The sequence below is a fragment of the Geminicoccus roseus DSM 18922 genome, assembly GCF_000427665.1.
In the GTDB taxonomy this organism is placed as follows: Bacteria; Pseudomonadota; Alphaproteobacteria; order Geminicoccales; family Geminicoccaceae; genus Geminicoccus; species Geminicoccus roseus.
In genome coordinates, this window is sequence record NZ_KE386572.1 from 2088668 (window position 1) to 2202299 (window position 113632).

Below are 113632 nucleotides of genomic sequence, written 5' to 3' on the forward strand. Positions count from 1 at the left end.
TCCGGGGCGCGCATCAGGGTGGCGTGGCCGCCAAGGTCGGTGAGCGCCCGCACCAGCCCGGCCTGGGCCTCGTCCAGCGCCGCCCAGACCTGCCCGCCGACCTGGTCCAGGAACAGGTCTGCGCCAAGCGCCATCAGGGCGCGCGCGGCGTCCGGGCCGGCGGTGGGCGCCAGGGACAGCCGCCAGAGCACCGGGCGGTCCGGCAGCACGGCCAGGTCGCGGATCGCCCGCCACAGCGCCAGGCTCTCCTCCTCGATCACCCGATGCGGCGCGCTGTCGCCCACCACCTGGCGGATCAGCCCGGCCATCCGGTCCTCGACCGAGGGGGCCACCCCTTCCAGCCGGAGCAGGGCCACCGCACCGCCCGCACTGGCCAGCGCGTCGATCCCGGTCCGCCGGGCGGCAGCCGGCGGCAGCAACGTTGCGCCGGAGATCTCGTAGGCGGTGCCCGAGGCGGCCCGCAGGCGCGCCGCCAGGTCGTGCAGATCCTCGCCGAAGATCGCCAGGGTGGCGGTCCGCTCGGATGCTGGCAGCACCTTGAAGGTCAGGTGGCCCATCACCGCGAGCGTGCCGAACGAGCCGGCCAGGAGCTTGCACAGGTCATAGCCGGTGACGTTCTTGACCACCCGCCCGCCGGTCTTGATCGCCTCGCCCCGGCCGGTGACGCATTGCACCCCTAAGAGATGGTCGCGGGGCGCTCCGGCCTTGAACCGCCTGGGGCCGGCTAGGTTGGTGGCGAACACGCCGCCCATGGTGGAGCGGCCGGGCTCGCCGCCATACCAGGCGGACGCGTCCGGCGGCTCGAAGCTCAGCTGCTGCGAGCGCTCGGCCAGGGTCGCCTCGATCTCGCTCAACGGCGTGCCGGCGCCGCAGGACAGGACCAGCTCCTCCGGCTCGTACAGGGTGATCCCCGTCATCGCCCGGGTGGAGAGGCCGACCGGCTGGGCCACGGCCTGGCCGAGCCCGGCCTTGCTGCCCTGGCCCAGGACCGAGAGCGGCGTGCGCGCCGCCAGCGCCGAGGCGACCATGTCCTCCACCTCGGCCAGGCTGTGCGGCACCAGCAATTCCATCACGCGGATCCTGACCTTCTAGAAGCGGGGGAGGTCGGCGAACGGCATCCGCCCGCCGGAGACGTGCAGCCGGCCCATCTCGGCGCAGCGGTGCAGCTTGGGGAAGACCTTGCCGGGATTGAGGATCTGCGCCGGGTCGAACGCGCACTTCACCCGGATCTGCTGGTTCAGGTCCGCCTCGGTGAACATGGTCGGCATCAGGTCGCGCTTCTCCACCCCCACGCCGTGCTCGCCGGTCAGCACCCCGCCGACCTCGACGCACAGCTTGAGGATGTCGCTGCCGAACGCCTCGGCCTTCTCCAGCTCGTCCGGCTTGTTGGCGTCGAACAGGATCAGCGGGTGCAGGTTGCCATCGCCGGCATGGAACACGTTGGCGACGCGCAGGCCATACTGCTTCGACATCCGCTGCATCCCGGCCAGCACCTCGGCCAGCCGCCCGCGCGGGATCGTCCCGTCCATGCAGTAATAGTCCGGGGAGATCCGGCCCACCGCCGGGAAGGCCGCCTTGCGGCCGGCCCAGAACAGGAGGCGCTCCTCCTCGCTCTGGCTGACCCGCAGCTCGGTGGCGCCATGCTGGCGGGCGATCCCTTCCACCGTCTCGATCAGGTGGTCGACCTCGACCTCTGGCCCGTCCAGCTCGCAGATCAGCAGCGCCTCGACGTCCAGGGGATATCCGGCATGCAGGAAGTCCTCGGCCGCCTGGATCGCCGGCCTGTCCATCATCTCCAGCCCGCCCGGGATGATCCCGGCCGCGATGATGGAGGCCACCGTGTCGCCGCCCTGCTCGGAGCTGGGAAAGCCCATCAGCACCGCGCGCGCGGTCGGCGGCTTTTGCAGGATGCGCACCGTCACCTCGGTGACCACGCCCAGCAGCCCCTCCGAGCCGGTCATCAGGCCCAGCAGGTCGTAGCCTTCCGAATCGAGATGCTTGCCGCCCAGGCGCACGATCTCGCCGTTCGGCAGCACCATCTCCAGGCCCAGCACGTTGTTGGTGGTGAGCCCGTATTTCAGGCAGTGCACCCCGCCCGAGTTCTCGGCGATGTTGCCGCCGATCGAGCAGGCGATCTGCGAGGAGGGGTCGGGAGCGTAGTAGAACCCGGCATGCTCCACCGCCTTGGTGATGCCGAGATTGGTGACGCCCGGCTGGGCGGTGACCGTGCGGTTCTCGAAGTCGATGTCCAGGATGCGGTTGAACTTGCCCAGCCCCAGCACGATCCCGTCGACCAGCGGAAGGGAGCCGCCGGACAGCGAGGTCCCGGCCCCGCGCGGCACCACCTTGACCTTCTCGCGATGGCAGTAGGCCAGGATCTCCGCCACTTCGGCGGTGGTCTTGGGCAGCACCACCGCGATCGGCACCGCCCGGTAGGCCGACAGCCCGTCGCACTCGTAGGGCTTCAGCCCGATCGTGTCGGCGATCACCCCTTCGCCCGGCAGGATCGCGCGCATGGCCGCGACGATCTCGGCGCGGCGCGCGAGGATGCCCTCATCGGGGGCTGGCATCAGCATGACGATCTCCCTGGACCCGGAAGCTATCTGGAGAGCTTCCGGGGAATTGGCAACGGCCGGCGTCCGGCCGTTGCCGCGCGGGTCAGCCGCGCTCGAAGTAGCGGATCAGTTCCCAGTCGGTGACCGCCCGGTCGTGCTCCGCCTGCTCCCAGCGGGCCGCGTGGACATAATGGTCGACCACCTCGTCGCCCAGCGCCGCGCGCATCACCTCCGAGCGGTCGAACCGGTCGCAGGCGGCATGGAGCGTCCTTGGCACCGCTGGGATCTCGGCGGACCCATAGGCGTCGCCGGAGAAGGCCTCGGGGAGCTCCAGCTCGTTCTCGATCCCGTGCAGCCCGGCCGCCAGCAGGCCGGCATAGGCGAGATAGGGGTTCACGTCGGCGCCCGGCACCCGGCACTCCGCCCGCAGCGCCGCCCCGCCGCCCAGCACCCGGAAGCCCGCGGTGCGGTTGTCCTGGCTCCAGACCAGGTTGGTCGGCGCGAAGCTGCCGGCCACGAAGCGCTTGTAGCTGTTGATGTTGGGGGCGAACAGCAAGGTGGCGTCGCCGCCGGCCGCCAGGTAGCCGGCCAGGTAGTTCTGGAACAGCCTGGAAAAGCCGTTCTTGCCGCCCTTGTCGGCGAACAGCGGCTTGTCGGCCTCCTTGTCCCAGAGGGAGGCGTGGATGTGGCAGGAACTGCCGGCCAGGTCCTGCTTCCACTTGGCCATGAAGGTGAGCGACTGGCCGTGCTGCCAGGCGATCTCCTTGGCGCCGTTCTTGAAGATGACGTGGCGGTCGGCCATCTCCAGCGCCTCGGCATAGACCAGGTTCAGCTCCTCCTGGCCCGGTCCCCACTCGCCCTTGCTCTCCTGGACGGGGATGCCGGCGTTGTCGATCCCGTTGCGGATCGCGCGCAGGAGCTTCTCGCGCTTGGTGGTCTCGAAGACGTGGTAGTCCTCGATGTACCAGCCGGCGGTCCGGACATCGTGGTAGCGCTTGTCGCGCGCGGTCCGGTAGTCGTCGTCGAAGACGTAGAATTCCAGCTCCGACGCCATCTTGGCGGTCATGCCGCGCTTGGCCAGGCGCGCCAGCTGCTTCTTCAGGATCGCGCGCGGGCTGTGCGGCAGGTCCTCGCCGTGATGGTCGACCACGTCGCCCAGGCACAGCGCGGTGCCCTCCAGCCACGGGATCCGCCGCAGGGTGCCGAGGTCCGGCTTGATTACGAAGTCGCCATAGCCCTTGTCCCAGGAGGCCGCCTTGAAGCCCGGGACCGGCTCCATCTCCATGTCGACCGCCAGGAGATAGTCGCAGGCGTGCCATTCCTTGACGACGCTATCCAGGAAGAACCGGCCCGTGGAACGCTTGCCGATCAGCCGGCCCTGCATGTCGGTGAACGCGACCACCACCGTGTCGATCTCGCCGGACGCGATCAGCTTCTCCAGCTCGTCCAGCGTAAGCATGCCATTCATTTCCGGGTTTCCTCGATCGCGCTCGCGCCCACAACTTGCGACCGCCAGAGGTGCCGCGTCCTTGGCCGGAACGCAACGGCTGGCCGCGCTTCCAAAGGGGCAGGGGTGCCGCCCGCGATCCTTTGCCGGCCGAAAATTCCCCGCAGCCGTCGCAAGGGGCTGTGGCGCCCTCGGATTCCGGGCAAGAACCTGCCCGCAGCCAACCAGAGGTCGGGAGACCATGAAGATCACCGAAGTCCGGGCCCACCGGCTCGAGGCGCCGCTGTCGGAGCCCTTCTCCTACGCGCGTGCCCGCTACGGCACCCGTGCCGCCATGATCGTCGAGATCGTGACCGACGAGGGCCTGACCGGCTGGGGCGAATGCTATGGCCCGGCTTCCCTGACCGCGGCCGCCGTCGAGGCGTTCCGCCCGCAGCTCCTGGGCGAGGATCCGCTGCGCACCGACTGGCTGTGGCAGGAGATCTACGCCCGGTTCCGCGATCATGGGCAGAAGGGCGTCGTCATCCAGGGCCTGAGCGGCGTCGACATCGCGCTTTGGGACCTGAAGGGCAAGAAGCTCGGCCTGCCGATCCACCGGCTGATGGGCGGGCCGCTGCGCAGCGAGGTGCGGGCCTATGCCACCGGCCTCTATCGCCGGGACGAGGGCGACCCGATTGCCTATCTGGCGGAGGAAGCGTCAGCTTATGTCGAGGCCGGGTTCGGGGCGGTCAAGCTGAAGGTCGGCTTCGGCGTCGAGGAGGACGCCGCGGTCACCGCGGCGCTGCGCGAGGCGATCGGGCCCAAGGCCGGCCTGATGATCGACGCCAACCATGCCTATGACTCGATCTCCGCCATCCGGCTCGCCCGCAAGGTCGAGCATCTCGACATCGGCTGGTTCGAGGAGCCGGTGCCGCCGGAAGACCTGGCCGGCTACCGCGCGGTCAGGGCGGCAACCTCCATCCCGGTGGCCGGCGGCGAGTGCGAGTTCACCCGCTACGGCTTTCGCGAGGTGCTGACCTCCGGCTCGATCGACATCCTCCAGCCCGATACCTGCGCCGCCGGCGGCCTCAGCGAGGCCAAGAAGATCGCCGACATGTCGATCGCGTTCGGCGTGCGCTACGTGCCGCATGTCTGGGGCACCGGCATCGCCACCGCCGCCGCCCTGCAGCTCCTGGCGGTCCTGCCGGCGACCCCCTCGGCGCTGCGCCCGGTCGAGCCGATGCTGGAACTCGACCAGACCCAGCACCCGGTGCGCGACGCGCTCCTGGTCGACCCGATCCGGCACCAGCGCGGCGTCGTGTCGGTTCCGCAGGGGCCGGGCCTGGGCATCGAGGTGGACCGCGCCGCCCTGGACCATTTCGCGGTGCGCTGACCGGCCGGCCGCACGTCGGAACCAGGACCTCCCCCACGCTTTGATCAGGCAAATGCCAGCAGGGCCACACCCAGGCCCTGAAGGAGGAGGCACATCATGGCAGACGAGGATCGCTACCGTCGCTGGCAGGATGACCGCGAGAGCTACCGCCAGCGCGACTATCGAGGCCGCCCGGACTTCCGTGACGACGACGACCCGCGCCTGCGCGGCGGCTATGACCGCGGCGGCGACTACGGCCCTGGCCGCGACTATCCGAGCGAGGAGCGCGGCGGCGGCCGGCGCGGCTACGGGCCGATGTTCGGCGGCCCCGCGCCGGGCGGGCCGATGTTCGGCGCGATGGGCGGCTATGGCACCGAGGGCTACCGTGGAGGCCGCGGCTACGGCCAGGACCAGGGCGAGCATTATCGCGGCGACCGCAGCTTCTTCGAGCGGGCCGGCGACGAGGTCGCCACCTGGTTCGGCAGCGACGACGCCGAGCGCCGCCGTCGCGAGGACGCCCGGCAGGGCGACCAGGGCGCCGACCATCACCGCGGCAAGGGCCCGAGCGGCTACACCCGCTCCGACGACCGCATCAACGAGGACGCCCACGACCGCCTGACCGACGATCCCTATCTCGATGCCTCGTCGATCACGGTGCGAGTCAGCGCCGGCGAGGTCACGCTCGACGGCACGGTGAACAGCCGCAGCGACAAGCGCCGCGCCGAGGACATCGTGGACGGCATCTCGGGCGTGAAGCACGTCCAGAACAACCTGCGCGTCCAGCCGGGCAGCGCCACCGGCGAGCGCGCCACCGTGCTCTGAACTGGCTAGGTGCGCTGATCGAACGGGCCCCCGCCGGCTGCCGGCGGGGGCCTTTGCGTGCTCTTCAGGCGTCGACCAGCGTCCTGCCCAGGAAGTCCGTGGCATCCAGCCCGGTCACCCCGAACAGGGTGAGCTTGCCGCTCGCCGCCGTGGCGTCGTCGGCGCGCAGGCTGATCACCAGCGAGAGCTTCGTCTCGTCGTTGTAGGTGACCTGCTGCAGGGTCACGTAGGCGTCGCTGCCCCGGATCTGGCCGTCGCCGTTGAAGTCGTACCTGTTGAACGAGATCGTCTCGTCGTCGAGCACGTCCTCGCCGCGCACGAAGTCGGTTACCAGCACGCTCATCTCGGGCCTGCTGCCGTCGGTGAAGCGCCGACCGACCGCTTCCACGCCGAACACATCGCGGCCCTGGCCGCCGGTGAGCACGTCCCGGCCGAAGCTGCCGTAGAGCCGGTCGTCGCCGGCGCCGCCGTTCAGGTAGTCGTTCATGCTTTCGGTGAGCGTCTCGATCGCGGCGGGCAGGGGCTCGCCCCACAGGCGGTCGTCGCCGGCTCCGCCGAACAGCTGGTCGTCGCCTTCGCCGCCGAGCAGGTCGTCGAGCCCGTCGCCGCCCTCCAGCCGGTCGCTGCCCAGGCCGCCGTTCAGGCTGTCGTCGCCGCCTAAGCCGCGCAGGATGTCTCCGCGGTCGCCCCCGACCATGGTCGAGCCGCGGATGTAATCGTCCCGCGGCGTGCCCACCAGCACGTCCGCCCCCGGCCCGCCATTGAGATGGATGCCCCGCGACGGGAACTTGTCGAAGTCGCGGATGTCGCCCGCGCCCAGGTCGGTCACGCCGAACACCGTGACCGTCTGGCTGCCCCGCTCGCCCAGTTCCCACACCCCTGCCATGTCGATCACGGTCGAGGCCTGGGTGACCCCGTCCAGCGTGACGTCCCGGATCGCGATGAACGCGTCGCCCTCGTCGAGCACCCCGTTGCCGTTCGTGTCGAGGTCGGCGAACGTCTTCCAGCTGGTGAACGGACCCGATTCGGTGTCGATCGTCCGCGCCATGTGGATGATGTCCTGGCCGCGCACGAAGTCCGCCGCGATGTCCTGGCCGATCTCGGATTCCTGGAAATCGTACTCGGCGCCGGGCGTGACGTTGAACGAGAACACGTCGCGGCCGCCTCCGCCGCTCAAGCGGTCGTTGCCGGCACCGCCGCTCAGGAAATCGTCGCCGCCCCCGCCCGAAAGGTCGTCGTCGCCAACCTGCCCCGCCAGCGTGTCGCGCCCGTCCGCGCCGAAGATCTGGTCGTTGCCTTCCCCGCCCTGCAGCTGGTCGCGGCCGCCCCCGCCATGCAGCAGGTCGTTCCCGTCCCAGCCCTCCAGCAGGTCGTTGTCCCGCCCGCCCAGGATGTAGTCGTCTCCCGCATCCCCGGAGAGCACGTCCTGCCCATCGCCGCCATCGATGCGGTCGTCGCCGTCGATGCCATTCACCCAGTCATCCCCGGCCAGGCCGGTCATGACATCCGCTGTGATGCTGCCGGACAGCCGGTCCGGATCGTTCGTGCCAGTGAACGTCGCCATGCGATCCTCGTCACAAGAGACTGGGGGACGCTGAACGGGCTGCCGTTGTTTTATGAATTGGCATTAATGCTAGTGAGGAGATCTGCGGCCGGCAAGAACGCCCGCTGCGCTCCGGTCAATCTTCGACGGCAGGGACACTGCTCGGCAGTTGAAGCCTGCTCCCGATCCGGGCGGTCCAACTTGGTGCACGGTCGACGCCGCCTGCGCCGTACAGGTGCGTCCATGTTCCCGCTGGGACCAGCCGCACCCACTTGATAAAGAGATCATGCGACCAGAAGCGCGCCAACAGTTGCGCGCCAGAAAATCGGGGATTGGGCTCATGAAAAGGCGTGTTCTCCTGAAGTCGTTGGCCGTCCTGGCTTTGGGGGCGATGCTGGCGGCAGGCAGCGCTGCCGCGGCGGATGCCAAGCGCGTCATGGTCTTTGGCGATTCAAACAGCTGGGGCTGGATACCCATCACCGAAGGGTTCCCCAGCACCCGCTACGCCCAGGACGAGCGCTGGCCGGGCGTCCTCCAAGAACAACTGGGCGAAGGCTACGAGGTTGTCGTGGAGGCGCTGAGCGGCCGGACCACCGACCTGGCCGACCCGACGGTGCCGAACGTCACCGGCGCCGCCCTGGTCGGCGCCGACTATCTGTCGCCGGCGATCGCCAGCCACCTGCCGCTCGACCTGGTGGTGATCATGCTCGGCACCAACGACCTGAAGGCGATGTACGACCGCTCGCCCTACCGCATCGCGCTGGGCATGGGCAAACTGGTCGACATCGTCCAGGACACTGGCGGCGGCGTCGGCACCAGCTATCCGGCGCCGAAGGTGCTGGTGCTGGCCCCGCCGCCGTTGGGGGAGCTTTCCCCGCAGGCGTTCCAGGACCTGTTCGCCGGTGGCCCGGAGAAGTCCCGGCGCTTGGGCGAGTTGTACGAGCCGGTCGCCCGCGCCGGCGGCGCCGAGTTCCTCGACATCGGCCAGGTCACCCCCACCGACGGCGTCGACGGCATCCATTTCACCAAGGAGGCGCAGCGCAAGATCGGCATGGCGGTGGCCGATAAGGTGAAGGCGATCTTCGAGTAGCGATCGGACCAGCCGCCGCCTGTCAGTCGGGCGGCGGCACCTCGACGATCCGCCCGCTCTTCGCCGCCTCCATGACGCAGCCGGCGAGAAGCGTCGCGCGCCAGCCGTCCAGCCCGCTCACCGGCACCGGCTGCCTGTCCAGGACCGCGGCGATGAAGCTGTCCAGCTCCGTCCGGTAGGACTCCCGGTAGCGGTCCAGGAAGAAGTAGGGCACCGGGTCGCGCTGCGGGCCGCGCTGGTCGTGCAGTTCCACGGTGGTGCGCTGCACGTTGCCCGACTGCAGCATCCCGCCCTGGCCGAACACCTCGATGCGCTGGTCGTAGCCGTAGGCGGAGCCCCAGCTGTTGTCGATCCGGGCCATCCGGCCGCTGGCGGTGGTCAGGATCGCGACCGCGGTGTCGACCTCGCCAAGCTCGGCAAAGCGCGGCTCCACCAGGTTGGAGGCGAACGCCGCCACCCGGACCGGTTCCTCGCCCAAAAGCCATCGGGCCATGTCCAGGTCGTGCACCATGGTCTCGGTGAACAAGGCACCCTTCTCATTGGCCAGGTACTCATAGCGCGGCGGCTCGGGGTCCCGGCTGGTGATGCAGACCAAATGCGGGCTGCCGATCTCGCCGCGGGCCAGGCGCTCCTGCAGGCGGGCGTGGTTGGCGTCGAACCGGCGGTTGAAGCCGGTCATCATGGCGATGCCGCTGTCGCGGGAGAGCGCCGCCAGGGTCCGGGCATCCTCCGGGTCGGAGGCCAGCGGCTTCTCGCACAGCACCGGCTTGCCGGCCTCCAGCGCCTCGTGGACGTAGAGGAAGTGCGAGGAGGAGGGCGAGGCCACGATCACCGCGTCGATGGCATTGGCCGCCAGCGCGTCGAGCGGGGCGGTCGAGGCGGTCGCCTGGTGCGCCTCGGCCAGGTCGGCCGCGGCATTGCCGTCCTGGTCCACCACCGAGGCCAGCCGCGCCCGCGGGTGGTCGACGAGATTCGCGGCATGGAGCCGGCCGATCCGCCCGGCGCCGATCAGACAGAAGCGCAGCTTCGGCGCATGGGCGCCCATCGTTTCCTCCCCTTCGCCTTCGTGCCGCCGGATGATAGCGGTTTGTGGCGGCGCCCCAAGAGGGGTGATCCGTCCGCTCGACCCGGAAGGAACATCAGGTTGCCGATCCGCGGAACACCTCTGGCGGTCCTGCTGCTGATGGCAGGCTGCTCGATGTTCGCCGTCCAGGACACCATTGCCAAGGTATTGGGCGAGGCGGGCTTCTCGCCGGTCCAGATCGTGTGGGCGCGCTATACCGGCCATCTCCTGCTGGCGACGATCGCCCCGTTCCTGCATCGCGGGCCGCTGCCCTGGCGCTCCTTGCGCCCGAAGCTGCAGTTCGCCCGCTCCGCCCTGATCGCCTGCGCCACGCTGTGCGCCGTCACCGCGCTGAAATACCTGCCGCTTGCGACCGCGGCCACCATCGCGATGACCGCACCCTTGTTCGTCACCCTGTTCGCGATCCCGGTCCTGGGCGAGCGGGTCGGCTGGCGCCGGCTGACCGCACTCGGCATCGGCTTTGCCGGCGTGCTGCTGGTGCTGCGCCCGGGCATCGCCGAGTTCGACCCGATGGCGCTGGTGATGCTGGCGTCTGCGGCGATCTCGGCCTTCTACCTGGTGCTCACCCGGATCACCTCGCGGATCGACCACCACGAGGTGAGCTTCTTCTTCACCGCGGTGGTGGGGGCGCTGGCCAGCCTGCCGTTCATGCCGTTCGTGTTCGAGATGCCGGGCGGCTGGAACCTGGTGCTGATGATCGCGATCGGCTTTTGGGGCGGGATCGGCCATTTGCTGATCATCATGGCGCACAAGCACGCCCCGGCCCCGGTGATCGCACCGTTCACCTATACCCAGCTGATGGTCGCGGTGTTCCTGGGCTGGCTGGTCTATGACCGCTGGCCGGACGGCTTCACCTGGGCGGGCGCCGCGATCCTGATCGGCTCGGGGATCTATGTGTGGCAGCGCGAGTGGACGCTGGCCCGGACAGGCAGGGCGGTCCCGGCCCCCCGGACCTGACGGGTCAGCGGCGGAAGAACCCGTCCTCCTCCGCCAGGTAGCGGCGCGCCACGATCGTCTGGTGGACCTCCGAGGCGCCGTCCACCAGCCGCGCCTGGCGGGCGTAGCGGTACATCCACTCGAGCGGCGTGTCGGTCGAGTAGCCCTTCGCCCCCAGGAGCTGGATCGCCGTGTCCACCGCCAGGTGCAGCGCGTCGGCGACCTGGATCTTGGCCATCGACACCTCGGCCTGGGCCTTCTCGCCCCGGTCGAGCGCTTCCGCCGCGCGCATGGTCAGCAGGCGGCCGGTGTCGATCGCCATCACCACCCGCCCCAGCGCCATCTGGATCGATTCCTTGTCGACCAGGAGCTGCCCGAACGCCCGCCGCTCGCGCACGTAGGGCAGGGCGATCTCCAGCGCCCGCCTGGCCATGCCCAGCCAGCGCATGCAATGGGTGAGCCTGGCCGTGGCCAGCCGGATCTGGGTGACCTTCATGCCCAGGCCCTCGCCCAGCAGCACGTTCTCCTCCGGGATCTCCAGCCCCTCGAACATCAGCTCGCAATGGCCGCCATGTTCCTCCGGCCCCATGATCGGGATGCGCCGGAGGATCCGCCAGCCGGGCTGGTCGGCATGGAACAGAAAGCAGGTGAGGCCGCGGCGCGGGTCGTCGCTGGTGCGCGCCAGCAAGAGGAAATGCGCCGCACCCTCGGCGCCGGTGATGTACCATTTATGGCCGTTCACCACCCAGCGGTCGCCCTTCTTCTCCGCCGTCGTGCGCATCATCCCGGCCGGGTCCGAGCCCGAGCCCGGCGCCGGCTCGGTCATCACGATCGCCGAGCGCACCTCGCCCCGGACGATCGGCAGGAGCCAGCGCTCCTGCTGCTCCGGGGTCGCCACCTTCTGCAGGACCACCATGTTGCCGTCGTCCGGGGCGGCGCAGTTGCAGGCGACCGGCCCGAAGCGCGAGCGACCGAGCTCCTCGTAGAACGCCGCCATCTGCACGGTGGAGAACCCCAGGCCGCCATGCTCCCGCGCCACCTGCGGCGCCCACAGCCCGCGCGCCTTCGCCTGGTCGCGCACCTCCTGCAGGAGGTCCTCGCGGATGTGCTCGCCCCGACCGAACGAGCCCGGATCCGCCTCCAGCGGCAGCAGCACCTCGTCCACGAAGCGGCGGGCGCCGCCAAGCTCGGTCTCGATTCCCAACGGCACGTTTGGCGTCCCTTCCTTTTCGGCTGCCCCGATCATACAGCCTGCGCCGACGCCTGGAACGCCGGAGCAAGGGCCCCGGGTGAGGGATCCCCGTCGGCGTTCGGGTCGGCCTCCGTACCCCGCTCCGCCCGGCCGCTGCCGACCTGGTCGCCCGGCGGGAAACCGTTGCTGTCCGACTGGAGCAGCATCAAGGTATCGTCTTTGGCCGCCAAGACTAGCGGCAGTCGATCCTTGGTGTTTCTCCTCGTTTGCTTCCTGTCTTGATTGCCGCTTCTCTCGTGGATCACCACCGCATTTTCCGGTACGGTTCGGCAGGGCGTTGCCCCGGAAGTCGGTCGGCAGCCTCCATGGGGACAGGACATGGAACCGCAGCTCGGCGCAGGCGCCGCCTCCCTCCAGCCTTTCGCCCGCCAGGGCGACGAGGGCGAGGCCCGCTGGTGGCTTGGGTCGCTGGCGCTGATCAAGGCGACCAGCCAGGACACCAACGGCGCGTTCTGCCTGGTCGAGGTGCGCGAGAACGAGGGCGACACGCCCCTGCACGTCCACCACCGCGAGGACGAGACCTTCATCGTGCTGGAGGGCGAGATCGAGTTCGAAGTCGGCGGCGAGGTGATCCAGGGGCAGCCCGGCACCGTCCTGTTCGGTCCGCGCGGGATCCCGCACCGCTACAGCGTCCGCCGCGGCCCGGCGCGGATGCTGTTTTTGCTGACGCCCGGCGGGTTCGAGGAGTTCATCCGCGCCACCAGCGAGCCGGCGCCGGAACGGCGCATCCCGGACGAGGGCGAGGGGCTGCCGGATTTCGAGGCACTGCCGGAGATCGCCCGGCGGTTCGGAGCCGAACTGCTGGACTGACGCGCCGCTGCTTGCGGGAGAATTCCGCCAAATTCTCTGATAGTCTGCCGAAGTCCGCATCGTCGGGATGTGGTATCGGAGGCGAACATGCACCGCAGTCGCTCGATCATCCGACTTTTCGGCGCGTCGCTGCTTCTCTCATCCGCCGCTTTTGTTCTGGGTTCGCCGGGCGTGGATGCCGCGCCGCAGGCGTGGCAGCCTCTGCCGGGGCTGTCCGGCGGGCTCTGCCTGGGCGGGCCGGTCCGGCAGGACGCGGCCGGCGGGGCGGCCATGGCGCTGCCCTCGTTCCGGACCGAGGCGTTCAAGCCCGGCTACGGCCTGCTGCAGGCGGCCACCGAGGCTGCGCAGATCCCGGCGGCCGGATCCGCCCTGCTGGAGCCGGAGTTCGGCAACTCGACCATCGAGCTCCCCTCCGACAGTGCGGAAGCGCAGCGCTGGTTCGACCAGGGCCTGCGCCTGAGCTGGGGCTTCGACCATGGCGACGCCATCCTGGCCTTCCAGGCAGCCCAGAAGGCCGATCCGACCTGCGCCTTGTGCTACTGGGGCGAGGCGTTCGCCTGGGGACCGAACATCAACGCGCCGATGCCGCCGGAGGCGGTGGCGCCCGCCTTCGCCGCGCTGGCGCAGGCCAAGCTGCTGGCGGATCGGGCCGGCGAGCTGGAGCGCGGGCTGATCGAGGCGCTGACCACCCGCTACGGGGCTGATCCGGCCGCGGACCGCGCCCCGCTGGACATGGCCTATGCCGACGCGATGGCCGAACTCGCCCAGCGCTTCCCGGACAACGACGAAGTCCAGGTGCTGTACGCCGACGCGCTGATGAACCTGCAGCCCTGGGACTACTGGGAAGCCGACAAGGCGACCCCCAAGGGCCGGACGGCGGACCAGGTGGCCGCGCTGGAGCGGGTGCTGGCGCGCAACCCCACCCATGTGGCGGCGATCCATCTCTACATCCACACCGTGGAGGCCTCGACCGATCCGGAGCGGGCCGAACCCTATGCCGACCGTCTGGCGGCGCTGGCGCCGGAGGCCGGCCACCTCGTGCACATGCCGGCCCACATCTACTACAGGATCGGCCGCTACCTGGATTCGCTGGAAACGAACAAGGCGGCGGTAGGCGTGGACGAGGCGCTGTTCGCCAAGGCGCCCTCGGAGGGCATGTACCGCTACGTCTACTACCCGCACAACGTGCACTTCGTGCTGGTGTCGGCGGCCCGCGCCGGCGACGGGCCGACCGCCCTGTCGGCATCGCAGAAGCTGACCGGCGTCCTGTCCGACGAGCTGGCCCGGCAGTTCGGCGTGGTCCAGGCGATCAAGCAGGCGCCCTATTTCGCCCATGCCGATTTCGGCGAGCCCGACCAGGTGCTGGCGCTGCCGCGCCCGAGCGGCGACCTGCCCTGGGTGGATGCCTCCTGGCACTTCGCCCGCGGTGCTGCCGCCGTGCGCAAGGGCGATCTGGACCGGGCCCGGCAGGAGGTCCAGGCCCTGGTCGGGATCGGCCAGAGCGAGGACCTGTCGGCGATCGAGGAGCAGAGGGTCCCGGCCGGCGACGTGCTGGCGATCGCCCGGCTGGTGCTCGAGGGCCGGATCGCCCGCGCCGAAGGCCGCCCCGAGGATGCGGTGTCCCTGTTCGAGCAGGCGGCGGCACTCCAGGACGGGCTGCCCTACATGGAGCCGCCCTACTGGTACTATCCGGTGCGGCAGTCCCTGGGCGCAGCCCTGCTTGAGGCCGGCCGTCCCAAGGAGGCGATCGACATGCTGGAGACCGCCCTGGAGGACGCGCCGAACAACGCCTACGCGCTGGAAGCCCTGGCGCAGGCCTATCGAGCCACTGGTGACCAGGCGGCCGCCGATCAGGCGAGGGAGCGCTTCCAGGCCGCCTGGGCCGGCGCCGAGCCTCCCGATCTACGCCGCATCTAAATCTCTGCTTCCTGCCCTCTTCTGCTGGAGTTCCACGAAAAGAGAATATAATCTATCTTCATGGATGCAGAGAGCGAGCTGCCTGTTCTGATCGGCCGGCGCGTGGCGGAGCGGCGGGCGGCGCTGCGGCTGCCGCTGGAGGAGGTCGCGACGCGGACCGGCGTCAGCCGGGCGATGATCTCGCGGATCGAGCGGGGCGAGGTCCATGCCAGCGCGGTGGTGCTGGACCGGCTCTGCGCCGGGCTCGGCATCAGCCTGTCCGCGCTGTTCGCCCGCGCCACCGCCTCGCCCCTGCTGCGGCGCGACGACCAGCCGGTCTGGCAGGATCCCGCCAGCGGCTATGTCCGCCGCGAGGTGGCGCCGGCCGGCACCGGCTCTCCCGTCCGCATCGTCGAGGTCGAGCTGCCCCCGGGCGCCGAGCTGCATTTCGATCCGAGCCCCCGCCGGGTCATCGACCAGCATGTCTGGGCCCTGGAGGGCGAGATCGAGGCGATCCAGGGCGGGGCGGTCCACCGGCTTGGTCCCGGCGACTGCCTGCACATGCGCCTGGTCGACGGCAACGGCTTCCGCAACATGGGCGGCCAAACCGCCCGCTACGCCGTGATCCTGACCCTGGAGCCGTTCCCGTGAGCGGCGAACCCTCGAGCAGCAATCCCATGAACAGCCACGCCATCCGCCTCCTGTCGCCGGAGGAGGCGGCGCCGCGCCTGGGCCAGCTCGCCGCCCTCCTGGCGGAAGCGGTCGAGGGCGGCGCCTCGGTCAACTTCGTCTGGCCGATGACCGCCTCCAAGGCGGAGGCCTGGTGGCAGGGAGCGCTTGCCAGCCATGCCCGCGGCGAGCGGCTGATCTTCTGGGCCGGCAGCGACGAGGAACTGCACGGTTCGGTGCAACTGGTCCTGGCCCCGCAGGAAAACCAGGCGTTCCGCGCCGACATCGCCAAGCTGCTCGTGCACCGGCGCGCCCGCCGCCAGGGCCTGGGCCGGGCGCTGATGCAGGCGGCCGAGGCCGAGGCGCGCCGGATCGGCCGCACCCTGCTGACGCTGGACACCGAGACCGGCAGCCCCGCCGAGCATCTCTATGCAGCACTCGGGTGGACGAAGTACGGCGAGATCCCAGGCTACGCGACCTGCGCCGACCGGAGCCGGCGCGCGGCGGCCAGCTTCTTCTACAAGGAGCTGTAGGCAGCCGGCCCGGTCTTCGGCCAGCGCGCTTGACACGAACGAACCCGAGCCGGCGTTTGCCGTCACTGCGCGTCCAGCCGGTCGTCCAGCGCGTCGCGCAGGCCGTCGCCCACGAAGTTGAAGCTCGCCACCGCCAGCGTGATCATCAGGCCCGGGAAGATCGCCAGCCAGGGGGCCGAGGTCAGGTATTGCTGGGCGTTGTTGAGCATGTTGCCCCAGCTCGCCATCGGCGGCTGGATGCCGTAGCCCAGGAAGCTGATATAGGATTCCATCAGGATCGCCCGGGCGACCGTGAGCGTCGCCGCCACCACGATCGGGCCGATCACGTTGGGCAGGAGCTCGCGGAAGATGATCACCGCGTCGGACGCGCCGATCATCTCCGCCGCCACGGTGAAGTCGCGCTCGCGCAGGGAGCGCATCTGGTTCTGCACCACCCGCGCCACCTCCATCCAGCTGGTGGCGGCGATGATCAGCGTGATGGTCAGCACGTTCGGCTTGATGAACGCCGCCAGGGCGAGCAGCAGGAACACCGAAGGAAAGCACAGGATCGCGTCGACCAGGCGCATCAGCACCGCACCCAGCCACCGGCCGTAATACCCGGCGACCGCGCCGATCACCGTGCCGATCACGGTGGAGACCAGCATCGCCAGGAAGCCCACGGTCAGCGAGATCCGTCCGGCATTGAGCAGGCGGGCGGCATGGTCGCGGCCGAGCGGGTCGGTGCCCAGCACGTGCGCGCTGACGAAGGGCGGCGCGAACCGGTTGCGGATGTCGATGAACAGCTGGTCGTAGGGGATCAGGTACGGCCCGACCGCGGAGAGCAGCACCAGGAGCACGATCATCGCCACGCCGAATACCGCCAGGCGGTGGCGGCAGAACCGGCGCAGGGCGCGGTGGCGGGTGGGGGCCGGCAGGCTGGCGGCCGAAGCGGGGGCGGCGACATGGGCCATGGCGTCAGTCCAGCCGGATGCGGGGATCGACCACTGCGCAGAGCAGGTCGGCGATCAGGTTGGCCATCAGCACCATGATCGCGGTGAACATCAGGATGCCCATCACCACCGGGTAGTCGCGGTAGCCCAGGCTATCCAGGAATAGCCGGCCCATGCCGGGCCAGGTGAACACCGTCTCGGTCACCAGCGCGCCGCCCAGCAGGGTCGGCATCTGCAGGCCAGCCAGGGTGATCATCGGGATCAGCGCGTTGCGGATCGCGTGCCGGAACAGGATCAGCCGCTCGGGCAGTCCCTTGGCGCGGGCGGTGCGGATGAAGTCCTGGTTGATCACGTCCAGCATCGAGGCGCGCATGTAGCGGCTCCACACCGCGACCTCGACCAGGGCCAGCACCAAAGACGGTGCGATCAGGTGGTGGACATAGTCGAGGAACGAGGCGTCGCCGACCGTGTAGCGGTTGCCGGGTGGCAGCCAGCCGAGCTTGACCGAGAAGATGTAGATGGTGACCAGGCCGAACCAGAAGGTCGGGATCGACAGGGCGATCATGGCGCCGATGGTCGCCAGCGTGTCGAAGAAGGAATAGCGGCGGATCGCGCCCATCACCCCGATCCAGCCGCCCAGCAGGACGGCGATCAGCATGGCGACGATCATCAATTCCAGCGTGGCCCAGAGATGCGAGCCGATCACGTGCAGGACCGGCTGGGAATCGCGGTAGGAGCGGCCCCAGTCGCCCATCAGCAGCCGGGTGAACCATTCCCAGTACTGCACCGGCAGCGGCCGATCGAGGCCCATCTGCTGGGCGATCCGGGCGATGTCCTCCTGGGACATGCCGGGCACCATCGCGAACTGCGACAACGGCCCGCCCGGCGCCAGGTAGAGCACCCCGAACCCGATCATCGAAACCAGCCAGAGCAGGACCAGGTTCTGGCCCAGCCTGCCGAGCAGATAGCGTCCCACCTAGGGGCCTCCCTCGTGCGAGAGGACCGGGGCCTGGGCGTCCCCGGTCCGTTCGGTCAGCGACGCGGCGTCAGCTCGCGAAGTACCACTCGTTGGCGTTCCAGCAGTTCTCCTGCACCGCGAAGTTCGGCTTGAAGTTCTGCAGGTCGGCCTTGGTGCCCTGCACCATCGCGTACTGGAAGATCGGCAGGTAGGGCAGGTCGTGCCGGGTCACTTCCTGCATCTTCTTGTAGATCTCGGCCCGCGCCGACTGGTCGGTGGTGGTCGCACCCTCCTCCAGCAGCTTGTCGACCTCCGGGCTGGAATACTGAGTGGTATTCTGCCCCGTACCCCCCTGCGCACCGATCGACTTGCTGTGGAAGAAGTCGGTGGCGTCCGGGTCCGGGCCGATGCCGAAGCCGATGCCGACCATGGCGCTCTCGAACTTCGACATCATCCAGTACTCGCCCCACATCACCGCGGGCGGCAGGTTGCTGATGTTCATCTTCGCACCGATCTCCAGCCAGTTCTGCTGGAGGAACTGCTGCGCCTGCTCGCGGGTGGTGTTGCCTGCCGTGGTCGAGTTGGTGAACTCCAGGCGCACGCCGTCCTTGGCCCGGATCCCGTCGCCGCTGTCGACCCAGCCGGCCTCTTCCAGGATCTGCCTGGCCTTCTCGGGGTTGTACTCGTGCTGGGGCAGGTCCGGGTTGTAGGCCCAGGACTGGCTGGGGAGGAAGGATTCGGTGGGCGTGGGCAGGCCGTAATAGATCGCCTCGATGATGCTCTGCTTGTCCATGCCCAGGAGCAGCGCCTCGCGCACCGCCCGGTCCTGGAACACCGGCAGGCCCAGGTTGACCGCGATGTTCTCGATGAACGGCTGCGGCACGGTCTGGACGACGCGGCCCTCCAGCGCCCTGCCTTCCTCGTACTTGTCCGGGGTGATGCCCTGGATGCCGGTGTAGTCGACCGCACCGGTCTGGAACTGGGTGTACAGCACCGTCATGTCGGGGATGTACTTGAAGATGATCCGTTCCAGGTACGGGCCATCGCCGTGGAAGTCGGTATGGGCTTCCAGCGTGATGTGGTCGCCCGGCACGCGCTCGACCCACTTGAAGGCGCCGGTCCCGATCGGCGCGTTGTTGAACGCCGCGGTGTTCGGGTCGGCCTCCTTCTCCAGGATGTGCTTGGGCACGATGAAGGTCCAGGACAGGATCGCCGGGTAGGGCGCGTAGGGCTTCTCCATCCGCCAGGTCAGCTCGGTCGGGCTGTTGACGGTGATGTCGCGCACCAGCTCGTGGCCGGCCCGGCGCCCGGCGCGGAAGTCCGGGTTGTTGATCAGCTCGATCGTGTACTTGACGTCCTCGGCAGTGAACGGCGTGCCGTCATGCCACTTCACGTTGTCCTTGAGCCGGATCGTCCAGGTCAGCCCGTCCTCGGAGATGCCGCCGTTCTCGGCGGTGGGGATCTCGGTGACCAGGTCCGGGATCAGGGTGCCGTCCGGGGCCGGGCGCCAGAGCGGGCTGAACAGGTTGAAGTAGACGCCCTCGTCGACCTCGATGTGCAGCATCAGGGGGTTGAAGACCGTCGGCTCCTGCGAGAAGCCGATCACCGCCTGTCCGGTGGGCTGCTCGGGCGGCGTGGCCGCCTGGGCGCTGCCGACCCAGCCGAGCTTCGGCCCCATCCAGACGGCGGCCCCGCCCGCCAGCGACATCGCCATGAGCCGGCGCCGGCTCGGGCGCATCAGGCTGGTCTCGTTGGAAGCGCGATCCGTCATCGTTCAGTCCCCCTCGATAGTTTCATCCGCGCAAGGAAGGCGACGCCTTGTCCGGCGCTCGCCCGTCGAAAAACTCAGGCATGCCCCATCGGCCGGGGCACGGTGCCGTCCAAAAAGCGCGACAGCCGGAACTCGGTCGGGTCCACCACGGGATCCTTGCCCATCACCATGTCGGCGATCAGCTTGCCCGCCCCAGGCCCGATGCCGAAGCCGTGGCCGGAGAAGCCGGTGGCGATGAAGAAGCCGGGCACGCTGTCGACATGCGAGATCACCGGCACGATGTCCGGCGTGACGTCGATCCGCCCGGCCCATTGCTGGACGATCTTGGCGTTGGCGAAGGCCGGGAAGGCGGCCTTCAGCTTGGCCAGTGCCGTCTTGGTCACCTTCTCCACCGGGGCCGGGTCGTTCACCCGGATCTTCTCGAACGGCGTCACCTGGTCGCCGCTCCAGGTCTTCGGCCAGCCGGCCTCGGTCATGAACCGGCCGTTCATCTGCAACCCGTAGGAGCGCCACTCCAGCTTCATGGCCGGCAGGAAGTCCTTGAAGAACCGGAAGCTGTTCGGGACCAGTTCGTGGACATTGGTGCTACCGTCGGCGATCGTGTAGCCGCCGTCCAGGCGTTTGCGGAACGCCCAGGCCTTGTCCCACAGCGCATGTTCCGGAGCACCCTCCAGAGGGGCCGTGCGCATCACCGAGTTGATCACCGAGAGCTGCGGCAGGCGGATGCCGAGGTTGCCGGCGAACAGGCTGGACCAGGAGCCGCCCGCCAGCACGACCGTGCTGCAGCGGATCCGCCCCTTCTCGGTGACCACGCCGGAGACCTTGCCACCCTGGCGCTCGATCGTGCGCACCGCGCATTCGGTGAACACATGGGCGCCCATCCGCTGCGCCGCCTTGGCGATCGCCGGGCCGGCCTTCTGCGGCTCGGCGCGCCCGTCGGAGGCGGTGTAGAGCGCGCCCACGAAGCCGCCATCGGAGCCCGGCATCAGTTCGTCGAACTCCGCCTTGCCGATCGCCTTGGTGTCGAGCTGGTAGGGACGGGAGTACTGCAGCCACTCCTCGTGCTTGGCCATCTCGGCCTCGCTGCGCGCCCCGTACATGATGCCGGTGACCTTGAAGCCGGTCTCGGCTTCGGTCTTCTGGTTGAGCGTCGGCCAGATCTTGAGCGATTCGATGATCAGCGGCAGCTCTCTGGGGTCGCGGCCCATCTTGCGCACCCAGCCCCAGTTGCGGCTCGACTGCTCGCCGGCGATGTGCCCCTTCTCGCACAACGCCACCGACACGCCGCGCTCGGCCAGGAACATCGCGGCCGACACGCCGATGATGCCGCCGCCGATCACCACGACGTCCACCTGCTCGGGCAGCTTCTCGTTCGGATCGACCGGATCGACTACAGGTCCCATGAGGTCAGCTCGCTTCTCTGGCTGCGCTGGATCAGTACGAATCGTCCATCGACGAGTTGATCGGAATCTCGACCACGCTGGCCGTGTTCGGCAGGTCCAGGGCGAACGCCACGATCCGCGCCACGTCCTTGGGGTCGGTCATGTCGGCCGCGGCCTTGTCGGTCAGCCCCAGCGCCATGTCGGTCGCGACATAGCCCGGGCAGATCGCCACCGAGCGGATGCCCTGGTCCCAGCCGGCATGGCGGATCGCGTGGGACAGGGCCAATGCCGCGAACTTGCTCACCGAGTAGAGCCCGGCCTTGGCGGTCTTCACCCGCTTGCCGGACAGCGACACGATGGTCGCGACCCGGCCCCGCCCGCAGGCCACCAGATGGGGCCAGGCTGCGCGGGCCAGGCGCAGCGGCGCCTTCACGTTGACGTCCAGGACCGCGTCGAGGTCGGAATCCTCCGCCTCGATCACCGTCTTGGGGATCATGATCCCGGCATTGGCGACCACCGCGTCGATCCGGCCGAAGCGCTCTGCCGCGGCGGCCACCCAGGCCGCCTCGCTGCCGCGGTCGGTCGCGTCGTAGGCCTGGACGTGGCAGCGCTCGCGCAGGTCATCCGGCACGCTGTCCGGCCGGCGCACCCCGATCGAGACCTGCCAGTCCCTGGCCAGAAGTTCCCGGGCGATCGCGGCGCCGATGCCGCGGTTGGCGCCGGAGACGAGAACCGTGCGTCGGTCGGTCATGCGGTTGCCTTCCGGTTCAGGACAATGTCGGGCAGGGGCGTCACGTGGCGCTGGTAGAGCGTCATCAGGATCCGCAGCAGGTCGGCCCGGTCGGCCTCCTCCAGCACCGAGAAGAACCGGTCCGACTGCTCCTTGGCGATCCTGCGGACCTCGTCGACCAGCTTTTCGCCCTTCGGCGTCAGGTAGAGCTCGTGGGCGCGCCGCTCCTGGGCGTCGACCTTCTGCTCGATCAGCCCGTTGCGCTTCATCTGGTCGATCAGCCGCGCCATGGCCGAGCGGTCCTTGTCGATGAAATGCGCGATCACCGAGGGGCGGATGCCCGGGTTGGCGTGGACCATCAGCAGGACCGAGACCTTGCCGGTGCCATGCGCCAGCGCGACCTTGCCGATCGCCCGGTCATAGTCCCGGTTCAGCACGATGCCCACCGAGCGCGCGTAGAAGCTCAGCAGGTCGCCCAGGATGTCGAACGACACTCCGGAATAGTCGGCGGTGCGTGGGCCCTGCGGCCGCAGGTTCTTCGCCATCAGTAGGCTGGCGGGTTCACGCCCTCGCGCTTGGCGACCCACTGGTCGCGCGCGCGAGTGACGGAAAGGAAGATCTGAGGCACGAACTTCATGTAGAACGGCGAGGCGGCCAGCGGCTCCAGCGGCAGCGTCAGTTCTTCCTTGGGCACGCCCATGGCCCATTCGGACAGGACCGTGCCCATCATGGTCCCGGTGGGCACGCCACGGCCGGAATAGCCCAGCGACGCCACCACGCCTGGGGCCAGCTCGAACAGGCGCGGGAAGGTCTTGGGCTGCATGTCGAGGTCGCCGGTCCAGTAGTACTGGAAGTCGACCTCATCGAGCTGCGGCAGGATCCACTTCAGCTTCTCGCCGGTCAGCTTCTTGGTGTACTCGACGTCGCCACCGCGCCTGCCCTCGACGAACACCGAGGTGACCAGCCGGCCATCCTTGTTGTACTTGTAGATCATCGGGTCGTCGCGGGTCTCGACGACCGTGTGGTTCTCCGGCGCCACCGTCTTGCGGATGTTGTCGGTGAGCGGCTGGGTCGCCAGGATCGCCACCGACATGATCGTGTAGGTCTTGTCCAGGCCCGGCCAGTAGCCGTCCGTGTAGGCGCCGGTCCCGCACACCACCTTCTCGGCGGTCACCCTGCCGGTGGGCGTCACCACCCGCCAGCGGTTGCCGGCCGGCTCGATGCCGGTCACCGGCGAATAGGTGTGGACCACCCCGCCTTTGGAGATCACCGCCCGGGCCAGGCCGCGGGCATAGGCGAGCGGGTTGAGGTGGCCGCCCTCGGGATGCAGCCAGGCGCCGTAGTAGCGGGGCGAGCCGGTCAGCCGCTCGGTCTCGGCCTTGTCCAGGAGCTGGGTGACCTTGCCGGCCGAGGCATAGGTGCGCTGCTTCTCCTCCAGCACCGCCACCCGGGAGGGTGCGTGCGCCACCATCAGGTAGCCGTTCTGCACGCCCTCGCAGTCGATGCCGTAGCGCCGGATGATGTCGAAGGCGAGGTTGGTGGCGTTGGTCTGCCGCTGCACCAGCCGCTCGCCATGGACCGGCCCCAGCATCTTGCGCACGGTCGGGATCGAGTAGAAGTGGAAGGTCGGGGTGCAGTGGCCGGCATTGCGCCCGGACGCGCCGAACCCGATCTCCTTCGCCTCCAGCAGCACCACCCGCACCCCCTGCTCGGCAAGATGGAGAGCGGTCGACAGGCCGGTATAGCCACCGCCGATGACACAGACGTCGGCGGTGAGGTCGCCGTCGATCGGCTCGGTCTTCGGCGGCGGCGGCGCGGTCGCGTACCAAAGAGATGGCTCGAGCGGCGAACGCTGCATTCTCCGCTTCTCCCAGGGTGCGAAGACGTGGTTCACTGCATCATTGCTGCGAAGCTTGAGGATCCGGGAAGCATTGCTGCCGCCCAATTGACCAGATCGCGCATGAATGCAGCAGGACTGCCCGATTATTTGTCGGGCCGATTGATCGGGTACTTGATTGTCGATGAATGATGGATGTCATCCACTATGGTGGCCGTCAAGTGTTTTCCACAAGCGCTGTCATTCTTTGGTCCCACTGATGTCACACGCTTGACGCGACGGCCTGTCACGCGGCACCCAAGCTCCGATCGGGGCCTTTGCGCCAGGAAAGAGAGAACCATGTCCGAGATCGACACGACCGGCCGGGCCGGTGCCATGTTCTGCCGCCGTACGCTGCTGGGCGCCGCCGCCGCTGCCGGAGGCGCCAGCCTTCTCGGCGCGCCGTTCGTGGCGAAGCGGGCCCGGGCCAGCTCCGGCACGGTCAACGTGTTCGCCTGGGGCGACTACGTGCAGACCTTCAACGAAGGCGGCCTGTCCAAGCAGTTCACCGACAAGACCGGCATCCAGGTCCAGCTCTCGACCTATGGCTCGAACGACGAGCTGGAGAACAAGCTGCGCGCGTCGGGCGGCAAGGGCTTCGACATCGTGTTCCCGTCGGTCGACACCGGCCCGAACTACTACAAGGACGGCCTGCTCGCCCCGATCGACGAGAGCAAGTTCAAGGTCGATCAGGTCATCCCGTCGATCTACAAGAGCTCGGTGCTGCTGGGCGCCACCCATCGCGGCAAGCGCCACCTGATCCCGTTCGACTGGGGCACCGAGGCGATCACCTGGGATTCGGAGAAGCACCCGGACCTGGCCTACGGCAACCTCTCCTATGGCGACATGTGGAAGGACGACCTCGCCAAGCAGGTCGCCATGCGCCAGAAGTCGGTGCTGGTCAGCCTCGCCCTCTACCTGGACGCCATCGGCGAGGTGAAGTCCGACCGCGGCATGGACCTGGTGAAGTCCGAGGAGGAGAGCCGCCGGGTGTTCGAGGCGGCGACCAAGTGGGCGATCGCCAAGAAGGACGTGATCGGCGCCTACTGGAACAACGCCACCGAGGCGACCTCCGCCTTCACCGACGCCGGCTGCACCATCGGCCAGACCTGGGACACCACCGGGATCCTGCTCCACCGCGACACCGCCCCGAAGTGGCGCTACTCGATGCCCAAGGAAGGTGGCCTCGCCTGGACCGACACGATCGCGATCCCGGCGGGTGCCGAGAACGTCGAGCAGGCCTATGCCTTCATCGACTTCATGCTCACTCCCGAGGCCGGGGCCGTGTTCTCCAACAACACCGGCTACAATTCCTGCGCCGTGGGTGCTGACCAGCATCTGAGCGAGGAGAACAAGGCTGCCTTCGCCATGGCCTATCCGGACGAGGCGGCGGTCGACAATCTCTGGTGGTGGCCGCCGCAGACCCCGTTCTTCGCGGCGCTGCGCACCGAGTATGTCGAGAAGCTGACCAACGCCTGACCGGCAGCCATCCAGGCCGGGCCCGGCATCGCCGGGCCTGCCTCCCTGCTGGGATCGATCATGCGCAAGCTCTTCCAGCGGCTGGGCGTGTTCCCGGCCACGATCGCCTGTGTGCTCGCCGCCTTCTGGGTGCTGGGCCTGATCGTCCTGCCGCAGGCCACCATGATCGAGCGCTCGCTCTGGTGGGAGGAACGGCCGGCCGACGCCCAGCAGGCTGCGCAGGCGCTCGACCAGGCCTGGATGGAGCAGGCGCGCCTGTCGCTGGACGACCCGTCGCCGGAGCGCGATGCCAGGCTCGCCGAGGTGGAGGCCGAGATCGCCCGGCTGGAGCAGGTCGAGACCAAGCCGGTGCGGGCCTGGGGCCTGTCCAACTACCTGCGCATGAGCGGGCTGCACCTGCGCATCTTCCTCTGGACGCTCGGCGCCTCGCTGGCCGTCACGCTGATCGCCTTCGTGGTCTGCTACCCGATCGCCTGGGCGGTCGCGACCGCCGGTCCCGGCCTGCGCGGGCCGCTCCTCCTGACCGGGCTGATCATTCCCTATGCCGTCAACGAGCTCCTGCGGATCTTCGCCTGGCTGATCCTGCTCGACCGCGAGGGCTTGGTGAACACGCTCCTGCAGGGCCTGGGCCTGCCCCCCGTCCCGTTCGTCGAGACCGGCTCCGGCGTGTTCATCACCATGGTCTACACCTACGTGCTGTTCATGGTCTTCCCGATGCTTAACTCCATGGAGACCTTGGACCGCGCCCAGGTCGAGGCCGCCCGCGACCTCGGCGCCTCGATCCCGCAGATCCACCGCCGGGTGATCATCCCGCACAGCCGCCCGGGCATCGCGATCGGCTGCATCATGACCTTCATGCTGGCCGCCGGCTCCTACGCGGTGCCGTGGATCATGAGCCGCGGCGTGGGCGGCGACTGGTTCACCCAGCTGGTCTACCGGCAGTTCTACGAGGCCAACCAGTGGAACGTCGGCGCCGCCTACGCCGTCACCCTGCTGATCGCCTGCCTGGCCTTCGTGCTGGTGGTCATGAAGGTGATGCGGGTGTCGTTGCGGGAGATCGCCCGATGAATGCCGGCCGCGCCAGCCGCCTGGTGCTCGACGCCTATCTGGTGCTGTTCTTCTTCTACCTGGCCGCCCCGCTGGTGGTGATGATGGCGGCCGCCTTCAACGCCTACCCGCAGCCCTCGGTGACCCACTGGGAAGGCTTCACCCTGCGCTGGTTCACCGAGCTGTTCACCGATGCGCGGCTGGGCACCGGCGTGCTCCACTCCTTCATGGTGGCGCTGGGCGTGATCGTGATCGCCATCCCGGCGGGCCTCGCCGGCGCCATGATCCTGGCGCGGATGGAAAGCCGGGCCACCACCTTCCTCTATGCCCTGATGGTCAGCCCGATCCTCACGCCCGGCATCATCCTGGGCCTGTCGACCCTGATCTTCTGGAGCCCGATCGGCATCGGTGCCGGCCTGACCCTGGCGACGCTCGCCCAGGCCAGCTTCATCACCTCCTATTGCATGCTGATGTTCCTGGCCCGGCTCGCCCGCTACGACCAGACCCTGGACGAGGCCGCCCTCGACCTTGGCGCCGGCCCGGCCTTCGTGTTCCGGCGGATCACCCTGCCGTTCCTGTGGCCGACCGTGCTGACCGCCGCCGGCATCGCCTTCCTGCAGTCGTTCGAGAACTACAACACCACCGTGTTCGCGATCGGCGGCGACTTCACCCTGCCCACCGAGATCGGCTCGCGGATGCGCTTCGGCCTCTCCCCCGCCATCGCGGCGCTGGGCGTGATCTTCGTGGTGGCGACCGTGGCCGGGGCGATCGCCTGGGTGGTCCTGCGCCGGCGGGAGCGCGCCCGCGCCGCCTGACCGGCGGCGGGGCTGGCCGTCAGCCCGCCGCCCACATCCCGCGCATCCGGGCGCCGACATCGATCCGCACGCTCCGGGCGGCTCCCCCCGGAGCCGTGGCGCCCGGCGCCGCCACCGGCCAGGTCGTCTGCTCGAACAGGGACAGCAACTGGTCCGGGACGAAGCGGGTGCGCGCCGCATAGACGTGCCGGTCGCCCCTGGCATGCTGGCCATGAGTGAAGAACCGCTGCGGGACCAGCAGGTGCAGGTCGTCCCTGGCCCTGGTCATCGCGACATAGAGCAGCCGCCGCTCCTCCTCGATCTCGTCGGTGCTGCCGGTGCCGAGGTCGGAGGGGATGCAGCCGTCCACCACGTTCAGCACGAACACCGACTTCCATTCCTGGCCCTTGGCCGAGTGGATCGTGGAAAGGATCAGGTAGTCCTCGTCGCGCAGGGGCACCCCGGCCTGGTCGCTGGTGGCGTCCGGCGGGTCCAGGGTCAGCTCGGTCAAAAAGCGCTCGCGCGACGGATAGCCCGCCGCGATCTGGGCGAGCTGGACGAGGTCGGCCCGGCGGGTGGCGGCGTCCTCGTGGATCCGCTCCAGATGCGGCTCGTACCAGGCCCGCGCCAGGTCCAGCTCGGCCGGCCAGCCAACGCCGCGCAGCCGCTCGACCAGCTGGACGAACTCCCGCCAGCCGTCGCCCGCCCGGGAGGGTGCCGTCACGGTCATGAGCGCCGCCACCGGGTCGGCCGCCTCCGCCATCCGGTCGAGCGCCCGTTTGGCGGAACTCGCGCCCACCCCGGGGATCAGCTGCATCAGCCGGAACCCGGCTACCCGGTCCTTCGGGTTCTGGACAAAGCGCAGGAGCGCCAGCACGTCCTTGACGTGCGCGGAATCCAGGAACTTCAGCCCGCCGAATTTCACGAACGGAATGTTCCTGCGGGTCAGCTCCACCTCCAGCGGTCCGGCATGGTGCGAGGTGCGGAACAGGATCGCCTGCTGCTTGAGCGCGATTCCGGCCTCGCGGTTCTCCAGGACCCGCTCCACCACGTAGCGGGCCTGGTCGGCCTCGTCGCGCAGGGCCACCAGCCAGGGCCGCCCCTCCGCCTTTCGCTCGCTCCACAGGTTCTTGGTGAACCGCTCGGCCGAGAGCGCGATCACGCCGTTGGCCGCCGCCAGGACCGGCTGGGTGGAGCGGTAGTTGCGGTCCAGGGTAACGATGCTGGCGGGCGGGGTGAATTGGCCCGGGAAGTCCAGGATGTTGCGCACGGTGGCAGCGCGGAACGCATAGATCGACTGGGCGTCGTCGCCGACCACGGTCAGGCCGTGGCCGGCCGGCTTCAGGCCCAAGAGGATCGAGGCCTGCAGGCGGTTGGTGTCCTGGTACTCGTCGACCAGCACATGGTCGAACCGGCCGCCGATCTCCTGGGCGAGCAGCGGCTCGGCGGCCATCTGCGCCCAGTAGAGCAGCAGGTCGTCGTAATCGAGCAGGTTCTGGCGCTGCTTGGCCAGGACATAGCCGGCGAACAGCCGGCGCAGCTCCGCCGCCCAGCCCGAGCACCAGGGAAAGGTCGCCTGGAGGACGTCCTCCAGCGCCATCTCGGCGTTGACGCAGCGCGAGTAGATCGCAAGGCAGGTGGCCTTGGCCGGAAAGCGGCTCTGGGTCGCCGACAAGCCCAGCTCGTGGCGGACAAGGTTGATCAGGTCGGCGGAATCGGCGCGGTCCAGGATCGTGAAGGACGGATCCAGCCCGATCTGCTCGGCATGCTCGCGCAGGAGCCGCGCGCCGATGCCGTGGAACGTGCCGGCCCAGGTGAGGGCCTCGGTCAGGATGGCGGCGGACGGGCCCAGCACCTCGCCCGCGATCCGCTCGACCCGCCTCGCCATCTCCGCGGCCGCCCGCCGGGAGAAGGTCAGCAGCAGGATGCGGCGCGGATCGGCGCCATGGGCGATCAGATGCGCCACCCGGTGCGCCAGCGTGCTGGTCTTGCCGGACCCGGCCCCGGCGATCACCAGGAGCGGCTGCGGCGGGCCGGACCGGCCGATCCCGTGCTCCACCGCCTGCCGCTGTTCCGGATTGAGGTTCGCCAGATAGGCGGCCGCCGCACTCACCTTGACATCGTCCCGCTGGAAGCCTGCGGCCGGAGGATCACGGATTCCCGGTTTGTTCGCAACCGGCCGGACGGCTAGGAGCCCCGCCGCGTCCCGGCGACATGGTGCAGGTGCTCGACCATCCGGCGCGCGGCCGTCAGGGGATCGCCGGTCCGGATCGCCTGGACGATGGCGTCGTGCTCGCCGGGCGGGCAGTTCTCGTCATGGCGCTGGGCATGGGCCGCCAGCGCCACGGCGGTGCGCCAGACCAGGTCGTCGATGATCCCCGCCAGCACCTGGTTGCCGGCCAGTTCGGCCACCAGCCGGTGGAACTCGCCGGCCAGCCGGATGATCCGGCCCTGCTCCCCGGCCGCGCGGGCCGCCGCCTCGTCGTCCAGATGCGCGTCGAGCCGCGCCACCGCCAGGGCGCGCGCCCGGGCATCCAGCCCGGCGACCTTGACGATGGTCTGGCTCTCGATGATCCGCCGCGCCTCGAACAGGGCGGCGGCCTCCGCCGGCGACGGCTCGGCGACGAAGGCGCCCCGGTTCGGCTCCAGCCGGACCACGCCACGCTGCGCGAGCAGCAGCAGCACCTTGCGCACCCGGGCCCGCGTCACGTCAAAGATCTCCGCCAGGCTCTCCTCGGCGAGCTTGGTGCGCGGCGGCAGGCGGCCCTCCACGATAGCGTCGAGGATGTGCTCGAAGATCTCGCGCTCGAGCTGGAGCCCGGCGGGCACGGGCGATCCGGTTGGGGAACAGGTCAGGGAAAGCATCGTCGCCGTCAGGTCGTTGTCGTGACCCTATCCCGCACACGAAGTCCTGCGGAAGCACGATCTTTGGCAGACGGGCCGGTTCCTCCGCCAGTGATGTAGATGATCCTGGGTGATCGTGGCGCTGCCTGCTCAATATCCTGGCAGGTGATGCCTGTTCCATGGCCATGGCCATGGAGGCTGCGCCTCAGCGACTGATTCCTGCCCGATTGGCGTCTGGCACGGGAACTGCATCTCGGATTGTCGACAATCCAGCGGAGATGTTTTGGATGCCAGCAGCCGCTGCCGAAACGGGCGAGGCCCGGGGCCGGATCGAGTTCGCGGGCGTGTCGAAGGCCTATGGCACCGCCCGGGCCGTCGATTCCATCAGCCTGGACATTCCAGCGGCCACCTATTGCTGCCTGCTCGGCCCCTCGGGCTGCGGCAAGACCACCTCCCTGCGCATGCTGGCCGGCCACGAGATCGCCACCGCCGGCGACATCCTGCTCGACGGGCTGGACGTCACCCGCCTGCCGCCGGCCAGGCGCGGCACCGCGATGATGTTCCAGAACTACGCCCTGTTCCCGCATCTGAGCGTGCAGGAGAACGTCGCCTTCTCGCTGCGGATGCGCGGCGAGCCCCGGATGACGCGGCTGGCGCAGGCGCGGGCGATGCTGCGGGTGGTGGAGATGGAGCGCTTCGCCGAGCGCCTGCCGGCGCAGCTCTCGGGCGGCCAGCAGCAGCGCGTTGCGCTGGCCCGCGCCCTGATCACCCGGCCGGCCGCCCTCCTGCTCGACGAGCCGTTGTCGGCGCTCGACCCGTTCCTGCGCCTGCGGGTGCGCACCGAGCTGAAGAAGCTGCAGAAGAGCCTCGGCATTTCGTTCGTCCACGTCACCCATTCCCAGGACGAGGCCTTGGCGCTGGCCGACAAGGTGGTGCTGATGAATGTCGGCCGGATCGAGCAGCAGGGTACTGCCGAGGAAGTCTTCACCCGGCCGCGCACGCCGTTCGTCGCCCGCTTCATCGGCGGCCACAACGTCATCGATCTGGGCGACCGGATGGTCGCGGTGCGCACCGACCGGGTCGCCCTGCAGCGCGGCGAGGCAACTGGCCCGACCAGCCGCGCCGCCACCGTGAAGGCCGCCGAATATGCCGGCAACGGCTTCTCGGTGCAGCTCGTCGACGATCGCGACGGCGAGCTGATCGCGCTGGTCCCGGAAGAGGAGTTCCGCGCCCGGCCGTTCGGGGAGGGGGAGCGGGTCACCGTCTCCTGGGCGCCGGACCAGATGCACGTGCTCGAGCAGGGCAGCGCCTGAGGGCTGCCGAACCGTCCATGCCATCGCAACGAGGGAAACCATGATCAAGAAGATGCAGCCGACGGCCTCCCGCCGCGACGTCCTCAAGGGCGGCGCCGCCCTGGCCGGCATCGCCGCAACCGGGGCGATCTGCGCGCCGGCGGTGCATTCCGCCGAGCCGGTCACCCTGCGCTATCTGTCCACCGCCGTGAACCAGGCCCCCGCGATCGCCGAGCAGGCGTTCCGCGATACCGGCGTGAAGATCGAGTATGTCTCGGTCACCACCGACGAGGTGACCAAGCGCATCATCACCCAGCCCAACTCGTTCGACCTGGTCGACACCGAGTATTTCGCGCTGAAGAAGCTGGTCCCGGCCGGCAACCTGATGGGCATGGACGCCAAGCGGATCAAGCTGGTCGACAAGCTGGCGCCGGCCATCACCAAGGCCGAGATCGACGGCAAGAAGATCGGCGACCAGGGCACCGCGCCCAAGAAGGTGTTCTACCTGGACGGCCAGTACTCCAAGCAGTTCTCCGACACGCCGACCGAGTGGATCACCCTGATCCCCACCACCTACAACGCCGACACGCTGGGCATCCGCCCGGACCTGGTCGGCCGACCGATCGAGAGCTGGGCGGAACTCCTGAACCCCGAGTTCAAGGGCAAGGCCTCGATCCTCAACATCCCCTCGATCGGCATCATGGATGCCGCGATGGTCGTGGAGGCCACCGGCGAGCACAAGTACGCCGACAAGGGCAACATGACCAAGGAGGAGATCGACCTCACCATCGCCAGGCTGATCGAGGCCAAGCAGGCCGGCCAGTTCCGCGCCTTCTGGTCGGACTTCAACGAGAGCGTGAACCTGATGGCGTCGGGCGAGACCGTCATCCAGTCGATGTGGTCGCCGGCGGTGACCGCGGTGCGCCTCAAGGGCATCGAGTGCAAGTTCCAGCCGCTCAAGGAAGGCTACCGCGCCTGGGCGTCCGGCTTCGGCCTGCCCAAGACCCTCAAGGGCCGGGAACTCGATGCCGCCTATGAGTTCGTCAACTGGTTCCTGTCCGGCTGGGCCGGCGCCTACCTGAACCGCCAGGGCTACTACTCGGCCGTGCTCGACACCGCGAAGGAGCACATGGAGCCCTACGAGTGGGCCTACTGGATGGAAGGCAAGCCCGCCGAGAAGGACATTGTCGGCCCCGACGGCAGCCTTCTGGAGAAGGCCGGCACGGTGCGCGACGGCGGCTCCTACAACGAGCGCATGGGTGCGGTCGCCTGCTGGAACGCGGTCATGGACGAGAACGAGTACATGGTCCGCAAGTGGAACTCCTTCATCGCCGCCTGACCCCCTGAGCCCTGCATTCGCCGGTCCTTCCGTCCCCTCAGGGGGCGGGAGGGCCGGACCCGCGACCTTCCATGGCTGGTGGAACGACCGAATGACGGCCTCGCGCTGGACACCCTACTGGCAGGCCGCGCCCATGGCCCTGGCGTTCCTGCTCTTCTTCATCCTGCCGCTGCTCGTCACGCTGGTCGTGAGTTTTTGGAACTACACCGAGTATTCGATCGAGCCGGCCTTCGTCACCGAGAACTACGTCACCGCGTTCGAGGGCTGCCTGGCCGAACTGCCCGGCCTGTGCACCACCCTCAAGACCTATCTCTCCACCGTGAAGTTCAGCCTGCTGGTCTGGCTGATCACCCTGGTGATCGGCTTTGCCGTCTCCTACTACATCGTGTTCGAGATCCGCTCCAGTACGGTGCGCCTGGTGCTGGCCCTGCTCTGCACCATCCCGTTCTGGACCTCCAACGTGATCCGGATGATCTCCTGGATCCCGCTGCTCGGCCGCAACGGCGTGGTCAACCAGATGCTGATGGGCATGGGCGTCGTCTCGGAGCCGCAGGACTGGCTGCTCTACTCCGACTTCTCGGTGATCCTGGCCTTCGTCCACCTCAACACCGTGTTCATGATCGTGCCGATCGCCAACTCGATGTCGCGGATCGACCGCTCCCTGATCGAGGCAGCCCGCGACAACGGCGCCAGCGGCTGGCAGATCGTCTGGCACGTCATCGTCCCGCTGACCAAGACCGGGATCATGATCGGCTCGATCTTCGTGGTGACGGTGGTGATGGGCGACTTCATCACGATCGGCCTGATGGGCGGCCAGCAGATCGCCTCGGTGGGCAAGATCATCAACGTCCAGATCAGCTATCTGCAATTCCCGATCGCCGCGGCCAACGCGATCATCCTGCTGGCGATGGTCCTGATGATCGTCTGGGCGATGGTCCGCTTCGTCGACATCCGCAAGGAGCTGTGAGGATGCGCGAGGGCCGCTCCAAGACCTTCTGGGTCCTGACTTTCCTGTTCGCGCTCTACGTCCTGTTCCTGTACGGGCCGACCGTCACCATCACCGTCCTGTCCTTCCAGGGGCCGGACGGCGGGCTGACCTTCCCGATGAACGGCGTGTCGCTGCACTGGTTTCGCAACCTGTTCGCCGGGATCGGCGTGGCCTACGTGGCCGATGCCTTCCTGCGCTCGATGAAGCTGGGCCTGGTGGTCACCGTGCTGACCGTGATCATCTCGGTGCTGGCCGGCCTGGCGTTCCGCCGGCGCTTCAGCGGCGCCAACCTCCTGTTCTACACGGCCATCGCCAGCCTGATCCTGCCCTCGATCGTGGTGTCGCTCGGCATCGCCTTGGAGTTCCGGATCGTCGACGACAACGTCAAGGCGATCGGCGACGCCTACGAGATCACCTGGATCCAGGCCGAGTACCAGACCCTGATGGGCCTGATGACCTCGGGCCTGGGCGCGCACCTGACCTGGACCCTGCCGTTCGGCCTGCTGATCATGTTCGCGGTCTTCAACCGGTTCGACCCGGCCTACGAGGAAGCCGCCCGCGACCTCGGCGCCACGCCCTGGCAGACCTTCCGCCACGTGGTCCTGCCGATCATCGCGCCCTCCCTGGTCGGCGTGGCGCTGTTCGGCTTCACCCTGTCCTGGGACGAGATCGCCCGCTCCAGCCAGGCGGTGGGCTCGGAGAACACCTTGCCGATGCAGCTCCAGGGCCTGACCACCTCGGTGACCACGCCGGTCATCTACGCGCTGGGCACCGTCACCACCGCGGTGTCCTTCGCGGTGATCCTCTCCGCGATCGGGATCATGCTCCTGGTGCAGCGCCACCGCCGCCGCCATGGCTCGGACGCCGGGAGCGGCCTGGTATGACCCGCCTCCTGGTGGTCAACCCGAACACCACCGCCGCCATGACCGCCCGGATCGGCGCTGCCGCCCAGGCCGCCGCCTCGCCCGGTACCGAGATCCTGGCGGTCCAGCCGGCCGAGGGGCCGGCCTCGATCGAGGGCTATGTCGACGAGGCCTTCTCCGTACCGGGCCTGCTCGCCGAGATCCATGCCGGCGAGAGGGCAGGGGTGGACGGCCATGTCATCGCCTGCTTCGACGACACCGGGCTGGATGCCGCCCGGTCGCTCGCCAGCGCCCCGGTGGTCGGGATCGGCGAGGCCGCCTTCCACATGGCGAGCCTTCTGGCCGGGCGCTTCTCGGTGGTCACCACCCTGTCCCGCTCGATCCCGGCGATCGAGCACAACCTGGTCCGCTACGGCTTGGCCGCCCGCTGCGCCCGGGTCCGCGCCAGCGAGGTGCCGGTACTGGCGCTGGACGAGCCGGGCAGCGACGCGGCCGCGCGGATCTCGGTGGAGATCGAGCGGGCGAAGGCCGAGGACCGGGCGGAGGCGATCGTGCTGGGCTGCGCCGGCATGGCTGAGCTTGCCGCCCGCCTGTCCGCGCAGCACGGCCTTCCGGTGCTGGACGGGATCGCCTGCGCCATCCGGCTGGCCGAGGGCCTGGCGGCGCTGGGCCTGCGGACCTCCAAGCTCGGCGGCTACGCCCGGCCCCTGCCCAAAGCCTATGCCGGCCGCTGGGGCGACATCGTGGCGGAATGAGGCGAGGCGGAATCAGGCCAGCGGCGCGTACCCCATGGATTCTCCGGCAACCTTCGGCGATGATCGCGGCCCGGTCGGGTTGGAGGCGAGGTCGGCATCATGCGGATAGGCTATGCGCGCGCCTTCGACGACCGGCAGCAGCTGGCCCTCCAGGTGGAGGCCCTGACCGCGGCCGGCTGCGACACCGTCCAGGCCGATCTGGAGGCTGACTATCTGGGCAACCTGCCGGGCGGCCATCCGGACCGGCTCCACCTGGTGCCGAGCGACCGGCTGACCGTGGCGCTGCTCGCCATCGGCGAGGGCGACGTGCTGGTGGTGTGCCGCCTGGACCGGCTCGGGCGCTCGCTGGCCTTCCTGGTCGAGCTGATCACCTGGCTGGAAGACCATGGCGCCGGCCTGCAGTCGCTGGACGGCTCGATCGACACGACCTCGACCGAGGGCAAGGCGGTGATCCCGCTGATGCGCACCCTGGCCGACGCGGACCATATCCTGCAGCTCGAGCGGACGGCCGAGGAGGCGCAGGGCGGCGGGCCCGCGCGCCGCCTGGCCCGGCCGACCCTGGGCCAGCTGGCCTTCGCCAAGCGGGGCATCCAAACGCGGGAGAACACGCTGACCCAGCTGGCCTCCATCCTGGGGGTGGACCGCTCCTCCCTGGACCGCTCCGCGCGCGGCTATGTCCCGCCCGAGGACGAAGACTGACGGGCCCCCGGCAAATCGCGTTTTCGAGGCAATTTCCGCCGAAAGATCAATCTACGGTAGAAATGAAGCCGCAGCCCGTGGCATGTCTCGGCGCCTGACCTCCTCGGAGTGAACAATGGCGCCGACCACCACCATGGCGCGGATCCGGACCGTAGCCTTCATGGGCCTGGAGGTGCGCGACGTCGATGTCGAGGTGCAGCTGGCCGCCGGCCTGCCGGCCTTCACCCTGGTGGGCCTGCCGGACAAGGCGCTCGCGGAAAGCCGGGAACGGGTGCGGGGATCGCTCGGCACGCTCGGCATCGCCCTGCCGCCCAAGCGGATCGTGATCAACCTGGCGCCGGCCGACCTCGCCAAGGAGGGCAGCCATTTCGACCTGCCGATCGCGCTGGGACTGCTGGTCGTCCTGGGCCTGCTGCCGCCGGCCGCCCTGGAGAACCACCTGGTCCTGGGCGAGCTGGCGCTGGACGGTGCCATCCGGCCGGTCCAGGGCGTGCTGCCGGCGGCGCTGGCCGCCAGCGAGCGCAAGCTGGCGATGATCTGCCCGGGCGAATCGGGCGGGGAGGCCGCCTGGCTCGCCAGCGAGATCGAGGTGGTCGCCGCCCCGTCCCTGGGCGCCCTGATCAACCATCTGCGCGGCGTGCACCGCCTGGTCCCGCCGGAGCCGGCCCTGGCGGCCGAGCAGGGCGGCTATCCCGACCTGCGGGACGTGAAGGGCCAGGAGACCGCCAAGCGGGCGATCGAGATCGCCGCGGCCGGCCACCACCATCTGCTGATGAACGGCCCGCCCGGCGCCGGCAAGTCGATGCTGGCCGCCCGCCTGCCCGGCATCATGCCGCCCTTGGACCCGGCCGAGGTGCTGGAGGTGAGCATGATCGCCTCGATCGCCGGGCGGCTGGACGGCGGCCGGCTGACCCGTCGCCGCCCGTTCCGCAGCCCCCATCACGGCAGCTCGATGGCGGCCCTGGTCGGCGGCGGCAGCAATGCCCGCCCGGGCGAGATCAGCCTTGCCCACAAGGGCGTGCTGTTCCTGGACGAGCTGCCGGAGTTCCAGCGCAACGTGCTGGACGCCCTGCGGCAGCCGCTGGAGACCGGCCAGATCACCGTGTCGCGCGCGGCGGCGCATGCGACCTATCCCGCGCGCTTCCAGCTGGTCGCCGCCATGAACCCCTGCCGCTGCGGCCATCTGGGCACCCGCGAGCTGCAATGCGCCAAGGCGCCCCGCTGCGCCGACGACTACATGGGGCGGATCTCCGGCCCGCTGTTCGACCGGATCGACCTGATGGTCGAGGTGCCGGCGGTGTCGCCCGCCGACCTGCTGCTGCCGGCGCCCGCCGAGGACAGCGCCGCCGTGGCCGCCCGGGTGGCCGCCGCCCGCGAGCTGCAGTCGGAGCGGTTCGCGCGCGCCGGCCGCCCGGAGCTGCGCACCAATGCCGAGGCCGAGGGCGAGGTGCTGGACCAGATCGCCCCCTTGGACCCGCCGGCGCGCCAGCTCCTGGAGCGCGCGGCCAAGCATCTGCACCTGACCGCGCGCAGCTGGCACCGGGTCGTCCGGGTCGCCCGCACCATCGCCGACCTCGACGGCAGCGAACTCGTCCGCAAGCCGCAGATCGCCGAGGCGCTGGCGTTCCGCCGCCAGGCCCCGCGCCGGGGCTGAACCCGCCGCCCGGTCTTCCGGGAGGAAGGGGAAGAGGCAGGACGGGCGGTCGAGACGTCTAGATGTCATCGGCCCGTCTCGCCGCCATCGCCGCCCTGTCGTCATTCCCGCCTAGACCCGGCCCGGCCTGCTGCAACGTCCGGTCGGATGGATCCGTGGCCCTCGCCCTGCCCGCGCCGCTGCGCGTGAACGCCGCTTCCGCGCGGCCCGGCCGCCGCTGGATGGTGGCCTGGCTGCTGCTCGCCCCGTCTCTGGTGCTGCTGGCGCTGTTCACCTACGGCCCGATCCTGCGCGTGCTGCACGAATCGCTCTACGGCAGCCCGCTGCCGGGGCAGGCGGCGCCCTTCCTGGGCCTGGACAATTATGCCCGCCTGCTGGGCGACCCGGCGTTCCGCAACGCCGCCTGGAACACCGCCCTCTACGCGTTCTGGACGATCCTGCCCGGCATGGGGCTGGGCCTCGTCCTGGCCCTGGCGCTGGAGGCGACCTCCCGGGTCAGCTCGGTCCTGCGCGCGGTGTTCTTCTTCCCGACCCTGGTCCCGCTGGTCGCCGCCGCCTCGATCTTCGTGTTCCTGTTCCTGCCCGGCATCGGCCTGCTCGACCGCTACCTCGCCCTGATCGGGATCCGCGGCCCGAACTGGCTGGGCGACCCGGACGTGGCGCTCTACGCGATCATCGGCCTGACCGTCTGGAAGAACGCCGGCTACTACATGCTGTTCTTCCTGGCCGGGCTGCAGCAGGTCCAGCAGGACCTCTACGACGCCGCCACCATCGACGGCGCCGGCGTGCTGGCCCGGCTGCGGCACGTCACCCTGCCGGCCCTGCGCCCGACCATGGCCTTCGTGTTCGTGATCGCCCTGGTCAACGTGCTGGTCGCGGTCGACCACGTGTTCGTGCTGACCAAGGGCGGCCCGTCCGGCACCACCGACCTGATTCTGTTCTTCATCTACCGCCAGGCCCACGAGAACCACGACCTGGGCTTCGCCGCCGCTGCCACGGTGGTCAGCGTCGCCGTGCTGCTGCTGATCTCGGGTCTCGGCATCGAGACCCTGGAGCGCGGCCTGCGCAAGGAGGAGGGGGCATGACCCGCCTGACCCCGCGCGCCCGGCTGGGCCTGGTCCTGACCGGCGCGCTCGCCATCCTCTGGATCGTGCCGTTCTGGTGGATGGCGGTGGCGGCGCTGCGGCCGGCCGCGGTGCCGGTGCTGGAGATGGGCTCGCTGCTGCCCTCCTGGCCGCCCTCGCTCTCCAGCCTGGCGGATGCCTGGGATTCCGCCGATTTCCCGGTCTACTACCTGAACACCACGGTCATGGTGCTGGGCATCCTTGCGGTGCAGCTCGTGACCGTCACGCTTGCCGCCTACGCCTTCGCCCGGCTGCGCTTCAAGGGCGAGCGGGTCGTGTTCTACGCCTTCCTGCTCCAGCTCCTGCTGGTCCCGCCGATCTTCATCGTGCCCAACCTGATCACCGTGGTGGATCTGGGCCTGTACGACCGGCTGCTCGGCGTGATGGCGCCCTATTTCGTCTCGGCGTTCGGCACCTTCCTGCTCCGGCAGACCTTCCGGCGGATCCCGGTCGAGCTGGAGGAGGCTGCCCGGCTGGACGGGGCCGGCCTGCTCATGCTGCTGCGCCATGTCTACCTGCCGCTCAGCATCCCGGCGCTTGTCGCCTTCTCGATCGTCTCGGTGACCAGCCACTGGAACGAGTTCCTGTGGCCCTTGATGGTGGTGAACAGCCCCGACCGTCAGGTCCTGACCGTAGGCCTGGCGAGCTTCACCCAGAACGCGGAAAGCGCGTCGGACTGGAGCGTGATGGCCGCCGGCACCCTTCTGGTCGTCCTGCCCCTGCTGGTGGCGTTCCTGGCCTTCCAGCGCCGCTTCGTGAACAGCTTTGTCTTTTCTGGCCTGAAATAATGGAGAGAACCATGGCCCGGCTGACCAGCCTGCTCAGCGCGGCGACCGTCGCCGCCTGCCTCGCCTTGCCGGCTTCGGCCGGCGCGGCGACCGCGATCGACTTCTTCTTCCCGGTTCCGGTCGACGGCAAGCTCGCCAAGGAGATGCAGCGCCTGGTGAAGCTCTTCAACGAGGAGCACCCGGAGATCCAGGTCACCCCGGCCTATACCGGCAATTACGACGAGACCAAGATCAAGGCCCAGGCGGCCGCCGCCGCCGGCAAGCCCCCGGCCGTCGTCCTGATGTCGGCGAACTTCGTCTACGAGCTGGCCCTGCAGGACCAGATCCTCCCGCTCGATCCGATGATCGAGGCCGACGGCACCAGCAAGGACGCCTTCATGGAGGACTTCTGGCCGGCTTTGCACAAGAACGCCGAGTTCAACGGCCATGTCTGGGCGGTGCCCTACCACAACAGCACGCCGCTCCTCTATTACAACACCGACCATTTCCAGGAGGTCGGCCTGGACCCCGACCAGCCCCCGGTGACCTGGCAGGACTGGGTCGATGCCGCGAAGAAGCTGACCGTCCGCGACGGCGACCAGGTCGAGCGCTACGGCCTCACCATGTCCGGCAGCTACGACATGCTGGGCTGGACCATGTCGGCGCTGACCATGTCCAACGGCGGCCTCTACTACAATCCGGACTGGGGCGGTGAGGTCTACTACGACACCCCCTCGATGCTGGGCGCGCTGACCCTGTGGGACGACCTGATCCACAAGCACAAGGTCACGCCCGAGGGCGTGGTCGACAACAAGGGCGTCTCCTCGTCCTTCCTGGCCGGCCAGACCTCGATGGTGATCCTGTCGACCGGCTCGCTCTCCTTCATCCGTGAGAACATGGAAGGCCACTACAAGGTCGCCTTCGTGCCGAAGAACGTCCGGAACGCCGTGGCGATCGGCGGCGCCTCGCTGGTGATGTTCAAGGGCGCCACCGAGGAGCAGCAGCAGGCCGGCTGGACCTTCGCCAACTGGCTGACCACCCCGGAGAACCTGGGCTCCTGGTCGCGCTTCACCGGCTATTTCGCGCCCCGCCAGTCCTCCTACGCGCTGCCCGAGATGCAGCAGTTCCTGGACGAGAACCCGGATGCCGCGGTGGCGCTGGACCAGCTCCGCTTCGCCCAGCCCTGGTTCGCCACCTACAACACGGTCGCGGTGCGCAAGGCCCTGGAGGACGAGGTCCAGGCGGTCCTGTCCGGCACCAAGAAGCCCAAGGAGGCGCTGGAAGCCGCCCAGGCCAATGCCGACGCGATCATGAAGCCGTTCGTCGACAGCACCGCCCTGGCCCTGCCGAACTGAGCTCCGCTACCTCTTGACGTCGCGGCGCCGGCAGGCTCCGGCGCCGCGATTCCGTTGGAGAACCGTCTTGCTGATCTGCCAGCTCACCGACCTGCATGTCGTGCCCGAGGGCACGCTCGCCTACCAGCGGGTCCCGGCCAACCAGATGGTCGCCCGGGCGATCGACCGTGTCCTGGCCCTGGACCCGGCACCCGACGTCGTGGTCGTCACCGGCGATCTCACCAATTGCGGCCGCGTCGAAGAGTACCGGATCCTCAAGGACCAGCTGGCCCGCCTGAAGCAGCCGGTGTTCGTCATCCCCGGCAACCATGACCGCCGCGAGAACCTCCGCCAGGGCCTGGGGCACCTGCTGCCCCGGGACCTGGACGGCGAGCGCCTGCACCAGGTCGTGGACGATTTCCCGGTCCGCCTGGTCCTGCTCGACACGGTGGTGCCCGGCCACGGCCATGGCGAGCTCGGCGAGGCCTGCCTGGACTGGCTGGAGGCCCGCCTGGCCGACGAGCCCCGCAAGCCCACGATCGTGGCCATGCACCACCCGCCCTTCCATTGCGGCATCGGCCACATGGACCGGATCGCCCTGTTCGAGCCCGGCCGCTTCGCCGCGGTGATCGCCCGGCATCCGCAGGTCGAGCGGGTGATCTGCGGCCATCACCACCGGCCGATCGTGGTGCGCTTCGCCGGCACCATCGCCAGCATCTCGCCCTCCCTGGTCCATCAGGTCGAGCTCGACCTGGGGCCGGAAGCGGACGGCATGTTCGTGATGGAGCCGCCGGCCTTCCAGCTGCACCGCTGGACCGAGGCCACCGGACTGGTCAGCCACACCGCCTATGTCGACCCGGCCGAGGGACCCTACCCGTTCACCGACGAGCCCGACTATCCGGGCAAGCTCGCCTGAGGAACGCCCCCCTGCCGGCACCAGGATGCTCGCGCCGCCGTGTGCTTGGCGGTAAAGGGCATCGGACACGGCAGGGGAAATGGAGCATGGCGCGGCGCTTGCGGCTCGGGGTGAATGTCGATCACGTGGCGACGGTCCGCAACGCGCGGGGCGGCGCCCACCCCTGTCCGGTCCGGGCGGCAGCCCTGGTCAAGAAGGCGGGCGGTGACGGGATCACCGCCCATCTGCGCGAGGACCGCCGGCACATCCGCGACCAGGACGTCGACCGGCTGAAGAACGAGATCGCGCTGCCGCTCAACCTGGAGATGGGCGTCACCGACGAGATGCTGGCGATCGCCCTGCGCGTCCTGCCGCATGCCGCCTGCCTGGTGCCCGAGCGCCGCGAGGAGCGCACCACCGAGCATGGGCTGGCGGTGGCCGGCCAGGAGGAGCGGCTGCTCCCGTTCGTGGCGAGGCTGAAGGAGGCCGGCATCCGGGTCTCCTTGTTCGTCGACGCCGATCCCCGCCAGCTGATCGCCGCCGCCAAGGTCGGCGCCGACATCGTCGAGCTGCATACCGGCACCTATTGCGATGCCGGCGAGGCCGAGCGGCCGCGGGAGCTGGAGCGGATCGAGGCAGCGGCCAAGCTCACCGTTGAGCTCGGCCTGGAATGCCATGCCGGCCACGGCCTGGACTACGCCACGGTGGTTCCGGTCGCCGCCATCCCGGCGATGGTGGAGCTGAACATCGGCCATTTCCTGGTGGGCGAGGCGATCTTCCGCGGCTTCGAGGGATCGCTGCGCGAGATGCGCCGGCTGATGGACGAGGCGCGCGGCATTCCGGCCTGAAGCCGCCGGCATGATCCTGGGCCTGGGCAGCGACCTGATCGACATCCGGCGGATCGAGCGGGTGCTGCTGCGCTATGGCGACCGCTTCGCTAGGCGCTGCTTCACCCCGGTGGAGCGCGAGGCGGCCGACCGGCGGCTGCGCCGCGCCGAGACCTACGCCAAGCGCTATGCCGCCAAGGAGGCGGTCGCGAAGGCGCTCGGTACCGGGCTCGCTCAGGGCATCTCCTGGCAGGAGATCGGCGTGGAGAACCTGCCGGGCGGCAAGCCGGTGGTGCGCCTGAGCGGCCGCGCCGCCCGCCGGCTGGCCGAGATGACGCCGCCGGGCATGGTGGCCCAGGTCGAGCTGACGCTCACCGACGAGCCGCCTCTGGCCCAGGCCATGGCCCTGATTTCCGCTCTGCCCGAGGCAGCCTTGACCGGAAGGTGAAGCCCGCCTCTCGCGAAACCGCTTGCTTTCTCCGAGCGTGTCGGGTCTTCCAGTCCTGCACATGGGTGCCGTGGTTCGTCGGTCGAGGCTGGTGGACCGTCGATAGCAACATTGCCTCCTGGCCACGATCCCGGTCGACCGATGCCCGATCACGTCGCGCTTGATAAGCGCAAGCCTTCCTCAACGCTCGAGACCTTCAAGACCCTGGTCTACGCGATCCTGATCGCGCTGGTCGTGCGGACGTTCCTGTTCGAGCCGTTCAATATTCCGTCGGGCTCGATGAAGCCGACGCTCCTGGTGGGCGACTACCTGTTTGTCAGCAAGTACGCCTACGGCTACAGCCGCTGGTCGTTCCCCTTCGGCATCGTGCCGATCAACGGCCGGGTCTTCGGCAGCCTGCCCGAGCGCGGCGACGTCGCGGTGTTCAAGCGGCCGGGCGAGAATGTCGACTACATCAAGCGCGTGGTCGGCCTGCCGGGCGACCGGATCCAGATGCGCGCCGACCGGCTGTTCATCAACGGCGAGGAAGTGCCCCAGGAGCCGGCCGGCACCTTCTCCGACCTGCACGAGGGCAGCGTGCCCCAGTTCCGGGAGACCCTGCCCGGCGGCCGGGTCCACCAGATCCTGGACCGCTATCCGGATGGCCCGATGGACGACACCCAGGAGTTCCTGGTGCCCGAGGGCCATGTGTTCATGATGGGCGACAATCGCGACAATTCGCAGGATAGTCGTGATCCCAGCGTGGGCTATGTTCCGCTGGAGAATCTGGTCGGTCGCGCCGAAATCCTGTTCTTCTCCACGGATGGTTCGGCCGGCTTCTTGGAGCCCTGGGCATGGCCCTTTGCGATCCGCTTCGAGCGGTTGCTCTCGACGATTCGTTGATGGAGGCGAACACGCCCGCCCGTTCCGCGGGTGGGCCGGCCGTTCCGGCCGTGGAATCGGTGCTCGGCTACACCTTCCGCAAGCCTGAGCTCCTGAGCGAGGCGCTGACCCATGCCAGCGCCGTGCGCCGCTCGACCGCCCGGCACAAGGGCCGCCGCTCCAACGAGCGCCTGGAATTCCTGGGCGACCGCGTGCTGGGCCTGGTGGTCGCGCACATGCTGATCGAGCATTTCCGCGCCGACCCCGAGGGCACCCTGGCCCTGCGCCAGGACGGCCTGGTCCGGCGCGAGACCTTGGCCGGCATCGCCCGCAAGCTCGGCGTCGGCGGCTGGCTGGTGGTCGCGCGCAGCGAGGAGGACGGCGGCGGACGGGACAATCCGGCGATTCTGGCCGACACGGTGGAAGCCCTGATCGGCGCGATCTATCTGGATGGGGGCTGGCAGCCGGCCGAGAGCTTCGTGCGCCGGCACTGGCAGCCGCTGATCGCCAATGCCGGGCTGCCCAGCCGCGATCCCAAGACCGCGCTGCAGGAATGGGCGCAGGCCCGCAGCCTGGAACGGCCCGCCTACCTCGTGGTCGCCACCGATGGGCCGCCGCACGCGCCGACCTTCCAGGTGAGCGTCAGCCTGCCCGGCATGCCGGACGTGACCGCGTCCGGCTCCTCCAAGCGCGCGGCCGAGCAGGCCGCCGCCAGCCTCATGCTTGAACGCCTTTCCGGTATGCCCTCATGATCACCTCCGACGACACCGCCTCGCCTGAAGGCCCCGCCACCTCCTGCGGCTTCATCGCCTTCGCCGGCGCGCCCAACGCCGGCAAGTCCACGCTGCTGAACCACCTGGTCGGCCACAAGGTCTCGATCGTCACGCCCAAGGCGCAGACCACCCGCCGGCGGGTGATCGGCATCTCCATGGTCGGCAGCACCCAGCTCCTGTTCGTCGACACGCCCGGGATCTTCGCCGACCCCAAGCGCGCCCTGGAGCGCGCCATGGTGCGGGCCGCCTGGGACGGGGTCGACGATGCCGACCTGGTCCTGTTCGTGCTGGATGCCTCCAAGGGGCTGAACGCCCAGGCCCGCGCCGTGCTGGAAGGCCTGGGCGAGCGCCATCGCCGGGCCTGGCTGGTGATCAACAAGATCGACACGGTCCGCGGCGACCGGGCCCTGCCGCTGATCGCCGAGGCCAACCAGATCCTGCCGTTCGAGGAGACCTTCATCGTCTCCGCCACGCGCGGCGACGGCTGCGACGACCTCCTGGCCGCCCTGGCCAAGGCGATGCCGCCAAGCGCCTGGCTCTACCCCGAGGACCAGCTGTCCGACCTGTCGGACCGGGCGCTCGCCGCGGAGATCACCCGCGAGAAGGTGTTCCTCCAACTCCAGGACGAGCTGCCCTACAGCATCACCGTGGAGACCGAGCAGTACCTGGAGAGCCAGGACGGCAAGGAGATCCGCATCGACCAGGTGATCTACGTGCTGCGCGACAGCCAGAAGGCGATCGTGCTGGGCAAGGGCGGCGCGCGGATCAAGGCGATCGGCCAGGCGGCCCGCCAGGACCTGGAGAAGCTCTTGGACGCGCGGGTCCACCTGTTCCTGTTCGTCAAGGTCCGCGAGTGGACCGACGATCCCGAGCGCTATCGGGAAATGGGGCTCGACACCCGGGACTGATCCCTTGGACTGGCACGACGAAGGCTTCGTCCTGACCCGCCGCCGCCATGGCGAGGCCAGCCTCGTCGTGAACGTCTTCACCTTCGAGCATGGCCGCCATGCCGGCCTGGTGCAGGGCGGCGCGGCGCGGGCCAACGCCCATCTCTGGCAGCCCGGCAACCGGCTGGACCTGCACTGGCATGCCCGGATCGCCGAGCAATTGGGCAACCTGAAGGGCGAGGCGATCCGCCTGCATGCCGGCGACGTGCTCGACATGCCGCTGGCCCTGGCCGGCCTGTCGGCTGCCATGGCCCTGCTCGACCAGGGCACCGCCGAGCGCGACCCGCACCCGGTGCTCTACGCCGCCACCCTGCGCCTGGCCGATGCGCTGGGTCCCGACGAGGCCTGGCTTGCCGACTATGTCCGCTTCGAGCTGGTGCTGCTGGCCGAGGCCGGGTTCGGCCTGTCCCTGGACCGCTGCGCGGTCACCGGGGTGACCGAGGATCTGGCCTATGTCTCGCCGCGCAGCGGCAGCGCCGTGTCCCGCGAGGCCGCCGCGTCATGGGCGCCGCGCCTCTTGCCATTGCCGCCCTTCCTGGTGGACGGCAGCCGGCCCGATCGTGCACAGGTGCTGGACGGACTGCGCCTGTCCGGGCATTTCCTCGACCAACGTCTGTTCGAGGCCGTGGACCGCCCGCTCCCGCAGGCCCGCATCCGCCTCCTCGATCTCCTGCAGCCCCCCGCCGACCCGGACACATGACCCGACCGTCCGCCGCACCCGAACATATCGAGACCGTCCCGCTCGCCCAGGCCCTGTCCGAGCGCTACCTGGCCTATGCGCTCTCGACCATCACCGCACGCTCCCTGCCCGACGTCCGCGACGGGCTGAAGCCGGTCCAGCGCCGGCTGCTCTACGCCATGCTCCAGCTGCGCCTGGACCCGGCCGGCGGCTACAAGAAATGCGCCCGCGTGGTCGGCGACGTGATCGGCAAGTTCCACCCGCACGGCGACCAGTCGGTCTACGACGCCCTGGTCCGCCTGGCCCAGGACTTCGCCCAGCGCTACACGCTGGTGGAAGGGCAGGGGAACTTCGGCAATGTCGACGGCGATAACCCGGCGGCGATGCGCTACACCGAGAGCCGGCTGACCAGATACGCCATGGCGCTGCTGGACGGGATCGACCAGGACACGGTCGACTTCCGCCCGACCTATGACGGCAGCGAGGACGAGCCGGTGGTCCTGCCGGCGGCCGTGCCGAACCTGCTGGCCAACGGCGCCACCGGCATCGCGGTGGGCATGGCGACCTCGATCCTGCCGCACAATGTCGGCGAATTGTGCGACGCGCTCCTGTTCATGCTGGGCCGCCCGGCCGACGCGCCGCGGCCGACCGCCTCGGAGCTGATGAAGTTCGTCCCGGGCCCGGACCTGCCGACCGGCGGGATCATCACCGAGAGCCCGGCGGCCATCCAGCACGCCTACACCACCGGCCGCGGCGGCTTTCGCCTGCGCGCCCGCTACACGGTCGAGCAGCTCCCGCTCGGCCAGTACCGGATCATCGTCGACCAGATCCCGTTCCAGGTGCAGAAAAGCCGGCTGATCGAGGACATCGCCGAGCAGCTCATGGCCAAGAAGCTGCCGCTGCTGGCCGACCTGCGCGACGAATCCACCGACCAGATCCGCATCGTCCTGGTGCCGCGCGCCCGCACGGTCGAGCCGGAGCTCCTGATGGAGCAGCTGTTCCGCGCCTCCGACCTGGAGGTGCGGCTGTCCCTGAACCTGAACGTGCTGGACGCCACCGGCACGCCCCGGGTGATGGGGCTGGCCGAGGTCCTGCAGTCCTGGCTCGACCACCGCATGATCGTGCTGGAGCGGCGCTCGCGCTACCGCTTAGGCAAGATCGAGGACCGGCTGCACATCCTGGAAGGCTATCTGAAGGCCTTTTTGGATATCGACGAGGTGATCCGGATCATCCGCGAGGAGGACGAGCCGAAGCCGGCCCTGATGAAGCGCTTCGAGCTCACCGAGATTCAGGCCGAAGCGATCCTGAACCTGCGCCTGCGCAACCTGCGCCGGCTGGAGGAGATGGACCTGCGCAAGGAGCATGCGGACCTGGAGGCCGAGAAGGCGAAGCTGGACCGGCTGCTGGCCGACCCGAAGCTGCGCCGCAAGGCGCTGGCCGACGAGGTCAAGGCCAGCCGCAAGGCGTTCGCCGACCCGCGCCGCACCCAGTTCGGCACCGCCCCGGTGATCGAGCCGGAGCGGTTCGAGGCCCAGGTCGAGCGATTCCCGGTGACCATCCTGCTCTCGCAGCACAACTGGATCCGCACGGTGCGCGGCCACCAGCAGGACCTGTCGGAGCAGAAGTACAAGGAAGGCGACGCGGCCCGCTTCGCCCTGGAGGCGCAGACCACCGACCGGCTGCTGGTGTTCGCCGCCGACGGCAAGATGTTCACGGTCCCGGTCGACCGCCTGCCGGGCGGGCGCGGCACCGGCGAGCCCTTGTCCCTGTTCGCGGACATCGCCAAGGGCGTGCCGATCATCGACGCGGCGGTGTTCCGGCCGGACGGCCGGATGGTGGTGGCGACCAAGGCCGGGCGCGGCTTCCTGGTGGAGGAGAGCTCGATCGTCGCCTCCACCAAGGCCGGCAAGCAGATCGTCGACCTGGACGAGGGCGACCAGCTGGTGAAGGTCGTGCCGGTGGCCGGCGACCATCTGGCGGTGCTGGGCAGCCATCGCCGGCTGCTGGTGTTCCCGCTGGATCAGCTCAAGACGCTGGGCCGGGGCAAGGGGGTCCAGCTCATGAAGCTGCACTCCGCCGCGGTGGTGGACGTGGCGGTGATCGATCCCAAGGCCGGCTTCACCTGGCAGACCGGCAGCCGCCAGCGCCGCGAGGAATGCACGACCTGGATAGGCGAGCGTGCCCAGTCCGGGCGGGCCACGCCGGTCGGATTCCCCAAGGACCTGTCGTTCACACGTTCGTGATCGAGTGACCAGGCGGCGCGGATCGTCGTACCTTCACCCATCGAAGGGAAAGGACCGACATGCTGACCCGCGCGCGCAGGATCTGGGACGTGATCGACCACCGGGTGACCGACGAGGCGCTGGCGCTCGACCGGCGCCGGCTCCTGGCCGGAATCGGGCTGGGCGCCGCCATGGCGGCGCTGCCGCTTCGCGCCCGTGCCCAGGAGGGCGGCGAGCTGATCGCCCCGGAACTCTATCCCGGCGAGCGCAATCCGGCCTTCACGCTGGACCGGCCGCTCACCGAGGAGAAGATCGCCACCAGCTACAACAATTTCTACGAGTTCGGCGGCAGCAAGGACATCGTCGACGCCGCGCAGGCGCTCACCATCCGCCCCTGGGCGCTCACCATCGATGGGATGGTCGAGGAGCCGATGGAGATCGACGTCGAGGCGGTGGTGCGGCGCATCCCGATCGAGGAGCGCCTCTACCGGCACCGCTGCGTGGAAGCCTGGTCGATGGACGTGCCGTGGAGCGGCTTCCCCCTGAAAGCCCTGCTCGACTTGGCACGGCCTTTGGGCAGCGCGCAGTACGTGCGCTTCGAGACCTTCCTCAATCCTGACGAGGCTCCGGCACAGGCGCAGTCCTGGTATCCCTGGCCCTATGTCGAGGGCCTGACGGTGGCCGAGGCCGCCAACGACCTCGCCTTCATCGCGACCGGCATGTACGGCAAGCCGCTGCTCAAGCAGAACGGCGCACCGATCCGCCTGGTCACGCCCTGGAAGTACGGGTTCAAGTCGATCAAGTCGATCCGCCGGATCACCCTGACCGACGAGCGGCCGGTGAGCTACTGGGAGGAACTGGGCCCGAGCGAGTACGGCTTCTGGGCGAACGTGAACCCCGAGGTGCCGCATCCGCGCTGGAGCCAGGCCTTCGAGCGCCCGCTGGGCGATTTCGGCTCGGTGCCGACCCGGCTGTTCAACGGCTATGCCGAGCAGGTCGCCGGCCTCTACAGCGGGATGGACGGCGAGCAGCTGTATCGCTGATAGTTCTGCCCATGTGGCCACTCAGGACAGCGCCCTCCTACGGGAGCCGCCTGTCCTCATATACGGTTCTATTTGTTGCGGTGCAGCATCCACTGGCGCTTTTGCTGGGCTGGCTAAGTTGCACTGCAGCAAGAGAACCCAGCAATTGTTAAATTCATGCCGAAACTCGGGCGAGTTTGTATGGCATGCTTGACGACGTCCGAAATGCCGTCGATAAGGTCGGACGTTATCCGCTTGAACAAAAAAAAGTGGCCGGGTCTTGCGACCCGGCCGAGTAGATCAGGGAGGCTAAAAACCTGGGAAACGAACCGAGGTTCGTTTTGGACCCAGCGTAGCCGGATCCGGTCGGAGGAGAGCTAGGCTCGACCCTCAGACCCTAGCAACGCATCCCAGGCGGTGCGTTGCTGCAGTGCGGAAACTAATCGTGTTTCGGTGGTTTGCCTAGGCCTGTTCGAGATGGGTGGCGTGCGCTTGGCGCATGTCACCCATCGGCTGTGGCCAAAATGCCAGCGTTTTTACCAGACCGGCTGCTCTGCGACCTTTTCCAGCAGGAAGTCGCGGAAGACCGTTACCCGCTTGGAAGCGCGCAGCTCCTCCGGATAAACGAAATAGCAGGTGAACACCGGGCCCTCGAGGTCGGGCAGGACCCGAACCAGGTTCTTGCTGGGGGCGCCCAGATAGTCGGGGAGCGAGGCCAGGCCCAGCCCGGCTTCCGCCGTGCGCAGCATGCCGTAGACATGGTTGACGGTCATGGTCGGCCGGCGCGGCGCCGCCTGGCCTTCCTCGTCCTTGCCTGCCGTCAGGATCCAGTTCAGCGAGGGTACCGGCGCCTCGTCGCCGTAGACGATCAGCCGGTGCCGATCCAGGTCGTCCGGCCGCTCGGGCAGGCCATGCTTGGCCAGGTAGCCCGGCGCTGCATAGATGTGGGTGTGCGAGGTCATCAGCTTGCGCTGGACGAGGTCGCCCTGGGTCGGCCGGGTCAGCCGCAGCGCCACGTCGGCCTGGCGCATCCCCAGGTCCAGGTCATCGTCGGTCACCATCAGGGCGACGGTGATCTCGGGATAAAGGTCCAGGAACGCCGGCAGGTGGTGGGTCAGCCAGACCGTGCCGATGCCCACCGTGGTGGTGATCCGCAGATGGCCGGCCGGCTCGTCACGGCGCTCCTGGAGCGCCGTGACGGTCATCGCCATCTTGCGCGCGATCTCCCGGGCGGTCTCCAGCAGGATCTCGCCCTGCTCGGTCAGCACCAGGCCGCGGGCATGCCGGTGGAACACCGCAGCGCCCAGCTCGTCCTCCAGCGCGCTGATCTGCCGGCTGATCGCCGACTGCGACAGGCCCAGCCGGTCGGCCGCCTTGGTGAAGCTTCCCGCCTCCGCCACCGAATGGAAGATCCGGATCCGGTCCCAGTCGGGGCCTTCGGTCTTGAAGAAGTCCTTGTCCTGCGTCCCTCGGGCGACCATGGCGTCAGTGCATCCCTTTGGCGGCCAGCCAGCGCTCCGCATCCAGCGCCGCCATGCAGCCCGATCCGGCGGCCGTCACGGCCTGGCGATAGATCTTGTCCTGGACGTCGCCCGCGGCGAACACGCCATCCACCGAGGTGAAGGTCCGGCCGCGCTCGGTGAGCAGGTAGCCCTCGTCGTCCATGGCGAGCTTGCCCTTGAACAGCCCGGTCGCCGGGTCGTGGCCGATCGCCACGAACAGGCCGTCCGCCGGGATCTCGCGGCTGGAGCCGTCCTTGGTGGAGGTCAGGATCGCCCCGGTCACCCCCTTGGGGTCGGTGGTGCCGGTGAGGTCGGTGACCACCGCATCCCAGACAACCTCGACATTGGAGCGGGCGAACAGCCGGTCCTGCAGGATCTTCTCGGCGCGCAGCGTGTCGCGCCGGTGCACCAGCGTCACGTGCGCGGCCAGCCCCGCCAGGTAGAGGGCCTCCTCCACCGCGGTGTTGCCGCCGCCGACCACGACCACCCGCTTGCCGCGGAAGAAGAACCCGTCGCAGGTGGCGCAGGCGGACACGCCATGGCCCATGAAGCGGTTCTCGGCGTCGATCCCCAGCCAGCGCGCCTGGGCGCCGGTGGCGATGATCAGGGCGTCGCAGGTGAAGATGCTGCCGCCGTCCATGGTCAGCCGGAACGGCCGCACCGACAGGTCGACGTCGGTGACCAGGTCGTAGATCATCTCGGTGCCGCAATGCTCGGCCTGGGCCGACATCTGCTCCATCAGCCAGGGACCCTGGATGACCTCGGCAAAGCCCGGATAGTTCTCCACGTCCGTGGTGATCGAGAGCTGCCCGCCGGGCTGCATTCCCTGGATCAGCACCGGCTTGAGGTTGGCGCGGGCGGCATAGATCGCCGCGGTATAGCCTGCTGGGCCGCCGCCGATCACCAGCACCTGCGCGTGTCGCTCGTTCATCTCGCCTCCGACAACGTCCCATTAACACGAGCGACCGGTGGGAACCACAGTTCGGCACGCTCCATGACCACCCGGGCGACCAGGCCGGCCGAATCCAGCGGCGGCGGCGGCGTGTGGTCGAACGGATCGCCCAAGGCGACAATGCGCCCTTCCTTGAACAGCCTTGCCACCAGCATCTTGAGCTTGTGGCCGACCAGCTTGTCGCCGCCATAGACGTAGACCGGCTTGCCGGTGGCGCAGGCCTCGCTCATCATCGACACCGAATCCACGCCCACCACGATCGCATCCGCCAGGGCCAGCATCCCCAGATAGGGATTCTCGCCGGGATCGCCAGGCTTCCAGCTCACATGCGGCAGCTTCAGGGTCGCCTCCAGCTCGGCGGCGGAAGTCTCGCCGGTCCGCCGGCTGGTGGTGACCATCAGCGAGCCGCCCATGCTCTGGGCCAGCGCCATCGCCCGCAGCCCCAGGTCGCGCGCCCAGTCGCGCCGGTACTGCACGTGGCGGGCAGGCCCGCCCGCCAGCACCGCCAGCCGCGGCCGGGGCAGGTGGGCGAAGCGCTGGGCCATGCGCTCGCGCGCCTCGTTCAGGCGGCGCGCGCTCACCCGGTGCGGGGCGCCGGTGACCCGGACCACCTCCACCTCCTCGTGGGTGAGCTTGCGGTCGTGATGCGGCAGGACCAGCAGGTCGATGTCGGTGGAGACCGCCGGCCGCATCACGTGGACGATCCGGGTCCGGCCGCCGGCCTGCTTCTTGATCCAGCGCGCCACCGGCAGGCAGCGCCGGCCGCAGGTGATCAGGAGGTCCGGCCAGGGCGGCTCCAGGGCCGACCTCGCCTTGCGGTTCAGCCCGACGACGCTCGCCCCCAGGATCCGCACGTCGAAGCGCGACAGCCAGCCAAAGCCCATGTGTTTCTCGACCATGGGCCAGGGCAGCGCGTCGCCGATGCCTTGCACCTGCGTGGCATGGCCCGGCCGGTCGTCCAGCAATCCCCAGACGACCGGCGAGACAGACGACACAGGGAACGCTCCTTTTTAGCCGAACCGGACTTCGAGGATCTCGAAATAGCGGGTGCCGCGCGGGGTCGAGACTTCGACCGTCTCGCCGCTTTCCTTGCCGAGCAGCGCCTGGGCGAGCGGCGAGGCGATCGAGAGCAGGCCCTGCTGGATCTCGGCCTCGTCGGGGCCGACGATCTGGTAGGAGGTCTTCTCGTCGGTCTCCTCGTCGACCAGCTTCACCGTGGCGCCGAACATCACCTTGCTGCCCGACTGGGTGGCGATGTCGATCACTTCGGCGCGGGAGAGCTTGTCCTCCAGCTCCATGACCCGGCCCTCGATGAAGCCCTGCCGTTCCCGTGCCGCGTGATATTCCGCGTTCTCGGACAGATCGCCGTGCTCGCGCGCCTCGGCGATCGCCCGGATCACCGCCGGTCGCTCGACGGTTTTCAGGCGCTTGAGCTCTGCCTCCAGCCGCGTGTGACCCATGGGAGTCATCGGGATCTTGTTCAGCATTCAGTCAACTCTCGAGAAGCAGGAATCACGCTCCACGCGCGCCTGGGGACACCAAATCGTCGGCTCGGGATAGCTGAAAATAGGCTTGCAACGGTACCACCGCAAGATCGCCGCTGGCCAGCGCCCCCAGGGCCTGGACCACCGCCTTGGCGCCGGCGAGCGTCGTCGTGTACGGCACCCGGTTCATCAGGGCCTCGCGCCGCAAGGAGTAGCTGTCCTTGATCGCCTGGCGCCCGTCGGTGGTGTTGATCACCAGCACGACGCCCTTGTCCTTGATCCGGTCCACCACGTGCGGCCGGCCCTCATGGACCTTGTTGATCTCCTCGACCGGCACGCTGGCCCCGCGCAGCACCGCCGCCGTGCCGGTGGTCGCGACGATGCCGTAGCCGAGCTCGACCATCCGCCGGCCCATCTCGACCGCGGCGGGCTTGTCCTGGTCGCGCACCGACAAGAACACCGTGCCGCTCTTCGGCAGCGCCTGGCCGGAGCCGATCTGGCCCTTGAGGAAGGCGGTGCCGAAGTCGCGGTCCAGGCCCATCACCTCGCCGGTCGACTTCATTTCCGGCCCCAGGATCAGGTCGACGCCCGGGAAGCGGGCGAACGGGAACACGGCCTCCTTGACCGCGACATGGTCGAGCGCGCGCAGGTCCAGGTCGAAGCTGGACAGGGGCTCGCCCGCCATGATCCGCGCCGCCATCTTGGCGAGCTGCCGGCCGATCGCCTTGGCCACGAACGGCACGGTCCGCGAGGCGCGCGGGTTCACCTCCAGGATGTAGACGACCTCGCCCTTGACCGCGAACTGCACGTTCATCAGGCCGCGCACGTTCAGCGCCTTGGCCAGCGCCTTGGACTGCCGCTCGATCTCGGCGATCACGTGCTTGGGCAGGGAGTAGGGCGGCAGCGAGCAGGCGCTGTCGCCCGAATGGACGCCGGCCTCCTCGATATGTTCCATCACCCCGGCGACCACGCTGTCGGTGCCGTCGGCGATCACGTCGACATCGACCTCGATCGCGTCCGACAGATAGCGGTCGATCAGCACCGCCCCCTGCTCGGACACCGCCGCCGCTTCCTTGGCGAAGGCCTTGGCGTCGGTCTCGTCATGGACGATCCGCATCGCCCGGCCGCCCAGCACGTAGGACGGCCGCAGCATCACCGGGTAGCCCAGCTCGTTGGCCTTGCTCACCGCCTCGTCGGCGCCGTTGGCAACCGCGCTCTCCGGCTGCTTCAGCCCCAGCCGGTGGAGAAGGCCCTGGAAGCGCTCGCGGTCCTCGGCGAGGTCGATCGAATCGACCGGGGTGCCCAGGATCGGGATCCCGGCCTTCTCCAGGTGGTGGCTGAGCTTGAGCGGGGTCTGCCCGCCCAGCTGGACGATGCAGCCGAGCAGCGTGCCGTTGCTGGCCTCCTTGGCGCAGATCTCCAGGACGTCCTCGGCGGTCAGCGGCTCGAAATAAAGGCGGTCGGACGTGTCCGGGTCGGTGGACACCGTCTCCGGGTTGCAGTTGACCATCACCGTCTCGAAGCCGGCGTCCTTCAGCCCGAACGCGGCATGCACGCAGCAATAGTCGAACTCGATGCCCTGGCCGATCCGGTTTGGCCCGCCGCCCAGGATGATGACCTTGGTGCGGTCGGAAGGCCGGCTCTCGTCCTCGGCCTCGTCCTCGCCGAACGCCGGCGTCTCGTAGGTCGAGTACATGTAGGGCGTCTGCGATTCGAACTCGGCGGCGCAGGTGTCGATCCGCTTGTAGACCGGGTGCACCTTGAGGGCATGGCGCTGGGCGCGGACCGCGTCCTCGCTGCTGCCGACCAGCCTGGCCAGGCGCTTGTCGGAAAAGCCCATGGCCTTGAGCCGGTGCAGCTCGTCCCGCGTGCCAGGCAGGCCGTCCGCCGCGAGCGCCGCCTCGGTGTGGACGATCTCCTCGATCTGGCGCAGGAACCAGGGGTCGAACCGGGTGATCTTGTGGATCTCCTCGACGCTCATGCCCTCGCGCAGCGCCTGCGCCGCCACCCGGAACCGGTCCGGGGTCGGCTGGCCCAGCATCTCCACCAGCGCGTCATGCGGCGGGACGTCGGCGGGCAGCTCGATCTCGTCCAGGCCGGACAGGCCGGTCTCCAGGCCGCGCAGCGCCTTCTGCAGGCTTTCCTGGAAGGTCCGCCCGATCGCCATCACCTCGCCCACCGACTTCATCGCGGTGGAAAGCAACGGCTCGGTTTCGGGGAACTTCTCGAAGGTGAAGCGCGGGATCTTGGTGACCACGTAGTCGATCGACGGCTCGAAGCTGGCCGGCGTCACCCGGGTGATGTCGTTCTGCACCTCGTCCAGCGTGTAGCCCACCGCCAGGAGGGCCGCGACCTTGGCGATCGGGAAGCCGGTCGCCTTGGAGGCCAGGGCGGAGGAGCGCGACACCCGCGGGTTCATCTCGATCACGACCATGCGGCCGCTGGCGGGATCGATCGCGAACTGCACGTTGGAGCCGCCGGTATCGACGCCCACCTCGCGCAGCACGGCGATCGAGGCCGAGCGCATCCGCTGGTATTCCTTGTCGGTCAGCGTGAGCGCCGGGGCGACGGTGATGCTGTCGCCGGTATGCACGCCCATCGGATCGACGTTCTCGATGGAGCAGATGATGATGCAGTTGTCCGCCTTGTCGCGGACCACCTCCATCTCGTACTCCTTCCAGCCCAGCACCGATTCCTCGACCAGCACCTCGGTGATCGGCGAGGCGTCCAGGCCGGAGGTGACGATCCGCTCGAACTCTTCCCGGTTGTAGGCGATGCCGCCGCCGGTGCCGCCCAGCGTGAAGGAGGGGCGGATGATCGCCGGCAGGCCGGTCAGCTCCAGCGCTTCCCGCGCCTGCTCCATCGAGCGCACGACCACCGATTTCGGCATGTCGAGGCCGATCTTGATCATCGCCTCGCGGAACTGCGCCCGGTCCTCGGCCTTGTCGATGGCCGGCAGCTTGGCGCCGATCAGCTCGACCCCGAACTTGTCCAGGACGCCGCTCTCGGCCAGCGCCTTGGCGGTGTTCAGCGCCGTCTGCCCGCCCATGGTCGGCAGCAGCGCGTCCGGGCGCTCCTTCTCGATGATCTTGGCGACGAAGTCCGGGGTGATCGGCTCGATATAGGTGGCGTCGGCCGTCTCCGGGTCGGTCATGATCGTCGCCGGGTTCGAATTGACCAGGACGATCCGATAGCCCTCGCCGCGCAGCGCCTTGCAGGCCTGGGTGCCGGAATAGTCGAACTCGCAGGCCTGCCCGATCACGATCGGGCCGGCGCCGATCACCAGGATCGACTTGATGTCGGTACGTTTGGGCATGGTTCTGGCTCGGCCGATCGGACGTTCAGGGCAGGGCGGAGTTGGGCTCGGGTCAGGCGGAGGCGCGGCGGGCGCGCACAGCCTCCACGAAACGCTGGAACAGGTAGCTGCTGTCGGCCGGACCGGGCGACGCTTCCGGATGGTACTGGACCGAGAACACCGGCCGGCCTTCCAGCGCGATGCCCTGGATCGTGCCGTCGAACAGCGAGCGGTGGGTGACCTGGATGCTGGCGGGCAGGCCGGTCTCGTCGATGGCGAAGCCGTGGTTCTGGGAGGTGATCTCGACCCGCCCAGTGGTGAAGTCCTTCACCGGGTGGTTCGCGCCGTGGTGGCCAAAGCGCATCTTGGTGGTCTTGGCGCCCAGCGCCAGGCCCAGCAGCTGGTGGCCAAGGCAGATGCCGAACACCGGCAGGTCCGCATCGACCACGTCCTTGATCACCGGCACCGCATGGGCGCCGGTGGCGGCGGGATCGCCTGGGCCGTTGCCGAACAGCACCCCGTCCGGGTCCAGCGCCCGGATCTCTTCGGCGGTGGTGGTGGCCGGGACCACCGTGATCCGGCAGCCCTGCTCGGCCAGCGAGCGCAGGATGTTGCTCTTGATGCCGTAGTCGACCACCACGACGTGCGGGCCGTCGCCGCTGCCCACCGTGTAGCCGCCCGGGATCGACCAGCCGGCCTGCTGCCAGCCATAGCGCTGGGTGGCGGAGACGCCGGTGGCGAGATCCTGGCCGACCATCGAGGGCGCGCCGGCGGCGGCCTTCTTGAGGGCGTCGAGGTCGAGGGCCCCGTCGGGGGCGACCTGCAGGGCGGCGTTCTGCGCGCCGCGGTCGCGCAGGTGCCGGGTCAGCCGGCGGGTGTCGATGCCCGAGATCGCGCCGATCCCGTGATCGGCCAGCCACTGCTCCAGCGAACGCTCGGCGCGCCAGTTGGAGGGGGCGGTCGGGAAGGCGCGGAACACGGCGCCGGCCGCATAGGGCGTGCCAGCCTCGGTGTCCTCGCCATTCACTCCGACATTGCCGATATGCGGAAACGTGAAGGTCACGATCTGCCCGGCATAGGACGGATCGGTCAGAATCTCCTGGTAGCCGGTGATCGCGGTGTTGAACACGATCTCGGCGGTGCGGATGCCGGCTGCACCATGGCCTCGGCCGAGGAACACGGTGCCGTCGGCGAGCGCCAGGGCGGCGGTAGGCTTGGAGCCTGGGTTGGTCATGGCGCGCCTTCCGGGAATGAGGCACGAACCGGCTTTGAGCTGCGGGCGTGCGGAACGGCGGCCGTGACATGCGTCACGACCCCGCCGCTTCTGCCATCCTGGCTCTTGCCGGTCAAGGCAGAGTGGTTCTACACATCATGCAGATAAACGATGAACGTAAGATGTCCTGAAATACAGGAACGGATGCCACTTGAATCGTTTCAGGCGGGAGGATACCTGCCGCTCGCTTGGCGGCTCGCAGGGCCGTTCGGACCGTTCGTCCGCGACGAGCTACCCATGCGTCCACCGGAGGTGGGTTGGTGTTACGTGAAAAACTGGCGGCCGCTCTCAAGGAGGCCTCCACCCTCAACGACGAGCGTGCGATCCGCACGCTGCGTCTCGTCCGATGTGCACTGAACGAGCGACGGTTCTGTGACAAGGAATCCGGCCGGAGCGACGAGATCGAGGATTGCGATCTCGAGCAGATGATGGCGGCGATGATCGCGCAGCGGCGCGAGCAGATCGGCCGCTACGAGGAGCAGGGCCAGCTGGAGCTGGCCCGGCAGGAAGAGGAGGAGATCGAGATCATCTCCCGCTTCCTCACGCCCGCGATGAGCGAGGAAGACACCGCCCAGGCGGTGGACGCCGCGCTGGCGCGCACCGGCGCGCAGAAGGTCAAGGACCTGGGCCGGGTGCTGGCCGAGCTGAAGGCCGAGTTCGCGGGACGGATGGATTTCAGCCGCGCGAAGCTCATCCTGCAGCAGCGGCTGCACTGACCCGGCGACATTCGGGCCATCGTCCTTCGGGCGGGCCAACATCCTTCAGGCGGGCTATCATCCTTCAGGCCACCATCTTGCGGAGGGACCGGTGAGCAGCGGGCCACGGCCGAACCTGGACGAGTTCAAGGCGCGGCTGCCGCTGGTCGAGATCGTCGCCCGCCATGTCCGCATGGTCCGCAAGGGGCGCGAGTGGCAGGGGCTCTGCCCGTTCCACAAGGAAAAGAGCCCGTCCTTCGCCGTGGTGGAGGACAAGGGCTTCTTCCACTGCTTTGGCTGCGGTGCCCACGGCAACGCCATCGACTTCATCATGCGGGCCGAGAACCTGGAGTTCGGCGACGCCCTGGAGCGCCTGGAGGAGCTGACCGGCATCCTCGCACCCAGGCGCGAGGGGCCGGCCGCGCCCCGGGTCGACCAGGACCTCTACGCGGTCAACGCCGCCGCGGCCGAGTGGTTCGCGGTCCAGCTCGCCGGGGCCGCGGGCCGGGAGGCGCGGGCCTATCTGGAGCGCCGCGACCTGCGCCCCGACAAGATCCAGGCGTTCGGCCTGGGCTTTGCCCCTGGCGGCGGCCATGCCCTGGTCGAGGCGCTCTCGGCGCGGGGCCTGTCGGTGCAGAAGCTGGCCGAGGCCGGCCTGGTCCTGATCGACCAGGAAACCGGCCGGGCACCCTTCGACCGGTTCCGCAACCGCCTGATGTTCCCGATCCGCGACGAGCGGGGCCGGGTGGTGGGGTTTGGCGGCCGGGCGTTCGGCGACGCCAAGCCCAAATACCTGAACACCGCGGAAACGCCGCTCTTCCACAAGGGCGAGCAGCTCTACGGCCTCGACCTGGCGCTGGCCCCGGCCAGGGCCGCCCGGCGGGTCGTGGTGGTCGAGGGCTATGTCGACGTGATCGCCATGCACGAGGCGGGCCTGCCGTTCGCGGTGGCGCCGCTCGGCACCGCCCTGGGCGAGCGCCAGCTGCAGCGGCTCTGGAAGCTCTCGGCCGAGCCGGTCCTGTGCTTCGACGGCGACGAGGCCGGCCGCCGGGCGGCCGACCGGGCCGCCGAGCGGGCTTTGCCGTTCCTGGCGCCGGAGCGCTCCCTGCGGGTGGCGTTCCTGCCGCCCGGCAAGGACCCGGACGACCTGCTGCGCAGCGAGGGCGCCCAGGCGGTCCACCGGGTGGTCGAGGGGGCGGTGGCGCTGGTCGACTTCCTCTGGTCGATCGCCATTGAGGGAAGGCCGATCGACACGCCGGAGCGACGGGCGGCCCTGCGCCGCGATTCGGTCGAGCGGCTGCGCCGGATCGGCGATCCCGAGCTGCAGCGGCAGTACGTGACCGAGTTCCGGCGCCGCCTCGACATCCTGATGCCGTTCCGCGCCCCCCAGGCGCGCCGCCAGCCCATGATCGCCCAGGTCGCCGGCAGCAGCCTGCGCCCGTTCGACGAGCGCGAGCGGCTGGAGCGGGCGCTGCTGGCGCCGGTGATCGGCGAGCCGCGCCTCTTGCGCTCCCTGGAGGAGGACATCGCCGACTTCGGGTGGAAGATTCCCGACCACCGGCGGCTCGTCAGCCACATGCTGGAGTGGTATGCGCTCTCTTTGGAGGAAGATGCCGGTGCAGAGCTTGACGGCAGCGCCCTGCACCACCATCTGGCCAGTTCAGGCTTGGGCGAACTCGTCGACCGGATCCTTGGTGATCGGTCATCTGGTAACAACCAGCGCCAGGCGACGTCGGACGAACTGGTCCTCGAACAGTGGGCCAGGCTTCGCGGGAAGAGAGCGCTGCGTGCGCGTGCGCGTGCAGCCTTCGCGGGATCGGTGAATTCCGACGGCGACGTCGGGGATTGACGACTCGCGCGCTCCACCAGCGTCCTTCGTGTCCAATCGGCAACAGTGAGAAATTCACCGCGCGGTGAGGGCACCGCGCGGCTTCGGCAATTCCGGCGTTAGCGGCTTGCACCGGCCGCGACAGGAGGTTTTCCGCATGGCGAAGAGCCAACCCCTCAAGGTGGCGACGTCGTCGAGCAAGTCCAAGGCAGCGGCCAAGACGATCGTCCGGACCGGCGTGGAGCAGCTGCTCCAGGCCAATCCGGCCCTGCGCAAGCTGGTCCAGACCGCGCGCGAGAAGGGCTCGATCTCCTACGACCAGCTGAACAACGGTCTGCCCGCCAGTGCCACCCCGGAACAGATGGACGAGATGATCGCCTATCTGGAATCGCGCGGGGTCTCGGTCGTGCGCGAGGAAGCCGAGGATGGCGATGCCCGGGCGCGGGGCGAGGGCGAGGAGAATCTCGAGCTCAGCGACCAGCAGGCCGCCGAGAAGGAAGAGGATTCCGACAAGGAAGATTCGGACGAGCCGGAGCAGGAAGAGCTCGGCCGCACCGACGACCCAGTCCGGATGTACCTGCGCGAGATGGGCTCGATCGAGCTTCTGTCCCGCGAGGGCGAGATCGAGATCGCCAAGCGCATCGAAGCTGGCCGCAACATGGTCCTCGAGGCCCTGTGCGAGAGCCCGCTCACCATGCGCGCGGTGATCGGTTGGCGCGACGCGATCCGCGAGGGTCGGGTGCCGTTGCGCGACATCATCGATCTGGAGGCCACCTACGAAGGCGGCCCGGCGCCCGAGGAGGCGGCGACCGGCGAGGCGGCTGCCGGGGGACGCGGGCAGGTCGACGGCGAGGAGCCTGCCGAGGACGAGGACGACGAGGAGGCGCAGGCCCCCAATGCGGCTGGCGGCGAGGGCGAGGAGGACGAGGACGACGCGATGTCGCTCTCGATGCTCGAGGCCAAGCTGCGCGACACCGTGCTGGAGACCTTCGACGCCATCGCCGAGCGCTACATGGAGCTGCGCCAGCTCCAGGAGGAGCGGCTGGCCCTGATCCAGGCCAACCGCCCGGTGATGCGCCAGCTCCAGGTCGAGTACGAGAAGTCGCGCTCGGAGATGGTCGAGGCGATGGCGGTCATCCAGCTCCACCCGCTCAAGGTGGAAGCGCTGGTCGCCCAGCTCAACGACATGAACAAGCTGCTGCAGTCCCTGGAAGGCAAGCTGCTGCGCCTGGCCCTGTCCTCCAAGGTCAGCCGCGAGAAGTTCATCACCGCCTACCAGAACCACGAGCTCGACCCGGACTGGCTGGAGAAGGTCGGCGCGCTCAAGGACAAGTACTGGCAGGACTTCGTCACCCGCCATCGCGACGAGGTGGTGGCGCTTCGCGGCGACATCGCGGCGATCGCCGACGAGACCGGCCTGCAGATCGGCGAGTTCCGCCGCATCGTCAGCCTGGTGCAGAAGGGCGAGCGCGACGCGTCCCGCGCGAAGAAGGAGATGGTCGAGGCCAACCTGCGCCTCGTGATCTCCATCGCCAAGAAGTACACCAACCGCGGCCTGCAGTTCCTGGACCTGATCCAGGAGGGCAACATCGGCCTGATGAAGGCGGTGGACAAGTTCGAGTACCGGCGCGGCTACAAGTTCTCGACCTATGCGACCTGGTGGATTCGCCAGGCGATCACCCGCTCGATCGCCGACCAGGCCCGGACCATCCGCATCCCGGTCCACATGATCGAGACGATCAACAAGCTGGTGCGCGCGTCCCGCCAGATGCTGCACGAGTTCGGCCGGGAGCCCACCCCGGAAGAGCTGGCGGTCAAGCTGAACATGCCGCTCGACAAGGTCCGCAAGGTCCTCAAGATCGCCAAGGAGCCGATCTCCCTCGAGACGCCGATCGGCGACGAGGAGGATTCGCATCTCGGCGACTTCATCGAGGACAAGAACGCGGTCCAGCCGCTGGAGGCGGCGACGCTCTCCAACCTGCGCGAGTCGACCACACGGGTGCTGGCCACGCTCACCCCGCGCGAGGAGCGCGTGCTGCGCATGCGCTTTGGCATCGGCATGAACACCGACCACACCCTGGAGGAGGTCGGCCAGCAGTTCAGCGTGACCCGCGAGCGCATCCGGCAGATCGAGGCCAAGGCGCTGCGCAAGCTCAAGCACCCCTCGCGCTCGCGCAAGCTGCGCTCCTTCCTGGATACCTGAGCCGGACAGGGCGCCTCTCCGGCGTCCGATCCGACCCGACCGACCGCGCCCGAAGCCATGCTCCGGGCGCGGTTGGCGTTTTCAGCCGGCGGTTTTTTGCGCCGATTGCCAGTCCCGGCGCCAGCCGCTATCCCACCACCCCGGTGGGGCCTGTAGCTCAGGGGTTAGAGCGGGCCGCTCATAACGGCTTGGTCGCGGGTTCAATTCCTGCCGGGCCCACCAACCCCACCCGTCCGCCTCCGCCTCTGGCGCCGCGCCGATTGCTCCCATGCCGTTTCCGACGCAGCATCGCCCGGAGCCGCGTGCGCGTGGATCCTCCGCGCGCCAACGAAGCGGCCTGCGGGAAGGAAGCGGTCCATGGCGAACGACGATCTGCGGCCGGTGATCGAGGCGCCGGTCTTTCCCGGCACGCCCGGCGAGTTCATCACCGTGCTGGCCCATTTCCACCGGGCGGAGATCGCGCGGATGGCCGGCTGGCGGGACCGGATCGACCGGACCACCAACTGGGCGATCACCGTGTCGGCGGCGCTCTTGTCGGTGTCGCTGTCCACGCCCACCGCGCATCACGGCCTGGTGCTGTTCGCCATGCTGCTGGTGCTGCTCCTGCTGGTGATCGAGGCGCGCCGCTACCGCTTCTTCGACGTCTACCGCAACCGGGTGCGCCGGATGGAGCGCAACTACTTCGCCCAGATCTTCGCGCCCGAGACCGATACCGGCGACGAGTGGGTCCAGCTCCTGGGCCAGGACCTGCGCCGCCCGCAATTCCTGATCAACCTGCGCCAGGCGATGGCCCGCCGGCTGCGCCGCAACTATTGCTGGATGTTCCTGATCCTGCTGCTGGCCTGGCTGCTCAAGACCACCACCACCCACCCGCCCGAGAACGCGGCGATCACCCGGCTGGTGCAGACCTTCGACGAGTGGCTGCGCAACACCGCGATCGGCCCGGTGCCGGGCTGGCTGACCCTGCTGGTTGTGGGCCTGTTCTATGCCTGGGTGGCGTTCGCCTCCTTGCAGGTCCTGCACAGCGAAGGAGAACTGGCGTTCGGCGACGTGCATGTCTGATCCGGACTGGATCCGGGCAATTGACCGCGAAGTACCGCAGGATCGTGCATTGTCCGGTATTTCGGGGCGGCCGCCGTGTCTTGTTAAACGATGAAGGGAAAAGCGTGGCGCGAAAGTAACGCCTGCCCTTCCGCGAAGAGCACGCGGCGCGTCCCGAGGTCGCGGCGCTACCTAATCGCCGGTTCCCGCACTAGCGTCGGACGCGAGCCGCGGCAGAAGCGGCGGGGACGGGCCGCGGCCGGTCCTCGTGAAAGGTCAGGGCATAGGGATCGAACAGGACCGGGCGGGGCACGCCCGATCTTCTGCCGATGTTCGGTCCCGGCAGGTCAGGATGATGCCGGCATGCGTGCGCTGGCGGCGCCGTCCTGGCGATCAGGGAAACAAGACCATGGCTACGATGGCCGGTCGTCCCGGTGCGGGCAGCAAGACCCGACCGATGACGGCGGAAGAACGCAAGGTGATCCTCGCCTCCTCGGCGGGCACCGTGTTCGAGTGGTACGACTTCTACCTCTACGGATCCTTGGCGGTCATCATCGGGGCCAAGTTCTTCACCCAGTTCGACGAGAACACCCGCAACATCTTCGCGCTCCTGGCGTTCGCCGCGGGCTTCCTGGTCCGCCCGTTCGGCGCCCTGGTGTTCGGCCGGCTGGGTGACCTGGTGGGGCGCAAGTACACCTTCCTGATCACCATCCTGATCATGGGCGCCTCCACCTTCCTGGTCGGCATCCTGCCGACCGCCGACAGCATCGGCCTGTTGGCCCCGGTGATCCTGATCGTGCTGCGCCTGCTGCAGGGTCTGGCGCTGGGCGGCGAGTATGGCGGCGCCGCGACCTATGTCGCCGAGCACGCCCCGCAGGGCCGGCGCGGCTTCTACACCTCCTGGATCCAGACCACCGCGACCCTCGGCCTGTTCCTGTCGCTGCTGGTGATCCTGGCGGTGCGCTCGGCGCTGGGCGAGGAGGCGTTCGCCGACTGGGGCTGGCGCATTCCCTTCCTGATCTCGGTGGTGCTGCTCGGCATCTCGGTCTGGATCCGCCTGCAGCTCCAGGAAAGCCCGGCCTTCAAGCGGATGAAGGAGGAGGGCACCGGCTCCAAGGCGCCGCTCACCGAGGCGTTCGGCCAGTGGCGCTATGCCAAGATCGCGATCATCGCCCTGGTCGGCCTGACCGCCGGCCAGGCGGTGGTCTGGTACACCGGCCAGTTCTACGCCCTGTTCTTCCTGCAGAGCGTCCTCAAGGTCGACGGCTACTCCGCCAACCTCCTGATCGCCTGGTCGCTGGTGCTGGGCACCGGCGGGTTCATCTTCTTCGGCTGGCTGTCCGACCGGGTCGGCCGCAAGCCGATCATCCTGCTGGGCTGCCTGCTGGCGGCGCTGACCTACTTCCCGCTGTTCAAGGCGCTGACCCACGCCGCCAACCCGGCGCTGGCGACCGCCCAGGAATCCACCCCGGTCACCGTGGTGGCCGACCCGGCCACGTGCGCCTTCCAGTTCAACCCGGTCGGCACCGCCAAGTTCACCAGTTCCTGCGACATCGCCAAGGCGCTGCTCGCCAAGAACGGCGTGAACTATGCCTTTGAGGAAGCTCCGGCCGGCACGGTCGCCTCGGTCCGGATCGGCGACCAGACCATTCCGGCCTTCGACGCCAGCCAGGCCGGCGCCGACCTCAAGGCGCTGAGCGACGCCTTCGCCGCGTCGATCACCACCGCGCTGACCGAGCGCGGCTATCCCTCGGCCGGCGATCCCGGCATCGTCAAGCTCGACCACCCGTTCGACATCTTCCACGGCAGCGCGCTGATGGTCGTGCTGATCCTGACCGTGCTGGTGATCTACGTGACCATGGTCTACGGCCCGATCGCGGCGGCCCTGGTCGAGCTGTTCCCGACCCGGATCCGCTACACCGCCATGTCGCTGCCCTACCATATCGGCAATGGCTGGTTCGGCGGGCTCCTGCCGGCGACCGCCTTCGCGATGATCGCCTGGAAGGGCGATATCTATTACGGCCTCTGGTACCCGATCATCATCGCCGGGGCGACGGTGGTGATCGGCGCCCTATTCGTGCCGGAAACCAAGGACCGCGACATCTTCGCGGACGACTACCGCAGCTGACCTGTCCGTCGGGGCAGGAGAGGGGGCGCCGGGGAGACCCGGCGCCCCTTTTTTTGGCGATGCGACCCGCGCATGGGCGTTCTCGTCAAATTGCTGGGCGACAGTTTCGCTGATGGTGCTAAAAGCTCCGGCTGGATCCTGATCGGGCCGATGTAAGACTTGGTTCATTCAGAAAGGATCTAAAGTGAAACCGTTCTAAGCTAGAGAATTCCCATGCCCCTCACCAAGGCGGCCCTGCATTCTGATTGGGCAGTTCTTCGGCATGCCTTCCTGGCCCTGGCGCTGACTGTGCTTCTGGTGTCCCCCGGTGCAGCCCTGGCCCAGGAAAGCCTGCCCCAGCCTGGGGCGGCGGAGGAAACGACGCCGCTGGTCGTGCCGGGCCTGGGGGACGGCATGGGCATCCTCCATCTGGAGGAGGGAGTGCCCGCCGCCGATCCCGGGGTCCTGCCGCACGACCTGTCGCCCTGGGGCATGTTCATGGCGGCCGACCTGGTGGTGAAGGCGGTCATGGTCGGGCTGGCCTTCGCCTCGGTGGTCACCTGGACGATCTGCCTGGCGAAGTTCCTGGAGCTGGCGGTGGTCCGCCGCCGCGCTCGCGAGGGGGCGGCCCGTCTGGCCCGGGCGGGCAGCCTGGCGCTGGCCAGGCGGGACCTGGGCAAGCGGGACCTCGTGGCCGGCAGCCTGGTCGGCGCCGCCGAGACCGAGCTGGACCTCTCGGGCGAGGATCTCGCGTTCGCGGAAGGCGGCAAGGCCGGCATCAAGGAGCGGGTCGCGTCCAGGCTCGACCGGATCGAGGCCGCCGCCGGCCGGCGGATGATCCGCGGCACCGGCGTGCTGGCCACGATCGGCTCCACCGCGCCGTTCGTCGGCCTGTTCGGCACGGTCTGGGGTATCATGAACAGCTTCATCGGAATCTCCGAGGCGCAGACCACCAACCTGGCGGTGGTGGCGCCGGGCATCGCCGAGGCGCTGCTGGCCACCGCGATCGGCCTGGTTGCCGCCATCCCGGCGGTGGTGGTGTACAACCATTTCGCCCGGCAGATCGCCGGTTGCCGGGCCCTGGTGGCGGACATGGCGGCCGAGGTGATGCGCCTGGTCTCCCGCGACCTGGACCGGCTGGGCGCCGTCCGGTCCGGCTTTGCCCGCGCGGCGGAGTGAGCGGCGATGGCAGCCAAGCTGGACGACGGCGGCGACGACCTGGGCGAAACCCACGACATCAACGTGACGCCGTTCATCGACGTCGTGCTGGTGCTCCTGATCATCTTCATGGTGGCAGCACCTTTGGCCACCGCCGACATCCCGGTGGACCTGCCGCCGGCCAACGCCAAAACCTCGCCGCGCCCGCAAGCACCGGTGTTCGTGTCGCTGCAGCAGGACCTGAGCCTGGCCATCGACAGCCAGACGGTCGGGCGTGACCGGCTGGGTGCGGGGCTGGACAGCGCCACCGGCGGCGACCGCGAGCAGCGCATCTTCCTGCGCGCCGACCAGGGGGTGCCCTATGGCGAGGTGATGGCGGTGATGAACCTGATGCGCGGGGCAGGCTACCTGAAGGTCGGGCTGGTCGGCCTCGAGGCGGTGCCCCCGTCGTGACCGGCGCGCTTCTCCCGGGCGAGATCGCCGAGGGCAGGGCGCCTGGCGAGGCAGGGCGCTGGGCCGCCGCCTTCCTGCTCGTGCTGGCGCTGCATGTCGGCGGCGTGCTGGCGCTGCTCCATGCCCGCCGCCCGGTGGAGATCCCGGGCGAGCCGCCGGCCGCGGTGATGATCGACCTGGCGCCGTTGCCGACCGCTCCGTCGGTGGAGGAGATCCTGGCGGACCTGCCCCAGCCGGAACCGGCGCCGGTGGATCTGCCCGACCCGGTCACCGAGCTGGAGATCGACGTGGCGGAGCCGGCCCCGGTGCAACTGCCGGAGCCGGTGACCGAGCTGCCGGACGTGCCGCCGGTGGAGCTGCCGATGGAGGTGTCCGAACTGGTCCTGGACCTGCCCGAGCCGGCCGAGGTGGAATTGCCCGAGCCGCCGGCGCTGGCGCCGCCGCCCACCGCCAAGCCCCGGCCGCCCAAGCCGCAGACGCGCCGGCCGCCGCCGGTGGAGCGGCCGCCCGAGCCGGTGGAGCAGGTCGCCAAGGAGCCGCCGCAGGCGGCCCCGCCCCAGCCGACCAAGGCGGCCACCGCCGCGGCCCCCAAGGCGACCAGCAACAACCGGCAGGCGGTGCAGCTGGCCCAGGCCCCGCCCAGCTGGCAGGGTGCGGTGCTCGGCCGCTTCCAGCGCGCCCTGCGCTATCCGCGCGCCGCCCAGCGCCAGCGCCAGCAGGGGGTCGCCTCGATCCAGTTCCGGATCGACCGGCAGGGCCACGTGCTGGCGGTGCGGCTGGTCGACAGTTCCGGCGCCGAGGTGCTGGACGAGGAGGCGCTGGCGGTGGTCCGCCGGGTCAGCCCGCTGCCGACGCCGCCCGCGGAGATGATGACCGCCGACGTGCTGGACCTGGCCGCCCCGATCACCTTCGCCCTGCGCTGAAGGCCGGCCGGAACAGGCGGGACCGGCCCCGGTCAGCCGTCCTGCTGGGGCAGGCCGTAGCCCAGCGTGGTCAGCCGTTCCCGGGCGCCCGGCAGCATCCCCTCCAGCAGGGCCAGTTCGTCGCGCGACATCCGGATCTCGTTGCCGGGCTCGGGATGGCGCACCAGCGTGATCGCGCCGCCGCTGTTCAGGGCCGCCAGGTCGGCTCCGTCCACGAACGGCCCGGCGCTGGCAAGCTGTCCGCCCTCGGCGGCCGCTGCCGGGTCGCTTTCCAGCGCCTGCCGGCACAGGCCGGCGAAGCCGTTGATCTCGGCCTCCTCGGCGGCCAGTTCCAGGACCTGGCCCTGCGCCGGGGTGCCGGCTTCGTCCTTGTGCCACCAGCCGATCTCGACCGTTCCCCGGTCGGGCAGGTGGCGCACGATCAGGAGCCGGGTGTCGTCCAACCTGACCGTCGCCAGAACCACCGCGTCCTCGTTCGTCCTGGCCATCGCGTTCATCCCTTGCCGCTGCGCAACCGGCATCCGCACCGCCCATGGGTGCGGGCATGCCCGTTCCTCATCAACCGGGTTGCTCCCCCAAGGGTTGCCATCGCCTTTGGCGGTAGTGCCTTCCGGCCTAGGGATCGCGGTAGCCCAGCACCTGCAGCTCGAGCCGGTCCGGGTCCGGCCGGTGGCGGAACAGCAGCGTGCCATGCCGGAGCGAATGGCCGGGAACATAGTCGAAGCTCAGCTCGCCCCGCTCCTCCTCGCCGCCCGGACCCTCGGAGCGCACGGCCACCCGCGCCTCGGCGGCGGTGCGGCCGCCCTGGTTGGCGACCGCCAGGGCGAGCTGGAACCCGGCCGGCCCCCGGGTGATCGATTCGACCCGGACCGTCAGCTCGGCCGGGGCATGCGCTCCGCTCAGCCCGTCCCACACCAGGTAGCCGACCACGCCCGCCGCGCAGGCGCCGCCCAGGGTCGCGGCGATCCATTCCAGCAGGGGCGTGTGGGGCTCGTCCCGGTCGTGCCGTTCGCTCATGGCCGCCTCACACGATCAGGCGGGCGGTGGCGGCGCCGATCGAGGATGGGAAGCCCAGCACCACGGTCATGGTGAGAAGCTGGGTCAGCCCGGCATCGTCGCCGCGCCCGAACGTCCAGAGAATATAGGCGCTGACCGTCAGGGCCAGGCCGTAGCCGGCCAGGCTGAAGCGGAAGAACACCTCCAGGAAGCTCAGGTTCGCCGGCCAGGCCTCCTGCCCGGAAAAGCCCAGATTGTAGACCAGCAGGTGCAGGAGGGTGACGGAGACCAGCGCCAGCAGCACGGCCTGCCACGCGCTGACCTGCTGCGCGATCACCTGGATCTCGTCGGTCGGCGCCACGTTGAAGGCCACGAACACCGCGCCCGCGATCATCAGGAGCAGTTCGCCGCCATAGCTGGCTCCCTTGGGCGGGGCATCCTCCTCGTCCGGCGCGCCGGTGAACTGGGCGCGTGCCAGGATCGCCCCGATCCCGGCCGGCACCGACTGGACCGCGATCTTGCCGACCCATTCGCCGGGCGCCATGGTCCGGTCCAGCAGGCCGAACAGGGTCAGGAAGGCCAGGGCGATCAGGGTGCCGATCGCGTAGGCGGACAGGGCGTCGCAGACATCGTCGCGCCAGCGGATGTTCTGCTGGAAGCCGACCCGGCGCGACAGGCCGACCAGCAGCACCACCCCCAGGGCTACGAACAGGGCCAGGCGGAAGCGGTCCATGTGGAAGCCCAGCCGCCACATCTCCATGGTCATCAGGAGCGGGAAGGCGAACAGGATGGCCCCGCCGGCAGCGCGGGCGATCTCGCGGGCGTAGTCCCGGTTGGAGGTGTCGGCCATGGCGGGCCCGGTCCATCACCGCTGGCTTGGAGCTGGAAAAAGAAAGACCCGCGCGGGACGGGCCGCGCGGGTCTTCCTGGATCGCTACCGAACCGGACGAAGCTCGTCCGGTCCGCGCACGGAGGTCAGCGCTGGCGCACTTCCACGCGGCGATTGAGCGGCTCGGCCACGCCGTCGCCGGTCGGGACGGCGAGCTTGGTCTCGCCGAAGCCCTGGATGGTCAGGCGCGAGCTGTCGACGCCCTGGCTCTCCAGGTACTCGGAGACCGATTCGGCGCGACGCACCGACAGGCCCATGTTGTACTCGGCCGGGCCGACCGTGTCGGTGTGACCCCAGACCAGCAGGCGCTTGTTGGTGTCGGCGACGAGTTCCGCGGCGATGGCGTCGAGTTCAGGCTTGAACTCTTCCTTCACGACCGCCTTGTCGAAGTCGAACAGCACGTCGGACGAGAGCGAGATGATCTCGACCTCTTCCACCGGCGTCAGGGCGGCGATCGCGTCCTCGAAGCCGGTCCGGCAGGTCGTGATGTCGTTGACCTGGAAGTTCTCTTCCTGCTGCTCCATCCAGCAGTCGAAGCTGGCCTGGGCCTTCGCGGCGGTCGCCGGGTCGGCCTGGGCCTGCTCGGTCGACAGCGTGCTCACCAGCAGCGAACGCGCTTCGGTGAGCGTGCCCACCATGTCCTGCGGCAGCTTGCGGGCGCTGATCGGCGTCGGCTCCGGCGCGGTGCCGCCGGCAGCCTGCTTGGCCCGCTCGGTGTAGAAGAGCGAATCCTTCCAGTCGTACTGGTCGTATTCAGACTGCGAAAGGGATGTGTACTCCTTGAAGAGCGCCTGGGTGAACGCGTCACCGCTGGCGTTGGTCCTCTTCAGGTCGTTCAGCCCAGACGTCGAGGTGAAGGCCGAGCACCCAGTAAGGAGCGCGAGCATTCCAACCCCGGCGATCTGGCGGATTTTGGATTTCATGATACCTCCGCGCGTTCGTCCGTGACAAATTTCCTAACGCCTCGGACGCCGCAGGCGCCGTGAGCGGGGTTCAGCATAAGGGCTCCGCCGCAAATATGTCGCTAACACCCGGGCCCTCCCCGCATTTCTGGCCCGGTTGCGACAACGAAGCAACGTCCTGTCGGACCAAGAGCACAATTTTGCCGTCCCGTGCGTGTCAAACATCTAGTTTGTGCATCAGTTCCCGCCACTCGCGTGGGGAAAGTCCACTCTGTTCAACTGTCACTTTCTCGCCACCAAGCATCCGCCGCACCACCGCAAGTGCCGGGCCGGACAGTTCCAGCGCATCGAGCCGGTAGTCGGTGAAGGCCTCGTAGGTTGCCGGCACCCAGCGGCGCAGCACGTCGGCCAGCACCTCGGCATAGGCGCGGATCTCCGCCTGCGCGTGCGGGTCGAGGCGCAGCGCCACGAAATGCAGCAGGTTGTGCAGGTCGGTCTTCCAGTACCACTGCGTGTAGGTGGAGAGCGGCAGCACCACCCGGGCCAGCTCGCGGGCGACGCTGGGACTTCCCTCCGTCACCGGCTTGCCCTCGCCGTCGTCGTTGAGCAACTCGTGGTAGCGGCGGAACGCCTCCTCGCCGCCTGTACGGATGCTCTCGCGCACCGCCTCGGCGTCCTCCGGTGCCAGCGAGGCGCCGCGTCCCTGCCGGTTGTCGACCGACTGCACCGCCACCCCGGCGGCTTCCGGCACGTAGATCTCGTCGTCCAGCACCGAGTAGCGGGCCGAATACTCGTTCACCGCCGCGGTGCGGTGGCGGATCCACTGCCGGGCGATGAAGATCGGCAGCTTCACGTGCAGCTTGATCTCGCACATCTCGAACGGCGAAGTGTGCCGGTGGCGCATCAGGTAGCGGATCAGGCCGCGGTCGTCGGACACCTTGCGGGTGCCCTTGCCGTAGGAGACCCGGGCCGCCTGGACCACCGCCGCGTCGTCGCCCATGTAGTCGACCACCCGGATGAAGCCGTGGTCGAGCACCGGCAGCGCCTGGAACAGGATCTCCTCGAGCGCCGGCACCACCGGGCGGCGGCTCGGCGCGGGTTCGGCCGCGCGCAGCTCGTCGATCTCGGCCGACTGGCTCTCGTTCAACCGCATGATCGGCCTCTTCATGGTGGGGCGCTTCAGACCGTGCGCGGGCGAGGGGCTCGCCCGGGCCGGCTTCTGGTACACGAAGGAACTGTCACTCGGCACCCTTCCATCGTGACGGTTTCGCACCTATATTCGGGCTGTCGGCGCAAGCCGACTATGGCGATAAACATCACACGGCATAAGCGTTGCGGACCCGGGGGCAGAGCCCGGCGCCTCCACCACTTCGCCGGGGCCAGTTCCTGATCAGGACTGTCCCTGGCATCCATGGGGGCGAATCAGGATCGACGTGCGTAGTAAAGGTGTGACTTTTGCCCGGCATGGTACCGCCGTTACCGGACTAAAACACAAGTGCCAACGACAATAGCCGTCTGGCCCTCGCTGCCTAATCATTAGGTAAGCGCGGTTCGGGGGGGCGCCGGGCAACAGAAGCCCCCCCACTTCGATGAGAGCTTCCGGACGTTTTCCGGCCCAGTGCGGCTTCAAGGTCGAGATGAGCAAGGACACCATTTTCTACGGCCATCTGGTCGAGCAGGCGCTGCGTGGGGTTGTCCGTGACGTCTTGTCCCGGGTCGCGCGCGAGGGCATGCCGTCCCCGCATCATTTCTACATCACCTTCCGCACCGACCATCCCGGGGTCGGCCTGGCAGCCTCGCTGCGCGAGCGCTATCCCAACGAGATGACCATCGTCCTCCAGCACCAGTACTGGGACCTGGAAGTCGACGACGAGACCGTGGCGGTCACGCTGAGCTTCAACAATCAGCCGCAGCGCATCGTGATCCCGTTCGCCGCGCTGAAGGTGTTCGCCGATCCGGGCGTCGAGTTCGGCCTGCAGTTCACCATCGAGCCGACCGCCGCCGAGCCGGCCGCCGAGACCGTGCCGCTGCTGGCGGCCCGCGAGCGCGAGGCCAGGGCCGAGGTCGGGGCGCCGGGCGAGGACGCCGAGGAGCCGGTGCCCGAGGGCGGCGCTCAGATCGTTTCCCTGGACCGCTTCCGCAAGCGCTGAGCCAGGCGGCCGGGCGCCGTCCCGGTCATCCGCGCAAGCGCCTGGTGAAAGGCGCTGCGGCTGCGATAGCCCACCGCCAGCGCCGCCGCCTCGACCTTGCTCCCCGCCTGGAGCAGGGCCACCCCGCGCTCCAGCCGCATCCTCGCCCGCCAGGCGCGGAACCCGATCCCCATCTCCGCCGCGAACAGGCGCGCCAGCGTCCGCTCGCTGCTGCCGATCCGGCTGGCCCAGGTCAGGAGCGGGGCCGGGTCGGCGGGATTCGCCCGCAGCGCCGCGCACAAGCGCGCCAGCCTCGGGTCGCGCGGCTCCGGCAATAGCAGGCCCGCCTCCGGCGCACGGGTGACCTCGTCCACCAGCAGGGTCGCGAACGCCGCGGCCCGGGCACCCGCCGGCTCCTCGGCGGCAGCCTGCACGATCAACGCGCGCAGCAGCGGGCTCACCTGGATCACCCGGCAGGCCGCAGCCGCCCCGCCGGGCGGGATGCCCAGCAGGCCGGGTGCCGCATAGAGCGTGCGCATTGCGACCGCCCCGGCCACCTCGATGGCGTGCGGCATCCCGGCCGGGACCAGCACCGCGTGGCCGGGCGGCACCAGCCAGAGCGCCGCCGGGATCCGGACCCGCATGGTGCCGTCTGCCGCGAACACCAGCTGGTCGCGCTCGTGCCGGTGGGTGGCGAACCCGGTCCCTTCGGGAATGTCCACCGCATAGGCCGAGAGCAGGCTCCGGTCCCGGTCGATCTCCCGGTCGTCGGACAGGCGGCGCAGCAGGACCCGGCTGGACATCATGGCAGGTAGCCGCACAAGTTCGGCAGGACGCGCCAACCTGCCATTGCGATGATCGCCCCGGCAACCCTCCCGCCAGGGAATCCGGCCCGATGACCGACCACCGTCGCCTCTGCCTGCTGGTCAACGCTTCCCACTTCCTGGACCATTATCTCCTGCTGGTCCTGCCGACCGCGGCGATCGCCATGCCGGTCTGGTTCGGTGCCAGCTATGCGGAGCGTCTGGGGTTGGGCTTCGGCATGACCCTGGCCTTCGGCTTCGGCCACCTGCCGTTCGGATTCCTGGCGGACCGGGTCCCGCGCGTCGCCATTCTGCGCCTGTTCCTGTTCGCCAGCGCCGGCGCGGCCCTGCTGGTGGCGCTGGCCCGCAGCCCGTTCGAGCTGGCGGCGGCCGGCACCCTGCTTGGCGCTGCGCTCGCCATCTACCACACGGTCGGCACGCCGTTGGTGGTGGCCTGCATGGGCAGCTCCGGCCGCCATCTGGGCGTCAACGGCGTGTGGGGCAATGCCGGCGTGGCGACCGCCTCGCTTGGCACCGCCGTGCTGATGGGCTTTGGCGGCTGGCGGGCGGCCTTCATCGTGCCGGGGCTCCTGGCGCTGGCCCTGGGCATGCTGTCCTTGCGCCTGCAGGGCCCTCCTGCCGCCCCAAGGGAGCCCGTCGATCCGGTTCGCTCCGCAACCGGCGCCGGCAGCCGGCGTGCCTTCGGGGTGCTGGCGCTATCCGCGCTGATGGGCGGCCTGCTGTTCCAGGCGCTCACCTTCGCCCTGCCCAGGCTCCTGGCCGACCTGGCCGAAGCCGGGCAGGACGGCCTGGTGGGCGTCGGCATGCTGGTTGCCGCCACCACTCTTCTGGGGGCGCTGGCGCAGTTCGCCATCGGCCGCCTGGCCGAGCACCTCCCGGCCGGCCGGCTGTTCCAGGGCCTGAACCTGGTCCTGCTCGCAGGCCTGGCCCTGGTCGCCACCGGCCAGGCCCTGGCGGTGGCGGCCGGCGTGGCGATGGCGATGATCGCGCTGTTCGGCCTGTTCACCGTCGAGGACGGCATGATGATGGCGGTGATCCCGCCCTCCTGGCGCTCGCGCGGGATGGGGCTGGCCTACCTGGCCTCGTTCTGCACGGCCGGGGCGGCCCTGCCGCTGGTGGCCTGGAGCCGGGAGGCTGGCGGCGGCGGCTTCGGCCTCCTGGCGCTGCTCCTGCTGGGGCTGGCCGCCGTCACCTTCCTGGCCGGCCTGTTCCTGCCGGCGCGTCTCACCGGCCCGGCCGGGATCCTGCGCCAGGACGGAGCGCAACCGTTGACGGATGGCGCGAAAGTCGCGACCTGAGCCGCAAACATGGGTGCAGGAGCGCACAGGATGAGTGATTCCCAGGAAGTCCGGGTCGAGAGCGACACGTTCGGGCCGATCGAGGTCCCGGCCCACCGCCACTGGGGCGCCCAGACCCAGCGCTCGCTCCAGAACTTCAGGATCGGCAACGAGCACATGCCGGCCCCGCTGGTCCGGGCGCTGGGCATCGTCAAGCTGGCGGCCGCCCGGGTGAATGTCGGCCTGGGCGAGCTCGACCCCAAGATCGGCGAGGCGATCGCCAAGGCTGCCGAGGAGGTGGTCGACCTCCGCCTGGTGGACGAGTTCCCGCTGGTGGTCTGGCAGACCGGGTCGGGCACCCAGTCCAACATGAACGCCAACGAGGTGATCGCCAGCCGCGCCAACGAGCTGACCACCGGCAAGCGCGGCGGCAAGTCGCCGGTCCACCCGAACGACCACTGCAACCGCGGCCAGTCCTCCAACGACACCTTCCCGACCGCCATGCACATCGCCGCCGGCGAGCAGGCGATGGGCGAGCTGATCCCGGCGCTGGAGCACCTGCACGCGGCCCTGGCGAAGAAGGCGGAGGAGTTCGCCGACATCATCAAGATCGGCCGCACCCACCTGCAGGATGCGACCCCGATGACGCTCGGCCAGGAGTTCGGCGGCTATGCCTGCCAGATCCAGTACGGCATCGAGCGGGTCAAGGTGGCCCTGCCGCGCGTCTGGTACCTGGCCCAGGGTGGCACCGCGGTCGGCACCGGGCTGAACGCCAAGAAGGGCTTCGCCGAGGGTTTTGCCGCCGAGGTCGCCAAGATCACCGGCCTGCCGTTCGTGACGGCACCCAACAAGTTCGAATCGCTGGCCTCCCACGACGCCATGGTCGAACTGTCCGGCGCGCTCAACACGCTGGCGGTCTCGCTGATGAAGATCGCCAACGACGTGCGCCTGCTGGGCTCGGGGCCCCGCTGCGGCCTAGGGGAGATCTCCCTGCCCGAGAACGAGCCCGGCAGCTCGATCATGCCCGGCAAGGTCAACCCGACCCAGTCCGAGGCGCTGACCATGGTCTGCGCCCAGGTGATGGGCAACCATGTCGCGGCCAGCATCGGCGGCTCCAACGGCCATTTCGAGCTGAACGTGTTCAAGCCGGTGATCATCTACAACGTGCTGCAGTCGATCCGGCTGATCGCGGACGGCTGCCGCTCCTTCACGGACAATTGCGTGGTCGGGATCGAGCCGAACCGCGAGCGTCTGGCCAAGATCATGAACGAGAGCCTGATGCTGGTGACGGCGCTGAACCCCAAGATCGGCTACGACAACGCCGCCAAGGTCGCCAAGAAGGCGCACAAGGAGGGGACCACCCTCAAGGAGTCGGCGCTGGCGCTCGGGCTTCTGACGGAGGAGGAGTTCGATCGGCTGGTCCGTCCGGAGCTGATGCTGGGTCCGTCGGACTGAGCTCGACCAGCTGGATCCGCCCGGGCGGCCCGACCAGGCGCAGCCCGGGCCGGTCCGGCTCCGGCAGGAGCGTGGCGTCCAGGAACCAGACCGGCAGGTCCAGCATCATCTCCAGGTAGCGCCGGCTCTCGTCGGGCAGGTCCACGGCCAGCTGCGGCGGGCTGCTGCGCAGGATGCCGCGCTCGACCTCGAACCGCCCCTCGATGCTGGAGAACGCAAACGGCGGGGCGTCGGCGCCGGTGGCCGGCGGGATGCTGCCCGGCCCCATCGCCAGCCGCACGTCGCCGATCAGGTCGCCCACCATGGCGGCCACCGAGCGGCCGCGGCCGGCCAGGTCGACCTCCCCGGCCAGCATCCCCCGGGGCGCCCGGCCGACCCCGAGCAGCTCGCCCATCCGGCCGGCGTCGATCTCGTCGAGGGTGAGGGACAGGCCCAGCAGCGGCACGTCGCCGGTGCCGTCTAGGGCGACGTCGCCCCGCAGCCGGCCCCCCGAGGGCAGCGTCAGGTCGAGCCGCTCCAGGTCGAGCCGGCCGCCCTCCAGCCGCACCCGGCCGAGCGCGCCGTTCTCGGTGGTCCCCAGCCGGCGCAGGCTCAGGTCCAGGTCGGCGTCGAACATCCAGCCCCAGTGCAGGTCCCGGGCCGGCCAGTTGCCGGGCCAGCGCAGGGGCGAGCCGGGCGCGAAGGACAGGGCGGCCGAGGCCGTGTCGTAGAGGGCCTGTAGGGATTCCGGCGTCAGCGTGCCCAGCGCCAGCTGGCCGGCCAGGCGCGGATGGCCCTCGGTGAAGCGCAGGCCGAGCTGGCCGGTGGCGCGCAGCGGCCCGGCATCCAGCTCGACCTGGCCCAGCCAGTGGCCGTCCTTGCCCCGCGAAAGGTCGGCGCCGGCGGCCAGGGGGCCTGCCAGCGCCCGCGCCTCGACCGGCAGCAGCGCCACGTCGGCCAGCAGCGCCGCCAGGTCCGGCGCGTCGGCCTGCACCCGCAGCATGGTGGCCTCCGCCTGGGCGCCGCTGCCCAGGATCCCGCTCACCAGCAGCTGCCGCGCGCCGCTGCTGGCGTCCAGCATCACCCCCAGGCGGTCGGCCGGGCCGCGCAGCGAGGCGGTGCCCTCCAGCAGGCCCAGCCGCCCGAGCCAGGGCAGCTCCATGTCCAGGATCGAGGCGATCCGGGCGGGCTTGGGCGCGTCCAAGCCCACCACCAGGTCCAGCGCCGCCATCTCCGGCTCGATCGAGCCGGCCAGGGTCAGGTGCAGGTCGTCGGGACTGCCGGCCGAGGCCTCGGCGATCACCAGCCGGCCCTGGTCGCGCGACGCCTCGACCGCCACGTCGCCGATCCAGGCCTGGCCGCGCGACAGCCGGCCGATCCGCAGGTTCGCGACCCCGTCCGGCAGCCGCGCCAGCAGGCCGGACCAGCCGCCAGGCTCCGCGAACCATTCGTCCAGGTCCAGCCGGTCGACCGCGCCATCCGCCGCGATCCGCCCGCCGGCAACGGCCAGCCTGCCCTCGAAGCCCGACTGGTCGGATTGCAGCACGGCCTCGGCCAGCTCGATCCGCTCCGGGCTCCAGCTCAGCCGGCCCTCGACCAGCAGCGCGCCCGGCTTGTCGGGGGCCAGCCAGTCCGGCAGGCGGCCGAGCTGTCCCAGCACCGGCCGGGCGCTCGGCAGGTCCAGGCTGACCAGACCTTCCAGCATCGGCCGCGGCCCCGGCAGGAAGCGTCCCTGCTCCATCCGGAACGCGCCGTCGGCGGCGATCGAGGCGGCGGCACGCCCGATCGCGATGCTCCCCTCCGGCTCGATCCGCCCGGTCAGGTCCAGGCTGGGCAGGGCGACCCCGTTCAGGCTGGCGTCGCGGCCGGTGATCCTGGCCTCGACCCGGTAGCCCAGCAGCGGCTCGGGCAGGCCGGCGCTCGCCAGGGCGGGCAGGCCGTCCAGGCCAGCGCCGCGCAGGTCGAGCCGGAGCGTGCCGGTGCGGCTGGCGCTGGCCAGCTCCAGGCTGCCGGCAAGGCTGGCCTCGCCCGAGACGGCATTGAGCTCGGTCAGGCTGAACCCGGCCGGCGAGACGTCCAGGCGCGCCTCGCCCTGCCAGGGGCGGTCCGGCGGCAGCGCCGCCAGCGGGCCAAGCCAGGGCGGCAGGGCTTGGCGCGCCTCGGCGCCGATCCGGCCGAACAGGCGGTCTTGGGCCAGCAGGCCGCGCCAGGACAGGACGGTCGCCTCCGCCTCGTCGCCCAGGCGCAGGGTCACGTCCGAGGGGACCCCGCCGGTGGAATCCGCCCGGCGGAAGGAGGCGCTGAGCGTCAGTGGCTGCCCGTCGGCGCTGGCCGCCACCTCCACCCGGGTCTCGCCGGCCTCGTCCTGGCTGCGCTCCAGGCTCATCCCGGACAGGGTCAGCGCAGGCGCGCCCGGGACCACCTGCAGGTCCAGCGTCGCGTCGACGATGTCGATCGAGCCGACCCCGCCGCCTTGCGCCAGCAGGAACAGATCGTGCGGGCGCAGAGGCGCTGCCAGCTGCGGGCGCACCATGGTGAGCGAGGTCACCGGCTCCTGGCCGGTCAGCAGGTCGAGCGGGGAGAGCGCCAGCTCGATCCGGTCGGCGCCGGCCAGCAGCCGTCCGTCGCCGGCGGCCTCGACCCTGGGCGTCATGATCACCGCCTCGGGCCTCGGCACGAAGCGCAGCCCGATCGGCCCGCTCAGCCGGATCGGGACGCCCAGCGCCTTGCCCAGCGATTCTTCGGCGGTCCGGCGGACGCGTTCCGGATCGGAGAGCAGGTAGAAGCCACCCGCCGCTCCAACAAAGATTGCCGCCGCCGCGACCAGGATCAGGAGGACGGCACGCAGGGGCATCGTATCGTTCAGGCTCGACCAGACAAAGAACGTGGCGACCCTAGGAAAACAGATCGCACAACGCAAACAGGACTGTCACATCCAGCGCGGATCACGCCCGAGGATGGGTGGCACCATAGAGCTGGTATAATTTTTCCTGATCCACGCGGGTGTATTTCTGCGTGGTCGACAGGCTGGCATGGCCCAGCAGTTCCTGGATCGAGCGCAGGTCGGCGCCGCTCTCCAGCAGGTGGGTGGCGAAGCTGTGGCGCAGGGCGTGCGGGGTGGCGCTCTCGGGCAGGTTGAGCACACCGCGGATCTGGCGGATCCGCCGGCGCACCGCGTCCGGGTCCAGGCGCTTGCCGCGGATCCCCAGGAACAAGGGCGTGTCCGGGCCGTGCGCGTGCGGGCAGGCCAGGAGATACGCCGCCAGCGCCTCGGCCACCGCCGGCAGCACCGGCACGTCCCGGACCTTGTCGCCCTTGCCGCGCACCCGCAGCGTGCGCAGCGTGGCCGGGTCCGCCGGCAGGGCGCTGCGGGCAAGGCCCAGGGCCTCGCCGATCCGCAGCCCGCAGCCCCACAGCAGCAGGAGCAGGGCCACGTCGCGCTTGATCACGAAGGGCGGCGCCCCCTCGCCCAGGAGGCCGGCCACGTCGTGGGCCTGCTCGATGGTGAGCGGCCGGGGCAGGCGGCGCGGCACCGGCGGGGTGCGCAGGGCGAACAGAGCCGGGTTGTGCATGCCCCGGCGCTTGTCCAGCCAGCGGAAGAACGAGCGCACCGCCGCCACCCCGCGCATCACGTAGCCGCGCGACAGGCCCTGGGCCTGGCGGTCGGCCAGCCAGGAGCGAAAATCGGCCGGGGTCAGCTCCATCAGCGCCTTGAGCGACGGCGGCCCGCCCAGGTGCCGGGACAGGAACAGGGCGAAGCGCCGGACCTCGTCGCCATAGTAGCCGACCGTCTCGGCGGAAAAGCGCCGTTCCTTGGCCAGCTCGCGCAGCCAGGCCAAAAGGGCGTCGTCCAGGTCGTCGGTACCGTGCAGCATGGCGTGATGCGGTAGCACAACGCCGCTTCCGTACCTATGTTCGCCGAGCGCATGACCCCCGATCTGTTCCCCGATTCGCTCAAGACCGTGCCCGTCGTGGTGACCGCGCCACTGGACGGCCCGTTCGACTACCTCCTGCCCGAGGGCCGGGCCATGCCGGTGCCGGGCGAGGTGGTGGCGGTGCCGTTCGGCCGCCAGGTCCTGCCGGGCGTGGTCTGGGACCATCCGCCGGCCCGCGCGGTCGATCCCGGCCGGCTGCGGCCGCTGGGACCCTCCCTGCCGATCCCGCCTCTGCCGGAGCCCTTGCGCCGCCTGGTCGCCCATGTGGCGAAGGAAACGGTCAGCCCGCGCGGCCAGGTGCTCAAGCTGGCGCTGTCCACCCATGCCGCCCTGGACGAGCCGCGCACCATCGACGTCTACAGCCCTGCCGCCGACCTGGCCGGGCGCAAGCTCACGCCCAAGCAGCGCCAGGTGGTGGAGCAGGCCGCCCTGGAGGCCCGCCCGCAAGCGGATCTGGCCCGCGCCGCCGGGGTGTCGGCGGCGGTCGTCAAGAAGCTGGTCGAGACCGGCGCGCTGCTGCCCGAGAGCCGAATCGTGGAGGAGCCCTGGCCGATCCCCGACCCGGATCGTGTCCAGGTGACGCTGAACGAAGGCCAGGCCGCCGCCGCCTATCGGCTGGAGCAGGCGGTGACCGCCCGCGAATCCGCCGCGTTCCTGCTGGACGGGGTGCCGGGCTCGGGCAAGACCGAGGTTTATTTCGCCGCGATCGCTGCCTGCCTGAAGGCCGGCCGCCAGGCCCTGGTGCTGCTGCCGGAGATCGCGCTGACCAGCCAGTGGTCGGCGCGTTTCGCCCGTGCGTTCGGGGTGCCGCCGGTCACCTGGCACGCCGATATCGGCTCGGCCCGCCGGCGCAAGATCTGGCGCGCCGCCATCGAGGGCAAGGTGCCGCTGGTGGTCGGCGCCCGCTCGGCGCTGTGGCTGCCGCTCCAGGACATCGGCCTGATCGTGGTCGACGAGGAGCACGACACCTCGTTCAAGCAGGACGACGGCGTTGCCTATCAGGCCCGCGACGCCGCCATGGCCCGGGCGCGCTTCGAGAACTGCCCGATCGTGCTGGCCTCGGCCACGCCGTCGTTGGAGACGGTGGTCGCCACCCGCAGGGACGGCCCGGACCGGATCCAGCGCCTGGTCCTGCCCGAGCGGCACGGCAGCGCGCCGCCGCCGCCGGTCGAGATCGTCGACCTGCGCTCGACCAAGCGCCGTCGCGATTCCGGCTTCCTCGCCCCCCGGCTGGCCGACGCCCTGCGCGCCACCCTGGAGCGCGGCGAGCAGGCCCTTTTGTTCCTGAACCGGCGCGGCTACGCCCCGCTCTCCCTTTGCCGCGCCTGCGGCCACCGCTTCCGCTGCCCGAACTGCAGCGCCTGGCTGACCGCGCACCGCCTGCGCCGGCGCCTGCAATGCCATCACTGCGGCTTCTCGATGCCCGAGCCCGAGCATTGTCCGGAATGCGGCACGGTCGACGCGCTGGCCCTGTCCGGCCCGGGCGTGGAGCGGATCGCCGACGAGGTCCGCCACCGCTTCCCCAAGGCACGCACCGCCCTGCTCACCAGCGACACCGCCACCACCGCCGGCCAGGCGGCGGCGATCGTGGAAGGGGTCGAGCGCCACCAGATCGACGTGCTGATCGGCACCCAGATGGTCGCCAAGGGCCACCACTTCCCCGATCTCACGTTGGTGGGCGTGGTCGACGGCGATCTGGGCTTGAGCGGCGGCGACTTGCGCGCCGCCGAGCGCTCCTTCCAGCTGCTCTACCAGGTCTCCGGCCGGGCCGGCCGCGCCGACAAGCCCGGCACCGTCCTGGTGCAGACCCATCTGCCGAACCACCCGGTGATGCGCGCCCTGGCGTCCCGCGACCGCGACCGCTTCATCGCGGCCGAGATCGAGGAGCGCGAGGAGGGCGGGCTGCCGCCGTTCGGCCGGCTGGCCTCCCTGATCCTGTCCGGGCCGCGCCAGCAGGACGTCCAGGCCGCCGCCCGCCACCTGGCCCTGGCGGCCCCGGTGCAGCCCTCGGTGCGGGTCCTGGGCCCGGCGCCGGCGCCGATCGCCCTCTTGCGCGGCCGCTGGCGCGAGCGGCTCCTGGTGCGCGCCAGCCCGGAGATCGACCTGCCCGAATGGCTGCGCGGCTGGCTGGAGCCGGTCCGCCTGCCGTCCTCGGTGATGCTGTCGATCGACGTCGACCCCTACGACTTCCTCTGACCCCCCCGGACCGGGCGGGCGACGCAACCCTCAGGGCGGCTTGCCCGTATCCTCCAGTGCCAAAGCGGCGTCGGGCCGCTTCGGCCAGGAAGGGCGGACGATGACCTCTACCAGCGCCGGTGGACCAGCGGCCGGCCATGGCCATGGCTGAGCCGGACGAAGGCGGTCGGCCGCCGATTGCCGGCTATGCCCTGATCGGCGACTGCCATGGCAGCGCGCTGGTCAGCCAGGACGGCAGCATCGACTGGTGCTGCATGCGCCGCTTCGACGCCGACCCGGTGTTCTTCCGGATCCTGGATGCCCGAAGGGGCGGGTTCTGGAGCGTCGTCCCTGAGGACCTCGTCGGGACCAGCCGCGCCTACCTGCCCGGCACCAACATCCTGCGCACCCTGTTCGCCACCAGGACGGGCCGGCTGTCGGTCACCGACTTCATGCCGGTCGGGCGCAGCCGCGACGCGGGGGTGCACGACTACGCCTCGCTCAGGGCGCCGTGCTGGCTGGTGCGCCGCTTCGAGGTGCTGGAGGGCCGGGTACGCTTCCTCACCAGGGTCCACCCGCGCGGCAGCGACTTCGCGACCACGCCCCTGGAACTGCACCAGGACGGCCAGGCACTGCGGTGCGGCGGGTTCACCCTTTGGTGCGGCGGCACGGCAACGCTTGGCGAGGATGGCGCCGACTTCACGTTCGATCTCGCGGCCGGGCAGGTCGAAACCGCCGTCATGACCGAGGCGGAGCCTCTGGCCGATCCACGCCGGCACGGCGATCTGCTGTTCGGGATCACCCGGAGCTTCTGGGAGGAATGGAGCGCGTACAACCGCTATCGCGGCGAGCATGCCGAGGTTGTCCGGCGTAGCGCTCTGGCGCTGAAGCTTCTGACCTATGCCCCGACCGGCGCGGTGGTGGCGGCGCCGACCACCTCCCTGCCCGAGCAGATCGGTGGCGGGCGCAACTGGGACTATCGCTACTGCTGGCTGCGTGATTCGAGCTTCACCCTCTATGCGCTGGGGGTGCTGGGCTATTCCGGCGAGGCGGCCAGCTTCGCGGATTTCCTCGCCCGTCGCTGCCTGCGCGAGGGCGAGGCCCCGCAAATCATGTACTCGGTCGACGGCGAGGCGAACCTGCCGGAGCGGCGGCTGGACCAGCTGGCGGGCCATGCCGGCAGCCGGCCGGTGCGGACCGGCAACGGCGCCTTCGACCAGGTCCAGCTCGACGTGCATGGCGAGGTGCTGGACTGGGCCCTGCTGCGGCGCACCCTGGGCAGCCGGCTCGGCCGCGACGAGGCCAGCCTGCTGCGCGCCTCGGCCGACCATGTCTGCCGGATCTGGCGGGAGCCGGACCAGGGCATCTGGGAGGCGCGGGGCGGCCCGCGCCAGTTCACCCATGGCAAGGCGATGGCCTGGGTGGCGCTCGACCGGGCCCGCAGGCTGTTCGGCGACGAGCCGGTCTGGTGCCGGGAGCAGGCGGCCATCCTGGAGGCCATCCTGGGCGAGGCGCTGACCGGCGATCCGCCATACCTGGCCCGCGAGCTGGGCGGGACGGACAGCGACGCCGCCCTCCTGCAGCTTCCCCTGCTGGGCCTGCCGATCCCGCTGCCGGTGCTGGACGCCACGATCCGGCGCATCGAGCGGGACCTGGGCGATGGCGATCTGATCTACCGCTACCGCGGCGACGACGGCCTTGATGGTGGCGAGGGCGCCTTCTTCATCACCAGCTTCTGGCTGGTCGACGCCATGCTGGTCACCGGCCGCGCCGCCGAAGCCCGGGCGCTGTTCGGGCACCTGCTCGCAAGGGCCAACGATGTCGGCCTCTACGCCGAGCAGGTCGACCCCCAGACCGGTGCCCATCTCGGCAATTTCCCGCAGGCCTTCACCCATCTGGCGCTGATCTCCAGCGCCACCCTGCTCCATCTCCACGACCTGGCCGGACCTGAGGCCCTGGCCGGCACCCATGCCGACCGCGCCCGCCGCCTCGTGGGGGCCACCAAAGGGGCGAAGGCCCTGTTCTACGCCCTGTGGCGCAACCGCGGCGTCCGCCTGCTCCGCTCGACCGCCTCGGTCCTCGACCTGGACCCGGGCAACCAGGCCTAGGGGCTGTTCGGCCGCGCTGCATGCAACCCGCTCCCGCCGCCGCCCGTTTCATGGGCTCGTGATCCAGCAGCTCCCAGTCTCAGGAAACGTTATGAACAACGAGGTGGTCCTGATCACCGGCGGCAGCGGCTTCGTCGGCAGCGGCATCGTCGCCCGGCTGGAACCGCGCTACCGGGTCGTGGTCCTGGACCGGCACCCGCCGGAAGGTGCGGCGCCCGGCGTCGAGTTCGAGAAGATCGACCTCACCGCCAAGGACAGCCTGGACGAGGCGCTGGCCAGGGTCGCCGGGCGGCACGGGCCCCGGATCGCCTCGGTGATCCACCTGGCGGCGTTCTTCGACGAGACCGGCAAGCCCAACCCGAAATACCGGGAGATCACCGTCGAGGGCACACGGCGCCTGCTGGATGCCCTGGAGCCCTACGAGGTCGATCAGTTCGTGTTCGCCAGCACCATGCTGGTGCACCGGGCCGGCCAGCCCGGCGAGACGGTGGACGAGACCACCCCGCTCGACCCGAAATTTCCCTACCGCGCCTCCAAGGTCGAGACAGAGCGGCTGATCCACGAGCGGCACGGCGAGCGGAAGGTGGTCAATCTCCGCCCGGCCGGCATCTACGACGATGGCGGCCACAACCCGTTCCTGGCCCACCAGATCGCAAGGATCTACGAGCGCCGCCTGGAGGGCCGCGTCTATCCGGGCGACCTCGCCACCGGCCAGTCCTTCCTGCACCGGGACGACCTGGCCGAGGCCGTGGCCCGGCTGGTCGAGCGTCGCGCCGCGCTGCCGCCCGAACTGCCGCTGCTGCTGGGCGAGCCGGACGTGATGCCGTTCGGCGAGCTGCAGGAGGAGATTGGCCGCCTGGTCCACGGCGACGCCTGGCAGACCTGGCAGGTGCCCAAGCCGCTCGCCAAGGCCGGCTCCTGGGTCCAGGCCGAAATCCTGGACGACGACCCGTTCATCCGGCCCTACATGGTCGAGATGGCCGACGACCATTACCGGCTGGACATCGGCCGGGCGCGCGACCTGCTGGGCTGGGAGCCCCGTCACCGCCTGCGCGACATGCTGCCGGCGATGATCGCAGGCCTGAAGGCCGATCCGCCGGCCTGGTATCGCGCCAACCGCCTGAACGCCCATGCGGTGGCCGGCACCGCGCCGAAGGAGGAGGGGGATCAGGGCGGCATGGACCACGAGCACCACCAGCAGCACATGGCCAAGATGGAGGCCATGGCGAGCCGGCTGATGTGGTGCCACTTCACCGTAATCGGTCTGGGCGCCTGGCTGCTCACCAGCCCCTTCCAGTTCGGCCTGTTCGATCCGGCCGGCTTCCAGCCGGTGCGCGACGTCACCGCCGAGCGCGGGCTTTGGGACGTCGCCACCCGCGCCGCGCTGAACGGCTGGAGCGACGTGCTCGCCGGCCTGCTCCTGATGACGTTCGGGGCGATGTCGCTCACCCGGCGCTTTGCCTGGGCGCCCTGGGGCACCACCGGCGTCGGCCTGTGGCTGCTGTTCGCCCCGCTGCTGGTCTGGTCGCCCAGCGGTGCTGCCTATGCCAACGACATGATCGTCGGCGCGTTCGCCATCGCCCTGTCGGTGCTGGTCCCGATGATGCCCGGGATGAGCCATGAGGGCATGATGGACGAGAACGACGTGCCGCCCGGCTGGTCCTACTCGCCCTCGTCCTGGGTGCAGCGCCTGCCGATCATCGCGCTGGGCTTCTTCGGCTTCCTGATCGCCCGCCAGCTGGCCGCCTACCAGCTGGGCTACACCGACCACATCGTCGAGCCGTTCTTTGCCGGCGTCGGGGGCCGCAACGGCTCGGAGCACATCGTCACCTCCGACGTCTCCCGCGCCTGGCCAATCGCCGATGGCGGGCTCGGCGCCAGCAGCTACCTGATCGAGGCGCTGATGGGCGCCATGGGCTCGTCCAAGCGCTGGCGGACCATGCCCTGGATGGTGACCTTCTTCTTCATCCTGGTGGTGCCGCTGGGCGGGGTGTCGATCTTCTTCATCGTCATCCAGCCGATCATGATCGGCACCTACTGCACCCTCTGCCTGGTCGCCGCCGCCGCCATGCTGGCGATGATCCCGCTGACCCTGGACGAGGTGGTGGCGATGACCCAGTACATGCTGCGCAGCCGCCGCGCCGGCAGGCCGTTCTGGCGCACCTTCTTCCAGGGCGGCCCGGACATCGGCGGCGCCGTCGAGAAGGGCGTCGGCTTCGACCGGCCGCTCGGCCGGCAGGCGCTGGATTCGGTGCGCGGCGTCACCCTGCCCTGGACGCTCGCGGCCAGCTGCGCGGTCGGCGCCTGGCTGATGTTCAGCCGGCTGGTGTTCGGCGCCGAGGGGCTGCTCGCGGACAGCGACCATCTGGTGGGCGCCATGATCATCACCGTGGCGGTATGCGCCATGGCCGAGGTGGTCCGGCCGCTGCGCTTCCTGAACCTGGTCCTCGGCGCCTGGCTGGTCGCGGTGCCCTGGCTGCTGGACGGGGTCGGCGCCGCCGCGGCGGCCAACGAGGTGGCGTGTGGCCTGCTGGTGATCGGCCTCAGCCTGCCGCGCGGCCGGCGCAGCGACGCCCATTACGGGGCGGCCGACCGGTGGGTCTTCTGAGCCACGCGGTTGGGACCTCCGGTCACACCCGGGCGGTTTCCGAACCCGCCTCTTGTGGCTTTTGGGAGCCAAGCCGCCGTGCTTGCAGGGTTTTCCCGCGCGAAAAGTCCAAGACCGGAGCCCTGGCGACGGCGTCGTTCGCTTGCAGGGCTCACAGGGTCGTGTTATCCGCCGCACCGCCGAAAGTCGGGCGGTGTGATGCCGACGCTATACGCGTGCCGCCCGTAGCCGAAGACGGGGTTCCGTTTGTCTGCCAGAACAGCCACGAGTTCGGGATTGGCTGCGCGCTATGCGCAGGCGATGTTCGAGCTGGCGACCGAACAGGGCGCCTTGGATCAGGTCGCTACCGACCTGGACAAGCTCGACCGGACGATCGCCGAAAATTCGGAACTCGCGCGCCTGCTCGCGAGCCCGGTCGTCACCCGCGAGCAGCACGCCAGTGCGATCTCGTCGGTAGCCGCCAAGTTGGACTTGAGCGAGACCACCCGGAAGTTCCTGGGGGTCCTCGCCGCCAAGCGCCGGCTCTACGCGCTGCCGTCGATCGTGGACTCGTTCCGCGCCCGGCTGGCCGAGCAGCGTGGCGAGGTGACCGCCGAGGTGGTCTCCGCCAAGGAGCTCGACAAGAAGCAGGTCGCTGCGCTGCAGGACGCGGTCACTGCGCACACCGGCAAGAAGGTCCTGCTGGACACCAAGGTCGACCCCTCGCTGATCGGCGGGCTGGTGGTCACCGTAGGTTCGGTCCAGGTGGACGCATCCTTGAAGCGGAAGCTTCAGCAACTTGACGTCGCGATGAGAGGGTTGGGCTGATGGATATCCGTGCCGCTGAGATTTCGGCGATCCTGAAGGACCAGATCGCGAACTTCGGGGCCGAGGCAGAGACCTCCGAGGTCGGCCAGGTCCTGTCGGTCGGTGACGGCATCGCCCGCGTTCATGGCCTGGACGACGTGCAGGCCGGCGAGATGGTCGAGTTCGCCGACGGCACCAAGGGCATGGCGCTGAACCTCGAGGAGGACAATGTCGGCGTCGTGATCTTCGGCAGCGACAGCGCGATCCGCGAGGGCGACGTCGTCAAGCGCACCAACGCCATCGTGGACGTCCCGGTCGGCAAGGGCCTGCTCGGCCGCGTGGTCGACGGCCTGGGCAACCCGATCGACGGCAAGGGCCCGATCCAGACGACCGAGCGTCGCCTGGTCGAGGTGAAGGCGCCGGGCATCATCCCGCGCAAGGGCGTGCACGAGCCGATGCAGACCGGCCTGAAGGCCGTGGACGCGCTGATCCCGATCGGCCGCGGCCAGCGCGAGCTGATCATCGGCGACCGCCAGACCGGCAAGTCGGCGGTGGCGATCGACGCCTTCATCAACCAGAGGGCCACCAACGAGGCCGCTGGCGACGACGACAGCAAGAAGCTGTTCTGCATCTATGTCGCGGTCGGCCAGAAGCGCTCCACCGTCGCGAAGCTGGTCAAGACCCTGACCGACTACGGCGCCATGGAATACTCGATCGTGGTGGCCGCCACCGCGTCCGAGCCGGCGCCGATGCAGTTCCTGGCGCCGTACACCGGCTGCACCATGGGCGAGTACTTCCGCGACAACGGCATGCATGCCGTGATCGTGTACGACGACCTGTCCAAGCAGGCGACCGCCTATCGCCAGATGTCGCTCCTGCTGCGCCGCCCGCCGGGCCGCGAGGCGTACCCGGGCGACGTGTTCTACCTGCACTCGCGCCTCTTGGAGCGCGCCGCGAAGCTCGGCGAGAGCAGCGGCCTCGGCTCGCTCACCGCGCTGCCGATCGTCGAGACCCAGGCGAACGACGTGTCCGCCTACATCCCGACCAACGTGATCTCGATCACCGACGGCCAGATCTTCCTGGAAACCGACCTGTTCTACCAGGGCATCCGCCCGGCGGTGAACGTCGGCCTGTCGGTGAGCCGCGTGGGCTCCGCCGCGCAGACCAAGGCGATGAAGAAGGTCGCCGGCAAGATCAAGCTGGAGCTGGCCCAGTACCGCGAGATGGCTGCGTTCGCGCAGTTCGCCTCCGACCTGGACGCCTCGACCCAGCGCCTGCTCAACCGCGGCGCCCGCCTGACCGAGCTGCTCAAGCAGGGTCAGTACCAGCCGATGGTGAACGAGGAGCAGGTCGCGGTCATCTATGCCGGCGTCAACGGCTACCTCGACAAGGTCAAGGTGTCCGACGTCGCCCGCTACGAGCAGGAACTGCTGGGCGTGCTGCGCGGTCGCGGCAACGAGATCCTGGTCTCGATCCGCGACACGAAGGACCTGACCTCCGAGACCGAAGCCAAGCTCAAGGCTCTGCTCGAAGAGTTCGGCAAGACCTTCGCCTGATTCGCAAAGGTCGCTGAACGATGCCAAGTCTCAAGGACCAACGCGCACGGATCTCGAGCGTCAAGCAGACGCGCAAGATCACGAGCGCCATGAAGCTGGTCGCGGCCAGCAAGCTGAAGCGTGCCCAGGAACAGGCGGAGGCCTCGCGGCCCTACGCCACCCGGATGGCCCAGATGCTGAGCAATCTGGCGGTCGGCGTGGCGGGGCAGCCCGATGCGCCGCCGCTGCTGGGCGGCACCGGCGAGGACCAGAAGTACCTGCTCATCGTCGCGACCGCGGATCGTGGCCTGTGCGGCGGCTTCAACAGCTCCATCGCGCGCGGCGCACGCCGCCGCATCCAGGAGCTGCAGGGCCAGGGCAAGGACGTCCGGATCATCTGCGTGGGCCGCAAGGGTCGCGACGCGCTGCGCCGCGACTACGGCAACCTGATCCTGCACACCTACGAGGGTGTCGCCGGCAAGAAGCGCATGGAGTTCGCGGACGCTCATGCCGTCGCCGAGCGCATCCTGGACATGTTCGGGGCGGGCGAGTTCGACGTCTGCGAGATCGTCTTCAACAAGTTCGTCTCCGCGATCCGCAACGAGCTGACCTTCCAGCAGCTCGTGCCGGCCGAGATCCCGCAGGTCACCCGGACCGAGGACGAGGAGCTGGGCGCTCCGTACGAGTTCGAGCCGGGCGAAGAGCAGATCCTGACCGAACTCCTGCCGCGCAACCTCGGCGTCCAGGTCTACCGGGCCCTGGTGGAGAACGCGGCGTCCGAGCAGGGCGCCCGGATGGCGGCGATGGACAGTGCCACCCGCAACGCGGGTGACATGATCAAGCGGCTGACGCTGATCTACAACCGGACGCGTCAGGCCCAGATCACCAAAGAACTGATCGAGATTATTTCCGGCGCCGAGGCGGTGTGAGTCGGAGGGGACCAGTCACATGAGCGACATGACCAAAGAAAACATCGCCACCGGCCGGGTAGTCCAGGTCATGGGGGCGGTCGTCGACTGCCGGTTCGAGGGCGGCAACCTGCCCGAGATCCTGACCGCGCTGCATCTGGAGAACCAGGGCAAGACCCTGGTGCTCGAGGTGGCGCAGCACCTGGGCGAGAACACCGTCCGCTGCATCGCCATGGACGCCACCGAGGGCCTGGCCCGCGGCGCCGAGGTGGTCAACACCGGCGCCCCGATCTCGATGCCGGTCGGCCGCGAGACGCTCGGCCGCATCCTGAACGTGATCGGCGAGCCCGTGGACGAGCGCGGCCCGCTGAACAACTCGCTGACCGCGCCGATCCATGCCCCGGCGCCGCTGTTCGTCGACCAGGCCACCGAGTCCGAGGTGCTGGTCACCGGCATCAAGGTCGTCGACCTGCTGACCCCCTACCCGAAGGGCGGCAAGATCGGCCTGTTCGGCGGTGCCGGCGTCGGCAAGACCGTGCTGATCATGGAGCTGATCAACAACATCGCGAAGGCGCATGGCGGCGTGTCGGTGTTCGCCGGCGTCGGCGAGCGGACCCGCGAGGGCAACGACCTTTATCACGAGATGATGGAATCGGGCGTCATCGACCTGGACGACCAGAGCAAGTCCAAGGTGGCGCTGGTCTACGGCCAGATGAACGAGCCGCCGGGTGCGCGTGCCCGCGTCGCCCTGTCCGGCCTGACCCTGGCGGAGTATTTCCGCGACCAGGAGGGCCAGGACGTCCTGTTCTTCGTCGACAACATCTTCCGCTTCACCCAGGCCGGCTCGGAAGTGTCGGCGCTCCTGGGCCGCATCCCCTCGGCGGTGGGCTACCAGCCGACGCTCGGCACCGACATGGGCGCCATGCAGGAGCGGATCACCTCGACCAAGAAGGGCTCGATCACCTCGGTGCAGGCCGTGTACGTGCCCGCCGACGATCTGACCGACCCGGCGCCTGCCACGACCTTCGCCCATCTGGACGCCACCACGGTGCTCAGCCGGCAGATCGCCGAGCAGGGCATCTATCCGGCGGTGGACCCGCTGGACTCGACCTCGCGGATCCTGGATCCGAGCGTGGTCGGCCAGGAGCACTACGACGTCGCCCGCTCGGTGCAGTCGACGCTGCAGCGCTACAAGGGCCTGCAGGACATCATCGCGATCCTGGGCATGGACGAGCTGTCCGAGGAGGACAAGCTGGTCGTGGCCCGCGCCCGCAAGATCCAGCGCTTCCTGTCGCAGCCGTTCTTCGTGGCCGAGATCTTCACCGGTTCGCCCGGCAAGCTCGTCCCGATCGAGGACACGGTGAAGGGCTTCAAGGGCATCGTGGCCGGCGACTACGACCACATCCCGGAGGCGGCCTTCTACATGGTGGGCTCGATCGACGAGGCCCTGGAGAAGGCCAAGAAGATGGCGGAAGCCTGATCCGGCAACGGGAGGAACGGCTTTGGCCGACAAGCTGCAGTTCGATCTGGTCTCGCCCGAGCGCGTGCTCGTCAGCGAGGCGGTCGACATGGTCGTCGTTCCGGGCGCCGAAGGCGACTTCGGCGTCATGGAGGGCCACGCCCCGATCATGGCCCTGCTGCGTCCGGGCCTGATCACCACCTACGAGGGCGACCGCCCCGGCAAGAAGATCTTCGTGGCCGGCGGGTTCGCGGAAGCGAACCCCAAGGGCGTGATCGTCCTGGCCGAGGCGGCCGACGTGCTGGGCGAGATGACGCCCGAGCAGGCGCGCCAGCTCCTTCAGGACGCCGAGGAGGACCTCCAGGTCGCGACCTCGGCCGACGAGGCCGAGCGCGCCAAGCTGGAGAAGTCGGTGGAGATCGCGCGCGCCCGCGCCGAGGCGTTCGCCGCGGCCTGAAGCCGTCGCGCATCGGGAAACCAGGAGAAGGGGCGGGACCGTCGGTCGCCGCCCCTTCGCCGTTTCAGGAACATACGGGCGGCAGGGTCAGGGTGAACACCGTGCCGCCGGCCGGGGTGGAGGAGGCGGAGATTGCCCCGCCATGGGCGCGGGCGATCTCCGCGGCGATGTAGAGGCCCAGGCCCAGCCCCGCCTGGGCTGCGTCCGCGCTGCCCCGGCTGTAGGGCTGGAAGAGCTGCGCCATCCGTTCCGGCTCGATCAGCGGGCGCGGGTTGGCCACGCTCAGGGTGAAGCCGCCGGTCCCGCCCTGCGCCGTCACCGTGACCGGCAGCGCCGGGTCGCCATGGGTCAGCGCGTTGGCCAAGAGGTTGGAGAACAGCTGCCCGATCCGGCGCGGGTCGCAATGGACGCTGTCGGCCAGGTCGATCTGCACCTGGATGTCCCGCTCGGGATGGGAGCTCCGCAGTTCCGCGATGATCCGGGCGAGTTCCGCCGCCAGGTCGTCGACCCGGCGCGGCTCGACCGGGATGCCGCCGCCCAGGCGGCCGCGGGCGAAGTCCAGCACGTCGTCGATCAGCCCGGACATGCGCAGGCAGCTCTGCTCCATCTGCCGCAGGATGACGGGCAGGTCCGGCCGGTCTGGCTGGCGTTGCAGCAGGCGCAATCCGGACATGATCGAGAACAGCGGGTTGCGCAGGTCGTGGCCGAGCACGGCAATGAACTGCTCGCGCAGGTTGCCGGTCTCGACCTCGCTCTGCAGGGCGGTCTGGCTGGCGGCCAGCTGCTCCTCGATCTCGAGCTGCGCCGCGATCAGCTCGGCGTAGAGCTGGACCATCTCCAGGATCTTGCCGTCCCGCAGCCTGGCCGGCAGCGGGTCCAGGGCGCAGATCGTGCCGAACATCTCGCCGTTGCGACGGATGATCGGCACCGAGATGTAGCTCTCGAACCCGTAGATCCGCGGCGTGTGGTGGCCGCAGTAGAGGGAGTCGTCGCTGACCTGCTCGATCACGATCGGCGTGCGCGCCGAGCGGATCTCGTGGCAGAGCGTGGTGGTGACCTCCAGCTCGCCCCCCACCTTCAGGCCGAAGCCGACCTTGTCCAGGACCGCACAGGCGGTCCAGCTGTCGTCGGTGACCCTGGCCACGGCCGCAAAGCGCAGCCCGGTCATCGCCGACACGATCTCCAGGATCGACGGGACCGCGCTCAGCCGGCCGATCTTCGCGATGTCTGCGGCAATCGCGGAATTCATCCAGTCGTCCCTGCGTTGGGATCCGGGGGCCGGAAACGAAGATGATGCCGTTTGCTGGGAACGGGAAGGTCCCGCGCCGCCGGCGGCCTGCTACTGCCAGACGATCTTCGGGAACGGCCGGGCGGCGCCGGTGATCGCGTCCATCTGCCGGCGCACCTCGGCCGCCACCGAGCGGTACACCTCGGCATGGTGCGAGCCCGGGTCGGAGGCCACGATCGGCGCGCCGCCGTCCGAGGTCTCCCGGATCCGGATGTCCAGCGGCACCTCGCCCAAAAACGGCACGCCGTAGCTCTCCGCGCACTGCCTGGCGCCGCCATGGGCGAAGATGTCGGCGCGGTGCCCGCAGTTCGGGCAGCAGTAGTAGCTCATGTTCTCGACGATCCCCAGGATCGGGACGTCGACCTTGCGGAACATCTGGATCGCCTTGCGCGCATCGAGCAGGGCGATGTCCTGCGGCGTGCTGACGATCACCGCCCCGGTGAGCGGGACCTTCTGCGCCATGGTCAGCTGGGCGTCGCCGGTGCCGGGCGGCAGGTCGACCACCAGCACGTCGAGCTCCCCCCAGGCCACGTCGGTGAGCATCTGCTGGATGGCGCTCTGCACCATGGGGCCGCGCCAGATCATCGGCGTGTCCTCCTCCACCATGTAGCCCATCGACATGGTGGGGATGCCCCAGGCGCGCATCGGGTCGAGCTTCTTGCCGTCCGGGGTGCTGGGCTTGCCGGAGGCGCCCACCATCCGCGGGATCGAGGGGCCGTAGATGTCGGCGTCCAGGATGCCGACCCGCTGGCCGATCGCGGCCAGGCCCAGGGCCAGGTTGATGGCGGTGGTGGACTTGCCCACGCCCCCCTTGCCCGAGGCGACCGCGATGATGTTCCGCACCCCCGGCACCCCCTGCGGGGCCGGCTGGCCCTGCGGCCGAGTGGCGCGGTGGGTGTGATCCTGGGCGGGCGCTCCGCCGGCGCGGCGCTCGGCGGTGAGCACGGCGGTGGCCGAGGTCACCCCGGGCAGGGCGCGCACCGCGGCCTCGGCCGCGCGCCGCACCGGCTCCATCGCTTCCGCGCGGGACGGGTCGATCTCCATGGAGAAGCCGACATTGGCGCCCTTGATGACGATGCCGCCGATGATCCCGGATTCCGCCAGGTTCGTACCGCTGCCGGGCAGCTGCACTCCGGCGAGTGCGCCCAGAACCTGTTCCTTGCTCAAGTCAGCCATGTTGAACCCGCCTGTTGTCGGGGACATATAGCGGACACATGGCCCGACTTGGAGGGCGGACAGCGTCTGTCCGGTCTCGAGGAGAGGTTTTTCGACGATGATCCGGGACCTTGGTCCCTCCGACTAGGTGAGGCTTGATGCCCTGGAACCCCAACGGTGGTGGCGGATGGAACGGCGGTCAGGGCGGCGGTGGCCCCTGGGCACCCCGTCCGGGCGGCGGCGGCGGCTCGCAGCCGCCAGATTTGGAAGAGCTGATCCGCAAAAGCCAGGAACGGGTTCGTCAACTCTTTCCCGGGGGCGGCGGTTCCTCCTCGGGCGGCAAGATTCCGAACAAGACCGTGATCGCGGCGGTGGCCGGCCTGGCGCTCGGCGCCTGGCTGCTCAGCGGCTTCTACTTCGTGCAGCCGGAAGAGAAGGGCGTCGAGCTGGTGTTCGGCCGGCTGAGCGACGTCACCGATTCCGGCCTGAACTACAACTGGCCCTGGCCGGTCGGCCGGGTGCTCAAGCCGCAGGTCACCCGCGTCAACCGGGTCGAGGTCGGGTTCCGCTCGTCGGGCACGACCACCCAGGGCAGCCGGGTGAACGCGCGCGAGGTGCCTGAAGAGGCCCTGATGCTCACCGGCGACGAGAACATCGTCGACATCAATTTCGTGGTGTTCTGGCGGATCAGCGACCCGGCCCAGTTCCTGTTCAACATCCGCGACCCGGCCGAGACGGTGAAGGCGGCGGCGGAGAGCGCGGTGCGCGAGCTGGTCGGCCAGACCCCGATCCAGGAGGTCACCACCGAGGGCCGCCGCCAGATCGAGGATCGCGGCCGCGAGCTGATCCAGTCGCTGATGAACGAGTACGGCGCCGGCATCGTGATCGACGAGGTCCAGCTGCAGAAGGCCGACCCGCCGCAGGAGGTGATCGACGCGTTCCGCGACGTGCAGCGCGCCCAGGCCGACCGCGAGCGCGCCCAGAACGAGGCGGAAGCCTTCGCCAACGACATCATCCCGCGCGCCCGAGGCGAGGCCGAGCGGATCCTGCAGGAAGGCCAGGCCTACCAGCAAGAGCAGGTCGCCCGCGCCGAAGGCGAGGCCCAGCGCTTCCTGTCGGTGCTCGGGGAATATGCCAAGGCGCGCGACGTGACCCTGCAGCGCCTCTACATCGAAACCATGGAGGACGTCCTGAACGGCACCGACAAGGTCCTGATCGAGCAGGGTGGCGAGGGGCAGGGCGTGGTGCCCTACCTGCCGCTTCCGGAGCTGCAGCGGGGTAGCGGCCGGCCCGCCCCGGCCGAGGACACCACCTCCGTACCCAGCATTCCGTCGACCGGAGGCACCCAATGACCAGCCGCGCCGTCGCCGCCGCCGGAGCTGTCGCGGCCGTCGCCGTGATCGGCCTTTATTCCAGCCTGTTCACGGTCAACGAGGCGCAGCAGGCCCTGGTGGTCCGGTTCGGTGAGCCGGTCCGCGAGGTCCGGGATGCCGGCCTGCACTTCAAGGTGCCGTTCGTCGACAACGTGACCTATTTCGACAAGCGTGTGCTGGATTTCGACGCGATCTCGGTGGAGCTGATCCTGGGCGACCAGAAGCGGCTCGTGGTGGACGCGTTCGCCCGCTACCGGATCACCTCTCCGACCCGCTTCCGCCAGTCGGTGGGCGACGAGGAGGCGTTCCGCAGCCGGCTGGGGCCGATCCTGTCCTCGAACCTGCGTGGCGTTCTGGGCGAGGTCGGGCTGATCCAGGTGCTCAGCACCGAGCGGACCGACCTGATGCAGCGCATCCGCACCCAGACCAACCGGTCGATGCAGGGGTTCGGCGTCGAGCTGGTCGACCTGCGCATCAAGCGCGCCGACCTGCCGGAGCAGAACAACCAGGCGATCTACCAGCGGATGCAGACCGAGCGGCAGCGCGAGGCCAACGAGCTGCGCGCGCAGGGCGCCGAGATCGGCCAGCGGATCCGCTCGCGCGCCGATCGCGAGCGGCGCGTGCTGATCGCCGACGCCCGGCGCCAGGCCGACATCTTCCGCGGCCAGGGCGATGCCGAGGCCACCCGGATCTTCGGCGAGGCCTATGGCCAGGACCAGAACTTCTACCAGTTCTACCGGTCGATGGAGGCCTATCGCCAGGCGCTGGCCGACGGGAAGACCAACCTGGTGATCTCGCCGGACAGCGAGTTCTTCCGCTACTTCATGCAGCCGGACCTCTCGCCCGACCGGACGGCCGGCGAGGCGTCGCCGGGCGGCGCCGCCGAGACCAGCTCGGCCGCGCCGGACGAGGCCGAGGACGGCGCCACGGTCGGCTCCCTGACACCCGAACCCCAGGCACAACCCTGAGGTCCGCAGGCGGGCGGGGTTCGCCCCCCGCCCGCTTCGTGAGGGTGACGAGCGATGATGAATTTTTGGCAGACACTGGCGCTGGTGCTGGTGGTGGAGGGCGTGGTCTGGGCTCTCTTTCCGACCGCCATGCGCCGGCTGGCCGCCCGCGCCGCCGAAACCGAGGAAGGTGCCCTGCGCTATGGCGGGCTGGCCTTCGCGGTGACCGGCGTGGTGGTGGTCTGGTTGCTGCGCGGTTGATCGGGCCGCAGCTGATTGCGCGCCCTGCTCTGGCCCTGGGATCGGCCAGGGTCTAGATTGTCGAGGTCGAGACTCTGCTCGGTTCAGCGAGGTCATCCTGCGGCGAGGGCGCCATGGAGGCCGACGGCCGTGCCAACGGGATGTTGGGTATGATCGTTCGAAAGCTTTCTCCGGTTCCGCCGAAGCCCGTGGGCATCCTTTCGGCGCTGGCCGTCTTGCTTCTTGGCGGCAGCATCGCCGCCGGCCCGCTCCAGGCCCAGGAGGCGGAACCCCTGGGCGAGAAGGTGACGCCTGGGCAGGACTTCGCGCCGCCGAGCTTCGCGCCCCTGGTCGAGAAGGTCGCGCCCGCGGTGGTCAACATCTCGACCAGCAAGGAGGTGGCGGCGCGCGACCAGCAGGCGATGCCGATGCCGCAGTTCCCGCCGGGCTCGCCGTTCGAGGAGTTCTTCAAGGAATTCTTCGACCAGAACCGGCCCGACCGGCCGCAGCAGCCGCAGCAGCAGCGCCGCGCTTTCTCCTTGGGCTCCGGCTTCATCGTGGATCCCAGCGGCTACGTGGTGACCAACAACCACGTCATCGCCGATTCCGACGAGATCAAGGTCATCCTGAACGACGACAGCGAGTATGTCGCCGAGATGATCGGCACCGACAGCAAGACCGACCTGGCGCTGCTCAAGATCGAGCGCGACGAGCCGTTCCCGTTCGTGGAGCTGGGCGACAGCGACCAGATCCGGGTGGGCGACTGGATGCTGGCGATCGGCAACCCGTTCGGCCTGGGCTCCACCGTTACCACCGGGGTGGTCTCGGCGCGCAACCGCGACATCAATGCCGGCCCCTATGACGACTTCATCCAGGTCGACGCCGCGATCAACCGCGGTAATTCCGGCGGGCCGTCCTTCGCCATGGACGGCACGGTGCTGGGCATCAACACCGCGATCTTCTCGCCATCCGGCGGCAATGTCGGCATCGGCTTCGCCATCCCGGCCAACATCGCCAAGCCGATCATCGAGAGCCTGAAGACCACCGGCCGGGTGGCGCGCGGCTGGCTGGGCGTGCGCATCCAGAACGTCACCCAGGAGATCGCCGAGGGGCTGGGCCTGGAGGAGGGCCGCGGCGCCCTGGTCGCCAGCACCCAGGAAGGCGGCCCGGCGCTGGCCGCCGGCATCCAGCCGGGCGACGTGATCCTGGAGTTCGACCACAAGCAGATCGACAAGATGCGCTCGCTCCCGCGCATCGTGGCCGAGACCGCGGTCAACAAGGAGGTCGAGGTCCTGATCTGGCGCAAGGGCGAGCGCCAGACCGTCAAGGTCACGCTGGGCGAGCTGCCGGACGACGAGGCCCAGGCCGAGGAGACCAGCACCGGCCAGGACGAGCCCCAGGCCAGCCCGGACGCGGTGGTGTCGGTGGATGCGTTGGGCATGAAGGTCCAGGAGCTCACCGAGGAGAGCCGCGGCCAGTACCAGCTGGGCGACGAAGCCACCAAGGGCGTGGTGATCACCGAGGTCGCCCCGAACAGCGCTGCCGCCGAGGAGGCCCTGCAGGCCGGCGACATCGTGCTCGAGGCCGGCCAGGACCCGGTCGACACCCCGCAGGCCCTGCTCGACAAGGTCGAGGAGGCGCGCTCGGCCGGCAAGAAGAACATCCTGCTGATGGTGGAGCGCCAGGGCGACCTGCGCTTCGTGGCGCTGCGCCTGGCCAGCTGATCGCGGCGTGCCGCCTGGGCTTGGGCCCGCCGGCCGGGAAGCATCCCGGCCGGCGGGGCCTCAGCTCAGGAACTCGCTTTTCGGGTAGCCCTGGATGAAGAGCAGCGCGGTCAAGTCGCCGTGCCGCACCACCACCCGGGCCGCCTGGGCGACCTTGGCATGCGGCCGGAACCCGACGCCCAGCCCGGCGGCCTGGATCATCGGGATGTCGTTGGCGCCATCCCCTGCGGCCAGCACGTCGGCATGGCTCAGGTCGAACCGCTCCACGAACTCGTCCAGCGCCCGCAGCTTGGCGTCGGCGTCCAGGAGCGGGGGCAGGAGCCTCCCGGTCAGGCGCTGGCCGACGATCTCCAGCTCGTTGGCGCGGTGCTCCTCGAACCCGGCCCTGGCCGCCACCGGGGCGGTGAAGCGGGTGAAGCCGCCAGAGACCAGCGCCGTGTGCGCACCGTTCTCGCGCATGGTGCGCACCAGCGTGGCGGCCCCTGGCGTCAGCTCGATCCGCTCGGCCAGCAGCCGGTCGATCACGCTCTCCTCCAGCCCGGCCAGGAGCTTGACCCGGGCGGTCACCGAGGCCGCGAAGTCCAGCTCGCCGTTCATGGTCCGCTGGGTGATCTCCGCCACCTCCGCCCGGATGCCCACGACCTCGGCCAGCTCGTCGATGCACTCGGTGGTGATGATCGTGCTGTCCATGTCGCAGAGCAGGATCTGCTTGCGCCGGTTCTCCGACGGCGTCACCGCCAGGTCGATCGGCCGCTCGCCCACCAGGTCGGCCAGCGCCCGGCGCATCTCCGGCGTCACTTCCGGCACCTCGAAGGCCACCGCCTCGTGGTCCGACAGGACGAGCGGCTCGGCGCGCAGCACCCGCCCGGCCTCCGCCACCAGGGCGGGAACCAGGGCCAGCGCCTCCGGATCGCTCACCAGCGTGACCACGGTCATGAAGTCCCTCCCTGAATGCTGCACTGCAATATGAACCGGCCGGTGATCGTGATAGGCGGCCCGACCGCGAGCGGCAAGTCGGCGCTGGCGATGGCGGCGGCCAGTGCTTTGGGCGGCATCGTGGTGAATGCCGACTCGATGCAGCTCTACCGCGACCTGCCGGTGCTGACCGCCAGGCCCGTCCCCGCCGAGGAGGCGGCGGTGCCCCATGCCCTGTACGGGATCTGGGACGCGGCGGAGCAGGGCTCGGCCGGGCGCTGGCTGGCCCTTCTCGAACCTTTGCTGAAACGCGACGTTCCCCTGGTGCTGGTGGGCGGCACCGGCCTCTACCTGGACGCGCTGCTGCACGGGATCGCCCCGGTCCCGGTGATCCGGCCAGAAATCCGGGAGGAGGTCCGGGCGCTGCCGCCGGACGACCTCCATCCGCTGCTGGCCCGAGAGGACCCGGAGATGGCTGCCCGGCTGCGCCCGAGCGATCCGCAGCGGCTGATGCGCGCCCTCGAGGTGGTCCGCTCCACCGGCCGCTCCCTTTCTTTCTGGCAGGACCAGCCAAGGGTCCGCCCGGATCTCGGGCCGCTCGCACCGCTGGGGATCGCGCTGGTGCCGCCAAGGGCCGCCCTGGTCGCCCGGATAGAGCGGCGGCTGGCCGCCATGGCCGCTGCCGGCGCCTTTGATGAGCTGGCGAGCTTCCGGGCACGGCCGGGCACCGAGCGGTCGCCGCTGCTCAAGGCGGTGGGGGTGCCGGAACTGGCCCGCCACCTGGACGGCTTGGCCGATGCCGACACCGCCCTGGCCGACGCCGCGATCGCCACCCGGCGCTATGCCAAGCGTCAGGTGACCTTTTTGCGCCATCGGCTGAGCCAGCTTCAGCCAATCGCGGGTTTCGGCGACGATCCCGCCGTCCGCGAGGCGGTCCTGGACCAAATCCTGGCCGCCACGGCGGGAATCCCGTCCCGCTCGCGTTGACGCTGCCCTGTCACGAAGCTAGCTTGCCGCGCCCTTTGAAAAAGAGGGCGGGGCTAACGCTTTGCCCGAAGGGCCACCCTGAAAACCGCATCCCGGGCCATTTCACGCCCGGCGGAGTTCGACCGATGACCGACACCACCAAGCTTGCGACCGCAACGGCCGCCTCGCGCCCGATGACGGGTGCCGAGGTAGTGCTCGCGGCCCTCGTAGAGCAGGGTGTAGAGGTCATTTTCGGCTACCCCGGCGGGGCCGTGCTTCCCCTCTACGACGCGATCTTCAAGCAGGGGAAGATCCGCCACGTGCTGGTGCGCCACGAGCAGGCCGCCGTGCACGCCGCCGAAGGCTATGCCCGCTCGACCGGCAAGGTCGGCGTGGTGCTGGTGACCTCCGGGCCCGGCGCCACCAACACGGTGACCGGCCTGACCGACGCGCTCATGGACTCGGTGCCGATCGTCTGCCTGACCGGCCAGGTGCCGACCCACATGATCGGCAACGACGCCTTCCAGGAGGCCGACACGGTCGGCATCACCCGGCCCTGCACCAAGCACAACTACCTGGTGAAGGACGTCGAGGAGCTGGCCCCGGCCATCCACGAGGCGTTCCACGTCGCCCGCTCCGGCCGGCCGGGCCCCGTGGTGGTCGACCTGCCCAAGAACATCCAGATGGGCCAGGCGCCCTATCGCTCCATGGCGGAATCGCGGATCCGCGGCCGGGTGGAGGTGCGCGACCCCTCGATGGACCGGATCGAGCAGGCGGTGGACCTGCTCCGGCGCGCCGAGCGGCCGATCTTCTATGTCGGCGGCGGCGTGGTGAATTCCGGCGTGGAAGCCTGCGCCGAGCTGACCCGGCTGGTCCAGGCGACCGGCTACCCGGTCACCCTGACCCTGATGGGCCTCGGCGCCTATCCGGCCTCGGACAAGCAGTTCGTCGGCATGCTCGGCATGCACGGCACCTACGAAGCCAACATGGCGATGCACGACTGCGACGTGATGGTCTGCATCGGCGCCCGCTTCGACGACCGGATCACCGGGATCACCTCGAAGTTCTCGCCGCACTCCAAGAAGATCCACGTCGACATCGACCCGTCCTCGATCAACAAGAACATCGCGGTGGACGTGCCGATCGTGGGCGACGCGCTGCCGACCCTGCGCGCCATGCTGGATGCCTGGAACCGGCGCGACAACGAGCCGTCGGGCAACGAGCGCACGGCCGGCTGGTGGAGCCAGATCGAGGAGTGGCGCGCCAAGAACTCGCTGGGCTTCCGCGCCAGCTCGTCGATCATCAAGCCGCAATACGCGATCCAGCGCCTCTACGAGTTGACCCGCGACCAGGACGTCTACATCACCACCGATGTCGGCCAGCACCAGATGTGGGCGGCCCAGCACTTCAAGTTCGAGAAGCCCCTGCGCTGGATGACCTCGGGCGGCCTTGGCACCATGGGCTACGGCTTCCCGGCGGCGATCGGCACCCAGATCGCCCATCCGGACTCGCTGGTGGTCTGCGTGTCCGGCGACGCCTCCTGGCTGATGAACATGCAGGAGATGTCGACCGCCATCCAGTACCGCCTGCCGGTGAAGTCGTTCATCCTGAACAACAGCTACATGGGCATGGTCCGGCAGTGGCAGGACTTCTTCCACGGCAATCGCCATGCCGAGAGCTACATGGACAGCCTGCCGGACTTCGTGAAGCTGGCCGAGGCGTTCGGCGCGGTCGGCCTGCGCTGCTCGGATCCCGCTGACCTCGACGACGTCATCCGGGAAATGCTGAAGACCGACAAGCCGGTGATCGTCGACTGCATCACCGACCGGGCCGAGAACGTCTATCCGATGATCCCGGGCGGTGCCGCCCATAACGAGATCCAGCTGGCCCCGGACGACGACTGGGGTCCGGTGAAAGGCTCCGAAGACGGCATGGTACTCGTCTGAGCCTAGCCGAGCGTCGCTCGATCTCGCCGCGGCCGGCGCCCTCGGGGTGCCGGCCGCCACCGCACATACAAGGTAACGGGGATACCCCCGCAGATGTCGATCCCTGAAGAACGCCACACGATCGTGGTGCTGGTGGACAACGAACCGGGCGTGCTGGCCCGGGTCATCGGCCTGTTCTCCGGCCGAGGCTACAACATCGAGAGCCTGACGGTCGCCGAAGTCGACAAGGCGCGCGGCCTGTCGCGCATCAACATCGTCACGACCGGCACGCCGCTCGTGATCGAGCAGATCCAGAACCTGCTGGCCCGGCTGGTGCCGGTTCACAAGGTGCAGGACCTGACGGTCGAGGGTCCGCATGTCGAGCGCGAGCTGGCGCTGATCAAGATCAGCGGCGACCGCGAGCGGCTGATCGGCGCTTTGCGCATCGCCGACTTCATGCATGCCCGGCTGGTCGACAGCACCCCGGACACCTTCGTGTTCGAGTTCACCGGCACCTCCGACGAGGTGGACAGCTTCATCTCGCTGGTGGAGCCGGCCGAGGTGAGCCGGGCCGGGGTGGTCGCCATCGCCCGTGGCGCCAGCATGCTGCAGAGCGACCGCAGCGACTGATCCTGAACTTTTCTGTTTTGTACTTGTCGAGCCGGGAGGGGCGAAACATGCGCGTCTATTACGATCGGGACGCCGATCTCAACCTGATCAAGTCCAAGAAGGTGGCCGTGATCGGCTACGGCAGCCAGGGCTTCGGTCATTCCAACAACCTGAAGGACAGCGGCGTCGCCGAGGTCGTGGTCGGCCTGCGCGAGAACTCGCCCACCCGCAAGAAGGTCGAGGCCGCTGGTCTGAAGGCGATGACGCCCTCCGAGGCCGCCAAGTGGGCCGACGTCGTCATGGTCCTGGTGCCTGACGAGCTGCAGGCCGATCTTTGGGCCGACGAGCTGGCCGCCAACATGAAGCAGGGCGCCGCCCTGATGTTCGCGCATGGCCTGAACATCCACTTCAAGCTGATCGAGGCCCGCCCCGACCTCGACGTGCTGATGGTGGCGCCGAAGGGCCCCGGCCACCTGGTCCGCGCCGAGTACACCAAGGGCGGCGGCGTGCCCTGCCTGATCGCGGTCCACCAGGATCCCTCCGGCGGCGCGCTCGACCTGGGCCTGTCCTATGCCGCGGCGATCGGCGGCGGCCGCGCCGGCGTCATCGAGACCAGCTTCAAGGAAGAGGTCGAGACCGACCTGTTCGGCGAGCAGGTCGTGCTGTGCGGCGGCATGTGCGCCCTGATCAAGGCCGGCTACGAGACCCTGGTCGAGGCCGGCTACGCGCCGGAGATGGCCTATTTCGAGTGCCTGCATGAAGTGAAGCTGATCGTGGACCTGATCTACGAAGGCGGCCTCGCCAACATGCGCTACTCGATCTCGAACACCGCCGAGTACGGCGACTACATGACCGGCCCGCGGATCATCACCGACGAGACCAAGGCCGAGATGAAGCGCGTCCTGGCCGACATCCAGGAAGGCCGCTTCGTGCGCGACTGGGTGCTGGAGAACAAGGCCAGCCAGGCCAGCTTCAAGGCGATCCGCGCCAAGGAAGCCGCCCACCCCGTCGAGCAGGTCGGCGAGAAGCTGCGCGCGATGATGCCGTGGATCGGCAACAACAAGCTGGTCGACAGCGCGAAGAACTGAGCGGTTCTTCGGAACGGAAGCGGCCCCGGGCAATCCCGGGGCCGTTTTTGTTTGGGGTCATGCCGGCTTCGCGGATGGTTGTACTTCCTGGCCGAAGGGCCGGCAGCCAAGCCGGTTCAACATGCGGGGACGGATATTCAGGCAATATATCAACACCGGAAACTGGTATTTTTAACGTTTGTTTGAGCGCCTGATTTTTCTTGGGACTCGTCTGCCTGTTCTCTGGTTAATGCCGTCGATCTTATGCCAGCCGGAAGCACGGTGCTCCGGCGTCAAGGCTGCGACGGTGCCTCCTGGGCCTTTGTTCCCAGGGCCGGGAGGGCGCCTTCATGTCGTTTCGCGCTAGTCCGGCGCGACTGGGCATGCAGAATCCCGCGCAGGCAATCGTTGGGGAGGAGCAATGGCGGACCGGGAACTCGAACAGCTCGACCGCCAGCTGCGGCGGATCGAGAAGGAGCTGCCCGTCCGTGCCGCCCGGACGCTGCAATGGCTGCGCGAGCCCTCGTCACGCTGGATCAGGATTCCGGTCGGCGTCCTCGCGGTGATCGGCGGCCTGCTCAGCTTCCTGCCGATCCTGGGCCTGTGGATGCTGCCCCTGGGCCTGCTGCTGCTCGCCCAGGACGTCCCGCCCCTGCGCCGCCCGACCCGCCGCGCCCTGATCCGCATCGAGCAATGGTGGGTCCGCCGCAAGCGTAAGCGTCGCCTCGCCACCCGCTGAGCAGCTTGATAGGACTATAAGCCGATAACTGCTATGCTGGCCGCCGCCGCCCCCTATCCGGTGGAAGACCAGCCATGCCTCAAGCGAGCGCCACGGTCCCGGCCCGCATCTTCCGCCCTGCGCCAGATCCATGTCGCTGCCGTTGGCCGGGCAAATCCTCCCATCGCCCAAACGAACCCGAGCGCGCGAACCGGGCCGCTCCGGCCCGAAGCCTCGCCACGTGCATGCCCGGCGGATTTGCACGAACGAACCCGAGACACCGGCTGCGAAACGAACCCGAGCGCGGGGACGATCCCGGCCCTGGCGCGCTTTGGCTCCTCATCCGCTCGAGCACTCGCCACCGACATGCCGGCGGATTTGCACGAGCGAACCCGAGAGGTCGGCTGCGAAACGAACCCGAGCGCGGGGACGATCCCGGCCCTGGCGCGCTTTGGCTCCTCATCCGCCCGAGCACTTGCCACCGACATGCCGACGGATTTGCACGAACGAACCCGAGACACCGGCTGCGAAACGAACCCGAGCACGGGGACGATGCCGGGCCCAGCCCGCTCCAGCTCCTCATCCGCCCGAGGCCCCGCCACGGACATGCCCGACGGATTTGCACAAACGAACCCGAGCGCAGGGACGTTGCCGGCCCTGGCCTACTCCGGTCCAAGCTCACCACGGGCATGTCCGGCGGATTTACACGAACAAATCCGAGACACCGGCTGCGCGACGAGCCCGAGCCTGGGGATACCGGTCAGATGATGCTCCCGAGGCCGGCCCGGGATCCTGTTCCATGCCGCAGGGCGCGCTTTGCACGAACGAACCTGAGGATGGCGGGAACCGGGGCCAGGCCCTGTTCCCCTGGCCGCTGCCGGCCGCGATCCGCGCCACTCCTCATCAGGGATTTCCACGAACGAACCCGAGCCGTCCCGCGAGGACCGGCCGCGCGGCCCGCTCCATGCGAAAAGGGAGCCGGTCGCTGCCCCGACCGGCTCCCTTCGTCATGATGGACCGGATGCAGCCGCTCGTGCGGCGGCTGCCCCGTCGGCCGTGCTTACGCGGCGGCCTTGTTGTCCTGCTGCTCGATCACCTTCGGCTGCGCGGTCTTCTCGGCGCCGATCGAGATCTTCTTCGGCTGCAGGGCCTCGGGCACCTCGCGCTTCAGCTGTACGTCGAGCAGGCCGTTGACCAGGTTGGCGCTGACCACCTGGACGTGGTCGGCCAGCTGGAAGCGGTGCTCGAAGGCGCGCTGGGCGATGCCGCGATAAAGATACTCGACGCCCTGCTCGGGGCGGGAGATCTGGCCCTTCACGATCAGCTGGTTCTCGTGGACGGTGATGTCGACATCCTCAGGCCCGAACCCGGCGACCGCCAGGGTCACCCGGTAGGTGTCCTTGCCGTTCTTCACGATATTATAGGGCGGATAGGTCTGCTCGCGGGCAGCTTCACCGAAGGCAGTCTCGAACAGCTTGTCGAAGCGGTCGAAGCCGACGGAAGCGCGGAGCAGGGGGGAGAGGTCGAAGTTACGCATGGAAGTCCTCCATTGAGCGACTTGGCAAGGGCTGTGCGCGAATGCCCCGACCGGAGCCCTTCGCTTCCAACCCACTCGCCGGGCCCATCGTGGCACCCGACGAATTCTCAAATGGGAATCGCCCAAACAGCGTCAAGAGGGTTTCCGGCCAAATTTTTGATGGCGCGCGCCTGGCCGGAACAGCCGGTAGGGCAGGCTGTCCGGCGGCTCCGGCGGGCCGATCAGCGGCGCCTTGAGCGGGGTGGCGAGCCCCACAAAGATCATGATGGCGTCGCCGCCCGGATTGTTCGGCAGGGCGGCGATCTTCCAGTTGTTGGCGGCCCAGACATTGCCCGACGGATCGACCGCCACCGCGGTGATCCGGGTCAGGCCCCGGTTGGTGTAGCCCGTTTTTGGCGAGATCGGGTCGCCGGTGCGCAGGCCGGGCGGGCACGCGGCGACGTTGGTGCCGCAGAACTGGCTGATGCGGACCTCGGCGCTGCCGCCCTCGGCCAGGCCGCTGCCGAAATTGGCGACCCAGACCTGGTCGGCACCGTCCACGGTGATCCCCCACGGGATCGCGATGCCGCCGCCGGTGAAGGGGGCGCCGCGGGCGATGGCGCCGTTGGCGCCGATCAGGGTGATCGAGCCGCCGAACTCCGACCCCGGGGCCTTGCCGCCGTCCGGGCAGGGCACGTCGACCACCCCGGAATTGGCGACCCACATGTTGCCCCGGCTGTCCCCGGCGATGCCCATCGGCCGGTCGAAGGCATCGCCGTCGATCGTCCAGACCCGGCGCCGGCCGATCACCGCCACCGAGCTGCTGTCGTTGCCGGTGACCCAGGCCTGGCCCCGCGGATCGATCGCGATGTCGAACGGCTTGCCCAGGCCCAGCCGGGCCCTGCCGATGTTGCGCGCCCGGCGCGGGTCGCCGCCCGGGTAGAGGGTGACGCTGTCGTTGCCGCAATTGGCGATCCAGATGTTGCCGTCACGGTCCGAGACCGTGCCCTGCGGCCAGGAGATCCTGCCGGCGGTGTAGCCGGTGATGTCCGGGGAGAGCGCGTTGCCCTGCGCGTCGAACAGAGAAACGCTGTTGTGCGGCGCGGCGGCGGGCGTCTTCGAGCAGGCATCGGACTCGAAGCCGAAATTGCCGAGCCAGATCCGCCCGGCCGGGTCGCTGGTGATGCCGTAGCCGACCCCGGAGACGCCGCCACCGGCATAGGGCGCGCCCGGATAGAGCCGCCCGGTCGGGGTGAAGCGGTACACGGTCTGGCCGGCGCAGACCTGGTCGGTGGCGCCGCCCGGCGTGTAGTTGTTGGCGACCCAGGCGGTCCCTTGCGCGTCGAACGCGAAGTTGCCCGGCCCGTTGATGTTGCCGTCGCCCTGGAACTTCAGGGCGATCGTCCAGGCATTGGGCGGGGTGGCCAGGGCCGGGGTGTAGGTGGCGGGACGCAGGGTCGCGACCCGGTAGAGTTCGTCCACATGGCGCCAGGGATTGCGGGCGATCGCCGCGATGGCGTGCAGCGTGCCCAGGGGGAGGCGGTCGAGCCGGCCGCGCGCCGCGTCGAGCAGCCCGAAGCAGGTCGGCCGCGCCGCGATGCAGTTCGCCACCATGTTGGCCAGGCTGTTGAACGTCGCCAGGGTCTCGGTCGCGTCGCCGTTGGGTGGCTTCGCCAGCACCGGCGCGACCTCGCCGCTCTGCCGGTCGACCATGTTGCCGACCATGGCGGCGGCGTTGCGCACCCCCACCGTGTTGCCCGCGACCGTGCGGCCTTCAAGGAACTGGGCGAGCGCGAAGCCGGTCGCGACCGTGCTGCGTTCGTTGACCACGACCTTGCGCGGCAGGACCGCATTGTCCGGCTCGCCCGGTGCTACGCCGCGCAGCACCGTCGCCAGCTCGGCTGGTCCATGCCGCGCCACCAGGTAGAGCACGCTGTCGGGATCGGCCGGCACCGGGAAGCGCAGGGCGAACCGGCCGTTCGGACCGGTGAAGGTGCGCCCGATCGCCTGGGCCTAGCCGGTTTCCCAGCCATGTCTGCGGAAGGCCGTCGGACCGGCGGGCGCCGTCCGGTAGAGGGTCACCGCATAGCCGCCGAGCCCCTGGCCCTTGGTCCGGACGACGCCCTCCACCGAGGCGAGATGCCTGCCCGCCCGGTCCGCCTGGGCGGGCAGGGCCGTCATCGTCAGCGCCAGCCAGCAGGCAAGCCCCAGGAGCCAGCGTGGCCAGGAAGGCGTGCTAGCCATGTGCATGTACATGGTGTCAGTCCTTCGGGATCGTCGGCGGCAAGGCCGCGGCCATCGGCGGCGAGGCCTGCCGGACGGATGGGACGATGGGGGACCGCCTTGAGCCTGATGACAAAGGGCCAAGGCCCCGGGCGGGTCCGTCCTTGGCATGATGCCGGCGCAATTATACGACATATCCGGACCTGCTGCACGGATAAGAACAGCAAAATCATGTTGAAAATGGGCGAAGGCGAGGCCAGGGGGACGAGCGGCCCGGGTGCGTCCCTGCCTGCAAATTCCGGGGCGAAGGACCATATTCTGTGGGACGATCTATCATCGAGGCGGAGACAAGCGTGACGAAGTCCAAGCGATCCACCGGGCAGCGGATCCGCGTGTTCGCGGCCATGGCGCTGGCCGTGGTGATGGTGCTGGCGAGCACGGTTGCGGAAGCGCGCCGGGGCGGCTCGTTCGGCAGCCGTGGTGCGCGGACCTACAGCCAGCCCATGGCCACGCCCACGGCACCCAACAAGGCGGCGCCGATGCAGCAGTCGGTGACGCCGGCGCAGCGGCCGGCCACGGCGGGTACCGCTGCGAGCGGCCAGCGCGGCGGATTCTTCTCGCGGGGTGGCTTCATGCCGGGGCTGATGGGCGGGCTGATCGGGGCCGGGCTGTTCGGCATGCTGTTCGGCGGCGGGTTCTTTGCCGGCCTTGGCAGCTTCGCCGGGATCCTGGGCTTCCTCCTGCAGATCGTGCTGGTGGTGGTCCTGGTGCGCTTCGCGCTGGCCTTCTTCCGCAGCCGCACGGCGCCGGCCTATGCCGGTGGCGCTGGTGGCGCCGGTGGCGCCGGGCCGCGCCCGCGTTCCGCCCCCGGCGGTGCCGCTCCGCGGCCGAACCGTGCCCGGGTGCGCGACGAGATCGGCGTGGCGCCGGGCGACTACACCGCCTTCGAGAACGGGCTGCGCACCGTGCAGACCGCCTATGGCCAGGAGGACCTGGTGGCGCTCCAGGCGGCGGTGACCCCGGAGATGTACGGCTACTTCATCGAGGAGCTGGAGGCGAACCGGGCTCGGGGCCGCCAGAACCTCCTGTCAGACATCCGGCTCGTGCAGGGCGACCTGGCGGAAGCTTGGCGCGAGGGCAGCACCGAGTACGCCACGGTGGCGATGCGCTATGCCATGAAGGACTACACGGTCGAGCGCGCCAGCGGCAGCGTGGTCGAGGGTGATCCGGCGCAGCCCGTGGAAGTGACCGAGCTTTGGACCTTCACCCGGCCGGTGGGTGGCGCCTGGATCCTGTCGGCGATCCAGCAGGCCGGCTGAGCTGTCGGGCGGCGGGCCCTTCGGGGCCCGCTGCTTGGGCGCTTCCGATTTTTCTGGTGCGTCAACCGGGGTGTCAAAAAACCGCCTTGACGGATTCGGAAATTTTTCCGGCGAAGATCAAGTACCCCCTTTCCGGGGCTGCGCTATTTTGTTATCGATTTCTACACCGGCTTGAAGCTGCGGTTTTAGCAAGCTTGCAAGTGGGTGCCTGCCGGCAAGGCAGTCTGAATATTTCATCTATCAGCAAAATAGTGGTGAGGACGGATATTGAAGCATCCGGCGATCTTCGCTGTGCTGGCGGCTGGCCTTTTTTTGGCCGGTATTCAGGATTTGAGGGCGATGACGGCGGTGGTCGTCGCGATCCGAGGGGAAATTGCCGCTCGCTGCTCGATGGACACGAGCACGACTTCCATTGATCTGGGCGATCTGCGTGAAGCGGGTCGTCGGCTTGTTTCCATCCATGTCGACTGCAACACACCCTTCCTGGTGGTGATGAGTTCCGATCGGGGTGCCCTGGTGAGCGATGCGGGAGGTTCGGTGCCTGCCGCATTCACCGATCGGGTGGCCTACCAGGCGAAAGTCGAGATCCCCACGGATCTCGGCCTGCTCGTGCATGCCTGCGGCAGCCATGAGGCGGCTGGTTCGTCCTGTGCCCCTGCTGACAGCCGGGGCGGGATCGCCCAGGGTATGGACGGTCAGGTCGAGATCAGCTGGAGCCGTCCGGAACTGGAACCCTTGGCCGGGCACTACCGCGACAGACTGTCGATTTCCTTCCAGCCGCGGACCTGAACCCGCGTTCGCTGTCAATTTCGCCGGCGTCCAGGCAAGGGCGCCAACCCTTTCGTGCGACATCTAGACGAGAAAGATCGAATGATGATCCGTGTTCGCTTCGTCATGGCGGCTGCCGCCGGTCTCCTGCTGGGCGGCACCGCCCTCGACGTCCATCCGGCGCTGGCTGACGGCAAGGCCTTCAACCTTTCGGCCACGGTCGCTTCCGCCTGCACGTTCGCGACGAGCGGCGCTTCTTGGGGGCAGCAGCAGAACGTGGTGACGGGTGACCCGAACGCGGCTTCCCCGTCCATCAACTTCAGCACTTCTATCAATGCCACGGGTTCCGTGAATGCGACGGCGGAATGGAAGTCGAAGGCCTCCTGCAACGTCAAGCCAAGCATCAGCCTCACCACCCAGAATGGGGCGATGACCAGCACAGGTCTCAACCCGAACAACGACTTTAACCATTACGTTGCTTACAAGGCCGTGGCCAATTGGGCTGGCCAGAACGTCAATATCGACGCCAATACCCCAAACCAGACCAGGACCCAGGCGCAGTCATTGAGCGGCGCTGCCAGCGGCGACATCACCGTGGTCTTCACGACCCAGAGCAGCAACAAGCCGTTCCTGGCAGCCACCTACACCGACGTGCTGACGGTCACGATCGCCCCGGCGACCTGACGGGCAGCGCCGGTACCTGTCCTTTCCCTCGATCCCGGAAAGGGCGGGTACCCGCGGCCTGCGCCCGTGCGAACGGCGTCCATTCCTCCATCCTGCGAACGATCCGATCATGCGCTTGGTGTGCTGGGCACTGCTGGCCCTGTTGTCCTGGACCGTGCCGGCGGCGGCGATGACCGTCTGGCCGACCGTCATCGACTTGACCAGCCTCGGCCGCGACAGCCGGGCGCAGATCAACGTGGTGAGCGACGAGGCCACCGCCTTCCCGGTGGAAGTGTGGGTCGAGAGCCTGACGATCGCGGAAGACGGCAGCCAGAGCTTCGCCGATGCGAGCGGCGACTTCGTGATCTTCCCGCCCCAGGCGATCATCCAGCCGGGCGCCACCCAGATCTTCCGCATCCAGTGGGCGGGCGACCCGGCGCTGGCGCAGAGCCGGAGCTATGCGGTCCGGATCGAGCAGGTGCCCGTGCGCCCCAGCGATGCCGGCACCTCCGTCCAGCTGGTCTACAGCTTCGCTGTGATCGTCAACGTTGCCAGCCCGCAGAGCCAGCCTGCCCTGGTCGTGGTCGAGGCAGCGCCGGTCCGGGAAGGGGGCAAGGCCGCGCTCAGCGTGCTCCTGGAGAACAAGGGCGATCGCTACGCCTATCTGAGCCGCGGCGGCCTGTCCGTGTCGGGCAATGGCTGGTCGACCACCATCGGACCGGAAGAACTCGGGCAGCTGATCGGCATGGGCCTGGTCCAGCCGGGGGCGCGTCGACGCTTCTCCATCGCGGCCGAGATTCCCACCGGAGTCCGCTCTGTCACCGCCGAGCTGACTGCGCCGGCGCAGCCCTGAACGCTCGATTCCGGAGCGGCATGCCTTGCGCGTCGCCCTCGCGATCTTGCTGCTGCTGGTGCTGGCCGGCGCGGCCATGCCGACGACCGCGTGGGCGCAGCCGGCCGCCGAGGCACCCTCCATCGAGATGGCGCTGCCGCTGCGCGACGGCGACTTCTACCTGGGGGACGTCCGGGCACGGCTTGCGGCTGATGGCAGTGGCGCCAGCTTCGAGCGCGCCCGGGTCCTGGAACTGGCCCGGCCGGTTCTCGCCCCCGAGGCCTATGCCCGGCTTGCGGCAGCGCTGGGCGACGCCGAGTTCGTGCCGGCCGCCACAGCCTCGGCCGGGCAGATCGCCGTCCTGTTCGATCCGGCGGCGGTCGATCTTCGCCTGGACGTGCCGCTCGACGCCCGCGAGGCGCAGGTGATCGCCCTGGACCGCAACCAGGCGAGCCAGCCCAGCAGCGAGGCGCAGGTTCCGGCCCTGGTCAGCGGCTACCTCAACCTGCGCGCCGGGCTCGACTTCGTCGCCTCCGATGGTGGAGGCGAGAGCGGCCTGCAGGAGCCGGCGGTCGGGATCGACGGGGCGCTGCGCATGGGACGGCTGGTCCTGGAGAACGAGATGCTGCTCGATCAGGGAGATCTGCAGCGCACCGGAAGCCGCGCCGTCGTCGATTTTCCCGAGCAGGTGCTCCGGGTCAGGGCCGGCGACCTGTTCGTGGTGCCCGGCGCCTTTCAGGCCGGGGCCGACCTGCTCGGCG

99 protein-coding genes, 1 tRNA gene and 1 other RNA gene (2 of these 101 cut by a window edge) are annotated in these 113632 nt (G+C 69.4%); 65 read left to right on the forward strand and 36 right to left on the reverse strand.

The genetic code is table 11. The features are described from left to right. The 3 genes from GEMRO_RS0110865 to GEMRO_RS0110875 all read right to left on the reverse strand — a co-directional run. A protein-coding gene (locus tag GEMRO_RS0110865) for an FAD-binding protein (protein WP_027134000.1) crosses the window boundary here: on the reverse strand, window positions 1–1070 show its 5' portion. It extends 130 nt beyond the left edge of the window; the window shows 1070 of its 1200 coding nt (coding positions 1–1070); its start codon is at window positions 1068–1070; its stop codon lies beyond the left edge, outside the window. A gap of 18 nt (window positions 1071–1088) precedes the next feature. After that, window positions 1089–2576 carry an FAD-linked oxidase C-terminal domain-containing protein gene (locus GEMRO_RS0110870; RefSeq protein WP_027134001.1) on the reverse strand — a complete coding sequence of 496 codons (1488 nt, stop codon included), beginning with the start codon at window positions 2574–2576 and terminating at the stop codon, window positions 1089–1091. A gap of 82 nt (window positions 2577–2658) precedes the next feature. Beyond that, window positions 2659–4023, reverse strand: a complete 1365-nt coding sequence (locus tag GEMRO_RS0110875) for a glutamine synthetase family protein (RefSeq protein ID WP_027134002.1) — start codon at window positions 4021–4023, stop codon at window positions 2659–2661. Window positions 4024–4243: 220 nt separating this feature from the next. Between GEMRO_RS0110875 and GEMRO_RS0110880 the strand changes: the two genes are divergently transcribed. Together GEMRO_RS0110880 and GEMRO_RS0110885 are read left to right on the forward strand one after the other, a co-directional pair. After that, window positions 4244–5374 (forward strand): mandelate racemase/muconate lactonizing enzyme family protein, encoded by a 1131-nt coding sequence (locus GEMRO_RS0110880; protein ID WP_027134003.1) that lies wholly within the window; start codon window positions 4244–4246, stop codon window positions 5372–5374. Between the two features lie 96 nt (window positions 5375–5470). After that, a complete protein-coding gene (locus GEMRO_RS0110885) occupies window positions 5471–6175 on the forward strand; it encodes a BON domain-containing protein (protein ID WP_035485147.1) in 705 nt (234 codons plus the stop codon). A 64-nt stretch (window positions 6176–6239) separates the two neighbouring features. Here GEMRO_RS0110885 and GEMRO_RS29045 read toward each other — a convergent pair whose 3' ends face one another. Continuing rightward, window positions 6240–7739 (reverse strand): calcium-binding protein, encoded by a 1500-nt coding sequence (locus GEMRO_RS29045; RefSeq protein ID WP_051328941.1) that lies wholly within the window; start codon window positions 7737–7739, stop codon window positions 6240–6242. A 370-nt stretch (window positions 7740–8109) separates the two neighbouring features. Between GEMRO_RS29045 and GEMRO_RS0110895 the strand changes: the two genes are divergently transcribed. Continuing rightward, window positions 8110–8808 carry an SGNH/GDSL hydrolase family protein gene (locus tag GEMRO_RS0110895; RefSeq protein ID WP_051328942.1) on the forward strand — a complete coding sequence of 233 codons (699 nt, stop codon included), beginning with the start codon at window positions 8110–8112 and terminating at the stop codon, window positions 8806–8808. Window positions 8809–8830: 22 nt separating this feature from the next. On the opposite strand, the gene iolG is transcribed toward GEMRO_RS0110895, so the two are convergent. Beyond that, window positions 8831–9853, reverse strand: a complete 1023-nt coding sequence (iolG, locus tag GEMRO_RS0110900) for an inositol 2-dehydrogenase (RefSeq protein ID WP_027134006.1) — start codon at window positions 9851–9853, stop codon at window positions 8831–8833. Between the two features lie 99 nt (window positions 9854–9952). On the opposite strand from iolG, the gene GEMRO_RS29050 reads away from it, so the two are divergent. Beyond that, window positions 9953–10849, forward strand: a complete 897-nt coding sequence (locus tag GEMRO_RS29050; protein ID WP_051328943.1) for a DMT family transporter — start codon at window positions 9953–9955, stop codon at window positions 10847–10849. 4 nt (window positions 10850–10853) lie between these two features. On the opposite strand, the gene GEMRO_RS0110910 is transcribed toward GEMRO_RS29050, so the two are convergent. Continuing rightward, the gene (locus GEMRO_RS0110910) at window positions 10854–12074 is read right to left on the reverse strand and encodes an acyl-CoA dehydrogenase family protein (protein WP_084506819.1); all 1221 of its coding nucleotides are present in this window, start codon (window positions 12072–12074) and stop codon (window positions 10854–10856) included. After that, a complete protein-coding gene (locus tag GEMRO_RS0110915) occupies window positions 12071–12226 on the reverse strand; it encodes a hypothetical protein (RefSeq protein ID WP_157505541.1) in 156 nt (51 codons plus the stop codon). Before GEMRO_RS0110915 ends, GEMRO_RS0110910 begins: the two co-directional genes overlap by 4 nt. A gap of 172 nt (window positions 12227–12398) precedes the next feature. On the opposite strand from GEMRO_RS0110915, the gene GEMRO_RS0110920 reads away from it, so the two are divergent. The 4 genes from GEMRO_RS0110920 (at window position 12399) to GEMRO_RS0110935 (ending at window position 15988) form a co-directional block, all read left to right on the forward strand. Further along, on the forward strand, window positions 12399–12890 hold the full coding sequence (locus GEMRO_RS0110920; RefSeq protein WP_027134009.1) for a quercetin 2,3-dioxygenase: 492 nt from the start codon (window positions 12399–12401) through the stop codon (window positions 12888–12890). 87 nt (window positions 12891–12977) lie between these two features. Then, window positions 12978–14807: a tetratricopeptide repeat protein gene (locus GEMRO_RS29055; protein ID WP_051328945.1), complete on the forward strand. Its 1830-nt coding sequence runs from the start codon at window positions 12978–12980 to the stop codon at window positions 14805–14807. A 60-nt stretch (window positions 14808–14867) separates the two neighbouring features. Then, window positions 14868–15437: a helix-turn-helix domain-containing protein gene (locus GEMRO_RS0110930; RefSeq protein ID WP_027134010.1), complete on the forward strand. Its 570-nt coding sequence runs from the start codon at window positions 14868–14870 to the stop codon at window positions 15435–15437. Continuing rightward, the gene (locus GEMRO_RS0110935) at window positions 15434–15988 is read left to right on the forward strand and encodes a GNAT family N-acetyltransferase (RefSeq protein ID WP_205624952.1); all 555 of its coding nucleotides are present in this window, start codon (window positions 15434–15436) and stop codon (window positions 15986–15988) included. Before GEMRO_RS0110930 ends, GEMRO_RS0110935 begins: the two co-directional genes overlap by 4 nt. Window positions 15989–16050: 62 nt before the next feature. Here GEMRO_RS0110935 and GEMRO_RS0110940 read toward each other — a convergent pair whose 3' ends face one another. The 7 genes from GEMRO_RS0110940 to GEMRO_RS0110970 form a co-directional block, all read right to left on the reverse strand. Next, entirely contained in the window at window positions 16051–16938 is an 888-nt protein-coding gene (locus tag GEMRO_RS0110940) for an ABC transporter permease (RefSeq protein ID WP_035485154.1), read from the reverse strand. Window positions 16939–16942: 4 nt separating this feature from the next. Beyond that, window positions 16943–17893 (reverse strand): ABC transporter permease, encoded by a 951-nt coding sequence (locus GEMRO_RS0110945; protein WP_027134013.1) that lies wholly within the window; start codon window positions 17891–17893, stop codon window positions 16943–16945. A gap of 70 nt (window positions 17894–17963) precedes the next feature. Next, entirely contained in the window at window positions 17964–19646 is a 1683-nt protein-coding gene (locus GEMRO_RS0110950; protein WP_027134014.1) for a peptide ABC transporter substrate-binding protein, read from the reverse strand. Window positions 19647–19720: 74 nt separating this feature from the next. After that, a complete protein-coding gene (locus tag GEMRO_RS0110955; protein WP_027134015.1) occupies window positions 19721–21049 on the reverse strand; it encodes an NAD(P)/FAD-dependent oxidoreductase in 1329 nt (442 codons plus the stop codon). 31 nt (window positions 21050–21080) lie between these two features. After that, the gene (locus tag GEMRO_RS0110960; RefSeq protein ID WP_027134016.1) at window positions 21081–21779 is read right to left on the reverse strand and encodes an SDR family NAD(P)-dependent oxidoreductase; all 699 of its coding nucleotides are present in this window, start codon (window positions 21777–21779) and stop codon (window positions 21081–21083) included. Next, window positions 21776–22303 (reverse strand): MarR family winged helix-turn-helix transcriptional regulator, encoded by a 528-nt coding sequence (locus GEMRO_RS29060; RefSeq protein WP_051328946.1) that lies wholly within the window; start codon window positions 22301–22303, stop codon window positions 21776–21778. The genes GEMRO_RS0110960 and GEMRO_RS29060 overlap by 4 nt, the downstream gene beginning before the upstream one ends. Next, a complete protein-coding gene (locus tag GEMRO_RS0110970; RefSeq protein ID WP_027134017.1) occupies window positions 22303–23616 on the reverse strand; it encodes an NAD(P)/FAD-dependent oxidoreductase in 1314 nt (437 codons plus the stop codon). The genes GEMRO_RS29060 and GEMRO_RS0110970 overlap by 1 nt, the downstream gene beginning before the upstream one ends. 318 nt (window positions 23617–23934) lie before the next feature. Between GEMRO_RS0110970 and GEMRO_RS0110975 the strand changes: the two genes are divergently transcribed. From GEMRO_RS0110975 to GEMRO_RS0110985, 3 genes are read left to right on the forward strand one after another with little or no spacing between them, the layout of a single operon-like run. Then, window positions 23935–25113, forward strand: coding sequence for an extracellular solute-binding protein (locus GEMRO_RS0110975; protein WP_084506821.1), 1179 nt, complete (start codon window positions 23935–23937; stop codon window positions 25111–25113). 60 nt (window positions 25114–25173) lie between these two features. Then, window positions 25174–26181: an ABC transporter permease gene (locus GEMRO_RS0110980; RefSeq protein ID WP_027134019.1), complete on the forward strand. Its 1008-nt coding sequence runs from the start codon at window positions 25174–25176 to the stop codon at window positions 26179–26181. After that, on the forward strand, window positions 26178–26975 hold the full coding sequence (locus GEMRO_RS0110985) for an ABC transporter permease (RefSeq protein ID WP_027134020.1): 798 nt from the start codon (window positions 26178–26180) through the stop codon (window positions 26973–26975). Before GEMRO_RS0110980 ends, GEMRO_RS0110985 begins: the two co-directional genes overlap by 4 nt. A gap of 19 nt (window positions 26976–26994) precedes the next feature. On the opposite strand, the gene GEMRO_RS0110990 is transcribed toward GEMRO_RS0110985, so the two are convergent. Continuing rightward, entirely contained in the window at window positions 26995–29067 is a 2073-nt protein-coding gene (locus GEMRO_RS0110990) for an ATP-dependent helicase (protein WP_027134021.1), read from the reverse strand. 74 nt (window positions 29068–29141) lie between these two features. Then, on the reverse strand, window positions 29142–29783 hold the full coding sequence (locus GEMRO_RS29065) for a GntR family transcriptional regulator (RefSeq protein ID WP_051328947.1): 642 nt from the start codon (window positions 29781–29783) through the stop codon (window positions 29142–29144). A gap of 302 nt (window positions 29784–30085) precedes the next feature. On the opposite strand from GEMRO_RS29065, the gene GEMRO_RS0111000 reads away from it, so the two are divergent. The 19 genes from GEMRO_RS0111000 to msrP all read left to right on the forward strand — a co-directional run bounded on the left by GEMRO_RS0111000 (window position 30086) and on the right by msrP (window position 49308). Continuing rightward, entirely contained in the window at window positions 30086–31111 is a 1026-nt protein-coding gene (locus tag GEMRO_RS0111000) for an ABC transporter ATP-binding protein (RefSeq protein WP_051329592.1), read from the forward strand. A 40-nt stretch (window positions 31112–31151) separates the two neighbouring features. Then, window positions 31152–32429 carry an ABC transporter substrate-binding protein gene (locus GEMRO_RS0111005; RefSeq protein WP_027134023.1) on the forward strand — a complete coding sequence of 426 codons (1278 nt, stop codon included), beginning with the start codon at window positions 31152–31154 and terminating at the stop codon, window positions 32427–32429. A 91-nt stretch (window positions 32430–32520) separates the two neighbouring features. Next, window positions 32521–33396: an ABC transporter permease gene (locus GEMRO_RS0111010; RefSeq protein ID WP_027134024.1), complete on the forward strand. Its 876-nt coding sequence runs from the start codon at window positions 32521–32523 to the stop codon at window positions 33394–33396. Window positions 33397–33398: 2 nt separating this feature from the next. After that, the gene (locus tag GEMRO_RS0111015; protein ID WP_027134025.1) at window positions 33399–34301 is read left to right on the forward strand and encodes an ABC transporter permease; all 903 of its coding nucleotides are present in this window, start codon (window positions 33399–33401) and stop codon (window positions 34299–34301) included. Continuing rightward, on the forward strand, window positions 34298–35035 hold the full coding sequence (locus GEMRO_RS0111020; RefSeq protein ID WP_027134026.1) for an aspartate/glutamate racemase family protein: 738 nt from the start codon (window positions 34298–34300) through the stop codon (window positions 35033–35035). Before GEMRO_RS0111015 ends, GEMRO_RS0111020 begins: the two co-directional genes overlap by 4 nt. Before the next feature lie 99 nt (window positions 35036–35134). Beyond that, window positions 35135–35734: a recombinase family protein gene (locus GEMRO_RS0111025; RefSeq protein ID WP_027134027.1), complete on the forward strand. Its 600-nt coding sequence runs from the start codon at window positions 35135–35137 to the stop codon at window positions 35732–35734. Window positions 35735–35849: 115 nt separating this feature from the next. After that, entirely contained in the window at window positions 35850–37388 is a 1539-nt protein-coding gene (locus GEMRO_RS0111030) for a YifB family Mg chelatase-like AAA ATPase (RefSeq protein ID WP_027134028.1), read from the forward strand. 155 nt (window positions 37389–37543) lie between these two features. Then, a complete protein-coding gene (locus GEMRO_RS0111035; RefSeq protein WP_027134029.1) occupies window positions 37544–38473 on the forward strand; it encodes a carbohydrate ABC transporter permease in 930 nt (309 codons plus the stop codon). Further along, the gene (locus tag GEMRO_RS0111040; protein ID WP_027134030.1) at window positions 38470–39300 is read left to right on the forward strand and encodes a carbohydrate ABC transporter permease; all 831 of its coding nucleotides are present in this window, start codon (window positions 38470–38472) and stop codon (window positions 39298–39300) included. Before GEMRO_RS0111035 ends, GEMRO_RS0111040 begins: the two co-directional genes overlap by 4 nt. A gap of 11 nt (window positions 39301–39311) precedes the next feature. After that, on the forward strand, window positions 39312–40634 hold the full coding sequence (locus GEMRO_RS0111045; RefSeq protein WP_205624953.1) for an ABC transporter substrate-binding protein: 1323 nt from the start codon (window positions 39312–39314) through the stop codon (window positions 40632–40634). A gap of 67 nt (window positions 40635–40701) precedes the next feature. Beyond that, on the forward strand, window positions 40702–41529 hold the full coding sequence (locus GEMRO_RS0111050; protein ID WP_027134032.1) for a phosphodiesterase: 828 nt from the start codon (window positions 40702–40704) through the stop codon (window positions 41527–41529). An 86-nt stretch (window positions 41530–41615) separates the two neighbouring features. After that, window positions 41616–42356, forward strand: a complete 741-nt coding sequence (locus GEMRO_RS0111055; protein ID WP_027134033.1) for a pyridoxine 5'-phosphate synthase — start codon at window positions 41616–41618, stop codon at window positions 42354–42356. A gap of 10 nt (window positions 42357–42366) precedes the next feature. Beyond that, the gene (gene acpS, locus GEMRO_RS0111060; protein WP_027134034.1) at window positions 42367–42783 is read left to right on the forward strand and encodes a holo-ACP synthase; all 417 of its coding nucleotides are present in this window, start codon (window positions 42367–42369) and stop codon (window positions 42781–42783) included. 141 nt (window positions 42784–42924) lie between these two features. Next, on the forward strand, window positions 42925–43665 hold the full coding sequence (lepB, locus tag GEMRO_RS0111065; protein ID WP_027134035.1) for a signal peptidase I: 741 nt from the start codon (window positions 42925–42927) through the stop codon (window positions 43663–43665). Continuing rightward, window positions 43665–44396 carry a ribonuclease III gene (rnc, locus tag GEMRO_RS0111070; protein WP_051328948.1) on the forward strand — a complete coding sequence of 244 codons (732 nt, stop codon included), beginning with the start codon at window positions 43665–43667 and terminating at the stop codon, window positions 44394–44396. Before lepB ends, rnc begins: the two co-directional genes overlap by 1 nt. After that, window positions 44393–45325 (forward strand): GTPase Era, encoded by a 933-nt coding sequence (gene era / locus GEMRO_RS0111075; protein WP_035485160.1) that lies wholly within the window; start codon window positions 44393–44395, stop codon window positions 45323–45325. Before rnc ends, era begins: the two co-directional genes overlap by 4 nt. Before the next feature lie 4 nt (window positions 45326–45329). Then, the gene (gene recO / locus GEMRO_RS0111080) at window positions 45330–46064 is read left to right on the forward strand and encodes a DNA repair protein RecO (RefSeq protein WP_027134038.1); all 735 of its coding nucleotides are present in this window, start codon (window positions 45330–45332) and stop codon (window positions 46062–46064) included. Then, entirely contained in the window at window positions 46061–48286 is a 2226-nt protein-coding gene (gene parC / locus GEMRO_RS0111085; protein WP_027134039.1) for a DNA topoisomerase IV subunit A, read from the forward strand. Before recO ends, parC begins: the two co-directional genes overlap by 4 nt. Before the next feature lie 59 nt (window positions 48287–48345). After that, on the forward strand, window positions 48346–49308 hold the full coding sequence (gene msrP / locus GEMRO_RS0111090; protein WP_027134040.1) for a protein-methionine-sulfoxide reductase catalytic subunit MsrP: 963 nt from the start codon (window positions 48346–48348) through the stop codon (window positions 49306–49308). A gap of 515 nt (window positions 49309–49823) precedes the next feature. On the opposite strand, the gene GEMRO_RS0111095 is transcribed toward msrP, so the two are convergent. From GEMRO_RS0111095 to carA, 6 genes are read right to left on the reverse strand one after another with little or no spacing between them, the layout of a single operon-like run. After that, on the reverse strand, window positions 49824–50768 hold the full coding sequence (locus GEMRO_RS0111095) for a LysR family transcriptional regulator (RefSeq protein ID WP_051328949.1): 945 nt from the start codon (window positions 50766–50768) through the stop codon (window positions 49824–49826). Window positions 50769–50772: 4 nt separating this feature from the next. Then, window positions 50773–51720: a thioredoxin-disulfide reductase gene (trxB, locus tag GEMRO_RS0111100; protein ID WP_027134042.1), complete on the reverse strand. Its 948-nt coding sequence runs from the start codon at window positions 51718–51720 to the stop codon at window positions 50773–50775. Beyond that, window positions 51717–52736: a mitochondrial fission ELM1 family protein gene (locus tag GEMRO_RS29070; protein ID WP_051328950.1), complete on the reverse strand. Its 1020-nt coding sequence runs from the start codon at window positions 52734–52736 to the stop codon at window positions 51717–51719. Before GEMRO_RS29070 ends, trxB begins: the two co-directional genes overlap by 4 nt. Before the next feature lie 15 nt (window positions 52737–52751). Beyond that, complete coding sequence (gene greA / locus GEMRO_RS0111110) at window positions 52752–53225, reverse strand: transcription elongation factor GreA (RefSeq protein WP_027134043.1); 474 nt, start codon at window positions 53223–53225, stop codon at window positions 52752–52754. A gap of 28 nt (window positions 53226–53253) precedes the next feature. Beyond that, the gene (carB, locus tag GEMRO_RS29075; RefSeq protein WP_051328951.1) at window positions 53254–56541 is read right to left on the reverse strand and encodes a carbamoyl-phosphate synthase large subunit; all 3288 of its coding nucleotides are present in this window, start codon (window positions 56539–56541) and stop codon (window positions 53254–53256) included. A gap of 52 nt (window positions 56542–56593) precedes the next feature. Further along, entirely contained in the window at window positions 56594–57754 is a 1161-nt protein-coding gene (gene carA / locus GEMRO_RS0111120) for a glutamine-hydrolyzing carbamoyl-phosphate synthase small subunit (RefSeq protein WP_027134044.1), read from the reverse strand. A 227-nt stretch (window positions 57755–57981) separates the two neighbouring features. Here carA and GEMRO_RS0111125 point away from each other — a divergent pair, with 227 nt between their 5' ends. From GEMRO_RS0111125 to GEMRO_RS29085, 9 genes are all read left to right on the forward strand, one after another. Then, window positions 57982–58509, forward strand: coding sequence for a GatB/YqeY domain-containing protein (locus tag GEMRO_RS0111125; protein WP_169728363.1), 528 nt, complete (start codon window positions 57982–57984; stop codon window positions 58507–58509). Between the two features lie 91 nt (window positions 58510–58600). Continuing rightward, window positions 58601–60337 carry a DNA primase gene (dnaG, locus tag GEMRO_RS29080; RefSeq protein ID WP_051328953.1) on the forward strand — a complete coding sequence of 579 codons (1737 nt, stop codon included), beginning with the start codon at window positions 58601–58603 and terminating at the stop codon, window positions 60335–60337. Window positions 60338–60473: 136 nt separating this feature from the next. Beyond that, a complete protein-coding gene (gene rpoD, locus GEMRO_RS0111135) occupies window positions 60474–62519 on the forward strand; it encodes an RNA polymerase sigma factor RpoD (protein WP_157505544.1) in 2046 nt (681 codons plus the stop codon). A 146-nt stretch (window positions 62520–62665) separates the two neighbouring features. After that, a tRNA-Ile gene (locus GEMRO_RS0111140) sits at window positions 62666–62741 on the forward strand. Between the two features lie 135 nt (window positions 62742–62876). Then, window positions 62877–63581 carry a DUF2270 domain-containing protein gene (locus tag GEMRO_RS0111145; RefSeq protein ID WP_051328954.1) on the forward strand — a complete coding sequence of 235 codons (705 nt, stop codon included), beginning with the start codon at window positions 62877–62879 and terminating at the stop codon, window positions 63579–63581. A gap of 388 nt (window positions 63582–63969) precedes the next feature. Then, window positions 63970–65688, forward strand: a complete 1719-nt coding sequence (locus tag GEMRO_RS0111150) for an MFS transporter (protein WP_027134048.1) — start codon at window positions 63970–63972, stop codon at window positions 65686–65688. Window positions 65689–65901: 213 nt separating this feature from the next. Next, the gene (gene exbB / locus GEMRO_RS0111155) at window positions 65902–66846 is read left to right on the forward strand and encodes a tonB-system energizer ExbB (RefSeq protein ID WP_051328955.1); all 945 of its coding nucleotides are present in this window, start codon (window positions 65902–65904) and stop codon (window positions 66844–66846) included. A gap of 6 nt (window positions 66847–66852) precedes the next feature. Further along, the gene (exbD, locus tag GEMRO_RS0111160) at window positions 66853–67278 is read left to right on the forward strand and encodes a TonB system transport protein ExbD (RefSeq protein WP_027134050.1); all 426 of its coding nucleotides are present in this window, start codon (window positions 66853–66855) and stop codon (window positions 67276–67278) included. Beyond that, window positions 67275–68201 carry an energy transducer TonB gene (locus GEMRO_RS29085; protein ID WP_051328956.1) on the forward strand — a complete coding sequence of 309 codons (927 nt, stop codon included), beginning with the start codon at window positions 67275–67277 and terminating at the stop codon, window positions 68199–68201. The genes exbD and GEMRO_RS29085 overlap by 4 nt, the downstream gene beginning before the upstream one ends. 32 nt (window positions 68202–68233) lie before the next feature. Here GEMRO_RS29085 and GEMRO_RS0111170 read toward each other — a convergent pair whose 3' ends face one another. The 5 genes from GEMRO_RS0111170 to thyX all read right to left on the reverse strand — a co-directional run bounded on the left by GEMRO_RS0111170 (window position 68234) and on the right by thyX (window position 72141). Beyond that, window positions 68234–68689, reverse strand: a complete 456-nt coding sequence (locus GEMRO_RS0111170) for a hypothetical protein (protein WP_157505545.1) — start codon at window positions 68687–68689, stop codon at window positions 68234–68236. Window positions 68690–68816: 127 nt separating this feature from the next. After that, a complete protein-coding gene (locus GEMRO_RS32610) occupies window positions 68817–69218 on the reverse strand; it encodes a hypothetical protein (protein WP_051328957.1) in 402 nt (133 codons plus the stop codon). A 7-nt stretch (window positions 69219–69225) separates the two neighbouring features. Continuing rightward, window positions 69226–70047, reverse strand: coding sequence for a TIGR02587 family membrane protein (locus GEMRO_RS0111180; protein ID WP_027134052.1), 822 nt, complete (start codon window positions 70045–70047; stop codon window positions 69226–69228). Between the two features lie 125 nt (window positions 70048–70172). Then, the gene (locus GEMRO_RS29095; RefSeq protein WP_051328958.1) at window positions 70173–71009 is read right to left on the reverse strand and encodes an OmpA family protein; all 837 of its coding nucleotides are present in this window, start codon (window positions 71007–71009) and stop codon (window positions 70173–70175) included. Window positions 71010–71205: 196 nt separating this feature from the next. Continuing rightward, a complete protein-coding gene (gene thyX / locus GEMRO_RS0111190; protein ID WP_027134053.1) occupies window positions 71206–72141 on the reverse strand; it encodes an FAD-dependent thymidylate synthase in 936 nt (311 codons plus the stop codon). Between the two features lie 94 nt (window positions 72142–72235). Between thyX and ssrA the strand changes: the two genes are divergently transcribed. Both ssrA and GEMRO_RS0111200 read left to right on the forward strand, forming a co-directional pair. Further along, window positions 72236–72574: a transfer-messenger RNA gene (gene ssrA, locus GEMRO_RS33435) on the forward strand. A gap of 51 nt (window positions 72575–72625) precedes the next feature. Then, complete coding sequence (locus GEMRO_RS0111200) at window positions 72626–73138, forward strand: SspB family protein (protein ID WP_027134054.1); 513 nt, start codon at window positions 72626–72628, stop codon at window positions 73136–73138. Here GEMRO_RS0111200 and GEMRO_RS29100 read toward each other — a convergent pair. Further along, the gene (locus GEMRO_RS29100) at window positions 73102–73923 is read right to left on the reverse strand and encodes an AraC family transcriptional regulator (protein ID WP_051328959.1); all 822 of its coding nucleotides are present in this window, start codon (window positions 73921–73923) and stop codon (window positions 73102–73104) included. The genes GEMRO_RS0111200 and GEMRO_RS29100 overlap by 37 nt on opposite strands. Window positions 73924–74012: 89 nt before the next feature. Between GEMRO_RS29100 and GEMRO_RS0111210 the strand changes: the two genes are divergently transcribed. Both GEMRO_RS0111210 and fumC read left to right on the forward strand, forming a co-directional pair. Further along, complete coding sequence (locus tag GEMRO_RS0111210) at window positions 74013–75239, forward strand: MFS transporter (RefSeq protein WP_027134055.1); 1227 nt, start codon at window positions 74013–74015, stop codon at window positions 75237–75239. Between the two features lie 30 nt (window positions 75240–75269). Further along, window positions 75270–76673, forward strand: coding sequence for a class II fumarate hydratase (fumC, locus tag GEMRO_RS0111215; protein WP_027134056.1), 1404 nt, complete (start codon window positions 75270–75272; stop codon window positions 76671–76673). Here the strand turns inward: fumC and GEMRO_RS0111220 are convergent. Together GEMRO_RS0111220 and GEMRO_RS0111225 are read right to left on the reverse strand one after the other, a co-directional pair. Then, window positions 76582–79506 (reverse strand): AsmA family protein, encoded by a 2925-nt coding sequence (locus GEMRO_RS0111220; RefSeq protein ID WP_027134057.1) that lies wholly within the window; start codon window positions 79504–79506, stop codon window positions 76582–76584. The two genes, fumC and GEMRO_RS0111220, sit on opposite strands and share 92 nt — an antisense overlap. A 91-nt stretch (window positions 79507–79597) precedes the next feature. Continuing rightward, window positions 79598–80527 (reverse strand): tyrosine-type recombinase/integrase, encoded by a 930-nt coding sequence (locus tag GEMRO_RS0111225; protein ID WP_027134058.1) that lies wholly within the window; start codon window positions 80525–80527, stop codon window positions 79598–79600. A 51-nt stretch (window positions 80528–80578) separates the two neighbouring features. Between GEMRO_RS0111225 and GEMRO_RS0111230 the strand changes: the two genes are divergently transcribed. The 8 genes from GEMRO_RS0111230 (at window position 80579) to atpC (ending at window position 92623) form a co-directional block, all read left to right on the forward strand. Next, window positions 80579–82783, forward strand: coding sequence for a primosomal protein N' (locus GEMRO_RS0111230; protein ID WP_051329593.1), 2205 nt, complete (start codon window positions 80579–80581; stop codon window positions 82781–82783). Between the two features lie 137 nt (window positions 82784–82920). Next, window positions 82921–84870, forward strand: a complete 1950-nt coding sequence (locus GEMRO_RS29105) for a glycoside hydrolase family 15 protein (RefSeq protein ID WP_157505546.1) — start codon at window positions 82921–82923, stop codon at window positions 84868–84870. A 91-nt stretch (window positions 84871–84961) separates the two neighbouring features. Beyond that, on the forward strand, window positions 84962–87478 hold the full coding sequence (locus GEMRO_RS0111240) for an NAD-dependent epimerase/dehydratase family protein (protein ID WP_027134060.1): 2517 nt from the start codon (window positions 84962–84964) through the stop codon (window positions 87476–87478). Between the two features lie 246 nt (window positions 87479–87724). Continuing rightward, entirely contained in the window at window positions 87725–88285 is a 561-nt protein-coding gene (locus GEMRO_RS0111245) for a F0F1 ATP synthase subunit delta (protein WP_027134061.1), read from the forward strand. Further along, on the forward strand, window positions 88285–89820 hold the full coding sequence (atpA, locus tag GEMRO_RS0111250; protein WP_027134062.1) for a F0F1 ATP synthase subunit alpha: 1536 nt from the start codon (window positions 88285–88287) through the stop codon (window positions 89818–89820). Before GEMRO_RS0111245 ends, atpA begins: the two co-directional genes overlap by 1 nt. A 20-nt stretch (window positions 89821–89840) precedes the next feature. After that, the gene (locus GEMRO_RS0111255; protein WP_027134063.1) at window positions 89841–90728 is read left to right on the forward strand and encodes a F0F1 ATP synthase subunit gamma; all 888 of its coding nucleotides are present in this window, start codon (window positions 89841–89843) and stop codon (window positions 90726–90728) included. A 28-nt stretch (window positions 90729–90756) separates the two neighbouring features. Further along, the gene (atpD, locus tag GEMRO_RS0111260; RefSeq protein WP_027134064.1) at window positions 90757–92187 is read left to right on the forward strand and encodes a F0F1 ATP synthase subunit beta; all 1431 of its coding nucleotides are present in this window, start codon (window positions 90757–90759) and stop codon (window positions 92185–92187) included. Window positions 92188–92209: 22 nt separating this feature from the next. Next, entirely contained in the window at window positions 92210–92623 is a 414-nt protein-coding gene (gene atpC / locus GEMRO_RS0111265; RefSeq protein WP_027134065.1) for an ATP synthase F1 subunit epsilon, read from the forward strand. A gap of 64 nt (window positions 92624–92687) precedes the next feature. Here atpC and GEMRO_RS0111270 read toward each other — a convergent pair whose 3' ends face one another. Both GEMRO_RS0111270 and apbC read right to left on the reverse strand, forming a co-directional pair. Further along, the gene (locus GEMRO_RS0111270) at window positions 92688–93872 is read right to left on the reverse strand and encodes a GAF domain-containing sensor histidine kinase (protein WP_027134066.1); all 1185 of its coding nucleotides are present in this window, start codon (window positions 93870–93872) and stop codon (window positions 92688–92690) included. Window positions 93873–93962: 90 nt separating this feature from the next. Beyond that, window positions 93963–95087: an iron-sulfur cluster carrier protein ApbC gene (apbC, locus tag GEMRO_RS0111275; protein ID WP_027134067.1), complete on the reverse strand. Its 1125-nt coding sequence runs from the start codon at window positions 95085–95087 to the stop codon at window positions 93963–93965. A 137-nt stretch (window positions 95088–95224) separates the two neighbouring features. Between apbC and hflK the strand changes: the two genes are divergently transcribed. From hflK to GEMRO_RS0111295, 4 genes are all read left to right on the forward strand, one after another. Beyond that, the gene (hflK, locus tag GEMRO_RS29110; RefSeq protein WP_051329595.1) at window positions 95225–96418 is read left to right on the forward strand and encodes an FtsH protease activity modulator HflK; all 1194 of its coding nucleotides are present in this window, start codon (window positions 95225–95227) and stop codon (window positions 96416–96418) included. Beyond that, window positions 96415–97407 carry a protease modulator HflC gene (gene hflC, locus GEMRO_RS29115; RefSeq protein ID WP_084506830.1) on the forward strand — a complete coding sequence of 331 codons (993 nt, stop codon included), beginning with the start codon at window positions 96415–96417 and terminating at the stop codon, window positions 97405–97407. Before hflK ends, hflC begins: the two co-directional genes overlap by 4 nt. A gap of 54 nt (window positions 97408–97461) precedes the next feature. Beyond that, window positions 97462–97647, forward strand: coding sequence for a DUF2065 domain-containing protein (locus tag GEMRO_RS0111290; RefSeq protein WP_027134068.1), 186 nt, complete (start codon window positions 97462–97464; stop codon window positions 97645–97647). A gap of 149 nt (window positions 97648–97796) precedes the next feature. Beyond that, on the forward strand, window positions 97797–99350 hold the full coding sequence (locus tag GEMRO_RS0111295; protein WP_027134069.1) for a DegQ family serine endoprotease: 1554 nt from the start codon (window positions 97797–97799) through the stop codon (window positions 99348–99350). 60 nt (window positions 99351–99410) lie between these two features. Here GEMRO_RS0111295 and serB read toward each other — a convergent pair whose 3' ends face one another. Then, window positions 99411–100286: a phosphoserine phosphatase SerB gene (gene serB / locus GEMRO_RS0111300; protein ID WP_027134070.1), complete on the reverse strand. Its 876-nt coding sequence runs from the start codon at window positions 100284–100286 to the stop codon at window positions 99411–99413. Window positions 100287–100301: 15 nt separating this feature from the next. Between serB and miaA the strand changes: the two genes are divergently transcribed. From miaA to GEMRO_RS0111325, 5 genes are all read left to right on the forward strand, one after another. Then, entirely contained in the window at window positions 100302–101252 is a 951-nt protein-coding gene (gene miaA, locus GEMRO_RS29120) for a tRNA (adenosine(37)-N6)-dimethylallyltransferase MiaA (protein ID WP_157505547.1), read from the forward strand. A gap of 125 nt (window positions 101253–101377) precedes the next feature. Continuing rightward, window positions 101378–103177, forward strand: a complete 1800-nt coding sequence (locus GEMRO_RS0111310) for an acetolactate synthase 3 large subunit (RefSeq protein WP_051328962.1) — start codon at window positions 101378–101380, stop codon at window positions 103175–103177. Window positions 103178–103270: 93 nt separating this feature from the next. Further along, on the forward strand, window positions 103271–103786 hold the full coding sequence (gene ilvN / locus GEMRO_RS0111315; protein WP_027134072.1) for an acetolactate synthase small subunit: 516 nt from the start codon (window positions 103271–103273) through the stop codon (window positions 103784–103786). 47 nt (window positions 103787–103833) lie between these two features. Next, a complete protein-coding gene (ilvC, locus tag GEMRO_RS0111320) occupies window positions 103834–104853 on the forward strand; it encodes a ketol-acid reductoisomerase (protein WP_027134073.1) in 1020 nt (339 codons plus the stop codon). A 400-nt stretch (window positions 104854–105253) separates the two neighbouring features. Next, window positions 105254–105571, forward strand: a complete 318-nt coding sequence (locus GEMRO_RS0111325; RefSeq protein WP_027134074.1) for a hypothetical protein — start codon at window positions 105254–105256, stop codon at window positions 105569–105571. 1039 nt (window positions 105572–106610) lie between these two features. On the opposite strand, the gene GEMRO_RS0111330 is transcribed toward GEMRO_RS0111325, so the two are convergent. From GEMRO_RS0111330 to GEMRO_RS0111340, 3 genes are all read right to left on the reverse strand, one after another. Continuing rightward, complete coding sequence (locus GEMRO_RS0111330; RefSeq protein ID WP_027134075.1) at window positions 106611–107087, reverse strand: Hsp20 family protein; 477 nt, start codon at window positions 107085–107087, stop codon at window positions 106611–106613. A gap of 132 nt (window positions 107088–107219) precedes the next feature. Continuing rightward, window positions 107220–109019 (reverse strand): Vgb family protein, encoded by a 1800-nt coding sequence (locus GEMRO_RS29125; protein ID WP_051328963.1) that lies wholly within the window; start codon window positions 109017–109019, stop codon window positions 107220–107222. Window positions 109020–109079: 60 nt separating this feature from the next. After that, entirely contained in the window at window positions 109080–109322 is a 243-nt protein-coding gene (locus GEMRO_RS0111340; protein ID WP_027134076.1) for a hypothetical protein, read from the reverse strand. Between the two features lie 320 nt (window positions 109323–109642). Here GEMRO_RS0111340 and GEMRO_RS0111345 point away from each other — a divergent pair, with 320 nt between their 5' ends. The 5 genes from GEMRO_RS0111345 to GEMRO_RS0111365 all read left to right on the forward strand — a co-directional run. Next, a complete protein-coding gene (locus GEMRO_RS0111345) occupies window positions 109643–110608 on the forward strand; it encodes a Tim44 domain-containing protein (RefSeq protein WP_027134077.1) in 966 nt (321 codons plus the stop codon). 267 nt (window positions 110609–110875) lie between these two features. Further along, entirely contained in the window at window positions 110876–111397 is a 522-nt protein-coding gene (locus GEMRO_RS0111350; protein WP_027134078.1) for a hypothetical protein, read from the forward strand. Between the two features lie 81 nt (window positions 111398–111478). Then, window positions 111479–112060 (forward strand): hypothetical protein, encoded by a 582-nt coding sequence (locus GEMRO_RS0111355; protein ID WP_027134079.1) that lies wholly within the window; start codon window positions 111479–111481, stop codon window positions 112058–112060. Window positions 112061–112169: 109 nt separating this feature from the next. After that, the gene (locus GEMRO_RS0111360; protein ID WP_051328964.1) at window positions 112170–112892 is read left to right on the forward strand and encodes a fimbrial biogenesis chaperone; all 723 of its coding nucleotides are present in this window, start codon (window positions 112170–112172) and stop codon (window positions 112890–112892) included. A gap of 25 nt (window positions 112893–112917) precedes the next feature. Continuing rightward, window positions 112918–113632, forward strand: partial view of a fimbria/pilus outer membrane usher protein gene (locus GEMRO_RS0111365; protein WP_027134081.1) — the 5' end (the start) only. It continues 1718 nt past the right edge of the window; only the first 715 of its 2433 coding nucleotides appear in the window; the start codon lies at window positions 112918–112920; the stop codon falls past the right edge of the window.

What these genes read in the sequence shown, in the direction of transcription:
- GEMRO_RS0111030 (WP_027134028.1), top strand. Translation starts at nt 35,850, where the DNA reads ATGGCGCCGACCACCACCATGGCGCGGATCCGGACCGTAGCCTTCATG.
- GEMRO_RS0110955 (WP_027134015.1), bottom strand. Translation starts at nt 21,049, where the DNA reads ATGGGACCTGTAGTCGATCCGGTCGATCCGAACGAGAAGCTGCCCGAG.
- GEMRO_RS29105 (WP_157505546.1), top strand. Translation starts at nt 82,921, where the DNA reads ATGGCCATGGCTGAGCCGGACGAAGGCGGTCGGCCGCCGATTGCCGGC.
- carA (WP_027134044.1), bottom strand. Translation starts at nt 57,754, where the DNA reads ATGACCAACCCAGGCTCCAAGCCTACCGCCGCCCTGGCGCTCGCCGAC.
- GEMRO_RS0111295 (WP_027134069.1), top strand. Translation starts at nt 97,797, where the DNA reads ATGATCGTTCGAAAGCTTTCTCCGGTTCCGCCGAAGCCCGTGGGCATC.
- apbC (WP_027134067.1), bottom strand. Translation starts at nt 95,087, where the DNA reads ATGGCTGACTTGAGCAAGGAACAGGTTCTGGGCGCACTCGCCGGAGTG.
- GEMRO_RS0111025 (WP_027134027.1), top strand. Translation starts at nt 35,135, where the DNA reads ATGCGGATAGGCTATGCGCGCGCCTTCGACGACCGGCAGCAGCTGGCC.
- GEMRO_RS29095 (WP_051328958.1), bottom strand. Translation starts at nt 71,009, where the DNA reads ATGAAATCCAAAATCCGCCAGATCGCCGGGGTTGGAATGCTCGCGCTC.
- GEMRO_RS0110940 (WP_035485154.1), bottom strand. Translation starts at nt 16,938, where the DNA reads ATGGCCCATGTCGCCGCCCCCGCTTCGGCCGCCAGCCTGCCGGCCCCC.
- hflK (WP_051329595.1), top strand. Translation starts at nt 95,225, where the DNA reads ATGCCCTGGAACCCCAACGGTGGTGGCGGATGGAACGGCGGTCAGGGC.
- GEMRO_RS0110970 (WP_027134017.1), bottom strand. Translation starts at nt 23,616, where the DNA reads ATGCAGCGTTCGCCGCTCGAGCCATCTCTTTGGTACGCGACCGCGCCG.
- GEMRO_RS0110920 (WP_027134009.1), top strand. Translation starts at nt 12,399, where the DNA reads ATGGAACCGCAGCTCGGCGCAGGCGCCGCCTCCCTCCAGCCTTTCGCC.
- GEMRO_RS0111005 (WP_027134023.1), top strand. Translation starts at nt 31,152, where the DNA reads ATGATCAAGAAGATGCAGCCGACGGCCTCCCGCCGCGACGTCCTCAAG.
- GEMRO_RS29045 (WP_051328941.1), bottom strand. Translation starts at nt 7,739, where the DNA reads ATGGCGACGTTCACTGGCACGAACGATCCGGACCGGCTGTCCGGCAGC.
- GEMRO_RS0110930 (WP_027134010.1), top strand. Translation starts at nt 14,868, where the DNA reads ATGGATGCAGAGAGCGAGCTGCCTGTTCTGATCGGCCGGCGCGTGGCG.
- era (WP_035485160.1), top strand. Translation starts at nt 44,393, where the DNA reads ATGATCACCTCCGACGACACCGCCTCGCCTGAAGGCCCCGCCACCTCC.
- GEMRO_RS0111040 (WP_027134030.1), top strand. Translation starts at nt 38,470, where the DNA reads ATGACCCGCCTGACCCCGCGCGCCCGGCTGGGCCTGGTCCTGACCGGC.
- ilvN (WP_027134072.1), top strand. Translation starts at nt 103,271, where the DNA reads ATGTCGATCCCTGAAGAACGCCACACGATCGTGGTGCTGGTGGACAAC.
- GEMRO_RS29055 (WP_051328945.1), top strand. Translation starts at nt 12,978, where the DNA reads ATGCACCGCAGTCGCTCGATCATCCGACTTTTCGGCGCGTCGCTGCTT.
- iolG (WP_027134006.1), bottom strand. Translation starts at nt 9,853, where the DNA reads ATGGGCGCCCATGCGCCGAAGCTGCGCTTCTGTCTGATCGGCGCCGGG.
- exbD (WP_027134050.1), top strand. Translation starts at nt 66,853, where the DNA reads ATGGCAGCCAAGCTGGACGACGGCGGCGACGACCTGGGCGAAACCCAC.
- fumC (WP_027134056.1), top strand. Translation starts at nt 75,270, where the DNA reads ATGAGTGATTCCCAGGAAGTCCGGGTCGAGAGCGACACGTTCGGGCCG.
- GEMRO_RS29060 (WP_051328946.1), bottom strand. Translation starts at nt 22,303, where the DNA reads ATGGCGAAGAACCTGCGGCCGCAGGGCCCACGCACCGCCGACTATTCC.
- GEMRO_RS0110910 (WP_084506819.1), bottom strand. Translation starts at nt 12,074, where the DNA reads ATGATCGGGGCAGCCGAAAAGGAAGGGACGCCAAACGTGCCGTTGGGA.
- serB (WP_027134070.1), bottom strand. Translation starts at nt 100,286, where the DNA reads ATGACCGTGGTCACGCTGGTGAGCGATCCGGAGGCGCTGGCCCTGGTT.
- parC (WP_027134039.1), top strand. Translation starts at nt 46,061, where the DNA reads ATGACCCGACCGTCCGCCGCACCCGAACATATCGAGACCGTCCCGCTC.
- GEMRO_RS32610 (WP_051328957.1), bottom strand. Translation starts at nt 69,218, where the DNA reads ATGAGCGAACGGCACGACCGGGACGAGCCCCACACGCCCCTGCTGGAA.
- GEMRO_RS0111010 (WP_027134024.1), top strand. Translation starts at nt 32,521, where the DNA reads ATGACGGCCTCGCGCTGGACACCCTACTGGCAGGCCGCGCCCATGGCC.
- GEMRO_RS0111310 (WP_051328962.1), top strand. Translation starts at nt 101,378, where the DNA reads ATGACCGACACCACCAAGCTTGCGACCGCAACGGCCGCCTCGCGCCCG.
- GEMRO_RS0110960 (WP_027134016.1), bottom strand. Translation starts at nt 21,779, where the DNA reads ATGACCGACCGACGCACGGTTCTCGTCTCCGGCGCCAACCGCGGCATC.
- GEMRO_RS0111270 (WP_027134066.1), bottom strand. Translation starts at nt 93,872, where the DNA reads ATGAATTCCGCGATTGCCGCAGACATCGCGAAGATCGGCCGGCTGAGC.
- GEMRO_RS0111230 (WP_051329593.1), top strand. Translation starts at nt 80,579, where the DNA reads ATGACCCCCGATCTGTTCCCCGATTCGCTCAAGACCGTGCCCGTCGTG.
- GEMRO_RS0110975 (WP_084506821.1), top strand. Translation starts at nt 23,935, where the DNA reads ATGTCCGAGATCGACACGACCGGCCGGGCCGGTGCCATGTTCTGCCGC.
- thyX (WP_027134053.1), bottom strand. Translation starts at nt 72,141, where the DNA reads ATGCGGTTGAACGAGAGCCAGTCGGCCGAGATCGACGAGCTGCGCGCG.
- acpS (WP_027134034.1), top strand. Translation starts at nt 42,367, where the DNA reads ATGATCCTGGGCCTGGGCAGCGACCTGATCGACATCCGGCGGATCGAG.
- GEMRO_RS0111150 (WP_027134048.1), top strand. Translation starts at nt 63,970, where the DNA reads ATGGCTACGATGGCCGGTCGTCCCGGTGCGGGCAGCAAGACCCGACCG.
- miaA (WP_157505547.1), top strand. Translation starts at nt 100,302, where the DNA reads ATGCTGCACTGCAATATGAACCGGCCGGTGATCGTGATAGGCGGCCCG.
- GEMRO_RS0111095 (WP_051328949.1), bottom strand. Translation starts at nt 50,768, where the DNA reads ATGGTCGCCCGAGGGACGCAGGACAAGGACTTCTTCAAGACCGAAGGC.
- GEMRO_RS0111325 (WP_027134074.1), top strand. Translation starts at nt 105,254, where the DNA reads ATGGCGGACCGGGAACTCGAACAGCTCGACCGCCAGCTGCGGCGGATC.
- rpoD (WP_157505544.1), top strand. Translation starts at nt 60,474, where the DNA reads ATGGCGAAGAGCCAACCCCTCAAGGTGGCGACGTCGTCGAGCAAGTCC.
- GEMRO_RS0111225 (WP_027134058.1), bottom strand. Translation starts at nt 80,527, where the DNA reads ATGCTGCACGGTACCGACGACCTGGACGACGCCCTTTTGGCCTGGCTG.
- GEMRO_RS0111020 (WP_027134026.1), top strand. Translation starts at nt 34,298, where the DNA reads ATGACCCGCCTCCTGGTGGTCAACCCGAACACCACCGCCGCCATGACC.
- GEMRO_RS0110885 (WP_035485147.1), top strand. Translation starts at nt 5,471, where the DNA reads ATGGCAGACGAGGATCGCTACCGTCGCTGGCAGGATGACCGCGAGAGC.
- GEMRO_RS0111355 (WP_027134079.1), top strand. Translation starts at nt 111,479, where the DNA reads ATGATGATCCGTGTTCGCTTCGTCATGGCGGCTGCCGCCGGTCTCCTG.
- GEMRO_RS0111055 (WP_027134033.1), top strand. Translation starts at nt 41,616, where the DNA reads ATGGCGCGGCGCTTGCGGCTCGGGGTGAATGTCGATCACGTGGCGACG.
- GEMRO_RS0111180 (WP_027134052.1), bottom strand. Translation starts at nt 70,047, where the DNA reads ATGGCCGACACCTCCAACCGGGACTACGCCCGCGAGATCGCCCGCGCT.
- GEMRO_RS29100 (WP_051328959.1), bottom strand. Translation starts at nt 73,923, where the DNA reads ATGATGTCCAGCCGGGTCCTGCTGCGCCGCCTGTCCGACGACCGGGAG.
- GEMRO_RS0111015 (WP_027134025.1), top strand. Translation starts at nt 33,399, where the DNA reads ATGCGCGAGGGCCGCTCCAAGACCTTCTGGGTCCTGACTTTCCTGTTC.
- GEMRO_RS0111220 (WP_027134057.1), bottom strand. Translation starts at nt 79,506, where the DNA reads ATGCCCCTGCGTGCCGTCCTCCTGATCCTGGTCGCGGCGGCGGCAATC.
- GEMRO_RS0111210 (WP_027134055.1), top strand. Translation starts at nt 74,013, where the DNA reads ATGACCGACCACCGTCGCCTCTGCCTGCTGGTCAACGCTTCCCACTTC.
- GEMRO_RS0111200 (WP_027134054.1), top strand. Translation starts at nt 72,626, where the DNA reads ATGAGCAAGGACACCATTTTCTACGGCCATCTGGTCGAGCAGGCGCTG.
- GEMRO_RS0111045 (WP_205624953.1), top strand. Translation starts at nt 39,312, where the DNA reads ATGGCCCGGCTGACCAGCCTGCTCAGCGCGGCGACCGTCGCCGCCTGC.
- GEMRO_RS0110985 (WP_027134020.1), top strand. Translation starts at nt 26,178, where the DNA reads ATGAATGCCGGCCGCGCCAGCCGCCTGGTGCTCGACGCCTATCTGGTG.
- GEMRO_RS0111360 (WP_051328964.1), top strand. Translation starts at nt 112,170, where the DNA reads ATGCGCTTGGTGTGCTGGGCACTGCTGGCCCTGTTGTCCTGGACCGTG.
- GEMRO_RS0111330 (WP_027134075.1), bottom strand. Translation starts at nt 107,087, where the DNA reads ATGCGTAACTTCGACCTCTCCCCCCTGCTCCGCGCTTCCGTCGGCTTC.
- GEMRO_RS0110980 (WP_027134019.1), top strand. Translation starts at nt 25,174, where the DNA reads ATGCGCAAGCTCTTCCAGCGGCTGGGCGTGTTCCCGGCCACGATCGCC.
- hflC (WP_084506830.1), top strand. Translation starts at nt 96,415, where the DNA reads ATGACCAGCCGCGCCGTCGCCGCCGCCGGAGCTGTCGCGGCCGTCGCC.
- GEMRO_RS0111170 (WP_157505545.1), bottom strand. Translation starts at nt 68,689, where the DNA reads ATGGCCAGGACGAACGAGGACGCGGTGGTTCTGGCGACGGTCAGGTTG.
- GEMRO_RS0110880 (WP_027134003.1), top strand. Translation starts at nt 4,244, where the DNA reads ATGAAGATCACCGAAGTCCGGGCCCACCGGCTCGAGGCGCCGCTGTCG.
- msrP (WP_027134040.1), top strand. Translation starts at nt 48,346, where the DNA reads ATGCTGACCCGCGCGCGCAGGATCTGGGACGTGATCGACCACCGGGTG.
- GEMRO_RS0110870 (WP_027134001.1), bottom strand. Translation starts at nt 2,576, where the DNA reads ATGCTGATGCCAGCCCCCGATGAGGGCATCCTCGCGCGCCGCGCCGAG.
- GEMRO_RS0111000 (WP_051329592.1), top strand. Translation starts at nt 30,086, where the DNA reads ATGCCAGCAGCCGCTGCCGAAACGGGCGAGGCCCGGGGCCGGATCGAG.
- GEMRO_RS0111340 (WP_027134076.1), bottom strand. Translation starts at nt 109,322, where the DNA reads ATGTACATGCACATGGCTAGCACGCCTTCCTGGCCACGCTGGCTCCTG.
- GEMRO_RS0110950 (WP_027134014.1), bottom strand. Translation starts at nt 19,646, where the DNA reads ATGACGGATCGCGCTTCCAACGAGACCAGCCTGATGCGCCCGAGCCGG.
- ilvC (WP_027134073.1), top strand. Translation starts at nt 103,834, where the DNA reads ATGCGCGTCTATTACGATCGGGACGCCGATCTCAACCTGATCAAGTCC.
- carB (WP_051328951.1), bottom strand. Translation starts at nt 56,541, where the DNA reads ATGCCCAAACGTACCGACATCAAGTCGATCCTGGTGATCGGCGCCGGC.
- GEMRO_RS0111255 (WP_027134063.1), top strand. Translation starts at nt 89,841, where the DNA reads ATGCCAAGTCTCAAGGACCAACGCGCACGGATCTCGAGCGTCAAGCAG.
- GEMRO_RS0110895 (WP_051328942.1), top strand. Translation starts at nt 8,110, where the DNA reads ATGCTGGCGGCAGGCAGCGCTGCCGCGGCGGATGCCAAGCGCGTCATG.
- atpD (WP_027134064.1), top strand. Translation starts at nt 90,757, where the DNA reads ATGACCAAAGAAAACATCGCCACCGGCCGGGTAGTCCAGGTCATGGGG.
- exbB (WP_051328955.1), top strand. Translation starts at nt 65,902, where the DNA reads ATGCCCCTCACCAAGGCGGCCCTGCATTCTGATTGGGCAGTTCTTCGG.
- rnc (WP_051328948.1), top strand. Translation starts at nt 43,665, where the DNA reads ATGGAGGCGAACACGCCCGCCCGTTCCGCGGGTGGGCCGGCCGTTCCG.
- GEMRO_RS0111290 (WP_027134068.1), top strand. Translation starts at nt 97,462, where the DNA reads ATGATGAATTTTTGGCAGACACTGGCGCTGGTGCTGGTGGTGGAGGGC.
- GEMRO_RS0110915 (WP_157505541.1), bottom strand. Translation starts at nt 12,226, where the DNA reads ATGCTGCTCCAGTCGGACAGCAACGGTTTCCCGCCGGGCGACCAGGTC.
- lepB (WP_027134035.1), top strand. Translation starts at nt 42,925, where the DNA reads ATGCCCGATCACGTCGCGCTTGATAAGCGCAAGCCTTCCTCAACGCTC.
- trxB (WP_027134042.1), bottom strand. Translation starts at nt 51,720, where the DNA reads ATGAACGAGCGACACGCGCAGGTGCTGGTGATCGGCGGCGGCCCAGCA.
- atpA (WP_027134062.1), top strand. Translation starts at nt 88,285, where the DNA reads ATGGATATCCGTGCCGCTGAGATTTCGGCGATCCTGAAGGACCAGATC.
- GEMRO_RS0110875 (WP_027134002.1), bottom strand. Translation starts at nt 4,023, where the DNA reads ATGAATGGCATGCTTACGCTGGACGAGCTGGAGAAGCTGATCGCGTCC.
- GEMRO_RS0111145 (WP_051328954.1), top strand. Translation starts at nt 62,877, where the DNA reads ATGGCGAACGACGATCTGCGGCCGGTGATCGAGGCGCCGGTCTTTCCC.
- GEMRO_RS0111240 (WP_027134060.1), top strand. Translation starts at nt 84,962, where the DNA reads ATGAACAACGAGGTGGTCCTGATCACCGGCGGCAGCGGCTTCGTCGGC.